This window comes from Domibacillus aminovorans (assembly GCF_001643235.1).
Taxonomy (GTDB): domain Bacteria; phylum Bacillota; class Bacilli; order Bacillales; family Domibacillaceae; genus Domibacillus; species Domibacillus aminovorans.
Genome location: NZ_LQWY01000073.1, coordinates 1 through 115,343, shown reverse-complemented (window position 1 = coordinate 115,343; position 115,343 = coordinate 1). Strand labels below are relative to the sequence as shown.

At 43.0% G+C, this 115,343-nt stretch carries 126 protein-coding genes, 2 pseudogenes and 1 riboswitch (1 of these 129 running past the window's edge); of the genes and pseudogenes, 16 read left to right on the top strand and 112 right to left on the bottom strand.

Going from position 1 to position 115,343, the window contains the following annotated elements; genetic code table 11:
* The 22 genes from aroB to prsW all read right to left on the bottom strand — a co-directional run.
* Positions 1-869: the 5' portion of a 3-dehydroquinate synthase gene (gene aroB / locus AWH49_RS18480; protein WP_063966887.1), read on the bottom strand. It extends 226 nt beyond the left edge of the window; 869 of the gene's 1,095 nt are visible here — the first part of the coding sequence; it begins with the start codon at positions 867-869; its stop codon lies beyond the left edge, outside the window.
* A 3-nt stretch (positions 870-872) separates the two neighbouring features.
* On the bottom strand, positions 873-2,048 hold the full coding sequence (gene aroC, locus AWH49_RS18475; RefSeq protein ID WP_034285961.1) for a chorismate synthase: 1,176 nt from the start codon (positions 2,046-2,048) through the stop codon (positions 873-875).
* 150 nt (positions 2,049-2,198) lie between these two features.
* Positions 2,199-2,969, bottom strand: a complete 771-nt coding sequence (locus AWH49_RS18470) for a CheR family methyltransferase (RefSeq protein WP_063966922.1) — start codon at positions 2,967-2,969, stop codon at positions 2,199-2,201.
* A gap of 125 nt (positions 2,970-3,094) precedes the next feature.
* Entirely contained in the window at positions 3,095-3,541 is a 447-nt protein-coding gene (gene ndk / locus AWH49_RS18465; protein WP_018393790.1) for a nucleoside-diphosphate kinase, read from the bottom strand.
* Between the two features lie 96 nt (positions 3,542-3,637).
* Complete coding sequence (gene hepT, locus AWH49_RS18460; protein ID WP_063966886.1) at positions 3,638-4,600, bottom strand: heptaprenyl diphosphate synthase component II; 963 nt, start codon at positions 4,598-4,600, stop codon at positions 3,638-3,640.
* A 24-nt stretch (positions 4,601-4,624) separates the two neighbouring features.
* A complete protein-coding gene (locus tag AWH49_RS18455) occupies positions 4,625-5,329 on the bottom strand; it encodes a demethylmenaquinone methyltransferase (RefSeq protein ID WP_063966885.1) in 705 nt (234 codons plus the stop codon).
* Positions 5,330-5,333: 4 nt separating this feature from the next.
* The gene (locus AWH49_RS18450) at positions 5,334-6,089 is read right to left on the bottom strand and encodes a heptaprenyl diphosphate synthase component 1 (RefSeq protein WP_018393793.1); all 756 of its coding nucleotides are present in this window, start codon (positions 6,087-6,089) and stop codon (positions 5,334-5,336) included.
* Positions 6,090-6,177: 88 nt separating this feature from the next.
* Positions 6,178-6,747, bottom strand: coding sequence for a GTP cyclohydrolase I FolE (gene folE / locus AWH49_RS18445; protein ID WP_018393794.1), 570 nt, complete (start codon positions 6,745-6,747; stop codon positions 6,178-6,180).
* A 154-nt stretch (positions 6,748-6,901) separates the two neighbouring features.
* On the bottom strand, positions 6,902-7,174 hold the full coding sequence (locus tag AWH49_RS18440; protein WP_018393795.1) for an HU family DNA-binding protein: 273 nt from the start codon (positions 7,172-7,174) through the stop codon (positions 6,902-6,904).
* A 176-nt stretch (positions 7,175-7,350) separates the two neighbouring features.
* Positions 7,351-8,826, bottom strand: coding sequence for a stage IV sporulation protein A (spoIVA, locus tag AWH49_RS18435; RefSeq protein WP_018393796.1), 1,476 nt, complete (start codon positions 8,824-8,826; stop codon positions 7,351-7,353).
* 96 nt (positions 8,827-8,922) lie between these two features.
* Positions 8,923-9,648, bottom strand: a complete 726-nt coding sequence (locus AWH49_RS18430) for a hypothetical protein (RefSeq protein ID WP_063966884.1) — start codon at positions 9,646-9,648, stop codon at positions 8,923-8,925.
* Positions 9,649-9,662: 14 nt separating this feature from the next.
* Entirely contained in the window at positions 9,663-9,866 is a 204-nt protein-coding gene (locus AWH49_RS18425; RefSeq protein ID WP_018393798.1) for a DUF2768 domain-containing protein, read from the bottom strand.
* A gap of 18 nt (positions 9,867-9,884) precedes the next feature.
* Complete coding sequence (locus tag AWH49_RS18420) at positions 9,885-10,934, bottom strand: NAD(P)H-dependent glycerol-3-phosphate dehydrogenase (protein WP_063966883.1); 1,050 nt, start codon at positions 10,932-10,934, stop codon at positions 9,885-9,887.
* Positions 10,935-10,954: 20 nt separating this feature from the next.
* On the bottom strand, positions 10,955-12,265 hold the full coding sequence (gene der, locus AWH49_RS18415) for a ribosome biogenesis GTPase Der (protein WP_026221682.1): 1,311 nt from the start codon (positions 12,263-12,265) through the stop codon (positions 10,955-10,957).
* A gap of 118 nt (positions 12,266-12,383) precedes the next feature.
* A complete protein-coding gene (gene fni, locus AWH49_RS18410) occupies positions 12,384-13,454 on the bottom strand; it encodes a type 2 isopentenyl-diphosphate Delta-isomerase (RefSeq protein ID WP_063966882.1) in 1,071 nt (356 codons plus the stop codon).
* 15 nt (positions 13,455-13,469) lie between these two features.
* The gene (rpsA, locus tag AWH49_RS18405; protein ID WP_063966881.1) at positions 13,470-14,609 is read right to left on the bottom strand and encodes a 30S ribosomal protein S1; all 1,140 of its coding nucleotides are present in this window, start codon (positions 14,607-14,609) and stop codon (positions 13,470-13,472) included.
* Positions 14,610-14,702: 93 nt separating this feature from the next.
* The gene (locus tag AWH49_RS18400; RefSeq protein WP_034285975.1) at positions 14,703-15,296 is read right to left on the bottom strand and encodes a lysophospholipid acyltransferase family protein; all 594 of its coding nucleotides are present in this window, start codon (positions 15,294-15,296) and stop codon (positions 14,703-14,705) included.
* Entirely contained in the window at positions 15,293-15,967 is a 675-nt protein-coding gene (gene cmk, locus AWH49_RS18395) for a (d)CMP kinase (protein WP_018393804.1), read from the bottom strand. Before cmk ends, AWH49_RS18400 begins: the two co-directional genes overlap by 4 nt.
* An 83-nt stretch (positions 15,968-16,050) precedes the next feature.
* Positions 16,051-16,719 carry a flagellar brake protein gene (locus AWH49_RS18390; protein ID WP_082862948.1) on the bottom strand — a complete coding sequence of 223 codons (669 nt, stop codon included), beginning with the start codon at positions 16,717-16,719 and terminating at the stop codon, positions 16,051-16,053.
* 102 nt (positions 16,720-16,821) lie between these two features.
* Positions 16,822-18,153: a germination protein YpeB gene (gene ypeB / locus AWH49_RS18385; protein ID WP_063966880.1), complete on the bottom strand. Its 1,332-nt coding sequence runs from the start codon at positions 18,151-18,153 to the stop codon at positions 16,822-16,824.
* Positions 18,154-18,164: 11 nt separating this feature from the next.
* A complete protein-coding gene (gene sleB, locus AWH49_RS18380) occupies positions 18,165-18,881 on the bottom strand; it encodes a spore cortex-lytic enzyme (RefSeq protein WP_063966920.1) in 717 nt (238 codons plus the stop codon).
* Between the two features lie 146 nt (positions 18,882-19,027).
* The gene (prsW, locus tag AWH49_RS18375; RefSeq protein ID WP_018393808.1) at positions 19,028-19,696 is read right to left on the bottom strand and encodes a glutamic-type intramembrane protease PrsW; all 669 of its coding nucleotides are present in this window, start codon (positions 19,694-19,696) and stop codon (positions 19,028-19,030) included.
* A gap of 75 nt (positions 19,697-19,771) precedes the next feature.
* Between prsW and AWH49_RS18370 the strand changes: the two genes are divergently transcribed.
* The gene (locus AWH49_RS18370) at positions 19,772-20,725 is read left to right on the top strand and encodes an asparaginase (protein ID WP_063966879.1); all 954 of its coding nucleotides are present in this window, start codon (positions 19,772-19,774) and stop codon (positions 20,723-20,725) included.
* A 13-nt stretch (positions 20,726-20,738) separates the two neighbouring features.
* On the opposite strand, the gene AWH49_RS18365 is transcribed toward AWH49_RS18370, so the two are convergent.
* The 6 genes from AWH49_RS18365 to AWH49_RS18340 all read right to left on the bottom strand — a co-directional run bounded on the left by AWH49_RS18365 (position 20,739) and on the right by AWH49_RS18340 (position 26,389).
* A complete protein-coding gene (locus tag AWH49_RS18365) occupies positions 20,739-21,716 on the bottom strand; it encodes a YpdA family putative bacillithiol disulfide reductase (RefSeq protein WP_018393810.1) in 978 nt (325 codons plus the stop codon).
* 74 nt (positions 21,717-21,790) lie between these two features.
* Positions 21,791-22,690 carry a MerR family transcriptional regulator gene (locus tag AWH49_RS18360; RefSeq protein WP_063966878.1) on the bottom strand — a complete coding sequence of 300 codons (900 nt, stop codon included), beginning with the start codon at positions 22,688-22,690 and terminating at the stop codon, positions 21,791-21,793.
* Between the two features lie 51 nt (positions 22,691-22,741).
* Positions 22,742-23,506, bottom strand: a complete 765-nt coding sequence (locus tag AWH49_RS18355) for a metallophosphoesterase (protein ID WP_082862947.1) — start codon at positions 23,504-23,506, stop codon at positions 22,742-22,744.
* A gap of 32 nt (positions 23,507-23,538) precedes the next feature.
* Positions 23,539-23,820, bottom strand: coding sequence for a hypothetical protein (locus tag AWH49_RS18350; protein WP_018393813.1), 282 nt, complete (start codon positions 23,818-23,820; stop codon positions 23,539-23,541).
* 80 nt (positions 23,821-23,900) lie between these two features.
* Positions 23,901-25,343 carry a RecQ family ATP-dependent DNA helicase gene (locus AWH49_RS18345; RefSeq protein WP_034285987.1) on the bottom strand — a complete coding sequence of 481 codons (1,443 nt, stop codon included), beginning with the start codon at positions 25,341-25,343 and terminating at the stop codon, positions 23,901-23,903.
* Complete coding sequence (locus AWH49_RS18340; protein ID WP_157723781.1) at positions 25,340-26,389, bottom strand: YpbB family protein; 1,050 nt, start codon at positions 26,387-26,389, stop codon at positions 25,340-25,342. The genes AWH49_RS18345 and AWH49_RS18340 overlap by 4 nt, the downstream gene beginning before the upstream one ends.
* Positions 26,390-26,586: 197 nt before the next feature.
* On the opposite strand from AWH49_RS18340, the gene AWH49_RS18335 reads away from it, so the two are divergent.
* Positions 26,587-26,835 carry a ferredoxin gene (locus AWH49_RS18335; RefSeq protein ID WP_018393816.1) on the top strand — a complete coding sequence of 83 codons (249 nt, stop codon included), beginning with the start codon at positions 26,587-26,589 and terminating at the stop codon, positions 26,833-26,835.
* A 44-nt stretch (positions 26,836-26,879) separates the two neighbouring features.
* Here the strand turns inward: AWH49_RS18335 and AWH49_RS18330 are convergent, their stop codons facing one another.
* The 12 genes from AWH49_RS18330 to AWH49_RS18275 all read right to left on the bottom strand — a co-directional run bounded on the left by AWH49_RS18330 (position 26,880) and on the right by AWH49_RS18275 (position 38,185).
* A complete protein-coding gene (locus tag AWH49_RS18330) occupies positions 26,880-27,452 on the bottom strand; it encodes an ECF transporter S component (protein WP_063966876.1) in 573 nt (190 codons plus the stop codon).
* A gap of 144 nt (positions 27,453-27,596) precedes the next feature.
* Positions 27,597-27,732, bottom strand: a riboswitch (FMN riboswitch).
* 44 nt (positions 27,733-27,776) lie between these two features.
* Positions 27,777-29,555: an ATP-binding protein gene (locus AWH49_RS18325; RefSeq protein ID WP_063966875.1), complete on the bottom strand. Its 1,779-nt coding sequence runs from the start codon at positions 29,553-29,555 to the stop codon at positions 27,777-27,779.
* Positions 29,552-30,268: a response regulator transcription factor gene (locus tag AWH49_RS18320; protein ID WP_034285992.1), complete on the bottom strand. Its 717-nt coding sequence runs from the start codon at positions 30,266-30,268 to the stop codon at positions 29,552-29,554. The genes AWH49_RS18325 and AWH49_RS18320 overlap by 4 nt, the downstream gene beginning before the upstream one ends.
* Before the next feature lie 80 nt (positions 30,269-30,348).
* On the bottom strand, positions 30,349-31,539 hold the full coding sequence (ccsB, locus tag AWH49_RS18315) for a c-type cytochrome biogenesis protein CcsB (RefSeq protein WP_063966874.1): 1,191 nt from the start codon (positions 31,537-31,539) through the stop codon (positions 30,349-30,351).
* 21 nt (positions 31,540-31,560) lie between these two features.
* Complete coding sequence (resB, locus tag AWH49_RS18310) at positions 31,561-33,177, bottom strand: cytochrome c biogenesis protein ResB (protein ID WP_063966873.1); 1,617 nt, start codon at positions 33,175-33,177, stop codon at positions 31,561-31,563.
* A gap of 13 nt (positions 33,178-33,190) precedes the next feature.
* Positions 33,191-33,727 carry a thiol-disulfide oxidoreductase ResA gene (gene resA, locus AWH49_RS18305; protein WP_063966872.1) on the bottom strand — a complete coding sequence of 179 codons (537 nt, stop codon included), beginning with the start codon at positions 33,725-33,727 and terminating at the stop codon, positions 33,191-33,193.
* A 123-nt stretch (positions 33,728-33,850) separates the two neighbouring features.
* Positions 33,851-34,582, bottom strand: coding sequence for a pseudouridine synthase (locus AWH49_RS18300; RefSeq protein ID WP_063966871.1), 732 nt, complete (start codon positions 34,580-34,582; stop codon positions 33,851-33,853).
* Positions 34,583-34,673: 91 nt separating this feature from the next.
* Positions 34,674-35,183, bottom strand: a complete 510-nt coding sequence (locus AWH49_RS18295) for a spore maturation protein (protein WP_018393824.1) — start codon at positions 35,181-35,183, stop codon at positions 34,674-34,676.
* Entirely contained in the window at positions 35,183-35,764 is a 582-nt protein-coding gene (locus AWH49_RS18290) for a nucleoside recognition domain-containing protein (protein ID WP_034286001.1), read from the bottom strand. The genes AWH49_RS18295 and AWH49_RS18290 overlap by 1 nt, the downstream gene beginning before the upstream one ends.
* Positions 35,764-36,822, bottom strand: a complete 1,059-nt coding sequence (locus AWH49_RS18285; RefSeq protein WP_063966870.1) for a D-alanyl-D-alanine carboxypeptidase family protein — start codon at positions 36,820-36,822, stop codon at positions 35,764-35,766. Before AWH49_RS18285 ends, AWH49_RS18290 begins: the two co-directional genes overlap by 1 nt.
* 54 nt (positions 36,823-36,876) lie before the next feature.
* A complete protein-coding gene (scpB, locus tag AWH49_RS18280) occupies positions 36,877-37,461 on the bottom strand; it encodes an SMC-Scp complex subunit ScpB (protein ID WP_018393827.1) in 585 nt (194 codons plus the stop codon).
* Positions 37,451-38,185, bottom strand: coding sequence for a segregation/condensation protein A (locus AWH49_RS18275; RefSeq protein ID WP_034286005.1), 735 nt, complete (start codon positions 38,183-38,185; stop codon positions 37,451-37,453). The genes scpB and AWH49_RS18275 overlap by 11 nt, the downstream gene beginning before the upstream one ends.
* 144 nt (positions 38,186-38,329) lie before the next feature.
* Between AWH49_RS18275 and AWH49_RS18270 the strand changes: the two genes are divergently transcribed.
* On the top strand, positions 38,330-38,845 hold the full coding sequence (locus AWH49_RS18270; protein WP_063966869.1) for a DUF309 domain-containing protein: 516 nt from the start codon (positions 38,330-38,332) through the stop codon (positions 38,843-38,845).
* Here AWH49_RS18270 and AWH49_RS18265 read toward each other — a convergent pair.
* The 15 genes from AWH49_RS18265 to AWH49_RS18195 form a co-directional block, all read right to left on the bottom strand.
* Positions 38,840-39,208, bottom strand: a complete 369-nt coding sequence (locus tag AWH49_RS18265) for a GNAT family N-acetyltransferase (RefSeq protein WP_063966868.1) — start codon at positions 39,206-39,208, stop codon at positions 38,840-38,842. The two genes, AWH49_RS18270 and AWH49_RS18265, sit on opposite strands and share 6 nt — an antisense overlap.
* A 196-nt stretch (positions 39,209-39,404) precedes the next feature.
* Positions 39,405-40,724 (bottom strand): diaminopimelate decarboxylase, encoded by a 1,320-nt coding sequence (gene lysA / locus AWH49_RS18260; protein ID WP_063966918.1) that lies wholly within the window; start codon positions 40,722-40,724, stop codon positions 39,405-39,407.
* A 105-nt stretch (positions 40,725-40,829) separates the two neighbouring features.
* The gene (locus AWH49_RS18255; protein ID WP_063966867.1) at positions 40,830-42,248 is read right to left on the bottom strand and encodes a spore germination protein; all 1,419 of its coding nucleotides are present in this window, start codon (positions 42,246-42,248) and stop codon (positions 40,830-40,832) included.
* Between the two features lie 14 nt (positions 42,249-42,262).
* Entirely contained in the window at positions 42,263-42,679 is a 417-nt protein-coding gene (locus AWH49_RS18250; protein WP_018393833.1) for a stage V sporulation protein AB, read from the bottom strand.
* 1 nt (position 42,680) lies between these two features.
* Positions 42,681-43,277 carry a stage V sporulation protein AA gene (locus AWH49_RS20475; protein ID WP_063966866.1) on the bottom strand — a complete coding sequence of 199 codons (597 nt, stop codon included), beginning with the start codon at positions 43,275-43,277 and terminating at the stop codon, positions 42,681-42,683.
* 40 nt (positions 43,278-43,317) lie between these two features.
* Positions 43,318-44,055, bottom strand: coding sequence for an RNA polymerase sporulation sigma factor SigF (gene sigF, locus AWH49_RS18240; RefSeq protein WP_034286016.1), 738 nt, complete (start codon positions 44,053-44,055; stop codon positions 43,318-43,320).
* A gap of 15 nt (positions 44,056-44,070) precedes the next feature.
* Entirely contained in the window at positions 44,071-44,511 is a 441-nt protein-coding gene (spoIIAB, locus tag AWH49_RS18235; protein WP_034286017.1) for an anti-sigma F factor, read from the bottom strand.
* Positions 44,496-44,849, bottom strand: a complete 354-nt coding sequence (gene spoIIAA, locus AWH49_RS18230; RefSeq protein WP_034286760.1) for an anti-sigma F factor antagonist — start codon at positions 44,847-44,849, stop codon at positions 44,496-44,498. The genes spoIIAB and spoIIAA overlap by 16 nt, the downstream gene beginning before the upstream one ends.
* Before the next feature lie 132 nt (positions 44,850-44,981).
* Positions 44,982-46,286 carry a pyrimidine-nucleoside phosphorylase gene (locus tag AWH49_RS18225; RefSeq protein ID WP_063966865.1) on the bottom strand — a complete coding sequence of 435 codons (1,305 nt, stop codon included), beginning with the start codon at positions 46,284-46,286 and terminating at the stop codon, positions 44,982-44,984.
* A gap of 14 nt (positions 46,287-46,300) precedes the next feature.
* Positions 46,301-47,116: a purine-nucleoside phosphorylase gene (locus AWH49_RS18220; RefSeq protein WP_034286022.1), complete on the bottom strand. Its 816-nt coding sequence runs from the start codon at positions 47,114-47,116 to the stop codon at positions 46,301-46,303.
* On the bottom strand, positions 47,113-48,306 hold the full coding sequence (gene deoB / locus AWH49_RS18215; protein WP_211268419.1) for a phosphopentomutase: 1,194 nt from the start codon (positions 48,304-48,306) through the stop codon (positions 47,113-47,115). Before deoB ends, AWH49_RS18220 begins: the two co-directional genes overlap by 4 nt.
* A gap of 128 nt (positions 48,307-48,434) precedes the next feature.
* The gene (xerD, locus tag AWH49_RS18210; RefSeq protein ID WP_063966864.1) at positions 48,435-49,325 is read right to left on the bottom strand and encodes a site-specific tyrosine recombinase XerD; all 891 of its coding nucleotides are present in this window, start codon (positions 49,323-49,325) and stop codon (positions 48,435-48,437) included.
* Positions 49,326-49,373: 48 nt separating this feature from the next.
* Positions 49,374-49,856, bottom strand: coding sequence for a ferric iron uptake transcriptional regulator (gene fur, locus AWH49_RS18205; RefSeq protein WP_018393842.1), 483 nt, complete (start codon positions 49,854-49,856; stop codon positions 49,374-49,376).
* A 55-nt stretch (positions 49,857-49,911) separates the two neighbouring features.
* The gene (gene spoIIM / locus AWH49_RS18200; protein ID WP_063966863.1) at positions 49,912-50,541 is read right to left on the bottom strand and encodes a stage II sporulation protein M; all 630 of its coding nucleotides are present in this window, start codon (positions 50,539-50,541) and stop codon (positions 49,912-49,914) included.
* A gap of 51 nt (positions 50,542-50,592) precedes the next feature.
* The gene (locus AWH49_RS18195) at positions 50,593-51,138 is read right to left on the bottom strand and encodes an NUDIX hydrolase (protein ID WP_063966862.1); all 546 of its coding nucleotides are present in this window, start codon (positions 51,136-51,138) and stop codon (positions 50,593-50,595) included.
* A 64-nt stretch (positions 51,139-51,202) separates the two neighbouring features.
* Here AWH49_RS18195 and AWH49_RS18190 point away from each other — a divergent pair, with 64 nt between their 5' ends.
* Both AWH49_RS18190 and AWH49_RS18185 read left to right on the top strand, forming a co-directional pair.
* The gene (locus tag AWH49_RS18190) at positions 51,203-52,126 is read left to right on the top strand and encodes an aldo/keto reductase (protein ID WP_063966861.1); all 924 of its coding nucleotides are present in this window, start codon (positions 51,203-51,205) and stop codon (positions 52,124-52,126) included.
* Positions 52,075-53,043 (top strand): alpha/beta hydrolase, encoded by a 969-nt coding sequence (locus AWH49_RS18185; protein ID WP_244886916.1) that lies wholly within the window; start codon positions 52,075-52,077, stop codon positions 53,041-53,043. The genes AWH49_RS18190 and AWH49_RS18185 overlap by 52 nt, the downstream gene beginning before the upstream one ends.
* Before the next feature lie 31 nt (positions 53,044-53,074).
* Here the strand turns inward: AWH49_RS18185 and AWH49_RS18180 are convergent, their stop codons facing one another.
* Complete coding sequence (locus AWH49_RS18180; RefSeq protein ID WP_211268418.1) at positions 53,075-53,839, bottom strand: SDR family NAD(P)-dependent oxidoreductase; 765 nt, start codon at positions 53,837-53,839, stop codon at positions 53,075-53,077.
* Positions 53,840-53,844: 5 nt separating this feature from the next.
* Positions 53,845-54,807 carry an MBL fold metallo-hydrolase gene (locus AWH49_RS18175; RefSeq protein ID WP_063966859.1) on the bottom strand — a complete coding sequence of 321 codons (963 nt, stop codon included), beginning with the start codon at positions 54,805-54,807 and terminating at the stop codon, positions 53,845-53,847.
* Positions 54,808-54,972: 165 nt separating this feature from the next.
* On the opposite strand from AWH49_RS18175, the gene proC reads away from it, so the two are divergent.
* On the top strand, positions 54,973-55,788 hold the full coding sequence (proC, locus tag AWH49_RS18170) for a pyrroline-5-carboxylate reductase (protein ID WP_082862945.1): 816 nt from the start codon (positions 54,973-54,975) through the stop codon (positions 55,786-55,788).
* Here the strand turns inward: proC and rnz are convergent.
* Entirely contained in the window at positions 55,785-56,702 is a 918-nt protein-coding gene (gene rnz, locus AWH49_RS18165) for a ribonuclease Z (RefSeq protein WP_063966915.1), read from the bottom strand. The genes proC and rnz overlap by 4 nt on opposite strands.
* A gap of 135 nt (positions 56,703-56,837) precedes the next feature.
* Here rnz and zwf point away from each other — a divergent pair, with 135 nt between their 5' ends.
* The gene (zwf, locus tag AWH49_RS18160) at positions 56,838-58,337 is read left to right on the top strand and encodes a glucose-6-phosphate dehydrogenase (protein WP_034286037.1); all 1,500 of its coding nucleotides are present in this window, start codon (positions 56,838-56,840) and stop codon (positions 58,335-58,337) included.
* 209 nt (positions 58,338-58,546) lie between these two features.
* On the opposite strand, the gene AWH49_RS21080 is transcribed toward zwf, so the two are convergent.
* Positions 58,547-58,672 carry a hypothetical protein gene (locus AWH49_RS21080; protein ID WP_280512847.1) on the bottom strand — a complete coding sequence of 42 codons (126 nt, stop codon included), beginning with the start codon at positions 58,670-58,672 and terminating at the stop codon, positions 58,547-58,549.
* A 379-nt stretch (positions 58,673-59,051) separates the two neighbouring features.
* Between AWH49_RS21080 and AWH49_RS18155 the strand changes: the two genes are divergently transcribed.
* Positions 59,052-60,905, top strand: a complete 1,854-nt coding sequence (locus tag AWH49_RS18155; RefSeq protein ID WP_063966857.1) for a PAS domain-containing protein — start codon at positions 59,052-59,054, stop codon at positions 60,903-60,905.
* 490 nt (positions 60,906-61,395) lie between these two features.
* On the opposite strand, the gene gndA is transcribed toward AWH49_RS18155, so the two are convergent.
* The 4 genes from gndA to mce all read right to left on the bottom strand — a co-directional run bounded on the left by gndA (position 61,396) and on the right by mce (position 66,008).
* On the bottom strand, positions 61,396-62,805 hold the full coding sequence (gndA, locus tag AWH49_RS18150; protein ID WP_034286050.1) for an NADP-dependent phosphogluconate dehydrogenase: 1,410 nt from the start codon (positions 62,803-62,805) through the stop codon (positions 61,396-61,398).
* A 32-nt stretch (positions 62,806-62,837) separates the two neighbouring features.
* Entirely contained in the window at positions 62,838-63,956 is a 1,119-nt protein-coding gene (locus AWH49_RS18145) for a M20/M25/M40 family metallo-hydrolase (protein WP_063966856.1), read from the bottom strand.
* A gap of 91 nt (positions 63,957-64,047) precedes the next feature.
* Complete coding sequence (locus tag AWH49_RS18140) at positions 64,048-65,601, bottom strand: acyl-CoA carboxylase subunit beta (RefSeq protein WP_063966855.1); 1,554 nt, start codon at positions 65,599-65,601, stop codon at positions 64,048-64,050.
* Entirely contained in the window at positions 65,601-66,008 is a 408-nt protein-coding gene (gene mce, locus AWH49_RS18135) for a methylmalonyl-CoA epimerase (RefSeq protein ID WP_063966854.1), read from the bottom strand. Before mce ends, AWH49_RS18140 begins: the two co-directional genes overlap by 1 nt.
* A 155-nt stretch (positions 66,009-66,163) precedes the next feature.
* Between mce and prli42 the strand changes: the two genes are divergently transcribed.
* Positions 66,164-66,259 carry a stressosome-associated protein Prli42 gene (gene prli42 / locus AWH49_RS20230; RefSeq protein WP_018393858.1) on the top strand — a complete coding sequence of 32 codons (96 nt, stop codon included), beginning with the start codon at positions 66,164-66,166 and terminating at the stop codon, positions 66,257-66,259.
* On the opposite strand, the gene AWH49_RS18130 is transcribed toward prli42, so the two are convergent.
* The 5 genes from AWH49_RS18130 to AWH49_RS18110 all read right to left on the bottom strand — a co-directional run bounded on the left by AWH49_RS18130 (position 66,242) and on the right by AWH49_RS18110 (position 72,854).
* Positions 66,242-67,237 (bottom strand): aromatic acid exporter family protein, encoded by a 996-nt coding sequence (locus AWH49_RS18130; protein ID WP_063966853.1) that lies wholly within the window; start codon positions 67,235-67,237, stop codon positions 66,242-66,244. The two genes, prli42 and AWH49_RS18130, sit on opposite strands and share 18 nt — an antisense overlap.
* Before the next feature lie 57 nt (positions 67,238-67,294).
* The gene (locus AWH49_RS18125) at positions 67,295-67,732 is read right to left on the bottom strand and encodes a BrxA/BrxB family bacilliredoxin (protein WP_018393860.1); all 438 of its coding nucleotides are present in this window, start codon (positions 67,730-67,732) and stop codon (positions 67,295-67,297) included.
* 336 nt (positions 67,733-68,068) lie between these two features.
* On the bottom strand, positions 68,069-69,148 hold the full coding sequence (gene meaB / locus AWH49_RS18120) for a methylmalonyl Co-A mutase-associated GTPase MeaB (RefSeq protein ID WP_082862944.1): 1,080 nt from the start codon (positions 69,146-69,148) through the stop codon (positions 68,069-68,071).
* A complete protein-coding gene (scpA, locus tag AWH49_RS18115; RefSeq protein ID WP_063966852.1) occupies positions 69,145-71,328 on the bottom strand; it encodes a methylmalonyl-CoA mutase in 2,184 nt (727 codons plus the stop codon). Before scpA ends, meaB begins: the two co-directional genes overlap by 4 nt.
* The gene (locus AWH49_RS18110) at positions 71,325-72,854 is read right to left on the bottom strand and encodes a methylmalonyl-CoA mutase family protein (protein WP_169816015.1); all 1,530 of its coding nucleotides are present in this window, start codon (positions 72,852-72,854) and stop codon (positions 71,325-71,327) included. Before AWH49_RS18110 ends, scpA begins: the two co-directional genes overlap by 4 nt.
* A gap of 201 nt (positions 72,855-73,055) precedes the next feature.
* On the opposite strand from AWH49_RS18110, the gene AWH49_RS18105 reads away from it, so the two are divergent.
* Positions 73,056-73,916: a DUF1002 domain-containing protein gene (locus AWH49_RS18105; protein WP_018393864.1), complete on the top strand. Its 861-nt coding sequence runs from the start codon at positions 73,056-73,058 to the stop codon at positions 73,914-73,916.
* A 39-nt stretch (positions 73,917-73,955) separates the two neighbouring features.
* On the opposite strand, the gene AWH49_RS18100 is transcribed toward AWH49_RS18105, so the two are convergent.
* From AWH49_RS18100 to lpdA, 4 genes are read right to left on the bottom strand one after another with little or no spacing between them, the layout of a single operon-like run.
* Positions 73,956-75,200, bottom strand: a complete 1,245-nt coding sequence (locus tag AWH49_RS18100) for a dihydrolipoamide acetyltransferase family protein (RefSeq protein ID WP_063966850.1) — start codon at positions 75,198-75,200, stop codon at positions 73,956-73,958.
* A gap of 27 nt (positions 75,201-75,227) precedes the next feature.
* A complete protein-coding gene (locus AWH49_RS18095; RefSeq protein ID WP_034286069.1) occupies positions 75,228-76,211 on the bottom strand; it encodes an alpha-ketoacid dehydrogenase subunit beta in 984 nt (327 codons plus the stop codon).
* The gene (locus AWH49_RS18090) at positions 76,211-77,221 is read right to left on the bottom strand and encodes a thiamine pyrophosphate-dependent dehydrogenase E1 component subunit alpha (RefSeq protein WP_063966849.1); all 1,011 of its coding nucleotides are present in this window, start codon (positions 77,219-77,221) and stop codon (positions 76,211-76,213) included. The genes AWH49_RS18095 and AWH49_RS18090 overlap by 1 nt, the downstream gene beginning before the upstream one ends.
* Positions 77,222-77,234: 13 nt before the next feature.
* Positions 77,235-78,659, bottom strand: coding sequence for a dihydrolipoyl dehydrogenase (gene lpdA / locus AWH49_RS18085; RefSeq protein ID WP_063966848.1), 1,425 nt, complete (start codon positions 78,657-78,659; stop codon positions 77,235-77,237).
* Positions 78,660-78,829: 170 nt separating this feature from the next.
* Between lpdA and AWH49_RS18080 the strand changes: the two genes are divergently transcribed.
* Positions 78,830-79,069, top strand: a complete 240-nt coding sequence (locus tag AWH49_RS18080) for a DUF2627 domain-containing protein (protein ID WP_018393869.1) — start codon at positions 78,830-78,832, stop codon at positions 79,067-79,069.
* Between the two features lie 608 nt (positions 79,070-79,677).
* On the opposite strand, the gene AWH49_RS18075 is transcribed toward AWH49_RS18080, so the two are convergent.
* The 31 genes from AWH49_RS18075 to AWH49_RS17930 all read right to left on the bottom strand — a co-directional run bounded on the left by AWH49_RS18075 (position 79,678) and on the right by AWH49_RS17930 (position 104,953).
* Complete coding sequence (locus AWH49_RS18075; protein ID WP_018393870.1) at positions 79,678-79,992, bottom strand: hypothetical protein; 315 nt, start codon at positions 79,990-79,992, stop codon at positions 79,678-79,680.
* Positions 79,993-80,222: 230 nt separating this feature from the next.
* Positions 80,223-80,783 (bottom strand): recombinase family protein, encoded by a 561-nt coding sequence (locus tag AWH49_RS18070; protein WP_063966847.1) that lies wholly within the window; start codon positions 80,781-80,783, stop codon positions 80,223-80,225.
* A gap of 695 nt (positions 80,784-81,478) precedes the next feature.
* Positions 81,479-81,625: a hypothetical protein gene (locus AWH49_RS20225; RefSeq protein ID WP_157723780.1), complete on the bottom strand. Its 147-nt coding sequence runs from the start codon at positions 81,623-81,625 to the stop codon at positions 81,479-81,481.
* On the bottom strand, positions 81,597-81,737 hold the full coding sequence (locus AWH49_RS20220) for a hypothetical protein (RefSeq protein WP_157723779.1): 141 nt from the start codon (positions 81,735-81,737) through the stop codon (positions 81,597-81,599). Before AWH49_RS20220 ends, AWH49_RS20225 begins: the two co-directional genes overlap by 29 nt.
* A 938-nt stretch (positions 81,738-82,675) precedes the next feature.
* Positions 82,676-83,455 carry a sporulation transcription factor Spo0A gene (spo0A, locus tag AWH49_RS18060; RefSeq protein WP_018393875.1) on the bottom strand — a complete coding sequence of 260 codons (780 nt, stop codon included), beginning with the start codon at positions 83,453-83,455 and terminating at the stop codon, positions 82,676-82,678.
* A 173-nt stretch (positions 83,456-83,628) separates the two neighbouring features.
* On the bottom strand, positions 83,629-84,720 hold the full coding sequence (gene spoIVB / locus AWH49_RS18055; RefSeq protein ID WP_063966845.1) for a SpoIVB peptidase: 1,092 nt from the start codon (positions 84,718-84,720) through the stop codon (positions 83,629-83,631).
* A gap of 89 nt (positions 84,721-84,809) precedes the next feature.
* Entirely contained in the window at positions 84,810-86,501 is a 1,692-nt protein-coding gene (recN, locus tag AWH49_RS18050) for a DNA repair protein RecN (RefSeq protein ID WP_063966844.1), read from the bottom strand.
* Between the two features lie 16 nt (positions 86,502-86,517).
* Positions 86,518-86,967, bottom strand: a complete 450-nt coding sequence (gene ahrC / locus AWH49_RS18045) for a transcriptional regulator AhrC/ArgR (protein ID WP_018393878.1) — start codon at positions 86,965-86,967, stop codon at positions 86,518-86,520.
* Positions 86,968-87,107: 140 nt separating this feature from the next.
* Positions 87,108-87,935 (bottom strand): TlyA family RNA methyltransferase, encoded by an 828-nt coding sequence (locus tag AWH49_RS18040; RefSeq protein ID WP_018393879.1) that lies wholly within the window; start codon positions 87,933-87,935, stop codon positions 87,108-87,110.
* A 2-nt stretch (positions 87,936-87,937) separates the two neighbouring features.
* Positions 87,938-89,833, bottom strand: a complete 1,896-nt coding sequence (gene dxs, locus AWH49_RS18035; protein WP_063966843.1) for a 1-deoxy-D-xylulose-5-phosphate synthase — start codon at positions 89,831-89,833, stop codon at positions 87,938-87,940.
* Positions 89,834-89,926: 93 nt separating this feature from the next.
* Positions 89,927-90,808 (bottom strand): polyprenyl synthetase family protein, encoded by an 882-nt coding sequence (locus AWH49_RS18030; protein ID WP_063966842.1) that lies wholly within the window; start codon positions 90,806-90,808, stop codon positions 89,927-89,929.
* Positions 90,805-91,035, bottom strand: a complete 231-nt coding sequence (gene xseB, locus AWH49_RS18025) for an exodeoxyribonuclease VII small subunit (RefSeq protein WP_082862943.1) — start codon at positions 91,033-91,035, stop codon at positions 90,805-90,807. Before xseB ends, AWH49_RS18030 begins: the two co-directional genes overlap by 4 nt.
* Complete coding sequence (gene xseA, locus AWH49_RS18020) at positions 91,025-92,377, bottom strand: exodeoxyribonuclease VII large subunit (protein ID WP_063966840.1); 1,353 nt, start codon at positions 92,375-92,377, stop codon at positions 91,025-91,027. Before xseA ends, xseB begins: the two co-directional genes overlap by 11 nt.
* Before the next feature lie 82 nt (positions 92,378-92,459).
* Entirely contained in the window at positions 92,460-93,320 is an 861-nt protein-coding gene (folD, locus tag AWH49_RS18015) for a bifunctional methylenetetrahydrofolate dehydrogenase/methenyltetrahydrofolate cyclohydrolase FolD (RefSeq protein ID WP_034286087.1), read from the bottom strand.
* 15 nt (positions 93,321-93,335) lie between these two features.
* The gene (gene nusB, locus AWH49_RS18010) at positions 93,336-93,728 is read right to left on the bottom strand and encodes a transcription antitermination factor NusB (RefSeq protein WP_018393885.1); all 393 of its coding nucleotides are present in this window, start codon (positions 93,726-93,728) and stop codon (positions 93,336-93,338) included.
* A gap of 102 nt (positions 93,729-93,830) precedes the next feature.
* On the bottom strand, positions 93,831-94,250 hold the full coding sequence (locus tag AWH49_RS18005) for an Asp23/Gls24 family envelope stress response protein (RefSeq protein WP_018393886.1): 420 nt from the start codon (positions 94,248-94,250) through the stop codon (positions 93,831-93,833).
* Positions 94,251-94,268: 18 nt separating this feature from the next.
* Positions 94,269-95,627: an acetyl-CoA carboxylase biotin carboxylase subunit gene (gene accC, locus AWH49_RS18000; protein ID WP_034286091.1), complete on the bottom strand. Its 1,359-nt coding sequence runs from the start codon at positions 95,625-95,627 to the stop codon at positions 94,269-94,271.
* Between the two features lie 12 nt (positions 95,628-95,639).
* Complete coding sequence (accB, locus tag AWH49_RS17995; protein WP_063966839.1) at positions 95,640-96,125, bottom strand: acetyl-CoA carboxylase biotin carboxyl carrier protein; 486 nt, start codon at positions 96,123-96,125, stop codon at positions 95,640-95,642.
* A gap of 153 nt (positions 96,126-96,278) precedes the next feature.
* Positions 96,279-96,800: a SpoIIIAH-like family protein gene (locus tag AWH49_RS17990; RefSeq protein ID WP_063966838.1), complete on the bottom strand. Its 522-nt coding sequence runs from the start codon at positions 96,798-96,800 to the stop codon at positions 96,279-96,281.
* Complete coding sequence (locus tag AWH49_RS17985) at positions 96,800-97,345, bottom strand: hypothetical protein (protein ID WP_063966837.1); 546 nt, start codon at positions 97,343-97,345, stop codon at positions 96,800-96,802. Before AWH49_RS17985 ends, AWH49_RS17990 begins: the two co-directional genes overlap by 1 nt.
* Entirely contained in the window at positions 97,338-97,859 is a 522-nt protein-coding gene (spoIIIAF, locus tag AWH49_RS17980; RefSeq protein WP_063966836.1) for a stage III sporulation protein AF, read from the bottom strand. The genes AWH49_RS17985 and spoIIIAF overlap by 8 nt, the downstream gene beginning before the upstream one ends.
* Positions 97,860-97,863: 4 nt before the next feature.
* A complete protein-coding gene (gene spoIIIAE, locus AWH49_RS17975) occupies positions 97,864-98,958 on the bottom strand; it encodes a stage III sporulation protein AE (protein WP_018393892.1) in 1,095 nt (364 codons plus the stop codon).
* Positions 98,955-99,263, bottom strand: a complete 309-nt coding sequence (locus tag AWH49_RS17970; protein WP_018393893.1) for a SpoIIIAC/SpoIIIAD family protein — start codon at positions 99,261-99,263, stop codon at positions 98,955-98,957. The genes spoIIIAE and AWH49_RS17970 overlap by 4 nt, the downstream gene beginning before the upstream one ends.
* Positions 99,264-99,363: 100 nt before the next feature.
* Positions 99,364-99,567: a stage III sporulation protein AC gene (gene spoIIIAC, locus AWH49_RS17965; protein WP_018393894.1), complete on the bottom strand. Its 204-nt coding sequence runs from the start codon at positions 99,565-99,567 to the stop codon at positions 99,364-99,366.
* A gap of 13 nt (positions 99,568-99,580) precedes the next feature.
* A complete protein-coding gene (locus tag AWH49_RS17960) occupies positions 99,581-100,093 on the bottom strand; it encodes a stage III sporulation protein AB (RefSeq protein WP_018393895.1) in 513 nt (170 codons plus the stop codon).
* A complete protein-coding gene (gene spoIIIAA / locus AWH49_RS17955; protein ID WP_082862942.1) occupies positions 100,090-101,001 on the bottom strand; it encodes a stage III sporulation protein AA in 912 nt (303 codons plus the stop codon). The genes AWH49_RS17960 and spoIIIAA overlap by 4 nt, the downstream gene beginning before the upstream one ends.
* Before the next feature lie 189 nt (positions 101,002-101,190).
* Positions 101,191-102,297 (bottom strand): acyl-CoA dehydrogenase family protein, encoded by a 1,107-nt coding sequence (locus tag AWH49_RS17950; RefSeq protein ID WP_051927858.1) that lies wholly within the window; start codon positions 102,295-102,297, stop codon positions 101,191-101,193.
* 97 nt (positions 102,298-102,394) lie between these two features.
* The gene (gene efp / locus AWH49_RS17945) at positions 102,395-102,952 is read right to left on the bottom strand and encodes an elongation factor P (RefSeq protein ID WP_063966835.1); all 558 of its coding nucleotides are present in this window, start codon (positions 102,950-102,952) and stop codon (positions 102,395-102,397) included.
* A gap of 18 nt (positions 102,953-102,970) precedes the next feature.
* Positions 102,971-104,032 carry a M24 family metallopeptidase gene (locus AWH49_RS17940; RefSeq protein ID WP_063966834.1) on the bottom strand — a complete coding sequence of 354 codons (1,062 nt, stop codon included), beginning with the start codon at positions 104,030-104,032 and terminating at the stop codon, positions 102,971-102,973.
* 3 nt (positions 104,033-104,035) lie between these two features.
* Entirely contained in the window at positions 104,036-104,473 is a 438-nt protein-coding gene (gene aroQ / locus AWH49_RS17935) for a type II 3-dehydroquinate dehydratase (RefSeq protein WP_018393900.1), read from the bottom strand.
* Between the two features lie 60 nt (positions 104,474-104,533).
* Positions 104,534-104,953, bottom strand: coding sequence for a YqhR family membrane protein (locus AWH49_RS17930; protein WP_063966833.1), 420 nt, complete (start codon positions 104,951-104,953; stop codon positions 104,534-104,536).
* Positions 104,954-105,084: 131 nt separating this feature from the next.
* On the opposite strand from AWH49_RS17930, the pseudogene AWH49_RS21425 reads away from it, so the two are divergent.
* Together AWH49_RS21425 and AWH49_RS17925 are read left to right on the top strand one after the other, a co-directional pair.
* Positions 105,085-105,192 (top strand): annotated as a pseudogene (locus AWH49_RS21425) (DUF1385 domain-containing protein); the annotation flags it as partial.
* 198 nt (positions 105,193-105,390) lie between these two features.
* Positions 105,391-105,630 (top strand): SA1362 family protein, encoded by a 240-nt coding sequence (locus AWH49_RS17925; RefSeq protein WP_063966832.1) that lies wholly within the window; start codon positions 105,391-105,393, stop codon positions 105,628-105,630.
* A gap of 234 nt (positions 105,631-105,864) precedes the next feature.
* Here the strand turns inward: AWH49_RS17925 and AWH49_RS17920 are convergent, their stop codons facing one another.
* From AWH49_RS17920 to AWH49_RS17910, 3 genes and pseudogenes are all read right to left on the bottom strand, one after another.
* Complete coding sequence (locus AWH49_RS17920; RefSeq protein WP_280512848.1) at positions 105,865-107,634, bottom strand: vitamin B12-dependent ribonucleotide reductase; 1,770 nt, start codon at positions 107,632-107,634, stop codon at positions 105,865-105,867.
* 315 nt (positions 107,635-107,949) lie between these two features.
* A pseudogene (locus tag AWH49_RS17915) lies at positions 107,950-108,744 on the bottom strand (ribonucleotide reductase N-terminal alpha domain-containing protein); the annotation flags it as partial.
* Positions 108,745-108,987: 243 nt separating this feature from the next.
* Positions 108,988-109,824 carry a lipoate--protein ligase family protein gene (locus tag AWH49_RS17910; RefSeq protein WP_018393907.1) on the bottom strand — a complete coding sequence of 279 codons (837 nt, stop codon included), beginning with the start codon at positions 109,822-109,824 and terminating at the stop codon, positions 108,988-108,990.
* Positions 109,825-110,021: 197 nt separating this feature from the next.
* Between AWH49_RS17910 and AWH49_RS17905 the strand changes: the two genes are divergently transcribed.
* Positions 110,022-110,363, top strand: a complete 342-nt coding sequence (locus AWH49_RS17905; protein WP_051080869.1) for a rhodanese-like domain-containing protein — start codon at positions 110,022-110,024, stop codon at positions 110,361-110,363.
* A gap of 28 nt (positions 110,364-110,391) precedes the next feature.
* Here the strand turns inward: AWH49_RS17905 and AWH49_RS17900 are convergent, their stop codons facing one another.
* Positions 110,392-110,982, bottom strand: a complete 591-nt coding sequence (locus AWH49_RS17900; protein ID WP_018393909.1) for a DUF4652 domain-containing protein — start codon at positions 110,980-110,982, stop codon at positions 110,392-110,394.
* A gap of 167 nt (positions 110,983-111,149) precedes the next feature.
* Here AWH49_RS17900 and AWH49_RS17895 point away from each other — a divergent pair, with 167 nt between their 5' ends.
* Positions 111,150-112,736, top strand: coding sequence for a DEAD/DEAH box helicase (locus AWH49_RS17895; protein WP_063966830.1), 1,587 nt, complete (start codon positions 111,150-111,152; stop codon positions 112,734-112,736).
* Positions 112,737-112,743: 7 nt separating this feature from the next.
* The gene (locus AWH49_RS17890) at positions 112,744-113,547 is read left to right on the top strand and encodes a YqhG family protein (protein ID WP_063966829.1); all 804 of its coding nucleotides are present in this window, start codon (positions 112,744-112,746) and stop codon (positions 113,545-113,547) included.
* On the opposite strand, the gene AWH49_RS17885 is transcribed toward AWH49_RS17890, so the two are convergent.
* The 5 genes from AWH49_RS17885 to comGC all read right to left on the bottom strand — a co-directional run bounded on the left by AWH49_RS17885 (position 113,522) and on the right by comGC (position 115,298).
* Positions 113,522-113,815, bottom strand: coding sequence for a hypothetical protein (locus AWH49_RS17885; protein WP_157723778.1), 294 nt, complete (start codon positions 113,813-113,815; stop codon positions 113,522-113,524). The genes AWH49_RS17890 and AWH49_RS17885 overlap by 26 nt on opposite strands.
* 64 nt (positions 113,816-113,879) lie before the next feature.
* Entirely contained in the window at positions 113,880-114,356 is a 477-nt protein-coding gene (gene comGF, locus AWH49_RS17880; RefSeq protein ID WP_157723777.1) for a competence type IV pilus minor pilin ComGF, read from the bottom strand.
* Positions 114,295-114,579: a hypothetical protein gene (locus AWH49_RS20215; RefSeq protein ID WP_034286105.1), complete on the bottom strand. Its 285-nt coding sequence runs from the start codon at positions 114,577-114,579 to the stop codon at positions 114,295-114,297. The genes comGF and AWH49_RS20215 overlap by 62 nt, the downstream gene beginning before the upstream one ends.
* A gap of 13 nt (positions 114,580-114,592) precedes the next feature.
* Entirely contained in the window at positions 114,593-115,036 is a 444-nt protein-coding gene (gene comGD, locus AWH49_RS17870; protein WP_063966827.1) for a competence type IV pilus minor pilin ComGD, read from the bottom strand.
* Positions 115,026-115,298: a competence type IV pilus major pilin ComGC gene (comGC, locus tag AWH49_RS17865; RefSeq protein WP_244886914.1), complete on the bottom strand. Its 273-nt coding sequence runs from the start codon at positions 115,296-115,298 to the stop codon at positions 115,026-115,028. The genes comGD and comGC overlap by 11 nt, the downstream gene beginning before the upstream one ends.
* Positions 115,299-115,343: the final 45 nt, after the last annotated feature.

The following is a 115,343-nucleotide window of genomic DNA, read 5'->3' as shown; positions in this document are numbered from 1 at the left end:
GGAATGTCGAACGACAGACCATTTTTTGATGCTGATGCATATAGGGCAAAAATCATTCCACAAGCAATCGCTTCTCCATGTGCTACATTGCCGTAGCCTGATAATGATTCAATCGCATGACCATACGTGTGACCAAAGTTTAAATACGCACGCACGCCTGTTTCAAGTTCATCTTCTTTCACGATCGCCCCTTTAATTTCAATGCCTCGCTTCAAGCTATGTTCCAGAAAAGAACCAGCGATGGCCTTTACATCGTTCACGTTCGCGCGAATGTCATGATATAGTTCCACATCAGCGATTAATGCATGTTTAATCACTTCTGCAAAACCACTTCTCGTTTCTTTTTCAGACAGCGAGTGCAAAAACAGCGTGTCGTACATAACCGCTTCTGGCTGATGAAATGCGCCGATCATGTTTTTACCGAGCGGATGATTGACAGCTGTTTTCCCACCGACTGCACTGTCATGCGCTAAGATCGTTGTCGGCACTTGAATAAACGGAATGCCACGCATATACGCTGCAGCACAAAAGCCAGCTAGATCCCCACATGCGCCGCCGCCAAATGCAACGACGAGTGAACGACGGTCAAGTGCACATTCGAGCATTCGTGTTAAACACTGTTCAAATACGCTGAATGATTTCGCTGATTCTCCCGCCGGTACATTATGCCAGTCAGCTGGAATCCCTTCAGGCAATCCTGACTCGAGACGTGCTCCATGAATCGTACGCACCAATTCATCTGCAATGATAAATAATCGCGTCGGCTTTTGTTTCATTTCGTCGATGAAAGAAGCGATCGCATTGATCGCTCCCTCACCGATGATGACAGGATATGTTTTGTTCACTGTTTCTATCATCACTTGGTTCATTCATTAAAACTCCTTTGCGTACTGCTTATGATCCTCAATCTGCCGAATAAGGGCATCCATCCGGTCACCGTTAAACTGCTCTAAAATGGCCTGTGCAAGCTCCCATGCAACCGCTGCTTCTGCCACAACGGCTGCTGCCGGTACCGCACAGCTGTCCGAGCGCTCAATGCTTGCAGTAAACGTTTCTTTCGTGTCAATATCTACGCTCTCAAGCGGTTTATAAAGCGTCGGAATCGGCTTCATGACACCACGTACAACGATTGGCATTCCATTTGTCATGCCGCCTTCAAATCCGCCAAGGCGATTCGTTTTTCGGTAAAAGCCTTTTTCTTCGTTCCAGGTAATTTCATCATGCACTTCACTGCCAAATTTATGGGCTGCTTCAAAGCCAATGCCTATTTCCACGCCTTTAAACGCATTTATGCTAACGATGGCTGCTGCGACCTTTGCATCAAGCTTTCGATCGTAATGCACGTAACTTCCTACGCCAATCGGCATTCCTTCTGCGATGACTTCCACCACGCCTCCGATTGAGTCACCATTTTTCTTTGCGTTATCAATCGCTTCGATCATTTTCTGCGCTGCGTCTTCGTCTAAACAGCGGACAGACGATTCTTCGCTGCGCTCTTGCAGCTCTTGAATTGTATTAAATTGAATATTTTCTGCACGGATGCCACCAATTTCAATGACATGAGATGCAATTTCAATACCGAGCAGTTTCAACAGCTTTTTCGCTGCAGCACCAGCTGCTACACGGACTGTCGTTTCACGTGCAGATGAGCGCTCAAGTACGTTTCGCATATCTCGGTGTCCATATTTAATACCACCGTTTAGGTCCGCATGTCCCGGACGGGGACGGGTAATTTGACGCTTCACTTCCTCAGCCGCTTCTTCTCCTTCAAGCGGTTCAATGCCCATAATTTTTGTCCAATGTTTCCAGTCATCATTTTCAACAACGAGCGTAACTGGAGAACCGAGCGTTGCACCATGGCGCACCCCGGATTTGATCGCGACTAAATCTTTTTCAATCTGCATACGACGTCCGCGGCCATGCCCTTTTTGACGGCGCAGTAAATCAATGTTAATGTCTTCGGCTAAAAGCTCCATTCCCGCTGGCAGCCCTTCAATAATCGCTGTCAACTGTGGGCCATGTGATTCCCCTGCTGTTAAATATCTCATTTTCCTTCTCCCTTCAGTACGTTAAAGCGGTTATGTACTACTATATCATATTTTATTTTTGTGGAACAGCCGAAACGACTGTTTTTGAGCATTTTATCACAATTCCATGTTTATTTGTGACAAATTTAAAAAGCCGTTACGGCCCCTGCTTTACCCTTTTTTATAAAAAAACGTATCTTCTACTTCAAACCCATATCGCTCCGGATTAAAAATCTGTTCTGTACTGCCGACAAACAGAACGCCGCCGGGACGTAGTGCTGAATTGAATTTATGGTACAGCCTATCTTTTGCTTCTTCTGTAAAATAAATCATAACGTTCCGGCAGACAATTAAATCATAGCCTGATTCGAATCGATCGGACAGCAAATTTTGCTGCTTAAATGTTACTGTACGTTTAATTTCATCAGCTATTTTAAAATACTGTCCTTCTTCTCGAAAAAATTTTTTCCTCACTGCATCCGGTACTTCTTCCAATGAGCGCTCGGAATAAACACCTATTTTCGCTTTTTGAATCACGTTCTGATCAAGGTCTGTTGCTTGCACCTTTACCGCGGACAGTGGCATAACATTCGAAGACACCATGGCCATTGTATACGGCTCTTCTCCTGTCGAACATGCCGCGCTCCATACTTTTAAGCGGCTGTTTTCTTTGAGAAGGCGCGGCAAGATTTTTTTCTCCAGCACGTCCCAACGTTTCCTATTTCGGTAAAATTCCGACACATTTATCGTCATCCGGTCCAGAAATTCATTCATCATATCTTGATTACTGCCTAATGCGTCGAAAAAAGCCGAGAATGATTGGTAGCCTTTTTTTTCATAAAGTGACGTTAGCCGCCGTTTCATCTGAGCTTCTTTATATAGAGAAAGGTCAATTCCTGTTTTCTTTTTAATGGACGAAACAAACTTTTCGTAATCGTCTATTTCACTCACCCTTTCCCAAGTCGATTCAGTCTACCTTTTATTATAGCTGAATTTAGGAAAAGTAGTGGTATCATTTTCACACAAAAAAAGCTTTCAGCCTCAAAAACAGCTAAAAGCTTTCAAAATTAATATACCCATTCAGAACCAGACTTTTGATAGTGTGTCAGTTCTTCTTCTTTAAAGAAAATACCGATTTCACGAGCTGCGCTTTCTGGAGAATCAGAACCATGAATGATGTTTTTGCCAACACTTACTGCATAATCACCGCGGATTGTTGCTGGTGCTGCATCTTTCGGGTTTGTAGCACCCATCATTTGACGCGCAGTCGCGATGACATTCTCGCCTTCCCACACCATCGCAAAAACAGGACCGGATGTAATGAAATCCACAAGTTCACCGAAAAAAGGACGTTCTTTATGCTCACCATAATGCTTTTCCGCTGTTTCGCGTGATACGTGCATTAGTTTTGCTCCAACAAGACGGAATCCCTTTTTCTCAAAACGTGCTGTAATTTCACCGATTAATCCGCGTTGTACGCCATCCGGTTTAACCATTAAGTATGTTTTTTCCATCTTTCATCACTCCTAAAGTTATGTATACCGCTTTCATGCGGACATGATGAATCGTATCATTTTCATTGTAAATTTACAACGCTTTCATGGAAAAAATCAATATTTTCTGCGGCCTATAAAGTGGGCTATTTCACGGAGCGAATTTTGATGACGTCCCGGTGGAAGTTCATCTAGAATAGCCAGTGCGCGGTGTAAATAACGGCGGCTTAATTCATTTGATCGTTCGATTGCATCGCTTTGCTTCAACAAGAAAATAATTTCATTAATATCCCGTCTATCTGTATGGGCGGAAACATCTACAATGCGGCTGCGCAGTTCATCTTGCTCCATTGCATACAAAACAGGCAATGTAATATTCCCTTGTAAAAGATCACTGCCGGCCGGTTTCCCTAGTTCTTTTTCACTACCAGTAAAATCGAGTATATCATCGGTAATTTGGAATGACATCCCTACGTTATAGCCAAACTCGTACAGTTTACGATGAACGTGAGCAGGCGCTCCTGCAGTAATCGCACCGAGTTGACAACTAGTACCAATTAAAATCGCCGTTTTCCGTTTGATTCGGCGCAAATAGTCACGCAAATGTTGATCATACCGGTATTTATCTTGAATTTGTACAATTTCGCCAATGCACAGTTCTGTCATCGTATGTGACAAAATTTGATGGACTTCCGGATCATCTATTTGTGCCATACATTCAAGTGCTGCTGCAAAAATAAAATCCCCTGTATACATGGCAACACGGTTATCCCATTTTGCTTTCACCGTCTTTTCTCCACGCCGTATAACCGCGTCATCGATGACATCATCATGAACGAGCGAAGCCATATGAATTAATTCAAGTGCGGCAGCGGCATACTTTATCCGGTGAATATCGTATTCGCCAAATTTCGCGCCGAGCAAAAGCAAAACCGGACGAATTCGTTTTCCACCTGCCTTGAGCAAATGAACAGATGCCTCTTCTAATATAGGAGAGTGAGATTTCACCGCGCGTTCGAGTTCTTTTTCGATTAAATCAATATCCGCTTTCATAAGCGAATAGATCAGTTTAATATTCATTCTTTTCTTCACCCGGCTTTTGATCTATTGTTTATTCCCATAGTGTGTCGCCGCCACGCCTCCTGTATGTGGCTTGAAGCGTACGTTTGTAAATCCCGCCTGCTGAAACATCCGTGCCAATTCTTTCATATCAGGAAAGTGACGGGCAGATTCTTGCAGCCACGAATATTCATCATAGCTTTTAGCAAACAAACGGCCAATTGCCGGCATCACATAGCGGAAATACAATGTATATCCTTCTTTGAAAACCGGCAGCTCCGGCTGACTCGTTTCTAGACACACGGCCATGCCGCCTGGTTTTAACACACGATTCATCTCTTTGAGCACCTGCATATAATCTGGCACATTGCGAAGACCAAAACCGATTGTGACATAATCAAACGTATTATCTTCAAACGGCAGTTCCATTGCGTTGCCATGAATAAGCTCTACTTGATCCAAATGTGCCGCCTGCACTTTTTCTTCGCCAACTCGCAGCATATTTTTACTGAAGTCGATCCCTTTAACAGTGCCTTCTTTACCGACTGCTTCGGCAAGAGCCATCGTCCAGTCTGCCGTACCGCAGCAAACATCAAGCGCTGAAGATCCGGCCGGCACATTCATGATTTTCATTGTTTCTTTGCGCCACCGTTTATGCTGCTGAAAACTGATGACAGAATTCATTTTATCGTAATTCCCATAGATTTTTTCAAACACATGGTGGACTTTTTCTTCTTTCGATTGCTGCATGTCGTCACCCTTCTTCCGCATATCGAAGTTCACGGTCAAATATACGGTCATATTCTGCCTGTACAACGGCTGCTGTCTGCTTATCCAGCTTTTGTATATGCATAAGAATACTGCTTTCAAGCTCGTATAAATAGCTCTTTATTTCATCTATCACATGGGAGGAATGATTGAGCATATGAAGAAGCACACCGTATACAATAAATGGATTTTCCATTTCATTACGAAGACGTTCCGCCGTCAATAATAAAGACATCGCTTCAATTAAATTATCATCCGCCTCATTTTCTACGCAGACAGCACGAATAATATTCGATTCAATCACGCGTACAGTATGGAACACATCTGCTGATGACGTACATTCTTTCTGGTGAAGCGCTGTTTTCATTTCGTTTACTTGTTTAACAGCTTCAGCCAACATACTAACGTAATGAATACATCCCGCTTCTGCCAGTGTCCGGTAGTACATTCCGCTGAAATAATCACCTGCTAGGGCAATTAACTGATCCTTTTGCGTGATCTCCGTCAAGATTGGTGCAATCTGATCGTGCGTATCAAGGGCCAGTTGAATGATTATAGCAGCTGTCATTTGCTTTCGTACTTGAAGTGTTGTTCGTTCCTTGTCTGTAAATGCCAGCATCAAAGCAGATACCCGCAGAGAGTTAATGTCGGGAGCACCGATCACTTTGACCAAAGATGACTGTGAACACGTCCGTCTAATTTCCTCCACTAGCGCTTTCTGTTCAATTTGCCACTCATCCATCTCTAAAACCCCTCAATCTCAAATCAAATCATTGTTTTTTTATTTCCCGTTCAATTAAAAACAAGTACAGTATACCATAAGTCGCTCATTATGACGATCGAATGAGCGCAAGGAGTTCTGTCCGAAGCTGTGAATCATTTTCATAGCGGCCTCGTGCTGCTGTCGTCACTGTCTTCGCACCCGGCTTCTTCACGCCACGCATCGCCATACACATATGCTCTGCTTCTACAATCACCATCGCACCATGCGGCTCCAGCATTTCCATAATGGCATTTGCAACTTCATTTGTAATCCGTTCTTGCAGCTGCGGGCGCCGTGCCACCGTTTCAACAGCACGAGCTAGTTTGCTAAGACCCGTTACCTTTCCGCCTTTTGGCAGGTAGGCGACATGGGCATGGCCAAAAAATGGGACGAGGTGATGCTCACACATCGAATAGAACGGAATATCCTTTACAAGCACAAGCTCTTCATACTGCTCTTCAAAGACCGTTTCAAAATATTCTTTTGGATCCGTATGAAGACCAGAAAAAGCTTCTTCATACATTTTCGCTACCCTTTTTGGTGTATCCTGTAGGCCTTCACGGTCCGGATTTTCTCCCACTGCTTCTAAAATGAGGCGCACAGCCTCTTGAATTTTGGCATGATCTACTCTATCCATTCTAATCACTCCTGTATATGCTCAATGCGTTTATTTATGTACTGTTATACATATTAGCATACCAATTCATTGTCCGGCAAAGAGAAGTTGTTCATAAAAAACGGGACCGCCCTTAATAGAGCAGTCCCATCTACAGCCTCAATTGGCTATGTACTTATTTAACTGCATCTTTTAAAGCTTTACCCGGTTTGAATGCAGGTACTTTACTTGCAGCGATTTCGATTTCTTCACCTGTTTGTGGATTGCGTCCTTTACGTGCAGAACGTTCGCGTACTTCGAAATTTCCGAAACCAATCAATTGTACTTTGTCGCCTTTTGCCAATGTGTTCTGGATGGCATCGAAAAGAGCATCCACCGCTTTCGTAGCGTCTTTCTTTGAAAGTTCTGCTGTTTCTGCCACTTCATTGATTAAATCAGTTTTATTCATGCCATTCACCTCCTCCTGGATAGGACCCGATAAACATTGTTGTATCAATGTTTTACCGTAATTCTGTTAAAAGATTATCACATGTGTTCGGTCATATCAAGTAGAATCCCCCTCAAACGTTCAATTTCACCGTTTTCATACAAAAAAGACTCTCGAGATCGAGAGCCTGACCGTTTTCATAGTAAAATAGCAATCATGCCGCCCGATCCTTCATTAATGATTTTCTCAAGTGTATCTTTTAATTTATAGCGTGCATTGTCTGGCATAAGAGATACTTTTGATTGGATACCCTCACGGACAATCGAGCTTAAATTGCGCCCGAAAATATCGCTTTCCCAAACGGACAATGGATCTTCATCATAGTTTTTCATGACGTGCTGTACAAGTTCTTCACTTTGTTTTTCTGTCCCTATAATAGGAGAGAATTCTGAGTCTACATCGACTTTAATCATATGAATGGACGGTGCGACCGCTCTTATTCTGACACCATATCTTGAACCATGACGAATAATTTCAGGTTCTTCAAGGCGCATATCCGCAAGCGACGGCACCGCAACACCATATCCCGTCTGTCTCACCATATTCACGGCTTCTTCCACCTGTCCGTATTCTTCTTTAATACGGGCGTAATGCTGCATAATTTCCAGCAAGTGTTCTTTGCCGCGCAGCGGTTCGCCAATAATTTCATTGACGATTGTTTCATACAAACCGTCCGGTGCGTTCAAATTAATTTCTGCAACCCCCTGGCCCATGTCCATCCCAGTTAAAACGGCTGATTGGATATACTCGCCGCCGCCAAATTGATCGACGACACGATTGACATCGCGAAGTCGCTTAATATCTTTCACTGTTTCTTTGACCATATCATTATAACGGTCACGCAGCCAGTGTGATTCGTCAAGTGCCATAATCCAGGAAGGCAAGTGTACGTTCACTTCATGGACCGGGAACTCAAACAGCGCTTCTTGCAGCACGTGCAGCACATTCGACTCTGTCATCGCTTCCACAGACATTGCCAGTACCGGAATATCGTATTTCTCACTTAATTCTTGTTGTAACTGTGCCGTTTCTACATGATCGGGTCTTGCCGTATTAATAATGACAATAAACGGTTTACCAACTTCTTTGAGCCCTTCAATCGCTTTTTCTTCCGCTTCTACATATACGCTCCGTCTTATTTCGCCAAACGATCCATCTGTTGTGACCACAACACCGATTGTCGAATGCTCTTCAATCACTTTGCGCGTTCCGATATCAGCCGCTTCATGAAAAGGGACTGGCTCATCGAACCACGGCGTTTGAATCATGCGCGGGCCATGTTCATCTTCATACCCTATCGCTTCCGGAATAACATAGCCAACACAGTCAACGAGCCGGATGTTTACTTGTACACCGCCTGCCTGCACTGCAGCCGCACGGCTTGGAACAAATTTCGGTTCAGTCGTCATGATCGTTTTACCGGATGCGCTTTGCGGCAGCTCGTCCTGTGCTCTACGCCGCTCTGATTCACTGTCCATATTCGGTAAGACGAGCAGTTCCATAAAACGCTTAATGAATGTTGATTTTCCCGTCCGAACAGCACCAACCACGCCTAAGTAAATATCTCCTTCCGTTCGCTCTGCTATATCTTTCATCAGCTCTGCCTTTTCCATGAGGAGCCCCCTTCCGTACTTAACGGCCCGTCCGCCGTCAACAATACATTGTATGAACGTGTGCCTGTCTTTATGAAAAAAAGAAGCCTGACTGAGTTAGTCAGACTTCCTGCCGTTCATAAAAATAGGCTCTCCCTGATCGTCCACTGTGTACGGGACAGAGTACGCGGGTACGAACGGTGATGATTTCACGAGTAATGAACGGATATCTTCACCTGGCTCTAGCTTTTCCTTCGTTTCCTGCAGTACGGCATATAAATCGGCCGCATAATCAATATACAACGTTCCATCACCACTCATAACAAGCGGCAATTGCTTCTGTGAATATGGACTAGTCACATGTGGTTCTTCTTTATAACCAAGTTCCTTAAAATCAATCGAATACACGTTATCAGCAAGTGTCTCTTTAAATGGCGGATACTTATGTGCAATTAATCGAATATTAATACTTTGAATTTGCTCGGCAATGCGTAAGTCAATTAATTTAACGGTTGGATCGGTTTCTACATCCACAAGAACATACTGGTAAATACCACCGCTTTCAAACGCATTTCCTGGCGGTTCTTCCATATATTGCGGTGAAATTTTGCTGAAGTCAATCGGGTATTTTTCATATATATCCGGGTCGTCTTCTTTTGTTTTAATCGGCAAAATCCCATCTTGTTCCAATTGGAATTGATCAACTGCTTCCTGCACAGCCTCCAATTGATCTTCGTATGGCACTTGATTTTGACTGCGGTTTTCATCGGGATATAAACAGCCACTTAAGAATAATACCGCGGTCATCATCACAAAAACAACTGTTTGATTTTTTTTCTTCATCGCACGATACTCCTTTACAGACCAGTCGGACCGCTTAATACCACATAAGCCACAATAAGACCGCCAATGACCATGCACAAATAAGCAAAAAGTGCAGTCACACCTTTTATAGCTCTGTTGTTTATTTTATAGCGGCTTACATATATCGAGAAAATGGCGACGATCATCAGCCCCATTCCGGCAAATGATATCCACATTTTGAGCATTGATGCTGACATTCCGATTCGTCCTTTCGTTTATAGTAACTCGTCCTGTTTCGCCCCGAGCACGTTAATTAAATCTTCCAGCTCATGTTTTTTCACACGGGCCATTAATTCATCAACGGCTTTTTTCGGGTCCTGCTGTTTAAATAAAATATTATACAACGCATTTGTAATTGGCATTTGCACGTCATACTTTGCAGACAGCTGGTGAGCGGCTTTCGTCGTGCGTACTCCTTCAACGACCATGCCCATATTTTCCAGTACTTCAGCAAGATTCTGGCCTTTTCCAAGCATATTGCCGGCGCGCCAGTTACGTGAATGTACACTCGTACATGTTACAATTAAGTCGCCGATGCCGGCAAGGCCCGAAAATGTGAGCGGATTGGCTCCCATTTTCGTCCCAAGCCGGGCAATTTCAGCGAGGCCTCGTGTAATCAAGGCCGCTTTTGCATTATCGCCATAACCGATACCATCTGAAATACCAGCAGCAAGCGCGATAATATTTTTCAGCGCACCACCGATTTCAACACCAATAATATCTGGATTTGTATAGACACGAAAATGCTGATTCATAAACAAATCTTGTATTTTCCCCGCAGCTTCGGACGACTTTGAGGAAACCGTCACGGTCGTCGGATGACGCAAGCTTACTTCTTCTGCATGAGAAGGACCGGACAGCACAACCACATCGCGAAGCACATTTGCGGGTATTTCTTGTTCAATCATTTCAGATATACGCAAAAGTGAATCTGGTTCAATTCCTTTTGATACGTGAACGATCGTGACAGGCGTTGTAGCTGCCTTTACGACTTCGGCAGCCACTTCTCTAATTGCCTTTGTCGGCACAGCGAGCACCACAACGCCAACATCTACAAGCGCCTCTTCTAAAGATGTTGTGCTCGTAATGTTTTCAGGCAGCTTAATATTCGGCAAATAGCGGCTGTTCATATGAGTCATGTTTATCTCATTCACTCGCTCTTCATTTTCCGTCCATAAAAAGACGTCATGCCTATTGTCTGCAAGAACGAGCGCAAGCGCCGTTCCCCAGCTGCCTGCTCCAAGTACGGCAATTTTCTCAGTCACATGAACCCCTGCCTTTCTGATTATTTTCTCGCACGTGCGATAATATGAATGGGCGTCCCCTCAAACACAAAGGCATCACGAATACGATTTTCTAAGAAGCGAATATACGAAAAATGCATCAGTTCCGGCTCATTGACAAAAACAACAAATGTCGGCGGCTTGACTGCGACCTGTGTTGCATAGTACACGCGAAGACGTTTCCCTTTATCCGCCGGCGCAGGGTTCATCGCGACTGCATCCGCAATGACATCATTTAACACGCTTGATTGAACACGCATTGAATGGCTTTCACTTGCTCGGTCAATAAATGGCATGAGCGTATGAATACGTTTTTTCGTTTTCGCGGATAAATACACGATCGGTGCATAATCCAAAAACTGAAAATGACTGCGAATATTTTCTTCGAATTCACTCATCGTTTTTTCATCTTTTTCAACTGCATCCCATTTATTCACAACAATGACTACTGCTCGTCCCGCTTCATGTGCGTAACCGGCAATATGTTTATCCTGCTCACGGATGCCTTCTTCCGCATTTAAGACGACGAGGACAACGTCAGAGCGTTCAATTGCACGCATCGCGCGTAATACACTATATTTTTCTGTCGTTTCATATACTTTTCCACGTTTACGTATACCCGCTGTATCAATCAATACATACTTCTGCCCGTTATACGTATAAGGCGAGTCAACCGCATCGCGCGTTGTGCCGGCAATATCACTGACGATGACCCTCTCTTCACCGAGAAGCGCATTCACAAGTGATGACTTACCCACATTTGGACGACCGATCAATGAAAACTTAATTGTGTCATCATCGTACGGCTTATCTTCTCCAGTAGGAAAATGTGAAACTACTTCATCAAGAAGATCACCTAGACCAATTCCGTGTGAACCGGAAATCGGATAAACTTCACCAAAACCGAGCGAATAAAAATCATATATATCGCTGCGCATATCCGGATTATCAATTTTATTGACGCCAAGTACGATTGGTTTTTTCGATCGGTATAAAATTTTTGCCACTTCTTCATCCGCTGATGTGACACCTTCACGTCCATTGACAATAAAGATAATAACATCTGCTTCATCAATGGCGATTTCCGCCTGCTGCCGAATTTGCTCAAGGAATGGTTCGTCGCTCAAGTCGATTCCGCCTGTATCAATTAAATTGAATTCATGTGTCAGCCACTCTCCAGAGCTGTAAATTCGATCACGCGTTACACCAGGCACATCTTCGACAATCGAAATGCGCTCGCCAGCAATGCGGTTAAAGATCGTCGATTTCCCGACGTTTGGTCTGCCGACGATGGCTACGGTCCGTTTCATTATTGCATCTTTCCCTTCAATGGTTCATTCATTTATTCCCGTTTTATTTATTTTGTTCAAAAGAAAACCCTTCTGCCGTGAGAAGGGGTTCAGTCATCATCTTATTTTACCAATATTTCTTTCATGAATCAAATGACGGTGGAATTCTCACCGCAAATCGATCAGGCTCACATTTACGAGTCCTCAGCCAATGATGTGTTTCACCGTGAATAACGAGCGGCACATGATGAAGGTCTGCAATCGTTTTTGCACCGAGTGCACACATCATCATCCGCATATCGTTCTTCAATTGTTCCACATATTCAATTAATGCATCTATACCATCATTTATTAAAATGTTTAATAGAAAGCCAGACATACCTGCTGCTGATGCACCGAGCGCTAGTGATTTCACTGCATCTTCAGCTGTTTGAAGGCCTCCCGATGCGATGGTTCTTTTCCCCGGTGCTCCTATTACCGTTTCTACTATAGACGCTGCCGTAGGAAGACCCCAGTTATTAAAAAACGACATTGGTTTTTCAGATCGTTGATTTTCGATCATTGCAAAATTGGTCCCGCCAAAACCGCCTGTATCAATCGCTGCCACAGGAAGTTCATTTAACAGCACAGCCGTTTCACGTCCTATGCCAAACCCTGTCTCTTTCACAATCACTGGAACGGGCACACGCTTCGAAATCAATTCGATACGCTCAGCCATTCCACGAAAATTGCGATCTCCTTCTGGCATGGCCAATTCTTGAATCACGTTTAAATGAATTTGCAGAGCATCTGCTTCAATCATGTCACACACCGCCAGCGCTTCTTCCGGTGTTGCTTCTGATCCAATATTCGCGAATATAAGTCCCTTCTTGTTCACTTTCCTTACTACCGTAAATGTATCTCGTTCTTGTGGATGACGCAGCGCTGACATTTGCGATCCTACCGCCATCGGAATTCCGCATGTTGCAGCCGTTTCTGCTAGCTGCCGGTTAATGTCAGCTGTTGTTGTTCCGCCTCCGCCTGTCATCGCGTTCACAAAAATTGGCGAACTCCATTGAAGTCCGCCAATTTCGGTTGAAAGCGATATGTCGTTGACAGAGGAGCCTGGGATGCTGCGGTGAACGAACTGAATATCATCCAGTCCGGTACCACGGCTTTGTCCCGTTGAAAGCGCATAGTGTATATGATCAATCTTTCGCTCCGCTCTGCTCAATTATTCATCACCATCTTATTTTAAGTCTTTTAATTGATCACCAAGAATATCGCCAATTTGGAATCCAGAACTTTCTTCTGGCATTTCATATGAATCATATGATTCTTCCGGTTCATGTTCTTCAAACGACTTCATGCTAAGAGAAAGACGATGCTCCTCTTCATTGGCATCCAGCACTTTTACTTTTACATTCTGCCCTTCTTCAAGCACTTCATGTGGTGTACCGATATGACGGTTAGAGATTTGTGAAATATGCACAAGTCCTTCCACACCCGGGAATACTTCTACAAAAGCACCATACGAGACGAGACGTTTCACTGTCCCTTCAAGCTCTGATCCGATCGGTGCACGGCCCGCAATATTTTCCCACGGTCCAGGTAGTGTTTCTTTAATTGACAATGAAATACGCTCGCTGTCACGGTCAATCGAAAGCACTTTCACTTTTACATCCTGACCTTCTACTAACACATCAGATGGTTTTTCAACATGCTCATGAGATAGTTGCGAGATGTGGACAAGTCCATCAACGCCGCCAATATCAACAAATGCGCCAAAGTCTGTTAAACGTTGTACTTTCCCTTCAAGCACATCGCCTGCTTGAATGTCTTCAAGCACTTTTTGTTTATTTTCTGCTTTTTCGATATCGAGAACAGCACGATGTGATAAGATCAACCGGTTTTTATCCTGTTCAAGTTCGACAATTTTAAGCTTGATCACTCTACCTTTATAATCTTCAAAATCTTCAACGAAGTGATCTTCAACAAGTGAAGCAGGAATAAATCCACGAATGCCAAGATCGACAACGAGGCCGCCTTTGACGACTTCTCTAATTTCCGCTTCAAAAATCTCACCATCTTCAAAACGACGCTGCATATCTTCCCATGCTGTTTCCGCGTCTGCTTTCCGTTTTGATAAAACGTAAAGATCATCTTCTTCTTTTGTAACAAGCAGCTCTAGCTCGTCGCCTTCTTTGACGACGTCCGATGCTTTTTCTACGTGAAGGCTTGACAGTTCACTGATCGGAATAATGCCGTCTTTCTTGCTGTCCGCGATTTGCACCTGGACTTGCTTTTCTTCGACTTTCACGACCGTGGCGCTCACTTTATCACCAACGGAGTAGTTGTTCACTTCTACCTGGTTCATATCCTCTGTCATATGTAATCCTCCTCAATACAAAACTGCTGCAATTTTTTAAAAAATTCTCTCTTCTAACTTCTTACAAACGAGCGGATTTGTCAAGTTGAAAGCTCACACAGAATGTTCCTGAATCAAGCGGCCGATTGCATTCATAATGGTTTCTGTCGCTTCTTCAGCGGAGGCTTTTTTCGCGCGGAGTTCACTCATATCAATGGGCGGACCGTATACAACTTTTAGCTTGCGACCTATTTTATAAGGACCGATGACCGCACATGGCACAACCGCTGCATCTGTGCGCAATGCAAAAAAACCTGCACCGGAAAGCCCTTTTCCGAGCTGCCCATTTTTGGAACGGGTGCCTTCTGGAAACAGACCGAGCACTTGCCCCTCTTTTAACATTTTCAAACCGCTTCGCAGCGCTTCACGATCGCTCATTCCACGTTTAACGGGAAAAGCATTTAATCCGCGCATCAGTTTGCCTGTCCATTTTGTCTTAAACAGCTCTTCCTTCGCCATAAACCGAACAGGACGTTTCGATGTTATACCAACAACAGGTGGATCAAGATTGTCGATATGGTTGGCGCACAAAAGAACCCCGCCTTCTTTTGGAAAATGCTCCATTCCTAAGACTTGAATACGGTAGACAGGCGTTAATGCTAGTTTAACCACTGTTTTTGCTACTGTATAAAGTGTTACCACCGTCATCCGATCCTCTCAATCACATTCGCCATGATCGCTTCCACTACTTGCTCTATTGTCATGAATGTCGTATCGATTTCAATCGCATCATCCGCTTTTTTAAGCGGTGACTCTACTCGTTCCGTATCCATGCGATCGCGCTCAGCAATCTCTCTTTTTAAATTCTCCAAATCTGACGAAAATCCTTTTTTAAGATTTTCTGCATGACGTCTTTTTGCCCGCTCCTCCACGCCGGCTAATAAAAATATTTTTAATTCTGCGCCGGGAAGAACACTCGTCCCAATATCTCGGCCATCCATAACGACACCGCCTTTTGCAGCCAGCTGCTGCTGACGGATCGTCATATCACGGCGGACTTCACTGTGACGAGCCACGTTGGACACGTTATTTGTCACAGCATCTGTTCGGATTGAATCGGTTACATCCACACCATCGAGAAACACATTTTGACCGTTTACTCCTTGTTTCAATGTGATTTCCGTTCCAGCAAGGAGCTCACCAAGCGCTTCTCCGTCCTCCAAATTTATGCCGTTTTGTAACGCTTTATACGTAATTGATCGATACATCGCACCTGTATCGATGTAAATATAAGAAAGCCGCGACGCCACAAGTTTTGCCGTTGTACTTTTTCCAGCAGCGGCCGGCCCGTCAATCGCAATTTGAATCTTTCTCTCCATTTTTGTCACCTCTATGCAAAAAGTTCTTTTTTATTTTAACATAGTTATGTATGGATACAAAAAAAGAACCCGCTTCAGGGCTCTTATTCTAAACCTTTTTTTCGCAATTGAAGCTGTCGCTCAAAACAAAAACGCATTAATACCTGTTGTTCCATATGACTAATATTTTGAAATTGAAAGGACGCAATGCTGCGCCCGCTCTTTTCATCCGATTGAATCCGTACGAGAGAAGCACTCAGTTCAAGATAATGATTTTCTTTATTATTCGATGGAATCACAGCATATAAACGTGCCGTTTCCCCTTCCTCTACCATAGTTGAATGTGGCAATACAACTGCTGCTCCCCCTGCGCTCATATCTTCTGTTACCGCTTTAAAAGAGGGATAGCCTTCAAACTGTACAGCGACATCGATCACCGTTTGAACACGAACGAATTTTCTTCTTTGTACGCGAAGATAATCACTCGGGCTTGGGTCATGCAACATGAGCATTGGAATTTTCTTTTCGACTCTGCCGATTACTTCCGTATGGAACATATATAAAGCGGAAGAAGACGCCGGGTCAATGAAACTGGCAGCCAACTGCATCCCATCAAGCAAAAAGACCGTCCGATTTGTTTCTATATTTACCGGATAATCAATGAAGATTTTCCCACCTTCAATATCTACGACTCTGCATCGATATTCTTCTTTATCGTTTGCACTTTCATACGGTTCAAGAGTCATTGTCAAGCCAGCTTCAAGCATTTCCATCACCACTCACTTTTCCCAAATAAGTATGCCTTTTGACCTAAAGCATCTACCCGGAAAAAATTATAATAGAAACGACTTTGGAATGCAATGGACGTTATTTAATTAATACCCTGCTTCCGCTTCGGCAAGTTTCTCAATCCGCTCTTCTTTTCCATCTTTTGCATTAATAAAAATGCGATAAGAAGCCGTCCCGTTTTCAGCTAAAAATTCATAGCATAGTACATCTTCTCCCACTTCATTTGTTACGATCGCCTTTTGCGTTTCCATGACAGTCAGCTTTGGATGAAGTTCTTTTTTCGCTTCATCCGACGTTAGTGTAGGCGATCCAATATCTCTTTCACGCTTATTTTTCCAATAGTTTTGTGCCTCTAATCCAGAGACAACGCCATTGTCAAGTGCCGTTTTGATCGTCACTGACTCTGGATAAATCAATACATCACCTTGCTTCGTCGTAAATGTAAATACGGCCGTATGGTCATATTGGGCACTATTTGTCATAACCATGTTGTCAAATCCATGTTTTTCTAAAAAGGTGGCGGCTTTTTTAGATGCATCATGAAGGCTGATTTTGCCTTTTCCGCTCGTTTTATTCACGTTGAAAGTAAGTGGATAGCCGCCTTTTTCCGTCACATCCATACTGGCTTCTTCTCCATTTTTTCCGATAACGGCCACATTATAAAACGGAATGGCTGCCCCTTTCAAATTTTTCTCCACAGTTGTCACTTCCGCATCAATGTCAAAATAGTCTTTTGCAATCGATGCCGCTTCTTCTTTCGTCACTTTATCCCCTTTCAGCCGCTTTAACTCATCGTCTGAAATGGATTTCTTCACCTGAGCTGCTTGAGAGACATCTGCTTCTGAAAATTCGGATGCTTTGTTCTCAATCGTATTGAATCCATCTATAACGGTATTATCAGTTGGTTCATCGCCTTTCGCTGTTGCATGTGCAATGTCGGTCCAACGCAAATTTTTATCAAGTACAGACATTTGTACGGTCCGCAATTCTTTTTGAATATCGGCTGCCTGGCTGTACAACGTTTCTAACTGGTTATACTCTTTATCGGTTAAAGGTTCATTATCCAAATCGCGAATAGCTGTTTTATACGTAAAATCTCCACTTGAACCAAGAAACTCTTCTGTTTTAGAAAATGGCATAAATCCGAGCGGCAGCCGGCTAATCGCATTATGCGCTTCAGAGGTAAGCCTCCATACGTCCGTCAACGCCGGTGTTAAATTCCCTTTTGAATTCATAGCCAGCGCTTCGCCAGTCCGGTCATGAATAACATCGACTTGATAGACGAGTTCATGAAACGCCTGCTGATAGCCATTTTCCGCTTCAATGTACATGGCTTCTTTTTGCCGGTACTGTGAAAAACCCCATATAGCCGTGACAGCAAGCAACAAAGTAAGAGCAGCTATTGTAAATGAACGCATCGTTTTCACTCCTATTCACAGAAAATATGTTGACCGATTTTTTTTATTTGCGGCCTTGACCAGATCCATGCGCTCGTTGCCGTATCCGGGTTAAAATAATAGAGCGCTTCACCAGTCGGGTCCCATCCATTTATCGCATCGAGTACAGCTTTTTTAGCCGTTTCATTTGGTTTCAGCCAAATTTGACCGTCTGCTACAGCCGTGAACGCACCCGGCTCAAAAATGACCCCCGACGCTGTGTTTGGAAAGCTTTCACTACCTATTCGATTTAAAATAACAGCTGCAACAGCTACCTGCCCTTCATACGGCTCCCCGCGTGATTCTCCGTATACGGCATTTGCCATCAACTGAATATCATTTTGCGAAAAACCGGGCGGTGAATTGACGGACTGCGATGTCGTGTCAGCGCCACCGTAGTAGGAAAACGACCGGCCTTTACGGAGTTGGCTTTTCACGTGTGCTTCATCATATTTCGATGCCTTCTCCAGCTTTTTTTTCGTTGCGGTCCCGGCTAGGCCATCAACCGGCAAGCCGAATGATTCTTGGAAATTTCGCAGCGCCCAATAGGTCGACCAGCCGAATACACCATCTATTGAATCACGATAATAGCCCGTATACTGAAGCCGTGCCTGCAATTCAATGACATCGTCTCCTTCTGCTCCACGCTGAATGATCTGATTGGAAAACGCGCCTACATGATGAGCTGTCAAAAGAAGAATCAATGTCATACAAACTACAGCGGCTTTTTTCCACTTTTTCATATGTGTCACCTTCCTGTTTCAATATGCTTCAATATGCTAGTAGTGTGACACGAGATTCACTGTTTTATGCACAAAAAAGACGCGGTAAGAGAGAGTCTCTTTTCGCCGCGTCTTTACGCTTTCGTCCGATGGTATATTTCCGTTAATAGATGTGCTTTTTTTACTTTTCGCAGCGCAAACCACCATAAAAACAGCATGAATGGAATGATATAATACATCCATGTCGTTTCAATAAATAAAATATAGTCAAATGATCCGTGCAGTAAAAAGGAAAGCAGAAAGGCCAAAAAGAGCATGTTCTTTTCCAAATGAATCTTTCCAAATTTCGCCTGACCAAAATAATAGCCCATAATAACACCGAATAATGCATGGCTTGATACTGGCAAAAGCGCTCTCAAAAATGCATGTTCTACACCGTGTACTGCTAAATAAAGCACATTTTCCGCTGTAGCAAAACCAAGAGACACACTCGTCGCATATACGATGCCGTCATATGGTTCATCAAAATGAGTATGACTATAAATCAAATAATATAAAATAAACCATTTCATAAACTCTTCCGGCATGGCTGCAGATAAAAACGCTTGCAAAAACCCACCGGACAAAAGCTGTTCTTCTTCAAGCACATATTGCAAAAACATGACCGGGAACGTAATAACGACGCCATATAAAAACGCCTTAGCTACCGTGGCTACCGGCTCTGTTTCATAACGGTCCCTCAAATAAAAATAACAGAGAAGCGCAAGACCTGGCGCAATCCCCGCTGAAAGAATCGGGAGCATACGCTTTTCCTCTTTTCTTTCTGTTTCTCCCATCGTATCATGAGACATGCAGATTGAAAATAAGGAGTGCACGTTATGTCGAAAAAACACATTTTATTCATTCATACAGGCGGGACGATTTCGATGAAAAAACATGCGGAAACGGGCGGCGTAGAACTAGATGGCGGTAATCCTATCGCAGACGTCATTGAGATCCCAGATGTCGATGCGGTCTATACGGTAAAAGAGCCGTTTCAAATCCCGTCTCCTCACATGACTGTGAACGAAATGATGACCTTAAAAAAACTCATCGAGCAGACCGAAGCAGATGGAGTCGTTGTGACGCACGGGACTGATACGATGGAGGAAACAGCTTATTTTCTGGACTTAACCCTTTCAGTTGACATTCCAGTCGTCATCACCGGTGCAATGCGCTCAAGCAATGAAATCGGTGCAGATGGACTTTCCAACTTGATCGCAGCAGTCAAAACAGCGGTCAGCGATCAATCGGCAAATAAAGGTGTCCTTGTCGTGATGAATGAAACGATTCACAGCGCCCAGTATGTGACAAAATCACATTCGAGTAACCTTAACGCATTTCAAAGTTTTGACGCCGGACCTATCGGTAGTGTACTGAAAACGGGCGCCCATTTTTTCAGTACACCTGCCGCTTCAGAAACGTTCGATATCGGATCAATTGATTTCACCATTCCGTTATTAAAAGCATATATCGGCATGGACGATGTTCTTATCAAGCAGCTCAGCCATTGTGATGGCGTCGTCATTGAGGCACTTGGTCAAGGTAATTTGCCTCCTGCCGCTGCACAGGCCGTCATCCAACTAATTGAATCCGGCGTACCCGTCGTCATCGCTTCTAGGTGTGTCAGCGGCATTGTCCAGCCCGTCTACTCCTATGAAGGCGGCGGCCGTACTTTAAAAGAAGCAGGTGCACTTTTTGCAGGCGGGTTAAACGGCCAAAAAGCACGGTTAAAATTACTAACTGCCTTATCCTCCGGCCGCAAAGAAGAATTACCATACATTTTCGCATAAAAAAAGGCGGGCATTAAGCCCCGCCTTTTTCTCTTTCTGCAATCGCTGTCGCAATTTCACCCCCGTGATAGCGACCATTTTCAATAAATATTTCGTTTGCATCATTGCCCGCTGCAATAACGCCAGCAATAAAAATACCGTCTACGTTCGTTTCTTTCGTTTCTTCATCGTAATTAGGCCGTCCTGTTTCTCTATCAATCTCCACTCCCATTCTCGTTAAAAATGAATGATCAGGGTGATAGCCTGTCATCGCAAAAACGAAATCATTTTTGATTGTGACAAGGTCACCATTCTTTTCATATGTAAATGAGTCCATTGTAATTTTTTTCGCTTCTGCATTAAAAACCATGGCAATTTCTCCATCTCTTACAAGCGCAGCAAACTCCGGTAAAATCCACGGCTTCACGCTCGGTGAATACTCACTGCCCCGATAAATGACCGTTACTCTTGCACCTGCTTTGTGCAGCTCCAATGCCGCATCCACCGCTGAATTTTTCCCGCCGATGACAACGATATCTGTATCAAAAAACGGATGGGCTTCTTTAAAATAATGAAAAACATGGCCAAGTTCTTCACCTGGAATCTTCATGTAATTTGGGTGATCGTAGTAGCCCGTTGCAATAATAACATATGATGTTTCGTATTTTTCTTTTGACGTATGTACATGAAATAACCCATTTTCCTGCTTCTCAACACTGGTTACTTGCTCAAATCGGTGAATACGCAGTTCTTTTAATTTTACGACTTCACGGTAATAAACGAGGGCCTGATTGCGATGTGGTTTCCGCTCTTCAATAATGAACGGCACATCACCGATCGCTAGTTTTTCACTAGAACTAAAAAACGTCTGATGGGTCGGATATTCATAAATAGCATTCACGACGTTTCCTTTTTCAATCACGAGCGGGTTTTTGCCGATTTGCTTTAATGCAATTGCCGCTGCTAACCCGCATGGGCCACCTCCGACAATAATGCAGTCTTCTTTTTTCATCACAATCGCTCCTATCCTATATTTCTCTACTCTACATTGTAGAAAAAATAGAGGGATAATTCAATTAGACACTCTTACAGCCGGCTGTTCATCCACTGATTCCACTCTTGCTGCGTCTCGCCGACAGCATAAGATTCTGCTCCATCCGGCAACGGTCCGTTCATTGCCGAACCGCCTATGCCAATTTCCATATTTGAATAAGCTGCTTTCAATTTATTTGCTAATTGGATTGTCGGCGCTATGTTGTCAAACTTTGCACAAGAAAAAAACAAAAATTTCGGCTTCACTGTATCGATCACGGTAAAAATATCCCCTTCTTTTTCTTTTAGGCTCGCGCCAAGATAAACAACTTCATAACCGAGCCGTCTGACGAACAATGTAAAAATAAGCAGTCCAAGTTCGTGCCACTCGCCTGGACCGCATACAGCGACGACTTTTGGTAAAACACCATTGTGCGGGAATGAATGCATGACCATACCGATACGTGAGCGAAGAATCGAGGTTGCAAAATGTTCGTGTGCTGTCGTAATTTCGCCTTCTCCCCATAGCTTTCCGATTCGAATAAGAAGGGGCGCGAGAATATGAATGGTCACATGATCAATCGTATATAGTGCAAATCCTTTATTAATGAGTTCCTGTGCTTTCACTTCATCAAAGCGAAGAAGCGCCTGTAAAAGCTCCTCAAACAGTACTTCTTGCTGACTCATTTCTGCCGCTTCAACATAAGTATAAGATCCCGGTTCTGTTTCGTGCTGATCAAAGATGGCAACTGCCTGACTGATCGTCAAACCTTGCTGTACTTTTTCAGAGAGCCATTTTAACTTACGAATATGCTCTTCTGTATACAATCGGTGACCTGCATCGTTGCGAACCGGTTCTAAAATGTGATAGCGACGTTCCCATGCTCTCAGCGTACCCGGCTGAATACCTGTTATTGTAGAAACAGCTTTAATGTTGTATTTTCCTTCATTCATGATGTTCGTCCTTTCCCGGTAGTCATACAGTCATTGCACGGCATGTTAAATTTAGAACGTCTCCTTTGACCGGGAAATAGTGATAAGATGCGTTTCTGCTCGGGCGCCTAGACGAAATGGAATGCCTGTCGTACCATATCCATTTGACACGAGCGCATGGATCCCATTCACTTTTTTCCATTGTCCTTTTTCGTATAATCCCCATGGCCCGAATCGAATTTGTCCACCATGCGTATGGCCGCTTAACAGGATGGCCACACGGTCTTTTTGTTGAATCTTCCGGATAAACGCTGGGTTGTGGCTCACTACTACTTTGTACGAATGTGATGGAACATTTTGAAATAGGGCCCCTTTGTCGCTCTTTCCTTTACTCAAGTCGTCTGTACCGAGTACATATACATCCGGTGCCAGCGCAGCGGACCCGTTTTTCAACACTGTCACATTCCATTCAGAAAAAATAGTGGCAAGACGGCCCCACTCTATTTCATAATCATTATTGCCTGGTACAAAATAAAGCGGTGCGATCGAAGACAGCCGCTTTATATTTTCCCGAATCCTCTTGTCTTCAACCCCGCTCTCACATAAATCTCCGCCAATGATAACGGCCTGCACGCGTCCTTGTACACGTTTAATAATAGATGAATGTATCAGTCTGCGATGAATATCTGAAATAAAAAAAAGCGCGATCGGCGCCTTTTCCGGAAATCGTTTGTCGGCTATCACAGTTTCTTTTACTTCATTGTAAAATGCTTCTTTCCACATATAAAGACCGGCTGCGGCAAAAGGGGCAGCCGCAAGCATAAGTTGTTTCAACATGATGAGCTTCCCTTCAATCTTATAAACTATTTTTAGTTTGCATCTTGTGCTGTTTCTTCATTCACTGTATCATGCTGCTCCGTAAAGACTCGTTCTACAGGCGGTTTGTCTTCTTTATATACATACACCGCCAGAAAAGGTAATGCAATAAAACAGATAAGAAGAGCTGTTAAAAGCGGATAATGACGCTTTTTTTCGCCTTTTTCTTTCACTGGCCGCTGTGGTGTCCCTTTATCTTCTTGTTGTTTGTTCTGCACTTTTTCAAGCGGCTGTTTATGTTGTTCGGCCATTTCACGATATGGGTCTTTCTTCATAACGGTTCCTCCCCAGGCTAAATCGTAAAAAGCAATTGACTATTCTTATTATACTCGACAAGAACGTGCTGGTTAATAGGTCATTTTCCCGGCAGTAACTGAGCTAGCATATTGCGCCAGTTTAGCTGTTCTTCACTGCGCCTGCTCACCGATTTGTTTTTATATATGGATAGATCAATGCCACAGCAGTCACAGCAGTGCGGCTGCTTAAGCGGCTTTTCATTAAAAAAGTGCATATAGTCGGCCCGGCGGCAGTTTGAAGAAAAAATCCATGTAAGCATTTCATTGCGTTTTTCCGCTTTTCGTGTCAGTAAATGATTCCGTCTCTCTTTCATATAAACAGCAGCATTCAGTCTTTTCTGGTTTGCTTCCTGTTTATAATGAACAGCAAAACGCTCTTGCGTCTCAGACAGCGGCGGCTGTATATCACGCGGATTCACCGAATACTCCGTCAACTGCCTAATCTGTCCGTCATCTGGAAACTCCATCGCTGCGATAAACTCATGACGCGACTCATCCCCTTGAGCATATAAAAGAATGGCAATTGACGGATTCCCATCACGTCCTGCCCGCCCAATTTCCTGTAAATAAGACTCCATTTGCGGCGGCATATGATAATGAATAACAAATCGGATATTTTCCTTATTAATGCCCATCCCAAATGCACTCGTTGCACATACAACATCTAGTTCACCCGTTAAAAATTGATGTTGAATAAGCAGGCGGTCACTTGCCTCCATCCCGCCATGATAATAAGCGGCCCTTACAATACCCGCCTGTTTTAATTGAATGACCGCTTCTTCCGTTGCTTTCCGTCCTGAAAAATAGACGATTCCCGGCTTTTTAAAAAAAGTAACGAGTTCAATAAGCCGTTGGTGCTTGTCCATCTGATTTTGCAGCGTCTCTACTTGTAAAGCAATATTCGGTCGATTGACAGAAAATACCCATTCTTTTACTGTCGGCAGATGAAGGCCTTCCCTAATATCCTGTCGTACTTTTTCTGTCGCCGTTGCGGTTAACGCAAGCGTCAGCGGGCTGCCAAGTTCATGACGAACGTCGCCCAATAAACGATAATCCGGACGAAAATCATATCCCCACTGTGAAATGCAGTGCGCTTCATCCACGACAAATAACGAAACAGTTAGCGGACACAGTGCCCCAATCACTTGCGGCAATTGAAGCATTTCTGGTGATAAAAAAATAAATTTGTACCGGTTCAGATTCGCAAGTGCCGCTGTTTTTTCTTCGTATTGCAAAAATGAATTCAACGCAATAACCCGTTTTTCCCCACGCATCTTTAATTGTTCCGTTTGATCCTGCATAAGCGATAGAAGCGGCGATACAATTAAGACCGTCCCTGGAAGTAAATAGGCTGGCAGCTGATAACAGAGCGACTTTCCCGTTCCGGTTGGCAGCATGCTTAATGTATGCTGTCCAGATAAAACCGACTCGATCGTCTCACGCTGTCCGGGACGAAACTCTGCAAAACCAAATCTCTCATGAAGCACATTTTCTACGTTCATACCGATTTCCCGCTTTCTTTCGCCAGTACGAGTCGGATTTGAAAATAAGAATGATCCGGTAGTTTTTCTTTTAATGGCTTTAATTGACGGTTTGAAACGAGCCTTGCTGCTTCAATGACCGCTGCTTCTTTTTCTTCTTCAATAAACGGGCGGATCGAAAATGATGGATCATTCAACGCCAGTTCAACAATATGGTCTTCAATCGTTGCTTTTTTTAGCCGCCTGCTTGCAGCAATTTGATCTATTGTCATCGCTTTTTTCAAGTGATCCGCTGTCTGGCGTGCCGATATTGTCAATGTCACCGGATCATGTATATCCATCACGACCGCCTGCAGCAAAGGGGTCCCCGACATTGATTCTGTTATATTTTTGATCATCGAATGGAGAGCATGAAGAAATCGGAACCAGTATTCTGTTTCTTCCATTTCAAGCCTTTCCGCTGCTTGCGCAATCGTTTTACCAGTCTGTTTATGACCCGAAAAACGGATGACAATACACTCAGGCTGTTCTGGAAGTTGTCGAAAGAGACAATCAAGTTCACTATACAGACGGGGTGAGAGTTCTTTTTTTGAACATGGCATATAGGTTAAAAATCTCTTCACCCATTCAAGGATTCTGTCATCACGTGTCACCGGATAGTAAGACGAATCACCGTAAGTAAGATGTGACGCTACCTGAACAAGCAGCTGTAGTCGACTAAAAAAAACAGAGGCCGTCCCAGAGAATTGCCATCCCGACAATTCGTTAAACGAACCTGTCTGCTGAAAAAGGCGATTCATATTTTCTACTCCTTCTTGTGTAACAAATGGGCGCTGCAAATCACCCGTTATATACGCTTTTTTTATAAGGCCGTTCATCATTGTTTCAAATGAAGAGAGCGTTAAGAAAGGAGCAGTATGAAACCATTTCGTTAATTGGTATAAGTGCGCATCTTGAATCGTCTGCGCGGATTTTTTTCCTTTTAGTAAATGATAAACAGACGATGATGTGCGTTCTCCTTCTACAGCCTTTATAGCATTTACCATAACCGCCTCTAAACACCTCACACACATCACCTCTTCCTTTTTACTTTATTGTACCACAAAACATGCGTTCTTGTCTTTTTGGTTCTTTTTTTATATTGTAAGCCTTTTCATTATGGATTCAAAGAGTTTTGTATTGAAATGTCATTTAATCGGACTTAGAATGAAGGGTAGAAGTGTTTAGTCGACGCTTACTGACAAATTTTATAGGAGGTCCATTCATGGCAAAGTATACGATTGTCGATAAAGACACATGTATCGCTTGTGGCGCTTGTGGCGCTGCAGCACCCGATATTTATGATTATGACGACGAGGGCATTGCATTCGTTATTTTAGATGACAACGAAGGTACTGCTATCGTTCCTGATATTCTCGAAGAAGACATGCAGGACGCATTTGAAGGCTGCCCGACAGACTCAATCAAAATTGCTGATGAATCATTTGACGGTGATGCACTTAAATTCGAATAGAAAAAATAGCCCCGCTTCTTAAAGAAGCAGGGCCATTTTTTTCATTAAGCCGCCAGCTGTTTTTTCGTCCAGCTATTCAAGCGGACAAAAATCATGTAATACACAATACCAACGATCATTCCTTTTACGATGTTAAATGGCAAGATACCTGCGACAACCATTTGACGCATTTCTGGACCGCTCATAGCCGGTGAACCGAGGAACAGTGTATACGCCGGTAAAATGACATAGTAGTTCAGCACACTCATGATCACAGACATGAAGATAACACCCGTTAAAATCGCAAAAGGCATCGCTTTTTTAGACTTAAATCGTTTATATACGTAATAGACAGGTAATATAAAGGTAACACCTGCCACAAAGTTGGCGAGATGGCCAACCGGAACGCCAGTTGGACTTCCTATCATAATAAAATTCAATACATTTTTCAAAAATTCGACTGTAATGCCCGCAATTGGACCGAAGACAACAGCGGCAATCAGTGCAGGAATATCGCTGAAGTCAATCATTAAAAAAGGTGGAAATGGCGGGATTGGAAAATTGATCAGCATCAACAAATAAGATAATGTTGAAAGCAGCCCCAGCATCGTTAATACACGTACTTTGTTCTTCTTCATATTTAATTCTCCCCTTCTTATGATCCATCTCTCCAGAAGGAAGGTATACCGAACAGCAAAAATCCCCTTAAGCAGGAGGCCTAAGGGGAGAAAAGTCATGCTCAAATAAACGTCCATCATGCACCATTTTGAACGCCAGCATACCTTCATCTTCTCCCATCCAGACTATACTGTCGGCTCTCGGAATCGCACCGGATCCTGCCTTATCGGCTCGCGGGCTTAAGGAGACTGAGCTCCAATTACCGCCGGTCGGGAATTTCACCACGCCCCGAAGATGAATTGATTAAATTTGAAGTTTATTATCTCAGATTTGGAATTGTTTTGTCAAGCATGTCTTGGAATGGTAAAGAAAAAAACGGTACCTTGTCCAAGATGACTTTGTACTTTAATCGTACCGCCGTGCGCATGAACGATGTTTTTTGCAATCGATAAACCAAGTCCGGTTCCTGAACGTCCACGCGTCCGGGCTTTATCCGCTTTATAAAAACGTTCAAAGACAAATGGTAAATCCTCTTCCGGAATACCAGAACCGGAATCTTCGACGCGAATGACATGATACAGTTCTTTTAATTCATGCACGACTTTCACGTTTCCATTCTCTGGCGTGTGGCGCAGCGCATTGTCGATTAAATTTGTAAGCACCTGTTCAATCCGATCTTCATCAATCGATACTGGCGCATGAGAATAACTCGTTTCCGCTGACAGGTGAATATTTTTTTCCTTTGCAATCCCCTGGAACTTATTGGTCACACGGATCAAAAACGGCTCAATGTCTGCCTCTTCTTTATTTAGCGTCATGTGGCCGGCCTGCATGCGGGCAAGATCCAACAGTTCATTAACGAGACGCCCCATCCGCAGCGACTCTTCATGAATAATTTGTGCGATTTCTCGCTTTTCTTCTTCTGTAGACGCAATATCATCGACGATGGCTTCACTATAGCCTTGCATCATTGAAATCGGCGTACGTAATTCATGGGATACGTTGGCAATGAAGTCTTCACGTAATTTATCAAGACGCCGCTCTTCCGTCATATCTCGGACGACCGTCACAGCACCGCGCACAGATTCGTCATTATAAAGCGGACTGACGATGATAACATAAGAACGGCCCTGCATCGTCAATTCGCCTTCCTGCTCTGTTTCTGTTTTTACCGCTTCTTCAAATAAAGCAGTTAACAGTGTCGGTACTTCGGCTTCATTGCCGCTCGCTTTGTTTTCAAATTGCCAGTTATGTAAAAACTGATGCGCTGGCGGGTTTGTAATCAGCACCTTTGCGTTTTGATCGAGTGTAATAACCCCATCCGCCATTGAACTTAAAATACTCGACAGCTGTTCTTTTTCTTGATTAAGCGCATGAATGTTTCCTTTCAACTGGTACCCCATTTTGTTAAAGGACGTTGCAAGTGCCCCGATTTCATCATTCGTTAAAATGGGTACTTTCATATCGAAATTCCCTTGTGTCAACTCTGTTGCTGCTTCCCGCATTTTTCGAAGCGGTGCTGTGACACGAGTGGATAGAAAGAAAGCAAAAAAGGTTGTTAAAACGATGGCAATACCCGCTGCAGCCAAAATAAGTTTTGTCGTCTGTTCGGTCGTTTCTTTCATTACCTGCAGCGACTGGTAAATAAAGACAGCTCCATTTTCCCCGTTATTCATTTCAAAAGGCACACCGACAATAAATGAATTTTCATAGCGGCTGTCTAAACTCGATCCTTCGTCAATTGGCACTTCTGCCTGCACTTTTTGCCGGCCCTCAAAAACGGCTGACAACGTTGGATCACCGGTAATGGTTTCTTTGCTTAATTTCGCTTCATCTGTTTCAACAGGCGAATAATGATAGACATTTTCGTTTTCAGCAATCATGACATGCGCCGGATCATCTACAAGCTCCCACGCGACCTCTAAACCAGTCGCTTTATTTTCATGATCAGCAATGACCGTTGCAATTTTTTCTGCTGTATTTTCCAGCTGCTGCTCAACTTGAGTAATGTGATAGTTTTCGAAAAACTCAAGCAGTAAAATCGTTAAAAAAGCTAGAACAAATGAAACGAGAAGCAGGATCGTAGCCCAGAGCTTCCCGACAACACTTCGCCATATTTTCATTCATTTCCAACCTCAAATTTGTAGCCGACACCCCAGACCGTGACAATCATTTTAGCTGCCTGTTCCGATACTTTATTCAGCTTTTCACGGAGCCGCTTTACATGTGTATCCACTGTTCGTAAATCTCCGAAAAACTCATAATGCCACACCTCTTTTAATAGATGCTCACGGTCAAACACTTTATCCGGTGCTTTAGCGAGAAAATAAAGAAGTTCATATTCTTTCGGTGTTAAATTCACTTCTTCCCCGTCTGCCGTTACGCGATGGGCATCGTTATCGATCGTTAAATGTTTATAGACAATTAAATCTTTTGTTTTCGTATCAGCCTGCAAGTATGTTGTTGGCGACGAACGGCGTAAAAGTGCTTTTACTCGTAAAACGACTTCACGCGGGCTAAACGGCTTCACGATATAATCATCTGTGCCTACTTCAAAGCCTTGCACACGGTTTGCTTCTTCTCCTTTAGCTGTCAGCATAATGACCGGTGTTGTTTTTGTCTCGCGAAGCTCACGGCACACTTCAATACCGTCTTTGCCTGGCATCATTAAATCAAGCAAGATACAATCGTAATCACTAGCTGTCGCTTTTTCCAGCGCCTCTTCCCCATTCGCTGCTTCATCGATCACATATTCTTCTCGCTCTAAATACATACGAAGCAAACGGCGAATACGATCTTCATCATCCACCACTAAAATTCTCATTTCTTTTTCCAAAGATATTCCCCTCCCAAGTACACGCGATATCCCTCATTATAATACAAAAAAATGCCTCCGCCAAAGCAGAGACATTTTTCTTATCCTGCATATGAATGTAAGCCGGCAATAACAAGGTTAACCGCGACAAGGTTAAACATGATAATACCGAAACCAATCACAGCAAGCCAGGCCGATTTTTCACCGTGCCACCCTTTTGATAGACGGAGGTGAAGAAATGCGGCGTAAAATAAAAACGTAATAAGTGCCCACACTTCTTTTGGGTCCCAGCCCCAAAAACGTGTCCAAGCAATTTGCGCCCAGATCATCGCAAAAATAAGTGCCCCCAGTGTAAAAACTGGAAAGCCAATTAGGACAGATCGATAACTAATTTCATCAAGCAAATCAGAGCTTACATTACGAACAAGCGGCTGCATAATGGCTGCCACCCGTTTTCTCGCAATGAGGCGGATCGCCAGATAAAGAATAATGCCCGCACCGAGTGACCAGAGCACCGTATTTAATTTTTTCGCATTAATAAGTGCCGGCATGTCAACGAGCGGATTCATTTTCCCATCTGTTACAAGTACACCTTCATTCGGTCCGACGAGTGCTGGAACGTTATATTCCTGTACGTCTGCTGCCTCTTCTTTATTGACATATTCGAATGTTGCACTGTAATCTGCAAGCGCAAAACCAGTCGTAACAATGATAAAGCCGACAACTGTTACGATAAAAAACATAACCGTTTCAAGCCATTTTGTTTTTTTCGTGCTGATTGACTGGTCGATATTTTTCACAAGGTAGATGATACCGGCAACGAAACTAATCGATAATATTGCCTGTCCCAATGCAGCTGTCGTCACATGGATATGCAGCCAGTTACTTTGAAGCGCCGGAATTAACGGGCTGATTTCACGAGGAAACATGCTTGCATAAGCAATAATGATAATGGCGACAGGCAAAGCAAACAGACCGAGCACAGCCGTTTTGTAAATAAAGAAAATCAGAATGAATGCCCCGACAACCATCATGCCAAAGAAAGTCGTAAATTCAAATAAGTTACTGACCGGTGCATGCCCTGCTGCTGCCCAGCGTGTGAAAAAATACCCTAACTGTGCTACAAATCCAATGACTGTAACCGTAATGGCCAGCTTCCCCCACCGATTTAACCCCTCGCTTTCACGAAGGCCTTTTTGGCGGATCGATCCGCCAAAAAAAATGGTCGCGACTAAATATAAAAGAAATGCTGCATACAGCAGCGTACTGCTTAGTCCTGCTAAATCTGACATTGAGCTTTTGCCCCCTCCTCTTTAATCCGTTTGTCTATCTTCCGGCTCTGGAACCGCTGTGCCCTCTAAAATCGTATGAATTTCCCGCTTCAGTCCGTGCCAGTTTTTGTTCGTATGACCGGCCGTATAAATAGATCCATCTTTTTCACGAATCCAGATTCGGCGGTGATTCCAGTATGCGCCTTGAATAACCCCAATCATAAAAATGATGCCTCCGATACTAAGAATAGGCAAAGTTAAATCTTTACGGATAGTCAATGCGGATACATCACGCGTTTCCAGGTTTTTAAACGCCATTTTATAAGTCGTTTCACCAAGCGGTTCCATCGTATTTTGAATTTCAACAAAACTTACTTCGCCGTCCGGCTTTTCAGGTGAAATCATGTTAAAGAGAAAAGCTGGTTTGTTTGGCAATGGAGATTTTGAAGTCGGCTCTCCTTCTTCCGTAAAACCGTCAAAATCAGGGTAATAGCCAAGCAACTCCACTTTGTAACCATTACCGAGATCATACATTTCCTGCTGATCAAACAAATCAACGACGACTTCACCAAATTCTTCGCCTGTTACTTTATTCGTCAGCGCAAAATGCATCGCCTTCATTTCATCTTGGCGGAAACTTGTCTGATACACAGCAAAGTTGTCGAATTTCATCGGCTCATTCACTTGTATATCATCATGCTTCACTTCTGAAAGTTCAGGTTTTGCACCCGGCAGACCATTGTTTTCATCGTGATAAAGAATGGCATCTGTCTGATAATTTTTCGCTACTGTGCCTACGCGATTAATTGCTTCATTAAAGACTTCCGGATCTTCACCTTCTTCATAATTTTCAAGCGTGAATTGGTCATTTTTCACGTAGTATTCTCCGTCCGTACCCGGAATTTGCAGCGTTTCACCTTCGCGAATCCAAAGCAGCTCATCTACGTACATACCTTGTACCGAGCGCAGCATTGCGCCAACTAAAAAAAGAATGAGCCCGACGTGATTGACATAAGGACCCCATCTCGAGAAACGATTTTTCTCTGCCAAAAGAGACCCGTTTTTTTCTCGAATTTTATAGTGTTTCTTTTTCAGTTCAGCACGAACTTTTTCCATGTCTGCTTCTTGCAGCGAACCTGTTTGCTCCGCAAAAAGACGCTGCTTCTTCATGAATGACTCGTGCCGGTCAACACGTTGCGTTTTCAAAGCGCGGTACAGCGGAATGACCCGGTCAAGACTACAAATAACGAGCGACACGCCAAGCGCCGCAATGAGCGCTGAGAACCAAATTGAATTATATAAATCATGAAATCCGATCATATAATATATTTTCCCGAACCAGCCGTATACATCTTCATAATAGACTTCAGGCTCTACATTCGATGGAATGTAAAATTCCTGCGGCAGAATGGTCCCGAATGATGCAGCGACAAGGATCAAAACAATGATCCATATACCCACTTTGACAGAGGAGAAAAAGTTCCACACTTTATCAATAATCGTCTTGTTGTACGTTTGTGAGCGGCGGGCACTTCCTTCATAGCGCATATCGACAAGATTCTCTTTTTTTGCTTCCTCTGTCAGCGCGCGGCCGCACGATTCACACAAAATTGTGCCGTGCGGATTCACATGCCCGCATTCGCACTTTACTTTCCCCATACTAAAACTCCCTTTATGATGATGGTTTCACCCGTTCAAACAGCGCCCGCACCTGATCTTCTACAATCAAGCCGCCGATGACAATTTGATCGATCGTCCCGTCCGGCTTAATCATAAACGTTGTCGGAAGCGGATTAACCCCGTATGTGTTCATCACTTCTTTGCTTTTGTCGATGGCAATCGGGAATGTCAACCCGTACTGCTCGGCAAAGTTTTGTACTTGAAAATTTGACTCCCCTACATTGACTGCGAGAATTTCCACTTCGCCCGCATACTCCTGCGCCATTTTCTCCATGTGCGGCATTTCTTTTTTACACGGTTCACACCATGTGCCCCAGAAGTTTAAAAAGACGCCCTTTCCTTCATAATCCGATAGGCGGTGCTGCTCACCACTCATATCAGTCAACACAAAATCAGGCGCTTTGTCTCCCGCTTCAAGAGTACCGCGCGAGTCTTTCGTCAAATTTGTGTAAAGCGTGTAAATGACGAGTCCCGCAAGCACACCGAGAATGGCTGTACGTATGTACAGCCGTTTTTTCTTTTTATCCATTGACTGCCAACCTCCACTTATTTCTTTAACACTGCCGGCATCTTTGAAAACTACGTACATTATATCATTACTTGTCGTATTTGCAGAAAATAGCGCCTCTCTGTTATGTGAACGTTTTATGAACTAGCGCAGGCTACCTGTTTCAGCGAGCGTACGCAGTTGTTTTACTTCATGAGCCGTTAACTCACGGTATTCACCTGCATTCAGTCCGTGTAGCGTTAAATGCGCAAATCGCTCACGCCGAAGCTTCTGAACTGGATGACCTATTGTTTCAAACATGCGGCGTACTTGGCGATTTCGCCCTTCATGAATTGTCACTTCAAGAAGCGAACGGTTCTTCTTACGGTCAATAGCTAATTCTTTCACTTTTGCTGGTGCCGTTTTTCCATCTTCGAGTTGCAGCCCCGACATAATGCGCTTCAGCAAATGCCGCTCTACAATGCCTTCCGTTTTCACAATGTACGTTTTATCCATTTGATAGCGCGGATGCGTCATTAAGTTAGCGAATTCACCGTCATTTGTCATGAGAAGTAAACCCGATGTATCATAATCAAGACGGCCAACTGGGAATATACGTTCTTCCACATACGGGAAATAATCAACGACCGTTTTCCTGTTTTTATCGTCCGTCACTGCTGAAATAATCCCGCGCGGCTTATAAAATAAATAATAGACTTTTCGCTCGCGCTCAATTGGTACACCTTCTACTTCTACTTCATCATTCAATCCAACTTTTGTGCCAAGTTCTGTAACCTTTTTTCCGTTGACGGTCACTTTTCCTTCTTCAATAAGCTGCTCCGCTTTTCTTCGCGACGCAATGCCTGCCTGTGCAATTACTTTTTGCAATCGTTCCATCTATTTCACCTCTAATTGTGTCTTCAATACCCTAAGCATTATGGCACAAATAGAGAAAAAGAGAAAGAAAACAGAATAAAAAAAGACCTGGCTACAAAAGCCAGGTGACGGCAAAAACAGCCGATATAAACGCAGCAGCATCTGCGAGCAGCCCGATTTTCAGCGCATCGCCCGTTTTTTTTATACCGGCTGCGCCAAAGTAAATAGCCAGCACGTACAACGTTGTATCGGTACTTCCCTGCATAACAGCCGCAAGTTTTGCAATATATGAATCCGCACCGAATTCACGCATAATCTGATCAAGCATGGCCAGTGTAGCGGATCCGGAAATCGGTCGAATAATAGCCAGTGGTACGACTTCAGGGGGGATGCCAAATAGTGATGTAATCGGCGCAAAGAGACTAGCTAGCCATGCGGCGGCACCGGACGCACGAAACACGGCGACTGCTGCCATCATGATGACTAATTGCGGCACAATCGCTATCCATGTATGCAGTCCTTCTTTTGCACCATCTGTTAATGTGTCATAAATGTTCACTTTCCGGTACACCCCTGCCGCAATAACAAAAGCAATGATTCCCGGAATAAGCCAGACGGCCATTATCCGCTCCTCTTACGGGCATAGTGTCGATCGATCACAATCGCAAAGCAGGCAGATATAAAGGTCGCCAGAAAAGCTGGCAAAATAATATCAGCCGGATTCGTTGCGCCATGCTTCAAACCAATGGCAATGACCGTCGTCGGAATGAGCGTAACACCCGCTGTATTTAATGCGAGAAACGTGATCATAGAACGGCTGGCTGAGTCTTTATCTCCGTTTAATTGACGCAGCTCTCGCATCGCTCTGAGGCCAATCGGTGTCGCCGCGTTGCCTAGCCCAAAAAAATTCGCCGCCATATTAGAGGCGATCAGACCAAACACAGGATGACTGTTCGGAATGTCTGGAAACAGACGGCGAAGGATGGGCTGAACAATGGTAGCAAGAGAGCGGACAAGCCCTGCTGCTTCAGCTGTTTTCATGACGCCTGTCCAAAATAAAATGACGCCAGCAAGCGATAGAGCGAGTTGAATCGATTGCTCCATCGATTGAAAAAGCGCTGTATTTACATCTGCCATCGTGCCGTTAACTGCTGCAAAAACAAAGCCTGATAATAGTAAAAAAGCAAAGGCTGCACTAACCATTAACGGATCGCCTCCTTCAATTTCGTCCATAATGATGCGTCCTGGTTAGAGTTTTCAGACCGGTAAATGGGGACTTCAAGCTGTTTTTTTTTGCCAATCCAAAGTTCCGCCCTGCCATCTTTCTTTTTCTGTTCCAACACGATGCGTACATAAGCGGTCTTTTTCTCTTTATCTGTTAACGGAAAACGCACTGTTTTTTTCGCATAAAAAAAGTCATGTTCACCCGGCACAGTAAATCGTTCTTTTTCCACGACAGTAATCCGTTTATATTCTGTAAAACCTTCATCAAAAAGCGCTTGATGATCACGCCAGTCATCTGGTGCATCAAGTGTTACAGCAACAAGGTGAAGGCCGTTTTTCTTCGCGGTTGTGACAAGTGTACGGCCTGTCTTTTTCGTGTAGCCTGTTTTGCCTCCAGTGATCATCCCACCATCTCTGACAAGACGATGTTTATTTTCCCAGACGCGCACCGGGCTGCTTTTCGTTTTATACAAAGCGGTTCCAACAATTTTGCGGTATTCAGGGCTTTCCATCGCTTTTGCCGTCAGCAATGCCATATCATAGGCAGTGGACTGATGACGCGGATCATCGAGACCGTGCGGGTTCATAAAAACGGTATTTTTCATGCCAATCTGTTTTGCTTTTTCATTCATCATCGCAACAAACTTAGGCGTACTGCCACCGACAAATTCACTGATCGCAAGTGCAGCATCATTTCCAGAGCGCAGCATTAAACCATATACGAGTTCTTCAAGCGTAAGCGACTGACCTTTTTCCAAATACAAACTCGATCCTTCCACTTGCAGTGCCCGGTCACTGAATTTTACTTTTTCGTTCATACGGCCGGACTCGATTGCGAGAAGTGCGGTCATGATTTTCGTAATACTTGCAATGGACCGCCGTTCATGTGCAGACTTCGACGTGAGCACACGACCACTGTCCATATCCATCAATACAGCGTTCCGCGCTGAAACAGACGGTTCGGCATCGGCTTTAGATGGAACAGCGGCGATGCAGAAAAGAATGGATGCGACGATCACCAACAGCTTTTTTTTCATTTGTCCGCTCCTCCCTTTTTCCACTACTGTATGAAAAAAGAGACGCGTTCATGATTATTCTTCTGTCGTTTCGCCCATCGCTTCTTCAAATCGGCCGAAAAATAAATCTGCTTCCTGTTGAACCTGGACTTCTCCTTCTGACAGTGGCGGGAGTTCATCGAGGTTTTTTAATTGAAAGGCATCGAGAAATTCAGTCGTTGTCTTATATAAAATGGGCCTGCCAGCTCCTTCCGCACGACCCGCTTCTTCAATTAATCCACGGGCAGCGAGCGTCGCAATCGGTCGTTCCGTTTTCACTCCGCGTATATCTTCCACCTCGATGCGTGTCACTGGCTGATTGTATGCAATAATCGCCAGCGTTTCGAGTGCGGCCTGCGACAATGTTTTCGGCGACGGTTTTTCAGCCAGCGCCTGAATAAACGGAGCATTTTCCTTTTTCGTCATTAATCTGTATTCCTCACCGTACGTTGTGATCGTTACACCCCGCATGTCATCGTGTAAGAACGCCTCAGCCATCCGCTCGATCACATGCTGAACAGTTTGCACATCCACATCTAGTACATCAGCCATTTGTTCTGCTGACAGCCCTTCATCTCCAGCAGCGAACAAAAGGCTCTCAATAATACTTTCATTTGTCATTCGTTGTTCCTCCAGACACCACATACAATTGAGCAAAACTTCCTTTTTGCATAACGGTAATTTCATTTTGTTTCATTAACTCAAGAATGGCTAAAAAACTGACAACGAGCTCCTCCCGCTCATGCGACTGAAACAAGTCTTCAAAAAGAACCGGTACCTTCGCATCATGCAATGTTTTCATCAGCATCTTCATTCGGATCTCTACAGACATTTCTTCCCGTCTGACAGTCGCCTGTCTCGGTACAGAAAGTTTCTTGCGGCGTGTCATTTTTTGAAAAGCACCGAGCATATCGTAAATCGTCACATTAAGTGGACCTTCTTTGACCGGAGCAAACAGTGCATCAGCCGGCGAACGAGAAAATAATTTTGTCCGCTCTTTTTCCAATTCCTGCAGTTTAACAGCCGCTTCTTTATACTTTTTGTATTCAATAAGACGGTGCATCAATTCATCACCCGTATCTTCCTCTTCGTCATATTCATCGTCTGTTGAAGAATGATCCGGCAAAAGTGAACGGCTTTTCATCGCAATAAGCGTCGCTGCCATGACGAGGTACTCACTCGCTATATCAAGTTCAAGCTCCTGCATCGTGTTGACATATAATAAATATTGATTTGTAATTTCTGCAGCTGGGATATCGTATATATCAATTTCTAATTTGTTGATTAAATGAAGAAGCAGATCAAGTGGTCCTTCAAAGGAATCAATCTTTACTTTATATTCCATTTCCTATCTCCTGTTTCCCGGTACCTTTTTTGCATAAACTAAAGTATAGTATATTTCACATTCACTTTCGACATTTTCTAGTTGAGGATGTGAATGAACCGTGCTAAACTAAATTAAATCCGACTAGTTGACTGGGGGAAAACAATGTACACATATCCTGTGCCGTATCTTGCTTTTTTGGCACATTTTCATATTGACCGTGATTACTTTGAATGTCATGAACTGCTCGAAGAACATTGGAAAGAAACAGACGGTGCACGTGATTCCGTCTGGGTAGGTTTAATTCAATCGGCTGTCTATCTTTACCATTACCGTCGCGGTAACGTAAATGGAGCCAAGCGAATGGCGGAAAAAGCGATAGATTGTTTTTCAAAAAGACAGCATGAACTTACCCGTCTCGGCATCGATGCCGATCGTTTTACAGCAGTGATTCAAAAATCGCTTAATCGCCTTCAAAACGGCATGCCTTTTTCACCGCTGCCGATTCCGATTATAGATGGGCTGTTAACTGATGAACTTGACCAATTCACCCAAACGTTTCAACCGGAGCTAAATGAACAGTTTTTATCTGAAAAACATAAGCTTCGCGACCGATCTGATGTCATCCAAGCACGTAAGCTTGCGATCCAATTAAAAAAAGCCGGGAAGGCGCCGTTATAAACGGCTGCCTTTACCGGCTTCTTTTGTGCACTTTTCGTAAAAACGGCTTATCATTTCGCCCGGTACTACGTTTAAATCCGGATGCGCTTTTTTAACTTCACCGATCATTTTTGTTCCAATTCCTTCATCGCGGTAAGACGGATTGACCGCAATGTGTAAAATCTCTACTTTTTTTTGCTCGATTACGACGCCAACAACGCCCACAATGTCTTCATCCACTTTCCATAAATACAACTGCCAGTCATCATTTGATTCGTAACACTCCATCGTTTCCTTGAGCGTTTTCAATTCTTTTTCCCGCGGCATATACGAAAGCAGTCCCATCGCAATCTTCTTAAACGACTTTTTATATCGAATCAGCATATAAAATCCCTCTTCAATTAGCAGGATTTACCTGCATGATTTCGTCACTCCTATTATATTACTAAAACGGTCTTACGTTCGCAAGGTAGTTCCTTTAATTCACAATAAAAGCCCAGTAATATACGCCCCAACCGAGCGCCATCAACATTAGCAAAATAAGCAAAATCACATTACTTTTCATCACTGTACCATCCCTTCAACTCATCTGTGGCAATTGAAGCGGCAAGTCCAGTTTAATCAGATCCTCGTATGTTTCACGGCGAATAACGATCTTCGCTTCACCATTTTCGACAAATACAACAGGCGGACGGGGGATACGGTTATAGTTATTCGCCATTGAATAGCCGTATGCGCCTGTACAGAACACAGCTAATAAGTCACCTGCTGCTGCTTTTGGAAGCGGCAAGTCCCAAATAAGCATATCACCTGACTCACAACATTTCCCGGCGATGGATACAATTTCCTCTATCGGATCGTTTACTCGGTTAGCAAGGACCGCTTCATATTTTGCCTCATATAAAGCCGGACGGATATTGTCGCTCATGCCGCCATCTATCGCTATGTATTTGCGTACATTCGGCACATCTTTCACCGAACCTGTTTCATAAATGGTAACACCAGCATCCCCGACAAGTGAACGGCCCGGTTCAATCCAGATTTCCGGCATGGTCATGCCAAACCGCTTCGTTTCTTCCTGAACTTTACGAATAATTTCTTCCACATACGCAGCAGGCTCAAGCGGATCATCTTCTGCCGTGTATCGAATGCCAAAGCCACCGCCAAGATTTAAAACCGTCGATTCAAATGCGAGACGTTCTTTCCAATCTGCCAATTTCCCGATAATTTTTTCCGCTGCCAGTGTAAAGCCTGTCGTTTCAAAAATTTGTGAACCGATGTGACAATGTAAGCCGAGCACGTTGATGAACGGTTTCTCCACGGCCATCACAAGTGCTTCTTCTGCCTGCCCGTTGTTTAAATCAAAACCGAACTTTGAATCTTCCTGTCCAGTTAAAATGTAATCATGTGTGTGCGCTTCAATACCTGGCGTAATACGCAACAAAATGCTCATTTTTTGTTTGCGTGACTGACTAATTTCATCAATTAATGCCAGTTCGTAAAAGTTATCGGCGACAATACAACCGATATTAGCATCGAACGCCATTTCTAATTCTTCGCGGCTTTTATTATTTCCGTGAAAGTGAATACGTTCTGCCGGAAATCCAGCTTTTTGAGCGGTATACAGTTCCCCACCGGATACGACATCAAGCGACAGCTCTTCCTGCTCGGCCAGCTGCATCATCGCAACAGAAGCAAACGCTTTACTTGCATACGCTACTTGCGCTGTAATACCCATTTTATCAAATGTTTGCTTAAATCCTCTTGCACGTTCACGAATGAGCGCCACATCGTATAAATAAAGCGGTGTTCCGTATTGTGCCGCCAGTTCAACAACATCGACGCCCCCAATTTCTAAATGGCCGCGCGTGTTGACGGCCGCCGTTCCATATGTATGCATAATCATATCGCCCCGATCTTTTAACATTATGCTAAGACTCAGCATCAGAATAAAAGTACTATACCATACATTGACTGCCTTCTCAATACACGAAGAAAACACCGGTCAATCAGAAGGTGCCCGGTTAATTTCCGGTATTCCTGATTGTTCCGGTGCCTGTTTGCGAATCAATATCGTCCCTAAGGACTTAGCGTCGAACGGGATAAGCGGCCATAAATAAGGCGTTCCGAACGGCTTCAAACGGACGAGAAACAACAATATGAGTGTAGTGCCGATCACAAATCCGGCCGGCCCGAAAAAAACAACCGCGAGAATTAAAAAGACTCGTGCCATTTTATTCGCAATCCCTAGTTCATAACTTGGTGTTGAAAATGTACCTATGGCGGCAAGCGCCGTATACAAAATGACTTCCGGGACAAAAAGACCGGTGTCGATCGCGATTTGGCCAATCATGACGGCAGCAACAAGTCCCATCGCGGTCGAAAGCGGCTGCGGCGTATGGATCGCCGCAATGCGAAGCCACTCAATACCCACATCGGCAATTAAAATTTGCACAGCAAGTGGAATGTTTGTTTTTTCATTCGGTCCGATAAATGAGAGTGCTTTCGGCAGCATGTCTGGATGCTCCGCAAATAAGAACCATAGTGGTAATAAAAAAAGAGACAGCCAAACACCGATAAAACGAAGCATTCGAATAAAAGTACCAGCTGCTGGAAGCTCTCTATACTCTTCTGCATGCTGTAAATGCTGCAAGTAAGTAGCGGGCATGATCATAACAGCTGGCGATGTGTCAGTGAACAAAAGCACATGTCCTTCCAGTAAATGGGCTGCACCTATATCGGGCCGTTCTGTATAACGAACGAGTGGAAACGGATTATAGCGCTGCTTGACAAGGAATTCCTCAATCGTTTTGTCCGCCATTGGAACACCGTCAACATCAATTTTTTCGATTTCTGTTTTTATCTTTTTCACAAGCTCTGGATTCGCAGTGCCTTCCATATAACCAACAGCGACATCTATTTGAGACACGGTACCTGCTTTCATCATTTCAAAGCGCAGTTGGCCGTTTCGAATTCTCCGTCTCGTGAGTGCCGTGTTCACAATAATGTTTTCCACATAGCCGTCGCGCGAGCCTCGCACCACTTTTTCCGTATCCGGCTCTTCCGGCTGACGCCCTGGATAACTGCGCACATCTACCGCAAATAACCCGTCTGGTACTGCAATCACAATGAGACCGGACAATAAAAAAAGCGGCAGCTTCGTTTGGTCGGTCACTTCTTCAACCGATTGATTGACAAGATGATTTTTCACAAGTTCTGCTGTTGTTTCTTTTCGTTTTTTCTCAATCGCCAGAAGAGACTCGATCAATTCAATAATAAATCGTGATTCACATAACCCATTAACAAAATAAAGATGGAGCGGCTCATCGGCAATGATCAGTTTTCTGACACCAACATCAAAACTTTTGCTGAGCCCTGCTTCTTTTTCTAAATATGTATCGATCTCATTCGGATAAATGGTCATCATACAGCCTCCTTTCAAAGCGGCGAAAAAAAGATCCATTGAATAAGCGAACCGACTGTTTTCCCAATCGCCACAGCCATCATTAAGTGATTGACTTTCGCAAATACACCGATTCTGCGGGCTAGTATCGGAAACACGTTTAATACTTCCGTTAAAGCAGCCGCGGCCATTCCAATGAATAAACCGCTAAATAAACCAATAAATGCGGTCGTAAAAGCAGGGAACGATAACTGCACGGAAAAGATATGCAGACACGTTCCCACAAGAACACCCAAAACGAGCGCCAGTTCATATACATGAATAAATGGTTTTGTTTTCGTTGCAGACATAAGACGTGGAACGACGCCAAGTACTGTAATGAACGCGACATAGCCGGCACCAGTTGCAAGTCCCCCTGCTAGTCCTAAAAAAAGAAGAAATGGGGTTTCCATTTTATTTCTGTTCCTTTTCATTCGCTGCGAGATACCCATTGATATCCTCTTCGTATTTAAACATTTCCAGGTCAAGAGGCCCCGGCTCCTCATTCAACCGTTTTTGCCAAAGCCGGTTAAAGAAGAGGATCATGCCGAGACCAAGACCGATTGAATAAGGTATTTGCAACATTAATGGTTTTTCAACTTTCGTTCCGGTAATGATTTCATACAGCATGATATGCACTTTTTGCATCGACACATCTTCATGAAAATTCATGATCGTCAGTGCCGCACCAGTAAATAGCAAAATCCAAACAAATATCACTTTCCAAAGTGGAGATGGCACCTCAGCACTTTGCAGACTGACAATTGCTTCTGTATCACCCGCAATAACCGCTTTGGCGTCCGGCAACGCTTCTTTCATCGCATCAATGACGTCTAGAATCGTCACAACAACAATGTTTCCCGCTGAAGGAGACACCTTTTTCACAACAATCTTTTCAAGCACAGGGAGCATATATTCGTTCGCCTGCACATCTGCCACATCAAAAAAAGAAATGCACCGCTGATCGAGACGAATGTGGCGTTTTAAGCTAATATATATCGTTTCATCCACATCTAGCACCTCCGCTTTATACGGAGTTTCCCCGTGCTCCTTACTTTTTATTCATGTCATTACGCATACTGCGAATAATCTGCTTTTCCAGCCTCGACACTTGTACTTGTGAAATACCTATGCGTGCGGCTGTTTCCGCCTGTGTACAGTCTTTGTAATAGCGCAAATAAATAATAAGCCGTTCCCGCTCATTTAATTTTTCCACCGCTTCTTTTAAAACGAGCGTATCAAACCATTGCACATCCGGTGCAGCCAGCTGATCGAGCAGTGTAATCGGTTCTCCTTCATTTTCATACACCGTTTCGTGAATCGACGCGGGCTTTCGAGCTGATTCCTGTGCCATTAAAGCTTCTTCTACTGAAATATCAAGCCGTTCTGCCAGCTCTGAAATGGTCGGTGGGCGTCCAAATTGGCCGGTAAACTCTTCACGTTCACGTCTTATTTTCCCCGCCGTTTCTTTTAACCGTCTGCTTACTTTTACTTCCCCATCGTCGCGTAAAAAACGTTGAATTTCTCCAATGATCATCGGCACCGCGTAAGTGGAAAACTTTACATTGTATGAGAGATCAAATTTATCAATGCACTTTAACAAACCGATGCAGCCAATTTGAAATAAGTCGTCCGCTTCATACCCCCTGTTTAAAAAGCGCTGTACTACTGACCAAACGAGTCTTGTATTCCATTCAACGAGCTTGTTTCTCGCTTGTGTGTCCCCAGACTGACTTTTTGCAATGAGCGATTTCACTTCATTATCAGACAGCTGAACAGCTTGTTTCATACGACGGACGCTCCGTTACACACAACGGACACGCTTTCCGGCAAGCCGTTTTTTAAACCGGACAATTGTACCTGTCGAGGTGCTTGATTCCACATTAAGCATATCAGTAAAATGCTCCATAATCGTAAAGCCCATACCGGCTCGTTCCATTTCCGGTTTCGTTGTAAACAATGGCTCTTTCGCTTCTTCTATGTTATGAATGCCACGCCCTTCATCACGGACTATAACATCAATTTCACCATCATCGATCGTAGCAGTAATGTAGACGATACCTCCAGGATTGCTGTCATAACCATGAATAATCGCGTTCGTTACCGCTTCTGACACTGCCGTTTTTAATTCTGCAAGATCGTCCATTGTCGGATTTAATTTTGCTGCAAATGCCGCAACAGCTACACGGGCAAATCCTTCATTTTCACCGAGTGCGTTAAAGGACAAATTCATAACGTTTTGCATGGTTCTTCCCCCAATCTGCGCAATGCATCTTGCTCAGTTGACTCTACATACATAATTTTAAATAAGCCTGACAACTGAAAAAGCCGCTTTACTTGCGTAGACAATCCACATACCGTCACATTGCCGCCCATTTCGTTCACCTGACGATAACGGCCAAGAATGACACCAAGTCCAGAGCTGTCCATAAAATTGAGTCCTGCTAAATTCCAGATTAAATGCTGCGTTTGGTGCGTCTCCATTTCCGACACAACGAACTCTTTTACTTGCTCCGCATAATAGTGATCCAATTCTCCCCCAAGCCGGATACATAAAACTTTCCCCGTTACTTCTGCCGTCATCGTTACCACGTTGCATTCCTCCTTTTCATGCTGATACGTTCCATTTCGATTTTTCTTCCCTTTTATCCTTCTCCTTTACAAAAGTAGGAAAAACACCTTAATTTTCGACATAAAAAAAGAGACTGACGAATGTCAGCCCCGAATCACTTTGTATATTAATGTTGGCCGTTCTACATGTCCTTCCTTAAAACAGTATGCTTCTTTGACTTTTTGAATCGAATTATCCGGTGTCGCTGTATCGGCATGCAGCGTGACGAGGACATCCCCTTTTTTCACGATATCACCGATTTTTTTGTTTAATGTAATACCGACTGCATGATTAACACTGTCCTCTTTCGTCGCACGTCCTGCTCCTAAATACATGGCTGCGGTACCAATTGATTCGGCGTCAATTTCAGTTACGTACCCTTCTTTGTCCGATGTAACATGAATATGATGAGCAGCCTGTGGAAGCTTGTTCAGATCATCAATCATAGCAATATTGCCGCCCTGTGCGATCACAAACTGACGGAACACTTCAAACGCTTTGCCGTTTTCCAGATTTTGTGCCAGTGCTGCATATGCTTCGTCATAATCGCTGTATGCGCCGGCGAGTACGGTCATGTGTGTTGCAATTTCAAGTGACAAGCTCCGCAGATCCTTTACTTTTGCTCCCTGTAAAATGGCGACTGCTTCTTTAATCTCATTCGCGTTGCCGACTTCAAACCCAAGCGGCTGGTTCATATCGCTAATGACCGCAACCGTTGTTTTTCCTAAGTTGTTACCAATGTCGACCATTTCTTTCGCCAATGCTTCTGAATCTTCAAGCGTTTTCATAAATGCCCCGGAACCTGTTTTTACATCTAACACAATACTGTCTGCACCTGACGCTAGTTTTTTACTCATAATCGAACCGGCAATAAGCGGAATCGATTCGACTGTCGCTGTCACGTCGCGTAGTGCATACAGTTTTTTATCAGCAGGCGCTAGGTTGCCAGTCTGTCCGGTAACGGCTAATTTATGCTTATTCACATTGCCGATAAACTGTTCTTCTGTCATTTCAATGTTAAAGCCGTCAATTGACTCCAATTTGTCGAGCGTGCCGCCTGTATGACCGAGTCCGCGACCTGACATTTTTGCGACCGGTACGCCAGCTGATGCGACGAGCGGTCCGACAATCAATGTGACTTTGTCTCCTACACCGCCCGTTGAGTGCTTATCGACTTTATAGCCTTCAATCGCTGACAAATCGATCGATTCACCCGAATCCACCATTGCTTTCGTTAATAGAGCTGTTTCACGTGGGAGCATTCCTTGAAAATAAATCGCCATCATGAGCGCAGATGCTTGATAATCTGGAATAACTCCTTTTGTATAGCCTTCAATGAAAAATTGAATTTCTGCCTCTGTTAATTCGTTGCCGTTTCTTTTTTTATAAATAATATCGACCATTCTCATTGGAATCACACCTTTTATAGAAATTTGACGATTTCTTTTACATAATCTAAAAAGTCAACGCGCACTTTTTCCGTCGTTTCGATTACTTCGTCATGTGTAAGCGGTTGATTCAGAATGCCGGATGCCATATTGGAAATGCATGAAATACCGAGAACCTTCATCCCGCCATGACGGGCAGCGATCACTTCAGGTACCGTTGACATGCCGACCGCATCTGCGCCAAGAACGCGTGCCATGCGAACTTCTGCTGGTGTTTCATACGCCGGTCCTGTATTCCCTGCATACACACCTTCCCAAACAGATATGCCTATTTTTGCTGCCGCTTCTTTGGCGAGGCTGCGCAGTTCACGGCTGTATGCTTCAGACATATCTGGAAAACGTACGCCAAGACGATGATCGTTTTTACCGATCAGTGGATTGCCACCCATTAAATTTAAATGATCCGCAATAAGCATTAAATCGCCTGGCTTAAATGATTCATTTACACCACCCGCTGCATTTGTGACGATGATCGTTTCAATGCCAAGTTCTTTCATAACGCGTACCGGGAATGTGACCTGTTCAAATGAATAGCCTTCATAATAATGAAAGCGTCCTTTCATTGCGGCTACCGTTTTACCAGATAATGTTCCAATGACAAGCTCTCCTGTATGTCCTTCCACCGTTGACACCGGAAAATGAGGAATCTCTTCATATGGAATCGACATAGCCTGTTCTACTTCATCTGCCAGTACACCAAGACCAGAACCCAAAATCATGCCGATTTCCGGTTTGTTATCTAGTTTCTCCGTTAAATATTGCGCCGCTTCCTCAATAGCTGTATAGTTCATCGTAATTCCTCCATAAAACTTTTTCCGTATTTAGGCATTTTGATATTAAAGTTATCCGCAATAGACGCGCCAATATCCGCAAATGTTGTACGCAATGCTAATTGGCTTCCAATTGAGAACTTCTTTGAATAAACGAGCAAAGGTACGTATTCGCGCGTATGATCCGTTCCGGCATGTACAGGATCATTCCCGTGATCTGCTGTTAAAATGAGCAAATCATCTTCATGTAATACATCCATCAATTCTGGTAGACGTGCATCAAATTCTTCAAGTGCCCTGCCGTAGCCTTCCGGGTCACGTCGATGGCCAAAAAGTGCGTCAAAATCAACTAAATTTATAAACGACAAACCGTTAAATTCTTTTTTTGCGACGTCGATAAACGTGTCCATTCCGTCCATATTGGATTTCGTCCGAATCGCTTCTGTCACGCCTTCTCCATCATAAATATCGGCAATTTTCCCGACCGCAATGACATCGAAATTCGCGTCTTTTAATTCGTTCATGACGGTACGGCCAAATGGTTTTAACGCATAGTCATGGCGATTAGTGGTCCTTTCAAATTTTCCCGGTTCTCCAATAAATGGACGGGCAATCACACGGCCGACCATATAATCACCCGTTTTTGTCATCTCACGAGCCGTTTCGCAAATGCGATACAATTCATCAATTGGCACGATATCTTCATGGGCAGCAATTTGCAGCACGGAATCCGCTGACGTATAAACAATAAGCGCACCCGTTTCTACATGTTCTTTGCCAAGTTCATCAAGGATTTCCGTTCCGCTCGCCGGCTTGTTGCCGATCACTTTCCGGCCTGTCCTTTGTTCAAGTTCTTCAATTAATGATTCTGGAAAACCATCTGGAAATACTTGAAATGGCGTCTGGATATTCAAACCCATTATTTCCCAATGACCCGTCATCGTATCTTTACCTGTTGACGCTTCCTGCATTTTTGTATAAAAAGCAAGCGGCGGCGAAGCTTTCGCAATTCCGTTAATTTCTCTTATATTTGACAGGCCGAGTGATGCCATATTTGGCATGTTTAATCCGCCCATTCGCTCTGCAATATGGCCAAGTGTGTCAGCACCTTCATCACCGAACTGTGCTGCATCTGGCGCTTCTCCAATCCCTACTGAATCAAGCACAATTAAGTGAATCCGATTAAATCGATGATTCTTCATTTTCATCATACCCCTTCCTTATAGTTGTTTTTATTTTTTACCCTTCCACCGGTTAAACTGCTCATCGTCAGAAGTCTGACTTCTCCTTGTTATTATAATCGATCTGTTTTAGATTTACAAAAAGCGCCTGAAAGAATTCAGGCACGCGGGTGAAACTTTGAATAGACATCTTTTAACCTTGTTTTTGTCACATGTGTGTAAATTTGTGTTGTTGAAATGTCTGCATGGCCAAGCATTTCCTGCACAGCGCGTAAATCTGCTCCATTCTCTAAAAGATGAGTTGCAAATGAATGTCTGAGTGTGTGCGGCGTCATCTCTTTTTCAATCGTCGCTTTTTTCGCTAGTGCTTTAATAATTTTCCAGAACCCTTGTCGCGTCAGCCGCTTGCCATAATGATTTAAAAATAGTGCATCGTCACTATGTTTTTTCGACACAAGCTCTGGCCGCCCATGTTGCAAATATCGTTCCATTGCTTCAAGCGCATGGCGTCCTGTCGGAACGATCCGCTCTTTATCTCCTTTTCCCGTACAGCGGACAAATCCCATCATCAAATGTACATCTTCTTTATTTAATGATGTTAATTCACTGACGCGTAAACCGGATGCATACATGAGTTCCATCATTGCTTTATCACGCATGCCGAGCGGTGTCGATACGTCCGATGCTGAAAGAAGTGCTTCTGTTTCATCCATGCTAAGCACTTTCGGAAGCGATCGGCCTGATTTTGGCGTTTCAATATGATGGGTCGGGTCGTGATCAGTTACGCGGTCTTGTATTAAAAAGTGATGCCATGAACGGATCGTAGATATGTGACGGGCAATCGTTTTTGACGATTTCCCCTGCTCTTTTAACTGCTCCAGGAAGTGTAAAATATGTACTCGCTTCACATTGTTTATCGTTAGCTGTTCAACTTTTTCTAAATAGTCCGTGTAGTGAACAAGATCGCGCCGGTACGCGGCAATTGTATTGTCCGCCAACCCTTTCTCGACAATTAAAAAATGAAGAAAGTCTTTCATATGCTCTTTCATATCATCACCCCTAATTATAAAAAACCTTTCGAATTCAATCGAAAGGTTTTATTCAACATGCTGTTTTTCAAGATCTTCTTTTTCATCATCTTCTTTCGTGTGGCATCTGCTGCAAATGCCATGAAACGTCAAGCGATGATCTTTAATTTGAAAATTCCATCTGCTTTCAACAATTTCTTCCACATCATCAAGTAAGTCTTCTTGAATTTCATCCACTGCGCCGCATTCAATGCAAACAAGATGATGATGGAAATGTGCTGCGCCTTCTTGTCTGAGGTCATAGCGAGAGACGCCATCTCCAAAGTTTATTTTATCTACTACTTTGAGTTCGTTTAATAGTTCAAGCGTTCTGTAGACTGTAGCCAACCCAATTTCAGGCGCTTTTTCTTTAACGAGGAGGTACACGTCTTCAGCGCTTAAATGATCCTCTTCATGTTCAAGAAGAACACGCACAGTAGCTTCGCGCTGCGGTGTTAATTTGTAGCTTGCTGCATGCAGCTGTTTTTTAATACGGTCAATCCGGCTTTCCATTGTTGTCCCCTCCCTCGCCTATATAATTTTCATTATAACAAAATGATGCTATGAATCAAAAGAATTTATTTATAAGAACATTCATTAGTTGGCTGGACACAAATGCTTCAATAAATGCTGCAACAAGAATCGCCACCGTAACGGCACCTGCATATCCGAGATACGTCATCATACTTTTCGCTACAGGCAGCGGAACAGTTTGGCGCACCGTTAATTTTTGTAGAAGACGGATTGAGCAAGATGCCGACATCACGGCTGTAAATAAAAAAGCAGGAATAAGTATCATATTTTGGGGCAAAATGGTACAAAGGGCAAGCCAGAGCCCGTCCCATTTCATTTGCTGAATAAGAAAACCGACGGAAAAACCGGTAACAGCTCCTTTTAAAAATAGCAAAATAAAAATAAGCGGCAAACCAATTACCGATATGCCTGCGACCCACATTGCACCCGTAAATTTTATGTTATGAATTACACTTTCCCAGAATAAATCAATAGGATTCGCAACACTGCCGGAAGATGCTTGTGTAAAAAATTCTTTTACGTATGAATAAAGCTCTGACTTTTGAAGCGGCATCATGCTATTCACCATCAGGGCACCAAATACGGTCCCTGTCATGAGAAGTACCGCTGTAAAAAGATAAAGTGCTGCCCGTTTTTGAATGTGATGATTGATGGCAGTCCACATAAATGAAGGCCTCCCCTCTCTTTTGCCCACTATATGAGGGGAGGAAACCAATTATACCAGATCGTTTAATCGGACATACTGCAGAGCCCACATCGTTTTCGCATCATAAATACGGTCTTCTTTTAACAGCTGCTCTGCTTCTTCAATCGTCACTTCCATTAATTCGACAAATTCATCATCGTCTACAGTGAGTCCATCTTCTACTTTTACAAGGTCTTCCGCGAGAAACACATGAACAATTTCGTCTGCAAATCCTGGCGATGTGTAAAATGACTGCACGTGTGTGATGCGACCGGGACGATAGCCCGTTTCTTCTTCAAGCTCTCGTTTTGCTGACAATTCCGGAACTTCACCCGGCTCCAATTTCCCTGCTGGCACTTCAACAAGCGGTCGTTCAAGTGCTTTGCGATACTGCTCAACGAGAATGATTTTTTTGTCATCTGTTAAGGCGATCACACAGACGGCACCCGGATGTTTAATGAGTTCCCGCTTCGCTTCTGTTCCGTCTGGTAATAATACATCATCGACTTGCAGGCTGATCACTTTTCCTCTGTAAATGGGGTTTGTTTTAATCGTTTTTTCTTCAAATTTATGCATAAGTATCCTCTTTTCTTTTTTCTTCCTCCTTATGATACACTACAAAAAAAGGTAGGTGATTGAAATGAATACACGTGAATTAGGCAACACTGGTATCATCGTTAGTGAACTAGGACTCGGCTGCATGTCCATCGGCACAGAAGAGCACCATGCTGAAGCAATTTTAAACGCCGCTCTCGATGAAGGTATTACATATTTTGATACAGCTGACCTTTACAATTTCGGGGTAAACGAGCAGCTCATTGGGAAAACACTTCGATCTGTTCGTGATCAAGTAGTCATCGCTTCAAAAGCGGGAAACCGCTGGACCGATTCAAAAGACAGCTGGACATGGGATCCTTCTAAAGCACACATTAAAGAAGCGGCGAAGCAAAGCTTGAAACGGCTTGGTACTGACTATATCGACTTGTATCAGCTACACGGCGGCACACTTGATGATCCGATTGATGAGACTATTGAAGCCTTTGAAGAACTAAAGGAAGAAGGATTCATCCGTACATACGGCATTTCATCGATCCGTCCGACAGTTATTAATCAATATGTAAAACGGTCTTCCATTTCAAGCGTCATGATGCAGTACAGCATCTTAGACCGCCGTCCTGAAATTCAGGTGCTTCCCATTTTAGCAGAGAATGGCGTCAGTGTCGTTGCCCGCGGTCCGATTGCTTTCGGTCTACTAAGCGCAAATTGGCGCGAGAAGCTTTCAAAAGCAGCAAAAAAAGGATTGAATTGGTATGACGAGGCAGAGTTAACGTCTATTTTAACGACACTTGAACGTGATCGTCCGTCTGAACGTACATTAAACGGTCTTGCTTTTCGCTACGTGCTGCACTATCCGGCAGCCGGTGCGGTCGTCGCTGGTGCTAGCTCCATCGAACAGCTAAAAGAAAATGCTCGTGCGGTACGTGAAACCGCGCTGACGGAGGAAGAGTACAAATGGATTCAAGATACAGTAAAAATAGCCAATTACGACGCACATCGACTATAAAAAAAACAGTCATTTCCGGCGGTTCCGCAGCTATATTATTAGCAGCTGGTGCAGGCATCTATATGTCTAACCGTATTTTATATATGAGGAAAAAAGCGGATGCTTCAATCGTTGAACGAGAAACGAAAGCCGGCCGTTTCAATCGACATATATATGATCTGTTACCGAAAGAAGATGTATGGATCACAACGGCAGACGGCATTCGATTAAAAAGTGTGTTTATTACGCCAAACCCTGGAAACTCGTATGTAATTTTTTGCCACGGTGTCACTGAACATAAAATAAATTCAATTAAATATATGAATTTATTTTTAAAACGTGGATTTAACGCTATTTTGTATGATCACCGCCGGCACGGGGAATCAGAAGGCACATTTACGAGTTACGGTCACTTTGAAAAAAGAGATTTAAAAGCGGTTGTGGACGAATTAATCCGTCGTGAAGGAGATCATGTCCGCTTCGGCATTCACGGGGAATCAATGGGGGCTGTTACGCTCCTTTTGTATGCCGGCACGGTAGAAGACCGTGCTGACTTTTATGTGGCCGACTGTCCATTTTCTGAATTCGGGAAACAAATACAGCATCAGATGAATAGGGAAATTGGCTGGGCGCCACGCTTCTTAATGACGATTGCCGAATGGACCGTCTGGCTGCGCGCCCGCTATAAACTATCTGAATTGTCGCCTCTTAAAGCGGTAAGGAATATTGAAAAACCAGTGCTGTTTATTCACAGCCAAGATGATGATTTTATTTTGCCTGAGATGACTGAAGCACTGTTTAAAGAAAAAAATGGACCGAAAGAATTGTACATGGCACCCAACGGTGTTCATGCACAGTCTTACAACGAAAATCCGGAGCAATATGAAGAGGCAATCGATCACTTTTTAATGAAATATGAATTGAGTCCTGAACGATAGAAAGAGGAGCTTCAGCATCAGCTCCTCTTTCTTATTTCTGGAAAAATGCTTTTCGTCCCATCCGTTCGACGGTTCCAGGAAATAAAGAATGAATGAAACTGCCCACAGCCATCCATTTCGGTATATTAACTTCCCGCACCGGTTGGCCGATAACCGCTATTGTTTTTTTCGACACATCAGCGGGGTCTAGCATAAGCTTACTTGCATTTTTCACGTATGTGCCTTCTGGATCTGCCTTGTCAAAAAACGGTGTTGCAATCGGTCCTGGATTGATGGCTGTTACCCTTACATTCGATCGGCCTAGTTCCATGCGAATGCTGTTCGTATAGCCTAGAACTGCATGTTTTGTCGCAGCGTACACAGCCGATTTTGGTGTCGCCAGCTTTCCTGCCTGTGAGGCAATATTAATAATATGGCCGCTCTTGCGTTCGATCATTTGCGGCATAACAAGCTCTGAACAGTTAATTAAACCCATAACATTTACATTAATCATTTGCGCCGTTTCTTCTGGTTTCATTTCATGAGCCCATGCAAAATAGCCGACACCTGCATTGTTAATTAACACATCAACGCGTCCGATTTCAGTAAATAGAGCAGATAAGGCAGTTCGGTCTGTCACATCCGCTTGATAAATTCGCACGCTGTCCGGCGACGTTTCTATTTCTTTCTTGATTTGTTCCAAACGTTCCACCCGCCGGGCAATTAATACAACCGAGTAATCCGAAGAAACAGCTTCTTTTGCGAGCTCTGTCCCTAGACCAGATGACGCACCCGTAATGACAACGATTTTTCTCACCTTTGTCACCCCCGGTAATAAATGGCGCCATTTTTGATCGACTCAACTTGAATATCTCCACGTTCGAGTAAATAGTCAAACTGGCCCGCCGTTTCCGATAGCGTCAAACCTGTTTCTTTTTTATACACTTCTGGAAACAGCTTTATGCATACCTCAAAAATGGTCATCGGCTTTTCTTTTAACATCGACAAAATAAGCATCGCTCGCTCATACTGTCGTACGAATCGGCGTTCAATTAACGAATGGATAGATTTTATATCGTTTCCATGACCTGTTAACGCCTGCTGAATATCCATATTTTTGACTTTCCGCAGCGAATTGTTGTACTGGAGTAACGGCTTTGATCGCTCCGCTCCACGTGCAGAAGGCGGTTCTAGAAGTGGATTAGACGATACTGTTTTTAATACGTGATCGCCTGCTAACAGAAAACCATCTTTTTCCCGGTAAAAGACAAGATGGCTTTGCGCATGACCAGGTGTTTCTAACACGCGCCAGCCTGGTAATGCTGGCAACTCATCTCCTTCTTTTAACTCTCCTGTCAGCACACTTTTTTCACACCCAAACTTCAGCGTGTTATCAAGGTTATTCGCTAATTGAATCATCTCTTTCGGCACACCAAATACATGAAAGAGATCGATAAAAAATTCACGGCGCCAGTTCAAAAAGGATTCATTATATGAAATCCAGTTTCCACAGTATGTGTGGCCGTAAATGTCCACATCAAAATCATCAAGCAGTCCGATGTGATCGGGGTGATGGTGCGTTAAAATGACCTGCTCAATATCAGATACTTTATAGCCTGCTTCGGCTAATCCCAATTGAAAAGCAACTCTTGCTTCCGGTGTATTTATACCCGCATCAATTAAAGTAAGCCGGTCTCCTTTCACTAAATATGTGTTGACGTCGCCAATCGGAAAAGGAGTAGGTACTGTTATTTTAATAATCTTGTCATATGTCTTAATTCCCATTATGTCCACCTGCCACTTTTGTAAAATAACAATTTAATTATATATAGTGTACTTGTTCTAGAATGAATTGTCATTCATAACCCACTTCTTTCTTGACAGAAATGCTTCTTTTCCGAGATAATCGCTTTGAATACTCAAATTGTTTAGGCAACAGGAGGAATGACGTTGAAAGTAGTTTTTATCGGAGCTGGGTCTATGGCTGAAGCCATTATTGCCGGCGCATTGAAAAGCGGTGCCCTTCAAGCAGAAAGTACGTATGTGACCAACCGGGCCAATAGTGCACGTCTAACAGAATTAACGATTCAATATGGCATTCAAGCAGGATACGACGTAGAAACAGCTTTGAAAGACGCTGATGCTATTGTCCTGGCCATGAAGCCGAAAGATGTCTTATCGGGCCTTGAAGCTATTCGTTCCTATATAAATGAAGGTTCAGTCGTGATTAGTTTACTTGCTGGTGTTGGCATTGATTTTATGGAACAAGCCATTGGAGATAGATGTGCTGTCATTCGTTCAATGCCCAACACGTCCGCTGCCGTTGGAAAATCAGCGACAGCGATTGCACTAAATAAACACGTTACAGCTGAACAGCATCAAGCGGCAATCGACCTTTTTTCAGCAATTGGACTTGCGATTACCGTTGAAGAATCAAAAATGGACGCCGTGACGGCCATTTCTGGAAGCGGTCCTGCCTACATTTACTATGTAGCTGAAGCGATGCAGGCAGCAGGTGAAGAACTGGGTCTTGATCACGACACAGCGAAATCGCTCTTAATCCAGACACTTCTCGGTGCAGCCGACATGCTTTCTGAGTCCAATGGCCAAGCAGTTGCTCTTCGAAAAGCAATTACAAGCGCTGGTGGAACGACAGAAGCAGCGATTCGAACATTTGATGAACATCATGTGAAGGAATCGATTGCAGCTGGTGTGAAGGAAGCAGCAGCCCAGTCAAAACAGCTTGGTGAAGCGTACAAACGTTAATCGACTGTCACTTCCATTAAATCTTGTGCGATCACAACCGGTTGAAAAAGAATTTCTGCTTCGTTTAATAGCTGTCTCGCGTCTTCTATCGTGTAGCGGGAACTAATGTGGGTTAAACATAGTTTTTTCACTCTTGCGCGGAGTGCCGTTTCGGCCGCCTGCTTCGTTGTGGAGTGATAGTAGTCATGGGCCATCTCTTCATTTTCCGCATTAAATGTGGCTTCATGAACGAGCAAATTAGCGTCCTCTGCCAAGCGTACAGCTACATCACTCTGTCTCGTATCTCCGAGAATCGTGACGATTTTCCCAGGTTGTGGTTCTTTCGTGTAACGCCCCGGGTCAATTATTCGTCCATCTGGCAAGGTAACTGATTCTCCTTCTTTTATTTGTTTATAAATAGGACCTGGTGGAATCTTGTCTTCCCGGAGACGGTCCACGAGCAGCTCGCCTGCTTTTTCCTTTTCAGCAAACCGGTAACCGAGTGAATAAATGCCGTGATCCAATTTTCCTGACGTAACAGTCATTCCATTATCTTCAAAAACGATGCCTTCCTCAATTTCTTCAATGAAAAGGGGATATTGCAGATGCGTTTTGCTGACATGAAGTGCGGTTTCAACAAACATGCGTATGCCAGCCGGACCATATACCGTAAGTGGTTCTGTTCCGCCTTGAAATGAACGGCTTCCAAGCAAACCCGGCAGGCCAAAAATGTGATCGCCATGTAAATGAGTAATAAATATTTTTTCAATGCGGCGCGGTTTTAGTGTCGTATGCAAAATCTGGTGCTGCGTTGCTTCGCCGCAATCAATAAGCCAGACAGCGCCGCGTTCATTTAACATTTTTAGTGCAATGGATGTAACATTGCGTATTTTACCGGGCACACCAGCACCGGTTCCAAGAAATAATACTTCGATGGTAATCACTCCTTATATGCATCTTATGTGGTCTTATTCTTATAATAAACAAAAATACTTGTCACTTTCATTGTTTTGTGAAAAAATGCAATAGTAATAATATAAAATATGAATTTTAAAAGCGGGGGTATTAACGTGAATAAATCTGAAACGCCATCTGCTCTGACGATCCTGTTCGGTGCAACAGGAGATCTGGCAAAACGTAAATTATATCCATCTCTTTATCGTTTGTATCGTAAAGGACACTTAGCATCCGGATTCGCTGTTATTGGAACAGCTCGCCGTGAATGGGATAACGACATTTTCCGTGAACACGTAAAAAAATCGGTTATAGAATTGACAACGGATCAAGACCAAATAGAGGAATTCATTTCACATTTTTATTATTTACCGCATGACGTATCCGATTCCAATTCGTATATAGAATTGCGTACGCTTGCCAATGAGCTTGATAACCGGTATTCACTCGGAGGCAACCGCCTATTTTATCTGGCAATGGCTCCTGAGTTTTTCGGCACGATTGCCGATCATCTAAAACAGGATAATTTAACAGATACGGAAGGCTTCGGCCGTCTTGTAATTGAAAAGCCATTTGGCCATGATTTGCCATCAGCACAAGAATTAAATGCACAAATTCGCCGTTCTTTCGATGAAAAAGATATTTACCGGATCGATCATTATCTTGGAAAAGAAATGGTACAAAACATTGAATCGATCCGTTTCGCTAACGCATTATTTGAACCGCTGTGGAACAACCGGTATATTTCCAACATTCAAATTACATCAAGTGAGACACTCGGCGTAGAAGAACGCGGAGGCTATTATGAAACGAGCGGTGCATTGAAAGATATGGTTCAAAACCATATGCTTCAAATGGTCTCTCTTCTTGCGATGGAACCGCCAATCAGCCTTCAAGATGACGATATTCGCAGCGAAAAAGTTCGCGCATTTCGATCTATGCGTCCGTTAACACTCGAAACTGTCAATGAATACTTCGTCCGCGGACAATACGGACCTGGTGAAAACGGTGACATGCTTGGTTACCGTGAAGAGTTAAATGTCAATCCGGAATCCAATACGGAAACGTACGTTGCCGGTAAAGTAATGTTTGACAATTTCCGCTGGGCAGGTGTCCCTTTTTACATTCGTACCGGTAAAAGAATGCCGCTGAAATCCACAAAAATTGTCGTTCAATTTAAAGACATTCCGATGAATTTATATTATCGTCCAGATGAGCAAGAATTGGAACCAAATTTACTTGTGATCCATATTCAACCGGAAGAAGGCATCACACTTCATCTAAATGCGAAACGTGCCGGTCATCAACTGGAAACGAATCCCGTAAAGCTTAGCTATGCAAATAGCGGTACAGATATTATGAATACGCCTGAAGCGTATGAAAAATTGATTCACGATGCCATGCGCGGTGATTCTACAAACTTTACACATTGGGATGAAGTTGCCCTTTCGTGGAGCTTTGTTGATGTCATTGCCGAAGCATGGAGAAACGAAAAAGCAGCGTATCCAAACTATCCGGCCGGCACGACAGGACCGAAAGCCGCAGATGAACTACTTGAGCAAGACGGCTTCTTCTGGTGGCCATTAGATATGCTTGGCGTAGATGTCTGTAATTAATTTTTAAGCAGGTGCTCATTTGGCACCTGCTTTTTGGACTCTTTTTTATACTATAATGAATCATTTATATCCAATTTGAACAGGATCACGCTAGTATACACAGAATGAAGTCCTCAATTAAAATGATTGCCAGGTTTAGGCAGGTTACGGTCTGATAAACAGACGGCTAATCCGTATTGGCCACTTTGATCAATTTATCAATGACTTTATCAAAGATTCGACATCAACACGCGTGTTCCAAAGACTGGAACAAAGAAAATTGGCAAAACAAAAAGTCCATTAACATGCTCTTCTTTTGTAACTTCCATAAAATATTTAATTTGGCGCATCTCCATATTTACTTCTTCTCTCCAATTCATATCAATATGAGATTGAAAACTCAATAATAATATATTGATTGTATCATTTATCATCTTTACAATAAATATTAAAAGAGAAAATGAATTAAATCCTGAAGGTGTACAACATGAATTTTTACAGTTATTCAGAAAAATAGGGCTTATACGATCCTTTTAATGAACACGACGTATGCGGTATCGGCTTTATTGCTAATTTAAAAGGGCCTCCTTCCCACAATTTATAAACACTTCAAATTATACATTCATTCCATAATTAAACATATAAAACACGGAATTTTCTGATTAATTTTCTTGCACTATCTGCTAATATTAAATTTAAAGACAACTGAATATACCTTAGAGGGAGACAATACATATGGAAAATTTACAGAATGAGGGCGGTATGGAAATTTCGACGCTGAAAGAAACGTTTTCGTGGTTTGCGGAATTATCGAAAGAGCTATTGATCCTACTCGATTCAAAAGGTAGGATCAAATACATAAATGCCTCATTAGAAAAAGCATTGCAATATGATTTGTCGGAAGTGGCAGGCATGAATTACTTAGAACTCGTTCATGAAGATGATCGGAATAAATCAAATGAGTTGTTTTGTGCTGTTCAAGACAATCAATTTTTCCCCCCTTATACAAATAGATATTGCCGGAAAGACGGTACATATATTTCACTGCTTTGGCGCCATGCAAAAGCAACAAAGGAAGGCTGGGTTCAAGGGATGGGCCAGCTTGTTAAAGAAAGTTCTGATAATCTTGGGGAAAGCATTGCAAATAGCGTTGGACTTAGTCACTTTTTTGATCTAATGGACGATGCATCGGCCATTTGTGATATGGAGGGTCGTATGCTTCTCGTGAACTCCGCGTTTGAACATTTGTATAAATGGAAAAAGCAGGAGTTATTAGGGGAGTTTTGTCCAACTATTCCGAAGCATCTTTATCATGAAGTCGACTATATCCAGACAGAAATATGGAACGGGAAAAAAATAATTCATCTTCAAACGTTTAGGATGAAAAAAGATGGATCGATTATTCCAGTCTCCCTAATTATCGCTCCGATTTTAGATGGGGATGGAACAGTTATCGCTGTATCAGTTATAACAAAAGATCTTACTGAATTAATGGAAACAACCATGATGATTGAACAACAAAATGATTTGATCACTTGTCAGGAAAGACTTATTCTGGATATAACAGAAAATATTAATGAGGTCATTACCTTGTTTGATATGACGCAATGTAAATTTCTATATGTTAGCCCCTCTTTCGAACGGTTATGGGGGATCAGCAGTGAAGAGCTCTGTGAAAACCCGTATGTCATGAAAGATCAGTTTTATCAAGAGGACTTGGAAAAACTGATAAAGGTTTATGCCGCTCCTTTCGACGACGTCCCTCTAGAATTAGAATGTAAGCTAAAAGATGATTCAGGAATAGGGGAGCGGTGGATTCGGATTAAAGTGACTCCTCTCGCTGATGAAAATGGACAGATTACCCGAAATATCGGTATCGCTCAAGATATAACGGAGTGGAAAAAGCAAGATGAGGCGTTAAAAAAACAAGATAAGCTGGGAGCATTGGGGCAATTAGCGGCTGGGATTGCCCATGAAATCAGAAATCCGTTAACCACAGTAAAAGGTCTCATTCAGCTGCTAGCCCAGGAATCAAATGACAATAACTTCTATAACAAGATCATCCTCAAAGAACTTGATCAGGTTGAGTCAATTGTGACAGAGTTTTTAATGCTTGCCAATCCGTATGAGGAAATAAAGTTTGCTCATCACAATATCAATGAAGTGTTAACAGAAATTATTCAATTCATGTGGCCAGAAGCCTTATTACATAAAGTTGAAATGAATACAACCTTGGGAGATTCATTGCCCCTTGTTTACTGTGAGCCGGGGCAGATTAAACAAGTGATGATTAATGTTTTCAAAAATGCGATCGAAGCAATGCCCTCCGGAGGAAGCATGTATATTACAACATCTTTATTGCTGGACGGCTCTGTAGCGATTGAAGTAAGAGATGAAGGAAGAGGCATCCCAAAAGAAATGATCGGTCATTTAGGAGAACCATTTTACTCTAATAAAGAAAGAGGCACGGGTCTTGGTCTTATGGTTAGCTATAAGATTATCGAAAATCACCGCGGAACGATTCAAATAGACAGTGATAATGGCAACGGGACTAATGTAAAAATAATATTGCCGCCGAGATCACAATAAATGGTTTACGTAAAGATCGTTTAACGTTTCATGATTTGTTAAATATATATCACGCGTGTTGATTATTCAAAATTATACTAACTTTTCCTATAAATATCAAAATAAACGAGCAGAAATAACGCCATTTCAGTGGCAACGCGCCTGTCAGAAGCATCCACTAAAGACCCGAGAGTGATAGGATCGGTCTTGAAATAGGATCATGCGAATATCTCTACAACAATGAATATTTACAGGAAGCGGATGAACGTGCTGCGAGTAAACTCGATGCTCTTTTTTCTTCAGTACATCAAGAACAGAATAAGCAGGCATAGAAAAAAGCACCGCGCAAAACGGTGCTTTTTTGTGTTTTTATAAACTTTACCACTCAAAAAACTGTATTAGTCTATTTGAGCGCAAACTGTACCACTTAAAATAGCGGCATAAATCGTTGATGTTGATATAAAAGGCTTTTCCGCCTATCTATATCATTGGTCGAAAAGCAATTCCTTTATTACTTCTCCATCCATTCAGTATGGAACGTGCCTTCTTTATCAAGTCGACGATATGTGTGAGCACCAAAGTAGTCACGTTGCGCTTGAATAAGGTTAGCCGGCAATACAGCACTGCGGTAGCTGTCATAATATGCCATTGCTGATGACAATGTCGGTACAGGGACACCATTCAATACGGCATTTGAGATCGTTTCACGAAGTGCCGAATGATATTCATTTGTGATAGCGCTGAAATATTGATCAAGAAGCAAGTTATCAAGTGCAGCATCACGGTCGTACGCTTCTTTAATTTTTTGCAAAAATTGTGCACGGATGATACAGCCGCCGCGGAAAATCATCGCGATGTCACCGTATTTCAAATCCCATCCGTATTCTTCAGAAGCTGCTTTCATTTGCGCAAATCCTTGTGCGTACGAGCATATTTTACCCATATAAAGCGCACGGCGGACAGATTCAATAAATGCTTCACGGTCGCCGTCAAATGCACGCTCCGGTCCGTTTAAGACGTCTGAAGCTCTTACACGCTCTTCTTTCAATGCAGAAATAAAGCGGGCAAATACAGATTCGGTAACAAGTGGAAGCGGTACGCCAAGGTCAAGGGCACTCTGACTCGTCCATTTCCCTGTTCCTTTTTGTGCTGCTTCATCTAAAATAAGGTCAACAAGCGGTTTACCCGTGTCGTCGTCTTTTTTCGTGAAAATATCGGCTGTAATTTCGATTAAGTAGCTGTCAAGTTCGCCTTTATTCCATTCAGAGAATACAGTGTGAAGCTCTTCTGCAGATAACCCAAGTACATCTTTCAATAATGAGTACGCTTCTGCGATCAGCTGCATGTCGCCATACTCGATACCGTTATGAACCATTTTTACATAGTGACCCGCTCCGTCGCCGCCAATATATGTACAGCACGCTTCGCCTTCAACTTTTGCTGAGATGCCTTTCAAAATCGGTGCAACGAGCTCATACGCTTCTTTTTGACCACCAGGCATGATAGATGGGCCTGTCAAAGCGCCCTCTTCGCCGCCTGATACGCCTGTACCAATAAAGTGAAAGCCAAGTTCTGCAAGCTCTGTATTACGGCGCTGTGTGTCTTTATAGAATGTATTACCACCATCGATAATAATATCGCCTTTTTCAAGATGAGGCTTCAATTGATCAATTGTTTTATCTGTTGCTTCACCGGCCTTTACCATAAGTAATATTTTGCGTGGTACTTCAAGCGATGCAACAAATTCTTCGATTGAATAAGCCGGTACAATATTTTTTCCTTCGCTTTCTTTTAGCATTTCATCTGTTTTTTCAGATGAACGATTGAAAACAGACACTGTATAACCACGGCTTTCAATGTTCCACGCTAAATTTTTGCCCATTACGGCAAGTCCAATTACACCAATTTGTTGTTTCGTCATAAAAATAAATCCTTCTTTCTCTAATAAATTTTTTACTCTGCTACAATTTCAACGATTGCCGTCACCATTTCAGCGAGCTTAACGAGTTCTTTCACTGGCATTTTTTCATTGACCGTATGAATATCTTCATATCCGACAGCCAGGTTCACAGTCGGAATGCCAAATCCGGCGATGACGTTCGCATCGCTCCCACCGCCGCTCGTGAGCAGCTTAGACGAGCGATTAATTTTTGCTGCCGCTTTTTGCGCGATCTTTACCACATGGTCGTTAGCACCAAACTTAAAGCCCGGGTACATCACGTCCACATCAACTTCGGCACGGCCGCCCATTTCAGCAGCAACTTCTTCAAATGCCGTTTTCATTTTAAGCGTCTGTGCATCCATTTTCGCCGGTTCAAGCGAACGGGCTTCTGCTAAAATCTGCACATAATCGCAGACAATATTCGTCGCTTGGCCACCTTCAAAACGGCCGATGTTCGCTGTCGTTTCTTCGTCAATGCGGCCAAGCGGCATACGAGAAACAGATTTAGCCGCCATCGTAATCGCAGATACACCTTTTTCCGGTGCGACACCTGCATGTGCTGTTTTTCCGTAAATGCGTGCCGTCACTTTTGCTTGTGTTGGTGCTGCTACAATAATATTGCCCACATCGCCGTCACTGTCAAGTGCGAAACCGTATTTTGCTTTTACGAGCGTAGGATCAAGTGCTTTTGCCCCAACAAGACCCGACTCTTCCCCGACCGGAATGATAAATTGAATCATACCATGCGCAGTATTTCGTTCTTTTAACAGACGAATCATTTCGAACATTGCAGCTAAACCCGCTTTATCATCTGCACCAAGAATGGTCGTACCATCCGTTTTCACATAGCCGTCCTCTACGATCGGTTTTACATTTTTGCCAGGCACAACTGTGTCCATATGTGACGTGAAATAAATCGGATCGATTCCTTCTTTCACAGCTGGCAATGTACAAATTAAATTACCTGCCCCGTGACCTGTTTTTGACATAGTATCATCTTCATATACATCGACGCCGAGTGCAGTAAATTTCGCTTTTAACGATTCGGCTATCAGTTGCTCGTGTTTCGTTTCCGAATCGATTTGAACGAGTTCCAGAAATTCATTCAATAAACGTTCTTCATTAACCACGCTGCACCTCCAAATTTTCTGCCAATTTAATTATAAACGTTTTTGTATAAAAAATCAGCCTGTAGAAACTGTTCTTTCGACTGATTCACGATTATAACGGAATATTTCCATGTTTTTTCTTCGGCCGTTCTTCTTTTTTCGTTCGCAGCATGTCTAATGCCTGTATAATTTTAATACGTGTTTCACGCGGATCAATGACATCATCTACCATACCACGTGCCGCTGCGACATACGGGTTGGCAAATTTTTCACGGTATTCGTTAATTTTCGCTGTTCTCGTTGCTTCTGGATTATCGCTCGCTGCTATTTCACGGGCAAAAATAATGTTCGCTGCTCCCTCCGGCCCCATGACAGCAATTTCTGCATTTGGCCATGAGAATACCAGATCTGCACCGATTGATTTTGAGTTAAGGGCTACATAAGCGCCACCGTATGCTTTTCGTAAAATAACCGTGATTTTCGGCACTGTTGCTTCGGAATACGCATATAAAATTTTTGCCCCATGACGAATAATACCGCCATGTTCTTGCTTCACACCTGGGAAAAACCCCGACACATCTTCAAATGTAATAATCGGAATGTTAAATGAATCGCAGAAGCGGATGAATCGCGCCGCTTTATCTGATGAATCTATATCTAGTCCACCCGCCATAAATTTCGGCTGGTTGCACACGAGACCAATCGTTTCCCCTTTGACACGAGCAAAGCCGATCACCATATTTTTCGCAAATTCTTTTTGTACTTCCATAAATGATTCTTCGTCAACAACATGCTCAAGTACTTTACGCACATCATATGGACGAAGCCCGTCAAACGGCACGACATCTGTTAGTTCCTCACGATAATCACTTTCATGAGACATTGCATTCACAACCGGTGTCTTCTCTTCGTTGTTTTGCGATAAATAAGATAAAAGCGCACGCACCTTTTCCAAAACTTCTTCTTCCGTGCCCGCACGGAAATGCGCGTTGCCGCTCACTGCATTATGTACTTTCGATCCACCCAAATCTTCCCCGGAAATTTTTTCTCCGGTGACCGTTTCAATTACTTTCGGTCCGGTAATAAACATTTGACTCGTTTGATCAACCATAAACACAAAATCGGTAATCGCCGGTGAATAAACGGCTCCACCTGCACACGGTCCTAGAATAACCGATATTTGCGGAATGACTCCGGAATAGATCGCATTCCGGTAAAAAATATGTCCATAGCCATCAAGTGATAAAACCCCTTCTTGAATACGCGCACCTCCGGAATCATTCAACCCGATAAAGGGAGTTCCATTTTTAGCCGCCAAATCCATGACATTGGCTATTTTTTGCGCATGCATTTCACCGAGTGCGCCGCCGAAAACAGTAAAGTCCTGCGAAAACAAGTAAATCGGACGACCATTCACTTTTCCATAACCGGTTACAACGCCGTCGCCGGGCCCTTTTATCCCATCTAAACCAAAGTCTGTATTACGATGTTCGATAAATGGGTTCAACTCAATAAATGAACCTTCATCCACCAATAATTCAATTCGTTCACGCGCGGTTAATTTGCCCTTTTCATGCTGTTTGTCGATTCGTTCGTCACCGCCGCCAAGCTCGACTTCACGACGTCTATCCTGCAGCTCATGAATGCTGTCAAAAATATCCGACATTACGCTTCCTCTCCTTTTTCACAAAGCTCCATTAATACACCGCCCGTTGATTTTGGGTGCATAAATGCGACTTGTGCCCCGCCTGCGCCCGGTTTTGGTATTTCGTTAATCATTTGGATTCCCCGTTCTTTTATATCAGCAATACGGTCTTCAATATGTTCCACACTATAAGCAATATGATGCATTCCCTGGCCGCGACTTGCAATAAATTTCGCAATCGGACTTTCAAGACTAGTTGGTTCGAGCAGTTCAATCTTTATATTGCCCGCGTCAATAAATGCTACGTTGACACCTTGCGATTCTACTAATTCTGTTTTCACATGTGTCATGCCAAGCTGCTCTGTGTATAATGAGATCGATTCGTCGAGTGATGCGACCGCAATCCCGATATGATCCACTTTTTTCATTCCATTACCCCTTTAATATAAATACTAAAACAGCCTAAATTGATTCGACAAATGTTGAACAAAATCCTCTTTTTCGACCGTTCTCTTCAGTTGCATGTCTATCCGTTTACCAGTACAATAATAGATAATAACGGATGTAAAGGAGAAAGAATTACATGCGCAACAAAACGTTTCAAAAGATTATTGTGTATTTAATGCTATTTGCGATGCTGGCATCAACCGTGATATTTGGGTTAACGATGTTTATGTAGAGTGTGGGCGTGCTTTTTTAGCCGCTCTTTTTTCATGCCACGAAAGCGGGCTTTAATAAGCAAATATTGCTCCATCTCCCGCACAAACTGGTAAAGAGCTGCCCGTGCTTCAAATTCTTCACGTGTCACAGGAAGCGGCATTTCTTCAAATGCATGCTTCATTTCATCGAGTCGTGTCAAATGCACGTATGCCGTATTGCCTGGATGAATGTGTTCTTTTACGTCTTCCATAAAATCCGCAATCATGTCCGCCTGCTCCGGCCGGTGGGAAATTGTCACGACAATGGATAAAATGCGTTCAATAATCTCAAACTGCTTTTCACGCATCGTGAAATATTGATAAAAAAGGCTGTCATTCCGTGTGAAATGATTTTGAACATCTTTGAAAGCGAGTGTTTTTGCTTTTTTGAGAAGGTCGGCTGTTTCCGTCAATTCTTTCCCGTCCCACGAATGATCATTCGTCCGCAAATAAAGAATAATCTCTTCAATAATCCGTTCAAATAAGCGCTCTATCTTCTCCTGCATCTGAACTAAGCTGCGCTCGACACTCGGCATGTAGGAGTTTAATAAGAGTGCCACACCGATGCCGATTAAAATAATACCGAGTTCGTTTAAAATGAGTCCTGCCGTAAGTTGATCGGCTGCATATAAATGCAAAATAATGACTGTACTTGACACGATGCCTTCCTGTGATTTAAGAGCGACCGTCGTTGGAATAAAGAAGATCATAATGATTCCGATCACAATCGCATGATACGAAACCATCTCAAAAAACAGGGCTGAATAAAACAGGGCCACCATACAAGCGACGAGACGTGTCCACGCTGCCTGAAGCGACCGCTGCTTCGTATTTTGAATACATAAAACCGTAATAATCCCCGCTGACATCGCATTATGAAGTCCGATCCATTCAGCAAGCAGGATGGAAGCGGCAATGCCGACTGCTGTTTTTGCGGTGCGGTAGCCAACTTTAATCATCGTTCCCACTCCTACTTAAGAAAGCCCTGCCGCACCGGGCAAGGCTTTCATTCTTATTTAAATTTCTTCACAATACTCATCGAAAAGTGTTTGTAATTGTTCAACGACCGACATCGGGTGATGCCCTTCAATCTCATGACGTTCGACCATCGCCTTCACTTCACCATCTTTTATGATCGCAAAAGATGGTGAAGACGGTGGATAGCCCGTAAAGAAATTACGCGCTTGCGCCGTGGCCTCTTTATCCTGTCCTGCAAAAACCGTCACAAGACGATCTGGACGCTTATCGTAATGGATAGCATGTGCCGCTGCCGGACGCGCAATGCCGCCTGCACAACCACATACAGAGTTGACCATCACAAGCGTCGTCCCTTTTTCGTTCAACGTTGCATCTACTTCTTCAGGTGTTGTTAATTCTGTATAGCCAGCCGCTTTAATTTCATCGCGCGCCTGACGGACTACATCGTTCATGAAAAAATTAAAATCCATTCCCATATTTAATCTCTCCTTTATTTAGTTAGTAGATATATCATAAGTGAAAATATCGTTTATTACAATGAAATGGACCAGGCATTCCTTGATTTATTCATAAAATACGTTTTAACATTATAGACTACTGTACGAAGTAAATGAATCGAGAATAAAAAATGCATGTTTAACTTTTTCGTTCGCGGGTAAAGTAATAAGGTAACTGAATCCATACCCTTACACTCCCTGTATTTGACCATCCGGATTGATCCGGATGGTCTTTTTTAATACATCGGACGTGAGCTGGCAGCTTCAAAGCTCAGCAACAGAACGTTTCGCTTTTGATCTAACATCTTAATAGATTCACTCTGTTCCATACACTTGTTTAAATAATTGTTCTGCAGCCTGCGACGGTGGAATATCCCCGTTCATTGCATCCTGCTCTAACTGGCCTATCTGTTCTTTGACGTATGGATGACGGTAAAAATGATTTTTGAGTTTTTCCATAATAAGAGTATGGAGCCATTCTTTCGTCTGATAGCGACGGCGCTCTATCAAAACACCGCTTTTTTCCGTCACATCTCTAAATTCTTTCATCATCGTCCAGATCGTATCGATTCCTTCATTTTTCAATGCTGAGCACGTATACGCTTTTGATTCCCATCCTTTCGTTGCCGGCTGCAAAAAATGCAAAATTTGATTGTATTCCCGCTTCGTTTTCTCAGCAAGGGACTTATTTGTGCCGTCCGCTTTATTGACGACGACAGCATCCACCATCTCCATAATGCCTTTTTTCATCCCTTGAAGTTCATCTCCCGCTCCAGTCAGTGCAAGCAGCATAAAAAAGTCGACCATGCTGCGGACGATGAATTCACTTTGTCCGACGCCGACCGTTTCGATTAAAATCACGTCAAATCCAGCCGCTTCACATAAAGCAAGCGTTTCTCTCGTTTTACGGTGGACACCTCCAAGTGTGCCGCCTGATGGAGACGGCCGTATAAAGGCATTTGGGTGTTTGGCAAGTTGCTCCATTCTCGTTTTATCTCCTAAAATAGATCCGCCTGAAATAGAAGAACTCGGGTCAATGGTGAGCACAGCGACGCGGTGGCCCGCATCACATAGCCTCATCCCAAATGATTCGATAAATGTACTCTTCCCGGCACCCGGTACACCCGTGATCCCGATCCGAATTGCATTTCCTGTATAAGGCAATAGCTTTTGCAGTAGGTCTTGCCCGTACTTGTAATGATCATCTGCATTGCTTTCAATAAACGTGATCGCTTTCGCCAGTTCTTTTACTGAACCTTTCACGATACCATTTACCATCACATTTAAATCCGGCAGTACTGATTTTTTTTTACGGAACATTTTCCGCGGTGGCGCTATCATGCCATCATGCGCAGCCATCACACCTTTTCTTACATGTTGATGTTCTTCCATCATTCTGTCACTTCCTCGTAGCCAAGCCGCTCATACACTTTCTCTAAAATGACCTGTGCAGACACCGGAATAACAGTACCAGGTCCAAAAATAGCCGCTGCTCCTTTTTCTCTTAAAAAGTCATAATCCTGTGCTGGAATGACACCGCCGACAAACACGACGATATCATCACGGCCAAGCTTCTGCAGTTCTTCTACTAAGGCCGGCAGCAATGTTTTATGACCAGCTGCAAGCGAACTAAAGCCAACTGCATGAACGTCATTTTCTACTGCTTGTTTCGCTGTTTCTTCTGGCGTCTGGAAAAGCGGACCGATATCGACATCAAAGCCGAGATCTGCATAGGCTGTTGCAATTACTTTCGCCCCACGGTCATGGCCATCCTGTCCCATTTTGGCGACTAAAATACGCGGACGGCGCCCTTCTTGCTCTTCAAATTCCGCTGTTAGTTGCTGGACGAGCGCCATTTGTTGTGAATCGGAAAAATGGGCACTGTATACACCGCTCACGGACCTGATCACCGCCTTATGTCTTCCACTTATCGCTTCAACGGCATCGGAAATTTCCCCAAGAGTTGCACGTAACCTTGCAGCTGCTACTGCGAGTGCAAGCAAGTTGCCAACACCGGACTGTACGGACGCTGTAATGGCGGCTAGCGCTTCTTTTACCTTTACTTCATCACGGTTTGCTTTCGTTTTTTCAATTCGCTCCACTTGCTTCAAACGGACCGCTGTATTGTCAATATCTAAAATATCAATTGGGTCTTCTTTTTTTAGACGATATTTATTCACGCCAATGATTGTTTCTTCACTGGAATCAATTTTAGCTTGACGGCGTGCTGCTGCTTCTTCAATTTTCATTTTCGGAAGTCCCGTTTCAATTGCTTTTGTCATTCCGCCAAGTTTTTCAATTTCTTCAATATGAGCCCACGCGCGCTCCATCAATTCATTCGTCAGCGCTTCTACGTAATATGAGCCGCCCCATGGATCGATAACATTTGTGATCCCGGTTTCTTCCTGCAAAAATAATTGTGTATTGCGGGCAATGCGCGCCGAAAAATCAGTTGGAAGCGCAATCGCTTCATCAAGAGCATTCGTGTGCAATGACTGTGTATGACCCATCGCAGCCGCGTGTGCTTCAATTAATGTGCGTGTAACATTATTAAACGGATCCTGCTCGGTTAAACTCCATCCCGACGTCTGCGAATGCGTACGAAGGGCCATTGATTTTTCATTGGACGGGTTGAACGGCTTCATCAGCTGCGCCCATATACGGCGGGCCGCACGCAATTTCGCCACTTCCATAAAATAATTCATACCGATCGCCCAGAAAAACGATAAGCGCGGCGCAAACGAATCAATATCAATGCCCGCAGCAAGCCCGGTCCGTACGTATTCAAGACCATCCGCAAGTGTATACGCAAGTTCAATATCAGCTGTTGCGCCCGCTTCTTGCATATGGTAGCCAGAAATAGAGATCGAGTTAAACTTCGGCATCTCTTTTGATGTATAATCGAAAATATCAGCAATAATCCGCATCGATGTTTCCGGTGGATAAATATACGTATTTCGTACCATATATTCTTTTAAAATGTCATTTTGAATCGTACCGGACAACTTTGCGCGCGTCACGCCCTGTTCTTCAGCTGTAACGATGTAAAAAGCCATAATAGGTAAAACCGCTCCGTTCATCGTCATCGACACCGACATTTGATCGAGTGGAATACCGCCAAATAAAATATTTGTATCCTCCACTGTATCAATGGCTACACCCGCTTTCCCTACATCGCCAACGACACGGGGGTGATCCGAATCATAGCCTCGGTGTGTCGGCAAGTCAAACGCAACGGACAGTCCTTTTTGGCCCATTGCCAGATTGCGCCGGTAAAACGCATTGCTTTCGTCCGCCGTTGAAAAACCTGCATACTGGCGGATAGTCCACGGACGGTTCACATACATTGTCGGATACGGACCACGTGTATAAGGAGCAATACCCGGATAATCGTTTATATGGTCAAGTGATTTTATATCTTCTTCTGTATAAATAGCCTGCAGCCATATCGATTCATTCGTTTCAAATGACAAATCATCGAATGATTTTTTCACATCCTGTTCCAGCGCCGCTTTCCATTCATCAAGTGGTTTTTTGGCCCCTTTTTTAAATGGATTATAATCTTTTAAATTCATTGTTCGGACCCCCCTTCAAATAATGAAAGCAGTGCCAATAATTTTTCCACAATATCATCTCCAGCCGAAATGGAGCCATCTACCCCCGTCACCTGCCAATTTCCAGCCACATCAATGATTGCTGACCGAGACACTTTTCTTAACTCTTCTATCAGTTCCAGTCCAAATTGTTCATACGTTGAATTAGCTCCACAAATGCAGTAGTATGGAAAGTCATTCATTTCAACAAATTGGACGGCTTCTTTCACTGTCTCAATATTTTCAGACAGTACCGACTGAATGCCGCCAACAGCGAGTATACCCATTATATAATCTGTACGCGGTTTGTTTGTTTTCAACTTACCGAGGCAAATAATGCCTACCTTTACAGACTTTCCAGTTTGTTCGATCGCTGCTGCTTTTTGACGAAGCTGCTCAATCGGCTCTGCCAATCTTTTTGGCGTAAGCGCAACAATTTTTTCGCCTTTCATGTTTGATCTCTTTGTTTTCTGTTGGGTAAATTCATTTTTTTCGGTCATATTTGCATACATATTCGTACCTATTAATAACTGTTTGCGGATCGCTATCTCTTTTTCCCGTTTCACCTGTACAGCCGCTATCTCTTTTTGAATCATCCCTGCTTTAAGTGCATATTCAATCCCGCCCGCTTCTTCTATCCGGGCAAATTCATCCCACGCCATACGGCCGATTTCATTCGTTAACGACTCGATGTAATAAGAACCACCTGCTGGGTCAATCACTTTATCAAGATGTGCTTCATGTTTCAAAATCAGCGGAATATTACGGGCAATTCGCTCAGACAGCTCTGTTGCACTTCCGGTCACTTGATTAAACGGTAAGACATGCAGGTAATCTATATTGCTAAGCACAGCAGAAAACGCAGCACTGCCCGTACGTAAAATGTTAACGTGTGGATCAAGCGCCGATAACGTCTGTTCACTCGTTTCCACACTGATTGCCGGCTTCGATTGTTCATCTAGTTCGTATACATCCATGACTGCTGACCAGAGCGTCCGGAATGCGCGAATTTTCGCTATTTCCGTAAAAAATCGTGGTCCTGCAGCGAAATGAACAATCATTTTCGAGACCGTTTCATTTTTATTAGCTGCCATTTTCATATAAAAGACGGCTTCGGATAAAGCAACAGCCAGTTCCTGTACAGCATTTGCGCCTGCCATGTGATAAGGTACAGTGTTGATTGTAATATTTGACTGATTATGTATATGTTCAAACACTTCTTTTGACGGAAAAATACCTGCTGCTGCGCCTTCTGATACAGGGTCAATGGCTAATTCTATCTTCGGTTTTGGAAATGTTCCTAAACGGTAAAATCCTCTCGTAAATGGTTTTTCCCCTGGCAGCGAGGATTGTACCCCTTTTACATCAGTTTTCGTGTAAAGCGGCTTCAATTCAATATTTTCCGCCGTTTTTGTATACAGGCTAGACAATGGCTTCCCCTTTAACGACAACTGTGCAGCCTGTTTCCATTCTTCCAATGTAACAGCCGAAAAGGTCTGTTCTTTCATGCTTCCACCCCTTTTAATGAAATCGTTTTCAATTTGAAGCATTCACGAAAAAGAAACATATTTATTTCTCCTTAATTGTATTATAAACGGTATAGAGCAGGCAATGTGTACGGGACAAAACGTGAAAATTTATGAGGGACATGCTATTCTATTGGTAACTCTTTTTTAAAAAAGAGCAATTTTTTATTCAGGAGCGAAAAAATGAGAAAACTATTTAGCCTGCTTATTATTGCCATTTTCAGTTTAGGGACCGTCGTCTCAGCGGATAGCGTACCCGGTGACATCATTGTGACACTTGGCGAAAACTTGACACCCGCTCAAAAAGAACAGCTGCTGACAGAAATGGATGTACCTGCTGATGTGCAGACCATTACTGTTTCAAATGCAGAAGAACATCAATATTTAGGTGATTACATTCCAAAAGCACAAATCGGAACGAAAGCGATTTCTTCTAGTAAAATTACAACAGCTGAGTCTGGTGCCGGCTTAAATGTCGAGACGAAAAATATTACGTGGGTTTCAAAAGAAATGTATACAAATGCATTGACAACAGCGAGCGTAAAAGATGCAGAAATTTATATTACTGCGCCGTTTAATGTATCCGGTACGGCTGCGTTAACTGGAATTATTAAAGCATATGAGTCGACAACCGGTGAAAAAATTCCGGAAGAGCAAAAGCAAGTCGCAAATGAAGAAATGGTCACAACAGCGAAACTAGGCGATGAGATCGGTCAGGAAGAAGCAACGAATCTAATCGAACGGATTAAGGAAGAAATCGCCGTACAAAACCCACAAACTATTCAGGAAATTAAAGTGATCATTAACAATATTTCAAATGAATTGAACATTCAACTAAGCGACGCGCAACGAGATCAGCTCGCATCATTGTTTGATAAAATGAAAAACTTGGACATTAACTGGGATCAAGTCAATTCGCAAATTGATAAAGCGAAAGAGCAATGGAACAGCTTTAAAAGCTCAGAAGAAGGACAAGGCATTCTTCAGTCCATTCTTGACTTCCTTCAGTCGATTGTAGATGCCATCGCTGGATTATTTAAATAATGAAAAAAGGTGTTTTCTCGCTTGAGAAAACACCTTTTTTCAATAGATTGGCATCGTTTCTTCCGACGCATTTTCGAGCAATTCTTTCACGCGCTGCATAAAACGCCCACAAATAAGACCATCAAGCACACGGTGATCAATTGATAAGCAAAGGTTAACCATGTCGCGCACAGCGATCATGCCATCGATGATAACCGGCCGCTTCACAATCGATTCAACTTGTAAAATCGCCGCTTGCGGATAATTAATAATACCCATTGACTGTACGGAACCAAATGAACCGGTGTTGTTCACGGTAAATGTACCGCCATTGACATCTTCTGATGACAATACACCTGAGCGTGCTTTTTTCGCAAGGTCAACTACATTTTTTGCAATGCCCTTCACCGATTTCTCGTCAGCCTGCTTTACAACAGGAACATACAATTTATCATCAGCTGCTACTGCAATCGAAATATTAATGGCTTTTTTACGGACGATATGGTCACCTGCCCACATAGCATTCATTTCTGGAAATTCCTTTAATGCTCGAGCTACAGCTTTCACAAAAAAAGCAAAATAAGTGATATTATAGCCTTCATTTTCTTTAAATGACTTCTTGATGGAATCACGGTATCCAACGAGTTTTGTTACATCGACTTCAACCATCATCCACGCATGCGGTACTTCCTGTTTCGTTCGCACCATATTAGCCGCAACACTTTGTTTCACACTATCAAGCGGAATAATTGTGTCATCGTCACCACTTCGTATGTTTGGTACAACAATAGGCTGGGTTTGGGCAAGGCGTGGCTGCTTTCGTACAGGCTGGGTTTGAGCAGGCAATGCTTGAACAGATTGCGGCTGTCCACCAGCATCAATAAGTGTCTGCACATCTTTTCGTGTAATCCGGCCGCCTTTTCCTGACCCTTTCATTGCTTTTAAATCAATATCGTGCTGCTGTGCAAGTTTTAAGACAGCAGGTGAATAACGGGCACGATTATCTATTGCAGCTTTTTTTTCCAGTTGAGTGACTTCTTCTTGCGTTTGGACAGCTTGTACTTCCTCTGTTTCAATCGTGCAAATAACGTCTCCAACAGACAATACTTCATCTTCTTTCGCTACAATTTCTTGTATGGCTCCTGTAAATGATGACGGAATTTCCGCGTTTACTTTGTCCGTTAATACTTCTGCAATTGGATCATATTTATTTACATGGTCGCCAGGTGTCACGAGCCATTTTGTAATCGTTCCTTCTGTGACACTCTCCCCAAGTTTCGGCATTGTTATATATTGTATCGCCATGTTGAAAAACTCCTTTCTGACAAACAGTTAAAATTCAGCCAGCTCCCGCATTGCTTTCTCGACTTTTTCAGGATTCATCATAAAATATTTCTCCATCGTCGGTGCATATGGCATAGCTGGTATCTCAGGTCCCGCAAGCCGCTGAATCGGCGCATCGAGATCAAACAAGCAATTTTCTGCAATAATCGCCGACACCTCGCTTATAACGCTTCCTTCTTTATTATCTTCTGTCACAAGCAATACTTTTCCTGTTTTCGCGGCTGACTCAATGATTGTTTCTTGGTCGAGTGGGTACACCGTGCGCAAATCGACGATTTCCGCTTCGATCCCGTCTTTCGCTAACTTTTCAGCAGCCTGCAGGGCGAAGTGAACGCACAATCCATACGTAATAACGGTTATATCGTCCCCTTTTCGTTTCACGTCCGCTTTTCCAATCGGCAGCACATAATCGTCATTTGGCACTTCTCCTTTTATAGATCGATACGCTTTTTTATGTTCGAAAAACAGGACCGGATCTTCATCACGAATCGCTGCTTTTAGCAATCCTTTCACATCATACGGTGTTGACGGCATGACAATTTTCAAACCTGGCTGATTAGCAAAAATCGCTTCAACGGACTGCGAATGATAAAGCGCACCATGAATGCCTCCACCGTATGGGGCACGTATGACGATGGGGCAGTCCCAATCATTGTTTGACCGGTAGCGAATGCGGGCGGCTTCTGAAATAATTTGATTGACAGCCGGCATGATAAAATCCGCAAATTGCATTTCAGCAACAGGCCGTTTCCCAACCATCGCTGCACCAATCGCAACACCTGCGATAGCAGATTCTGAAAGCGGCGTATCGAGTACGCGCTCCTCCCCAAACTGTTCATACAATCCTTGTGTCGCTTTAAAAACACCGCCTTTTTTCCCTATGTCTTCTCCAAGCATAAACACATTCGAATCGCGCTCCATTTCTTCTCGGAGCGCCATTGTAACGGCATCGATATAAGAAATAACAGGCATTATCGAGTCCCCTCCTGTTCTGTTTCGGCATAAACAAAGTCGAGTGCCTGTTCCGGTTTTGCATACGGCGCTTGTTCAGCATAATCGGTCGCTTCGTCGATCAATTGCTGGATGTCACGTTCCATTTGCTGTTCCCGTTCATCCGTTAATACACCCGTTTCTTTCACATATGTACGGAATGTAATCATTGGGTCTTCCAGTTTCGCTTTTTCCACTTCCTCTGCCGTACGATACGAACGATCATCGTCATCGGATGTGTGCGGTGTCAAACGGTACATCATCGTTTCAATCAATGTCGGCCCTTCGCCTCGTCGTGCACGGTCCGCCGCTTCTTTTACATACTGATACACCTCAAGCGGATCATTCCCATCAATTGTATATCCCGGCATCCCGTATCCAATAGCCCGATCCGACACTTTGGCAGAACCAAGCTGCTTGTCTACCGGCACTGATATCGCATATTGATTATTTTCACACATTAAAATAACCGGGAGCTTATGAACCCCTGCAAAATTCGCTCCTTCATGAAAATCCCCCTGATTGGATGATCCTTCACCGAACGTAACGAATGATATATAGTCTTTTTTCTCCATTTTTGCGGCGAGCGCAATGCCTACTGCATGAGGCACCTGTGTCGTAACTGGCGATGAATTTGTGACGATCCGGTTTTTCTTTTGTCCGTAATGACCGGGCATTTGCCGGCCGCCAGAGTTTGGATCCTCTGCTTTGGCAAATACGAACAGCATTAATTCTTTAACCGTCATGCCAAACGCCAGCACAATGCCAGTGTCCCGATAATATGGCAATATGTAATCTTGACTGCGGTCGAGTGCAAATGCAGCGCCGACCTGTGCAGCTTCCTGTCCTTGTCCAGATACAACAAACGGGATTTTGCCCGATCTGTTTAATAACCACATACGCTCATCGATCCGGCGCGCAAGCAGCATCGTTTCATACATCGCAAGCACTGTTTCATCAGATAATCCTATGTTTTTATGCCTATTTTCCATGTTTATTCTCCTTTTACATATGAATGGCTTTGCCATCGACTAACAGCGCTGCTTCGCCAATCGCTTCAGACAATGTTGGATGCGGATGGATCATCGTGCCCACTTCCCAAGCTGCTGCATCAAGAACGCGTGCTAGTGCTGCTTCTGAGATAAGCTCTGTCGCATTCGGACCAATGATATGAACACCGAGTAGATCATTCGTTTTTTCATCCGCAACAATTTTCACAAATCCATCATTTTCACCAAAAACGAGTGCTTTCCCAATCGCTTGAAACGGAAACTTACCTGTCTTCACTTGAAACCCTTTTTTTCTAGCTTCCTGTTCAGTCAATCCAACACTCGCGGCTTCAGGGCTTGAATATATACATTTGGGGACTGTCGTATAATCAATCGGATGAATATCCCCTCCTGCTATATGTTCCACTGCTGTGATCCCTTCATAAGATGCAACATGTGCTAGCTGCAGCCCGCCGATCACATCGCCAATCGCATAAATGTGAGATTCATTTGTTTGCATCCTATCATTCACTTGAATACATCCATTTTCAACGATAATTTCTGTATTTTCCAGTCCAATGTGTTCAATATTTGCAGCACGGCCGACAGAAACAAGCATTTTTTCTGCTTCAACTAATTGTAGGCCATTTTTCATTTCCACTTCTACCCGAATCACACCTTGCTGTTTTTCCACTGTATCCGAGCACACTTTTGCACCGGTCATAATCCGTATGCCTCGCTTCGTTAACAAACGGGCCATTTCAGCTGAAACATCTTCATCTTCCGTCGGGATCACACGGTCTGCATATTCAATAATTGTTACGTTTGCACCAAAATCAGCAAGCATTGATGCCCATTCAATGCCAATCACACCTCCGCCAACAATGATGACAGACGATGGCACTTTTTTAAGTTGAAGTGCCTCATTCGACGATAAAATCCATTCTTCATCCACTTCAAAACCTGGCAATGTTTTCGGCCGGGAACCGGTCGCAATAATGACCTGTTTAGGTACAAGCATGATGTTATCTGTCCCATCGTTCATTTCAACGGAAATCGTGCCCGCCATCGGTGAAAATATAGATGGGCCAAGTAATCTACCAACACCGCTGTATATGTCTATTTTACCTTTCTTCATTAATGATTGTACCCCGTTATATAACGTCTGAACAATTTTTTCTTTTCTTTTCTGTACATGCGTAAATTGAAGCGATGTATTTTCTGTCTCTATACCAAACACAGCCGCTTCTTTAACTGTTCTAAACACTTCCGCACTTCTAAGCAAAGCTTTCGTCGGAATACAGCCTTTATGAAGGCATGTACCGCCTAGCTTTTCTTTTTCGACGATGGCTGTTGTAAGCCCAGCTTGTGCGGCGCGAATTGCTGATACATAGCCACCTGTTCCTCCGCCTAAAATGACAAGATCGTATTCTTTTACCACATTTATTCGCCCCTTTATATATATCCTATTATCATTGTATACGGTTTTAAAAACTATGTCATGTAATAAGTGAATTTTTTGTTGTTTTAACGTTGACGAGGCTTTCTTGACAAATGATACGGGTGCGTTATGATTTGTGAATAAGACTTTTTGAAAGAGGGTTTTGATCAATGATCCGCATCATTGCTTTACTTATTCTCGTCGTTCCTGGCTTTCTTGCCGGAGTGGGGATTAAATTAATGCGCGACATGCTTTTTGGTATTTTGCAGCCTCCATTTCCTTTTTTATGGATGCAGTTTATAGCCGGTTTGCTGCTGTTTCTCGGCGGTCTCGGTTTTGTCGCCGGCTTTATTTTTAGACGTGACCGGAAGCAAGATAAAGTGCAACCAAAGTTTCAGAATAAAGAATAACGAAAAGCGGTCTCAATCAGATGTTTGGTTGAAACCGCTTTTCTTGTTCTTGGCCTTTCTGATTGCTTCTTCTTGTCCACTATAAAGATGGTAACGCCTGCTAATCTATTGTATCAGAAACAGCCTTTCCAATTAAATGATCTTTTTTAAAACATAACCTTGATATACGTCAAGGTTATGTTTTTCCCATCAAAAAAACACTTTCAATTTCTTAGTTAACTAAACCAAGAAATTGAAAGTGTTGCGATGGAGTTATCGACGTCCATTTTATTTTACGCTCTTTTAGATAATGGATTTATCACTGTTTTAGACTTTTATGCAGTCATATACTCAATTCGTAATTTGTCCGCGACCATCACGATGAATCCACTATTCGTTGGTTTTGCTTGGTCGTCAGTCTACGAATTAAAGGCTTGATTACTCACATAATCGATTTTATACGTCACTCTTTATCGGTTTTACACCCGGCAGTTTATCGTCAAGTGTTCGTTGCCTTGATTGTAACTAACCCGAAAGTAGATGACAAGTTATTTCGAACAAGAAAATTCGACATTATGTCGATACATGTCGTTTCATTTCTACATTTAAACGCTTAGCTTCTATTAATTCTATTTTAAATAATTATCTAGTTCTTCTCTAAGACATTCGTATCCATGTTTTATTTTCACATTTTCTCCAAATACATGTTCAATAATCTCCATATCTATTACTCTCTTTACGATTAAATCATCCTCGTTAACCCTGTATTCCCATACAAGTTTTGCTTCTGGATCGTATTTCATATATCTATTACAAAATACAGTTGCTGCTTCTATATCCATAGGACATGATTTATATTCTCCATCACTACTTTCTCGGTAATAAATTGGTTCCCCATTTTTTAATTTTTCTTTCGTCCCTTTTACTATATCTTCTAAAGCCACATTAACCGCTCCAATTCTATATGTAATATACAAATTATATCGATTAGCAAACTGAACTGCGATACTTATATAAGTGGTAAATAAACCCAACACCCTCATTTTGATTTTAGAATTTATCAAGTGTGAACGGCTGATGTAAAGGTACACTGCATGGACGCTATGGAGAGTCAACGAATACACATGAAAAAGGCCGCCGGCATAAACCATTCAGCCTTTACGTTTTTATTTAATTAAACTTTCGCTTGCATTGCCTTTTTCGCGCGAATCAATGTGCTCTTTGATATTCCCGTTAAGTCTTCAACCTGTTTATACGATTGCGTTTCGAGTAACTGCAATGCGTGGTTTAACTGCTTCTTCGTATACTTCGGCGGTCTGCCTTCACGGAAGTCCGGGCGCTGCTTGGCTATCGCCTTGCCCTCCTGCGTACGCTCCAAGATCGTATCCCGTTCAAACTCGGCGAACCCGCTCATAATCGTAAAAATAAGGCGGCCTGTTGACGTATTCTCGATTAGCCCCATGTTTAATACGTGTACCTTTACACTGCGCTCGAACAGTTCCTTAACGGTTGTAAGCGCCTCTGACGTTGATCTGGCAAAACGGTCGAGCTTCGTTATGACCAGCGTGTCTCCCGCTTCTAACGCCGCTAGTACCTTTTGAAACTCCGGTCGATCCGCTTTCGTTCTGGTAAACTTCTCCGAATAAACCTTATCGCAGCCTTCCTTTTCTAACATGTCGAGCTGCACCTGTAAGTCCTGGCCTACCGTTGATACCCGTGCATATCCGTATTTCATTAAAATCGCTCCTTTTGCGGCGCTCACTTATGACACTAAGTTAAGACACTGAATGACACCCTGATATTATTATATCTTCCGAACTGTTTCAATTCTTTTGAGTTATGACACTAAAAGAGTTTTTACAGGAAACCCTTTTAGTGGGTTTTCTAACTAATTCTGTTTCTTTTTATTCTTAGGTGTATAAGCAAGGATAGCAGTTATTATTATCGCTATACCAAACATAGAAATGATGAAGAACATAGTGTTGATAAAATGATCGTAAAACCAGGACATAAAATCCACCTCAGTTTTTTTCTTTAGTATGAACAATGGAGGTTGGAAATATTATGTTATGACCCTTTTGTGGAGTTTTAACAGCTCGCCAAATCCCCTTATGATCGCCAAAATCGGAAATAAACGGCACCCTCTGAGTTTTTCAGCCCATCCGTATGGCGACCACCCTGTGGTAAAATGCACACTGTTGCACACCCAAATATGACGAAATCGGAAGGCTGACAACGTGTTATTTCGATAGCAAGACGGAGGGGGGACCCTGCTTGATAATTGACATTCAAAATGTTTCGAGGGCACGTCTGTCAGAGGCTCGATACAGGTAAATTGTGCAATAGAGTATAATTCCCAGCCTCGAAAACTTCCGTAAAAATGACATTTGTAACTATCCTTCAAGCACCCATAAACGCTTAAATAATCGACTAGAATGCCTTTGCACCGCCTGCCAGCGCCATTTCAGCAAGTGTCCGACCCCGCTTTTTCGGGATAAGCGTTTTGATGTGTTGCTTTAGACGCTTGTCTTTTTCACCCTGGAAGTCCTTACGCTGTTTCCATCGATAAAGTTGCATACGCTGAGACTCCGATGATCTCCGCAATTTCTGAGCGATTTAGCCAGCGATTGCAGCCACGTTTCTTATCATAATACGGCTTGATCATTAACTCCATTGTAATGTCGCTCATCCAGTAGCGGCACCTGCGATGGCTGTTTGCTGCGTTTCTTTTTACGTTTTGTCATCCGTTTAATACCTCCGTTAAGTATAGGCGGTCCAGCATCCGGTCGAGCGTGCCGTTGTAGTAACCTGCAATTTTGTTCTTAATGCGTTTCGATTTCATCGCCATGATAGGCGGCTATGGTCGGCATGGCGAAGCCTCATACATATTATTAATAACCGTATTTGTCTTAGGAATGATATTGTCTTCTTGCTCCCTATTTTAGAATTTTGCACAATTTGATATCTGCACTTTATTAATTATAATATTGATCATTTTAAGCGGCTCCTTTATGAAGCCATAGTAGAACGTATATTCTATCCGATAGTCAGACGTCTGCATCAGGCGCTTTATTTCTTGTCGTGTCATCAGTTTCTTTTGTTTTCGCTGCAGTTTGATATTCGGTAATTTGGCAGCTGGGCTTTCCTTTAACTCGTGCTTTTCAACGAGGAAATTTTAAAAAACTCTGATATTGCGGAGGTAATTTGCGATGGTTGTATCGCTTATCGGCACACACATCCGGGTTATTAATTGTTTGGGATTGTTTATTCGTAACGACGGTATACTTTCCGCGCTCACGTAGATACTGTATATAAGTGCGTATGTGGCCGTTTTGATTGATTTCGGCTCATCTACGGAATGGTAGTCGCGTAGGTATGCAATGAACAGCCGTAGCGATTGCCCATAGCTTGCTTTCATTTTACGCGTAAGGTTTTTTGAATCGCAGTAAAGCATGATGTTGTCGACTTGAAAATCGATTTCATTGAACAAAAAAAACGCCTCCCTTTGTGATAAAGAGAAACGCATAATTTAACGGTAAACCCCGCGGTTATTTATCGGGTCGTTCCGTCAGTTTATCGGTTATGAGTGTCCGCTATCCTGACGATTAAACTACCGTCACTACTGCGTTATGAAGCCATATATTCAATCCTTAATTTGTCCGCGACCATCGCGATGAATTCACTATTCGTTGGTTTTGCTTTTGTGACAGACACAGTATAGCCAAACATTTTAGCAATAGATTCCATATTCCCCCGGCTCCAAGCCACTTCAATTGCATGGCGGATCGCACGTTCAACACGGCTCGGTGTTGTGTTATATTTACGAGCAACTTCTGGATAAAGTACTTTCGTAATCGATCCGAGTAGTTCGATGTCATTGAAAACCATCGTAATCGCTTCACGTAAGTATAAATAACCTTTAATATGAGCTGGCACACCAATTTCATGAATAACGGCCGTAATACTCGCATCAATATTTTTCTTTGGTTTTTTCGCATTCTCCCGATGTTCCATATGTTGAACTGGGTTTTCATTTCCGCTCACCTGTCGGATCTGACTAATTAGGCTATCCATATCGAATGGTTTTAACATAAAATAAGATGCACCAAATTCAACGGCTTTTTTCGTTACATCCTCTTGTCCAAATGCTGTCAGCATAATAACATGTGGCAGTTTCTCCTGCTCACTGACACTTAAACGTTCCAGAACGGCAAGTCCATCCATATGCGGCATAATGATATCAAGAATTAATACATCCGCCTCTATTTCTGGAAGCATTGTTAAACATTCCTGTCCATTGTATGCTGTACCTACGATTGTCATATCATCTTGACTTGAAATGACTTCTTCGAGCAGCTGAACGAGCTGCCTGTTATCATCCACGATCGCTACTTTAATTTCACCCACATTTATTTCCTCCTCATCCACTTTAACCTTACTAAAGCTATTCTAATGGATTTTTCGACAAAGAGGAATGAAAACCTTTAAAAAACTGAAAATATATATTTTACACAATTTTATGTCATTTTTCGACGTTTTTCGCTTCTTTTTCCGTCAAAAAGAGGGCAAATGCCCCCTCTTTAAATAATTCCTGCATCTTTTAACATCCAGTCAATATGAACACCATAACCTGAAAGCGGATCATTTACAAATACATGGGTGACTGCTCCAATAATTCGACCATTTTGAATGATTGGACTTCCGCTCATTCCTTGCACAATCCCGCCTGTTTTGCCAATTAAGCGAGTGTCGGTCATTTTAATAATCATCCCTTTTATTTCTGGTTTTGTCTGCTGAATAGTACGTGTGATCGACACTTTATACCTTTCAACGGTTTCATTTTCGGTTACTGTCAAAATTTCAGCTGGTCCTTCAACAACTTCATCCGGATGAGCAGCAGGATAAAGCCTCTCGCCATCAATATCTGTATAAAGACGACCAAAAATACCGAATGATGTGTTCGACGTTACAGTTCCCCACTTTTTCCCATCCGGAATAATGGCTGTTTTTTCACCAGGAATTCCTTCTGTTGCTTTTTGAATACCAGTAATCTGAGCTGGATGAATTGTTCCTTTTATTGGTGAAAATGGCTGTCCAGATTGCACATCGCTAATGACATGACCAAGTGCACCATATTTTTTTGATTTTGGTTCAAAAAATGTCAATGTCCCGATGCCTGCTGTCCGATTTTTAATGTATACACCGAGTTTATACGTATTTGTTTCTGCATCCTTTATCGGTGTGACCGCCATCTGAATGTTCTTTTTTCCGCGCAGCACTGATAATTGAAGCGGCTTATTTTGTTCGCCTGCTGATTGAACAAGTGGCCGGATTGATTGCGGCTCGGTTATTTTTTTTTCATTTACACTCACAATGACGTCACCCGGCAGAAGTCCAGCTGACTCTCCTGGTGATTGTTTGCCACCCGATGTACCGATAAAATGAAATCCGACAATATACAATCCTTTCGTCTGCAACTGGAGACCGACTGATTGACCACCTGGTACGACAAAAATGCGTTCACGCTCTTCCTGTGCTGCCGGGAAGCCCGCTGACTGTAACAGGTCCTGTTCTGCCTGCTCTGCTTGAATGACTGTCCCTTGGCCAACCCAAACGGATAACATCAACAAAAATGAAAAAAGATATTGATACGATGCTTTTCTTACCGTCATACCACTCCCTCCTTCTTGTCTTGCCCTGTTACTTTGTCCGGAGGGAGGTGTGATTATAACGGTAATATGGGGTGAAGATGGATGTCATTTCAAACAGCTGATTTTTTTAATTTTGCGGATAATGTAAGTAATTCTTTCGCATGTTCTTTTGTCAAATTCGTCATTTCTACACCGGAAATCATTCTTCCAATTTCTACTGCTTTTTCATCCTCATTAAGCGGAGTTACGACTGTGCTCGTTCGCTTTCTATCATGGCTTTTTTGAATGTATAAATGTGTATCAGCCATAGCAGCCACTTGCGGTAAATGAGATATACAAAGCACTTGCGAATGAACGGCAATTTTATAAATTTTTTCGCCAATGGCTTGCGCAACACGACCGCTTACACCTGTATCCACTTCGTCAAAGATAATCGACGTGACACCTTGATGTTTGGAAAAGATCGTTTTCATTGCTAGCATAACACGTGACATTTCACCGCCGGAGGCAATTTTCACAAGCGGTTTAAGCGGTTCGCCTGGATTAGTCGTCATGTAAAATTCAATTTGATCTATGCCATCTTTTTTAAATTGTCCATTTTCTGACTGAACATGCACACTGAAGACCGTTTTTTCCATATATAACTCTTTTAGTTCACGATGAATCGCTTCTTCCAGTTTTTCCGAATATGAATGGCGCAGTTTAGACAATTTTTTCCCTTCTTCTGTAAGGGTTACTTCTATTTCCATCAATTCTTTTTGCAAACGGCTCACATGTGTTTCACGATGCATCAACTGATCCATTTCTTCGGCAATTTTATTACCGTACTGTAAAATATCATCAATTGTCGCTCCATATTTTCGTTTTAATTGATTGATTTCATTTAACCGGCTTTCAATTTCATTCAACCTTGCGGGGTTAAATTCAAGTGTATCGAGAATAGAACTTACATCGCGTACAGTATCTTCAAGAACGTAAAAACTGTTGGCAGCAGCATCATGAAGCGGTTTATATTCATCATTAATGCCTGATGCAGATTCAAGTCCGTTTACACTCAGTCCAAGCCAATCAAGTGCTTTTCCATCGCCAGACAGCGCATTGTAAGCTTCCGATAACGCAGCATATAACTTTTCATAGTTGGCTAATTGCTGCCTTTCTGACTCTAATTTTTCTTCCTCACCTGTTGTCAATTCTGCCTTTTCAATTTCATTGAATTGAAATTGAATTAAATCAAGACGGTGAGCTAAATTTTGTTCATTTTCACTGAGACGACGTATTTCTGTCTGTAAATGATCATAACGATTATAAATGTTTCTATACTGCTCTTTTGCGTGTTGAATCGCTGCCCCACCAAAATCATCCAGTAAACGAAGATGACTCCCCGCGTTCATTAATTCCTGGTGCTCATGCTGGCCGTGAATATCCATTAAACGAGAACCAATTTCACGTAAAATTGACAGCGTGACCATTTTACCATTCACACGACACACACTTTTTCCAGCAGCGGAAATTTCACGGCGCAAAATGACCGCTTCCTCTTCTACATCAATACCAAATTCACGGCAGACATGAAAACAGGGATGGTCTTCATGCAAAGTAAACATCCCTTCAATCTCTGCTTTTTTCTCACCATGCCGGACAAATTCACCGGAGCCTCGTCCACCGGTTAACAATTGTAATGCATCAATGATAATTGATTTTCCTGCGCCTGTTTCCCCTGTTAAAACGGTTAATCCTCGTTCAAATGATAATTCAAGCGCATCAATAATTGCAAAATGGCGGATCGATAATTCTTGAAGCACGATCGTCACATCCTTATTAAAGCATTTCTAAAAAACGGGAAGATACGATTTCTGTCTGTTCTGGTGCACGGCAAATAAGCAAACAGGTGTCATCGCCGCAAATGGTACCCATAATTTCTTCCCAATCCAGATTATCAATTAATGCACCGACCGCCTGAGCGTTGCCAGGCAATGTTTTCATAACGACAAAATGGCCGGCTGAATCAATGCTGACGAAACAGTCAACAAGTGACCGTTTCAATTTTTGCAGCGGATTAAATCGTTGATCTGCAGGCAAACTATATTTATAACGGCCATCCATTAATGGCACTTTTACTAGATGTAGTTCTTTAATATCACGTGAAATCGTCGCTTGTGTCACGTTATAACCAGCTTCTCTCAGCAAATCAACGAGTTCATCCTGTGTTTCAATTTCGTTGTTCGCAATCATTTCTCTAATTTTAATATGTCGTTGTCCTTTATTCATGATACTCACCTCATAATGTATAATTATACTTGTTTATACATCATCATACTGTATTCGTCTTGAAAAGTATATAAAAAGAAGCCGGCTTCTTATTCAATGAAAGAGCCGGCCACTTGAAGCTGAACATAATTTGATCTTGATCAGCTTTTTTCTTTAAATTCATTATGCGCTGCATCTACGGCCTGTTCAGGTGTAAGCGGCAAACTGACAAAACCGTCATTGTCTTCACCTGGCCAGCGAATATGCAGTAAAAATTCAATATTGCCGTCACCGCCTGTAATCGGTGAATGCGAAAGGTTCACGACTACGTAGCCGAGCTGCAAAGACAGATTTACAATTTTTTCAATCACTGCTTTATGAACGGCTTTATCACGTACAATTCCTTTTTTGCCGACTTGTTCGCGGCCAGCTTCAAATTGAGGTTTAACAAGCGCTACAACGTCGCTTCCCGGCACGAGCAGTGTTTTTAACACGGGCAAAATAAGGGACAGCGAAATAAACGAGACATCAATCACCGCAAATTGTGGCATTCCTTTCAACAAATCAGCCGGCTTCACGTAGCGGAAATTCGTCCGCTCCATGACTACAACCCGTTCATCTTGCCGCATCTTCCACGCCAACTGATTATAGCCAACATCGAGTGCATACGAAAGTGCTGCACCGTTTTGCAATGCACAGTCGGTAAAACCGCCTGTTGATGCACCGATATCAATTAAAATTTTATCCTGTACGGTCACATCAAATACGCTCAATGCTTTTTCAAGCTTTAAACCGCCGCGACTGACGTAAGGCATTGTTTTTCCTTTTATTTCAAGAGGTGCATCAATAGGGATTTTTTCACCAGGTTTATCGATTCGTTCTTCATTTGAATACACGATGCCTGCCATAACTGCTCGTTTCGCTTTTTCTCTCGTTTCAATTAACCCTTTTTCAACAAGCAATACATCAATTCGTTCTTTTTTTGCCATCGTTATGCTCTTTCCTCTTGTTTTTCGGGCACGAGTGCTGCCATTTTACGCACCACTTCCTCCACCGTTAAATCAATTTCTTCAAGCAGTTTATTGACGCTTCCATGTTCAATAAACCGATCCGGGATGCCCATCCGGTCAATGACGGCACCATGGCAGCCTGATTCATGCGCATATTCAAGTACTGCACTGCCAAACCCACCTTCAAGAACGGCTTCCTCAATCGTCAAGATAGGTATATTTTGACTGAGTAGATCGTCCATCATCAATTTGTCAAACGGTTTAATGAACCGAGCATTTACTACTTTGACATCCATACCACGTTCACTGAGTACCGAAGCGGCCTCCATCGCCATCGGAATGGTTGTACCGAATGTTAAAATGACAGCGTCTGTTCCTTCTTTTAACACTTCCCATGAACCGATCGGGATCGTCATCATCTTAGGATCCATCTCAACACCGAGACCATTGCCACGCGGGAAACGCATTGCAATCGGTCCACCGTCATATTGAATCGCTGTATTAACCATGTGACGACCTTCGTTTTCATCTTTCGGCATCATCAGCACCATATTTGGCAAATGACGCAGGAACGCGATGTCAAATACGCCTTGATGGGTTTCTCCATCTGCACCGACAAGTCCGGATCGGTCGATGCCAATAAATACATTTAAATTCGGACGACAAATGTCATGAACAACTTGATCGTATGCACGCTGAAGGAATGTCGAGTAAATGGCCAGAAATGGCTTCATTCCTTGCGTAGCTAGTCCTGCTGCAACCGTTGCCGCATGTTGTTCTGCAATCCCGACATCAAACATTCGATCTGGAAACTCTTCTGCAAAACCGAGCAATTTAGATCCGACGGTCATCGCCGGTGTAATTGCGACAACTCGCTCATCTGTACGGGCAATTTCACGCACCGTTTCACTGACAAGTGCGCTCCATGCCTGCGGTTCATTTTTTGCTTTAATGATCGCACCCGTTTCCATTTTATATGGCCCTGTTCCGTGCCATGAACCGATCTTGTCTGTTTCGGCCGGCTTATAGCCTTTTCCTTTTTTCGTAATGACATGAACAAGTACCGGTCCTTCTGTCCGTTTCGCCTGTTCTAAACTTTTAATTAAGTCGTCAAAACTATGACCATCCGTTGGGCCGAGATATGTGAATCCTAATTCTTCAAAAAACATACCCGGGACGAGTAAGTACTTTAAACTGTCTTTTAAACGTTCTGCTGTATTTGCAACTTTACCGCCAACAGCTGGAATACGTTTTAAAATTAATTCGAATTCATCTTTAAGTTTGTTGTATTTGCCGCCTGTCCGCATACGCCCAAGTATGCCGTGCAGCGCACCGACATTCGGTGCGATCGACATTTCGTTATCATTTAAAATAACAATCATATTCGTTTTTTCATGGCCAATATGATTCAATGCTTCAAGCGCCATGCCACCTGTTAACGCACCGTCCCCTATGATAGGCACAATGTGTGAATCCGTTTTTTTTAAGTCGCGGGCAATGGCCATACCCATTGCAGCAGAAAGCGACGTTGAACTATGGCCTGTTTCCCACACATCATGTTCACTTTCCACTATTTTTGGGAAACCGCACAGCCCTTTATACTGGCGCAATGTATCAAATTTGTCTGCGCGGCCTGTTAAAATTTTATGAACATACGATTGATGGCCGACGTCCCATAAAAATTTATCATTCGGGCTTGTAAAGCAGTGATGGAGCGCAACAGTCAACTCGACTACACCAAGATTTGGACCAATATGACCGCCTGTTACAGACAGTTTTTCAATTAAAAATTTTCGGATTGCTGCACTTAACTGTTCCATTTCATGTACGTTCATTTTTTTCACAAAAGATGGGTCTGCAATCGATAAAAGATCCAAATGGATCAACTCACTTTCATATCTGTTTCAGATCATAGTTGAAATGTATCGCTATTATAGCATATGTTTACAGATGCTAACCATTTTCCGATATTACGTAGTACGTTCCACAATTAAACTTGCAAATGATTCGAGTAGCGGTGCAGGACGACCGAGTGATGCAAGTGCATCATAAGCCCCTTTTAATTCTTCTGCCAGCTTTTCTTTCGCTCCCGTCAAGGAGAGAAGTGACGGGTATGTACTTTTCTCATTGGACTCATCACTTCCAACCGGTTTTCCAATTTCTTCTTCCGTTCCTTCCACATCGAGAATGTCATCGCGAATTTGGAACGCAAGACCGATATGTCGGGCATATTTTTCAAGCAGTGCGGTTTCCCGTTCATCCGCTCCTCCGATTAACGCACCAGCCATCACACTGAAAGCAAGAAGACGGCCTGTTTTATGTAGATGTATGTACTCAAGTTCAGACAGCGACAACACTCTTCGTTCGCCTTCCATATCAGCCATTTGTCCACCAACCATTCCTTCAGGTCCGGCAGCAGAGGCTAGCATTTGAATGAGTTTGATCGAATGTTCTGGAGATTGAACGGTAGACGATGCAATCAGTTCAAACGCATATGTTAACAGTGCATCTCCTGCAAGAATCGCCGTTGCTTCACCAAATACTTTATGGTTTGTCGGCTGGCCCCGGCGCAGTGCATCATCATCCATCGCCGGCAAATCGTCGTGGATAAGCGAATATGTATGGATCATTTCAAGCGCACATGCTGCATCGAGTCCTTTTTCTGCCTTTTGACCGTACGTTTCCAGCACCGCCAACAACAACATCGGCCGAATTCGCTTTCCACCTGCTTTCAATGAATACGCCATTGATTTTTTAATTGATTCAGGTGCCTGGAGCATTTCCACACGTTCGAGTAAATACGGTTCAAAAACGAAGCACTTTTCCTCAATATACCTTTTAATGTTTGTCATTGTTCCTCACCATCCAATTGAAACGGTTCTTCTCCTTCTTTTGTCACAATCTTGGCTAGATCCGATTCGGCTTTTTTTAATTTAGTATGACAAAGTGCGGATAGTTCCATACCGCGCTTATATTCTTCGAGTGCTTCTTCAAGCGGTACGTCACCCTCTTCCAGGCGGGCTGTAATTTTTTCCAACTGTTCCATCGCTTGTTCGAAGCTTAATTCTTCAGATTTCATCATCTTTCCCTCCGATTGATTGAACGTGTGTGTTCAACGTGCCATCCGCCAGTCTAATGCGGATTTGATCGCCCGCTTTCACATCTTGTACGGATTTTACTAATGTATCATCATGATATGTTAAACTGTACCCTCTTTCCATCACTTTGAGCGGGCTCAATGCATGAAGCAGTGAAATCGTTCTTTCAAAACGGCTTTTTTTGTCTTCCACTGCTGATTCTGCTACATAACGGATACGCTGGTTTATTTTATTTAATTGCGCTGCTCCCATTTGAATGCGCTGCTCGGGGCCCATTCGCTGAAGCCGGGCTGCAGCATGCTCAGCTGCTATTTTTTTACGGTCAAAAATCGATTGCGTGTTGCGGATCAACCGTTCTTGCAGTCTATCTGCCTGTTCAGACTGCTGTCTGTATAATGCCTGTGGATGACGTATTATATAGGCATTCATCACTGCTTGATGACGATTACGTGATGCGCGAACCTTCTCGGCTGTTGCCCGGGTGAGCCGTTTTTGCTTTGATAACAGACGTTCGACTACTTCTTCCACGTGCGGTACTGCCATTTCGGCTGCTGCAGTTGGTGTCGGAGCCCGTAAGTCTGCTGCAAAATCAGCAATCGTAAAATCAGTTTCGTGGCCGACGGCTGAAATCACTGGTATGCGTGATGCGTGAATCGCACGGGCAACCAGTTCTTCATTAAACGCCCATAGTTCTTCAATCGATCCGCCGCCCCGACCGGCAATGATGACATCTGCACGTTTATCGGAATTGGCCCGCTCGATTTGCGATACAATCGAAGCGGACGCTTTTTCTCCCTGGACTAGTGCCGGATAAATCAAAATTTCAACAGCCGGATATCGCCGATTCATCGTCGTCATAATATCACGTACAGCAGCCCCGGTCGGCGAGGTAATGACAGCTACACATGTTGGATATGCAGGGATTGGCTGTTTTCGATCGACGCGAAATAATCCTTCTTGCTCTAGTTTCTTTTTTAGCTGTTCATAGGCAAAATAAAGATCGCCGACACCATCCGGCTGCATCTTTTTCACATACATTTGGTATTGTCCACTCGATTCATAAACGGTAATATCACCTGTCAATACGACTTGCATGCCGTTTTCTGGCTGGAATTTCAATGACCGATTAGCTGCAAGAAACATAACGGCCAAAATGCGCGCACTATCGTCTTTCAACGTAAAATACATATGTCCGCTCGAATGTTGCTTAAAGTTGGAGATCTCTCCTTTTACGGCTACGTCTTTCAAATACGGATCCGCATCAAATTTCCGCTTTATATATTTAGTTAATGACTTTACGGTCAAACATTGATTGGCTTCCATTTCTGTTCACCTTTTTCTTCAAATAAAAAACTGTCTTTCCGATTATAGCATGATCGGAAAGACAGTTTCATGAATCGGCTGTTCACTTTATTTTTGCTGCTTTTGCTTTAGCAGATTTGACTGTATTGAATAAAAGCATCGTGATCGTCATAGGACCAACGCCACCTGGAACCGGTGTAATCGCGCCTGCTACTTCTTTCACATTGTTAAAGTCAACGTCTCCGCATAATTTGCCGGCATCATTGCGATTAATTCCAACATCAATGACAACAGCACCTGGTTTAATATGATCTGCTGTAACATAATTGGCAATACCGACTGCTGCAATCACAACGTCTGCCTGGCGTGTAATCGCTGGAAGATCTTTTGTGCGGGAATGACAAATCGTCACAGTTGCATTGTGCATCAATGAAAGAAGCGCTGCCGGTTTACCGACGATATTACTTCGTCCAATCACCACCACATGTTTTCCTTCAAGTGAAATATTTTCTTTTTCCAACATTTTAATGATGCCGTATGGCGTACAAGAGAAAAATGAATCTTTACCGATCACCATTTTGCCGACATTCACTGGATGGAATCCATCCACGTCTTTTTCCGGTGCAATCGCATCGATTACTTTATCTTCCGAAATATGTTTTGGTAGCGGCAGCTGCACGAGAATACCGTGAATGCGGTCATCATTGTTCAGTTCTTCCACTTTTTGAAGCAGTTTTTCTTCTGAATAGTCAGCTGGGTAACGGTGAACTTCTGAGTAGATGCCGATTTCTTTGCTGCTTTTTTCCTTGCTGTTGACGTACGTGTGAGACGCCTGATCGTCACCCACAATGACGACAGCTAGCCCCGGTGTAATACCCGACTGTTTGAGCGCCTCAATTTCTTCTTTTAATTCGGCACGAATATCTTTTGCGATTGCTTTTCCATCAATAATTGCTGCTGTCATAAAAAAATCCCTCACTTATTCCATCGATTTATTTATTTTCGATAATACACCGTTAATAAATTTGCTGGCACGTTCATCGCTAAAATGTTTCGCCAATTCGACCGCTTCGTTGATCGCAACTTTTGCCGGTACATCTTCTGATTGTTTCATTTCGTATACAGCAAGACGTAAAATGTTCCGGTCAACTTTTGCCAGGCGGTCAAATGACCATTTTTCAAGATTTTCTTTTATTGTGTTGTCAATCTCTTCAAGATTGCGTTCCACACCTTCCACGACATCGTACAAATAACTGCTTTCGCTGTCATCTCCGTTCAACACGTTTTCAATCGCTTCTGATGCTTCCGCCCCGCTTAAATCCATTTGATAAAGAGCCTGGATACCCTTTTCACGCGCTGTCCGTCTATTCATTCATAATTTGCTCCTTTTAATTTAATGCCTTTATGATCATAGCATAAAACGAGCCTTGCGAAAACATGCGAAAAACGCTCCGGACATGCCGAAGCGTCATTTTTATACTTCTTCTTCGTATTCCTGTTCCGGCTGTTTCGTTTCAAACTGAATGCCGACAATGTGAATATTCACTTCATCTGCTTCAAGTGCTGTCATGTTTAAGAGTGTCTGCCTGATGCCTTCTTGTATGAGCTGCGCGACACGCGGGATCGAGACGCCGAATTTCACGACGCAGTACACGTCCACTTTAATACCATCTTCTGTTAAATCAACTCGGACACCTTTGCCATGATTTTTTTTCCCAAGTCGTTCGACGACACCTGATGCGAAACTGCCGCGCATTTTTTCAACGCCCTCTACTTCAGATGCGGCAATACCGGCAATCACTTCGATGACTTCTGGTGCGATTTCAATACGGCCGTGGCCGTTTTCACCGTTGCTCATTTCTAGTACTTGATTAGTTGATTGTTGTTCTGCCATTATGATGCACCTCCGATATTAGGATTGGGATTTCATCACGTCATACGTTTCAAGAAACTTCGTGTTGAACTCGCCGCCGATAAACACGTCATGCTCAAGCAGTTTTTGATGAAACGGAATGGTCGTATACACACCATCTATGACGAATTCAGACAATGCGCGCTTCATACGTGCAATGGCTTCTTCTCGCGTTTTGCCATGTACAATAACCTTTGCGACCATCGAATCATAGTACGGTGGAATTACGTAGCCCGGGTAGACAGCTGAATCGATGCGCACACCATACCCGCCCGGCGGCAAATACCCCTCAACCCGGCCCGGTGACGGCATAAAGTTTTTCTCCGGGTTTTCTGCGTTAATCCGGCACTCAATTGCCCATCCATCAAACGTTACTTCCTCTTGCGTCAAAGAAAGCTCTTTACCGGATGCCACATAAATTTGTTCTTTGATTAAATCCACGCCTGTGACCATTTCTGTCACCGGATGCTCCACTTGAATACGAGTGTTCATTTCCATAAAATAAAACGTGCTTTGATTTACATCGTAAATAAATTCTACCGTGCCTGCCCCTGTATAATCAACTGCTTTAGCTGCTTTCACAGCTGCTTCACCCATGGATGCTCTCGTTTTCTCATCAAGTGCTGGTGACGGTGTTTCTTCCAGCAGCTTTTGCATGCGGCGCTGAATCGTACAGTCACGCTCTCCAAGATGGATTATATTCCCATGCATATCAGCAAGCACTTGAATTTCAACGTGGCGGAAATCCTCAATAAACTTTTCTAAATACACGCCTGGATTCCCGAACGCAGTTGCTGCTTCCTGCTGTGTCATGTTTATGCCTTTTTCAAGTTCCCCTGGATCACGGGCAACACGTATCCCTTTTCCACCGCCACCGGCAGTCGCTTTAATGATAACTGGGTAGCCGATTTGTTTAGCGGTTTCCAAACCCTCTTCTATATCTTGAATGATACCGTCTGAACCAGGAACGATCGGGACACCTGCTTTTTCCATCGTATCACGTGCAACATCTTTCGTCCCCATTTGTGTGATCGCTTCCGGCGTTGGGCCGATAAATATGATATTGCATTCACGGCACAGCTCTGCAAAATCAGCATTTTCAGCAAGAAATCCATAGCCCGGGTGAATCGCATCTGCTTCTGTTAATTTCGCCACGCTGACGATATTCGTGAAATTTAAGTAACTGTCTTTTGATGCCGTTGGTCCGATACAATATGCTTCATCTGCTATTTGCACGTGCAAAGCATCACGGTCCGCTTCAGAAAACACAGCAACCGTTTCAATATTAAGCTCTTTGCAGGCACGAATAATGCGCACCGCAATTTCGCCGCGATTGGCAATTAATACTTTTTTTATCATCGCGAATCCCCCTTATTCCGGTTTCACTAAAAAGAGCGGCTGTCCATATTCTACAAGCTGCCCGTCTTTTACGAGAATTTCAACGATTTCTCCGTCTACTTCTGCTTCAATTTCATTGAACAGTTTCATCGCTTCAACGATGCAAACCACTGATTCAGCATTAATTTTTTCACCCAATTTTACGTACACATCTGCATCTGGTGATGGTGATTGATAAAAAGTCCCTACCATCGGAGATATAATTTTATGTAAATTTGATTCATCAACTGCTGACTTCGGTGCTTCCGGTGCCGGTGCTTCTTGCACAACCGGTACAGATTTTGGTGCTTCCTGAACTGGCACACTTTTTTCAATCGGTGCTTCCGATGCTGCTGCATATGTAGTCGTACCTGTTGATTTCTTCATTTTCAGCTTGCTTCCTGCTGATTCAAAAACAAATTCCTCGATTCCTGATTGATCCACAAGTTTGATCAACTCTCTAATTTCTTGTACTTTCATTTCCTCAACACCCCTTCAATATACATAATGTCTGGAGTATCTTCATTCAAAAATGGGGAAACTCCTTTTCTCATTCTATCTTTTTTTCGTCAATTAGCAAATATAGAATAAGAATGAAAAAGGGCTCACCTATGCAAAGGCGAGCATTTCTTGCTACTTAAACGGCTGAAATTCAACTGAAACAGGCATTTTTTCACCCATCTCTTCTTTCGCAAGCCGGATAATCTCATTTGCTGCTTCCGCTGAATGACTGTCTGATTTTACCGTAATCCTCACTTCACCATCGCTTGTCCGAACGAGTGCGTCATCATACCCTTTTGATTTAATAAGCGTCTCTACCATTTGTTCTTTCGACGTAAGTGCATCAAGTTCCTTCATATCATCGTACGCTTCATTTTTTGCTTCAACTGACACATCTGCAGATGCCACCTTAGCAGTCAACTCTTCTTTTAAACGACTTCGCTCGTCATCTGTTTCAAGCCGGATTAATTCAAAAACCTCATCACCAGCCGTTTCTTCTACCTTCACGTCCACATCTTTCGCTGTAGATTCCGGTACTGATTCTTCAAGTGTTGATGCAGGCATTAATTTATCCGGGCCGGTCACATAATACACACCTAATACCGCCGTTAAACTCACCATTGTAAATAACCATACTGTTTGTTTTTTCGGCATTATTTTGTCTCCTCCGTTTTCCCGGGTATAACAGCCACGCGATGCACCGGTACGCCAAGCATCCGCGTCACTGCTTCCATAATTCGTTTTTTCACATGCACATTTTCTGCACCGTCCGCGACGACAAGCACCCCTTGAATATCTGGCTTACGCACTTCTAAAATAACTGGATTTTCGGTATCTCCATTCCGGATAATGGCTACCTGTTCTTCTTTTGTTACATCGCCATTCCCTGTTGAAGATGACGTATTTTTCTCCAGCACTTTCCGCTCAGATGACGCAAGATTGACAACGACAGACACGTGTCCCGTCCCCGCAATTTGATTTAACGCGTTTGTTAATTCCCGTTCATATTCGCTTTTCACATCCACTTCTACTGCTGCTGGCTCGTCTTTTGGCTCTTCACTTTTAACCGAATCTTCTTTCTGCAAATCACCAAGAGCCATTATAGCAATACCACCTCCCAACATAACAGCGATCCATTTTAACGGCTTGTCTGCCTTACCTTTTTTCCAAAAAGAAAACAGCCGGTTCCGCTCACTCACCTCCTGAACCTCCCTTTTGAATCACCATATTCACTCGGACGGCATCTATATTCCACTTTTGAGACAACAAGTCAATTATTTTTTCTTCTGGGCAGCTTTCCTCTGTTCCTTTTACCGTTAAAAGGACATGTTTGAGTTCACTTTGCTCTATATCCGCTTCCACACTTCTTACATCGCATGAAGGGAAAAGTTGAAGTGCCGATTCCGCATCTGCCAATAACTGCTGATTCATATACGGATTCGCTGTCAATGCTTCCATTTCAGTCAATTGTTTAAGATGATCATCTGTTTCCTGTTGAAACACAGTCGTCTTCTGTTCATTTTCTAGTAAAAAAGAAAAGTCAACACCGGTCAACAACGCAAAAACCGGTGTGATGATAGCCGTTAAAATAACAAGTCCAGCCACAAGACGCACGTATTTCTGCATAGGCGACTCTGGAATAATCATGTCCATAATAGCAGCACATAAGAGCACAGCCAGCACACCAGTCAGCCAGTCAAAAACGGATTGCATACGTTCACCTCATCATGTACGCGGCATTGCCAGCCGCAACGACCGCAGCCATCATTAAAAAGTACATAAATGATACGAGAGCAAGCGCTGCGAGGACAAACGACATCGTTTTTCCGATGATGTCAAGACACGAGGCAGCGGCAGAATCCCCGAGCGGTTGCAGAACAGCAGCTGCTACTTTATATAGAAAAGCAAGTACCATAATTTTCAAGACAGGAAATATCGCTGTTAATAAAAGAATCGCAATGCCGGCTGCACCCGCTGTATTATTAATCATTAAAGCAGCTCCCGAAGCCGTATCAGCCGCATCCGCCATCATCCGTCCGACAACAGGAACGAATGTCCCGCTTAAAAATTTAGCCGTCTTTACAGTTAATCCATCCGCCGTTGCTGCACTCATCCCTCGCATTGTCATAACGGTGAGAAACGCAGCCATAAATGCACTGAGCAATGAGACACTGATTATGCGGAGCAATGAAGCAATCCGGTCTGCTTTATAATGGTCCGATAATAAACCGACTAAGCTGAATAAAACAGAAAAAACGAGACATGGCAACACAATTTGATCAATTAAAACACCTGATATATTCATCATAAATAAAAGAAGTGGTGGAAACAGAGCCGCTGATACAACAGCACCGGATAATGCAAGCAATGCCAGAAGCACCGGCATAAAAACGGTCATAAACACCGTCATATTTTCGACTGCATTAGATGCTGATTCAATCGCCAGCCGGAATGTGTTCATCGCAAGAATAAAAATCGGAATTAAAATGGCTGCTTCCGCTGTTTTACTCACAGTTTGATGACCAAATGCATGTCCCATCGTCTTCAACACAGATGCCAAAATAGACAACAAAAAAATAATCGACAGCAATTTAACATTCTCTGTGATCTCAAACAAAATATAAGACTGAAACATATCCATCCAATTCTCTAGTGAAAAAAAAGACGTAATATCCAAGTTATCGATGTCTATGTCCATTTGACTAGGCAAAAATGGACCGTATATGTGCTTGATCTCACTCCAATGATCTTCGATTGCTGATAAATCAACGTTTTTCATAATTGGATCGAGGACTTGTCCTATTTTTTTCACCGCCCTGGCAGCATCGACATGACCGTTTCAATTAACAGCGCTAAAATTGGCAGCACAAGTGTCATAATAATGATTTTCCCGGCCATTTCCATTTTTGCTGCCAGCGCGTTTTGACCCGCGTCTTTTGCGATATTCGCAATAAATTCTGAAATATACGCAACACCAACTGCTTTTAATACCGTTTCAACGTATATTCTTTCTGCACCAGCGTATGCTGCCAATTTTCTGACCGAGGCAATGAGGATCGCTATTTCTCCCGCCAGCCCGTATAAAAGAAGGCTGCAGACGAAAAAAACGAATAGCAACGAGTAACCTGCACTGTATTCACGCAGCAAAACAGCCAAAAAGACAGCAACGAGTACAATGGCGGCAATGTAGGTGATATCAATTGTTCAAACGCTCCTGTCACTGAAATAAGAAAACAGATTTTATTTTGTCAAACAGCTGTCCGACGATTGTAGCAGCCATAAATAAAATATATAAAAAGCCAAACAGTGTTACCCACTGAGCGTATTCTTTTTTGCCGAGCTGCTCTAAAATGGTATGCAAGAAAGCAGCAATGATACCAATGCCGGCTATTTTAAAAAGAAGATCCACGTCCACATTCATGTCATTCCCCGCCTTACATAAGCAAAATGGCTGTTAACAGGCCAGATAAAACACTGATGGCACGAACCATGCCAGCAAAACGCTGTTCTTCTGCCACTGCTTCTTCTCTTCTCTTTTCTAACTGCTTGAGCACGTGTTTAATTCTTCGTTCTTCTGCTTCCTGTGTACATGAACCAAGCATATTACCTGCCTGTTCAATGAGGCGGATATCTGACGGATTCAAGGCAAAGAAGTCATTATGCCGTTGCAACGTATGTGTCCATATGCGGGTGGCACTCGTTTCGGTTGACGACAGCTGCTCCGCAAAATCACGAAAAAACAGTGCAGCTGGTTTTTCAATCGTCTCCGCAATAAAGCGGGTCGTCGCTTCAATCGAATCAGCTCCGAAAAGTATAGCCGATTGCATCGTTAACAGCGCGGATTCAAATTGACGAATATGCAGAACCCGGTTTGTATACGCTTTTGATTTGCGCTGGCCGATGAGAAATGAAGCGAGAATAATAAAGAAAGCACCAGCCCATTTCATCGGAGTGCCATAGCTGTTTTCAACACTCTGCCCTGCTGATCTCGAATGATGCACTCATGATTTTGTTTCATTTCGATGTAACGTTTAAACAGACCACTTTCTGTTATCGTACGAATAATCGGTCTACGAATCACTTCCTCATATGAATGTGCATGAACCGTTGCAATGACAGCAATCCCCGCATTTAGTGCTTCTGACAAGGCGTACGCATCCTCAGCACGGCCAATTTCATCGACAATAATAATGTCCGGGCTCATCGATCGGATCATCATCATCATCCCTTCTGATTTCGGGCATGCATCAAGTACGTCAGCCCGCTTTCCAACGTCCAATTGCGGGACTCCGTTCAAACAGCCGGCAATTTCGGAACGCTCGTCCACAATAGATGTTTTACAAGATAGAACGCCCCGCTCTATCAATCCTGTAGCGGCAGTCCTTGCAAGATCGCGTAGCAATGTCGTTTTTCCAGAGCGGGGCGGGCCTATGAGAAGCGTACTCTGCCAGCCATTTTCGTATATAAAAGGCAGCAAGTGATGCGCTGTTCCTTTCTTTTCTTTCGCAATACGAATGTTAAAAAAGGACAAATTGGTCATGGAATATACGGATCCTTTTTTTAACACAGCCTGTCCCGCCAACCCAATTCGGTGTCCGCCTGCAATTGTGATATAGCCTTTTTTTAGCTGTTCTTCCAGCATGTAGAATGAATGCTTCGTTAATTTATACACAAATGCCTGCCGTTCTTTTTCCGTAAATATGAGGGGAAGAACATACTGCTTATCTCCTGAAAGTTCAATAGGCTGACCCGTTCTGAGCCTAATTTCTTCTATGCGAGGATCTTTTTTCAAAATAGTCGTCACTGAACGGGCAACCATTTCTGGCAAATAGGGCAAAATGGCTTCATACGTCAAGACAACCAGCGCCTCCTTTCGTTCTTTTCACACTGTATGAAAGAAAATCCCAAAATATGAATTTGTCATGAGAAACAAATACTAAATTCGTGTCTCCTATGGTGCTCCCCGATACTAACGTCTGCATGTACTATTCTATGCCTTAAAAATAAAAAGCCCGTCATTTAAAATGACGGGTCCTTCCCTGTATTATAGATTGATGCGGGCAATCGCATTTTGAGCAAGTGTCCGGTACGCGATATCGTCCATCGGTGGATTATGTAGCCCGGCACGAACGTTTTGCCAATAACGGTGAAGCGGATTTTTTTCAGACAGGCTGCGAGCACCGACGAGACGCATCGCCATATCAGTCACGTCAATTGCTGTGTTTGTAACGAATGATTTTGCCGCAGCCATTTGCGGTTTGATCGGTTCATCAGGTGCGTGGTCATACAATTCAGCTGTCCGATATAAAAATTGCTGCGCTGCCATTAATTTCATTTCCATCTCACCGATCAGCTGTTCCGTGACCGGTAATGTACCGATCGGCTGATCAAGCGAGGCTGGTGTATAGTTTGCTGCAAACTCGATCGCATAATCACGGGCAGCACCCGCAATACCGATGTAGCATGCTGGAATGTGTAAAAGCGAGCCGTTCCGGCGTAACTTTTTTGATCCATCCAATTTCTCAACGATATAATCTGACGGAATACGAACATTTTCAATAACTAAATCATGACTTGCCGTTCCGCGCATCGCGACACTGTCCCACGTTTTTCGAATCGAGATGCCTTTTGAATCAGCAGGAACGAGGAATACAGCTGATTCTTCTGTCCCTTGAATAGATGCCGACACAAAAAAATAATCAAGTACCGGTGCAGCCGATGTAAATGTTTTTTCTCCATGTATCACGTATTCACCGCCATCTAACACTGCGGTCGTTTTAAACGCAGCACCCCGAAGTGGACTGCCTGCATTTCGTTCACTCGCTGCCGCATTTATGAGCTTTCCTTTTTGCACTTCTTCTCTCAAGAAATCAGCAATGGCTGGATTCCAATGTTTATGTTCTGCAAATTCCATCAATATACCGGTATGCCAGCCAATTGATAGAGCTGTTGCCCCGCATCCTTTTGCAATTAGTTCCTGACATTGAACAAAATCAAGCAGCGACATACCTCCATTTTCTAGCATCATCGCTTTCGTATAGCCTATTTTCTTCAAATCCTCTATATTATCAAACGGAAATGAGTTTAACTGATCAAGAGCTGGTTCTCTCTTTTGAAATCTCGGAATAAGCGCTTGTAATTCCTCTTTCATACTCAATTTATACTACCTTCTTTCTATTCATTTTCCTTCATCATACGAAAAACCACAAATAAAAAGGAGCGCACCGGTTAGGTACACTCCTTTTGGATTACGCACGTGATACGTATGATCCGTCAGTTGTGTTAACGATCAGTACGTCGCCTTCGTTGATGAAGAATGGAACGTTGACAGATAGACCTGTTTCAACGATTGCCGGTTTTGTACCACCTGACGTTGTATCGCCTTTAATACCAGGCTCTGTTGCTGTTACTTTCAATTCCACTGTGTTCGGAAGTTCGACACCGAGTGTTTCTGTTCCATACATTGTGATTGATACATCCATGTTTTCTTTCAAAAACTTCAATTCATATTCAATTTGTCCTTCTGGCAGTTCTATTTGATCGTATGACTCGTTATCCATGAATACGTGCTGATCGCCATTCGCATACAAATATTGCATACGGCGGTTGTCAATTTGTGCTTTCTCTACTTTTTCACCAGCACGGAATGTTTTTTCTTGAATCGCACCTGTACGAAGGTTACGAAGCTTCGAGCGTACGAATGCTGCACCTTTACCCGGTTTCACGTGTTGGAAATCAACAACTCGCCAAATGCCGCCGTCTGTTTCAATTGTTAAACCTGTCCGAAAGTCATTTACTGAAATCATGTGTGTTCCTCCTGGAAATTACAAAATAATAAGCTCTTTTGCAGAATGTGTGAGCAGCTCGTTTCCGCTGTCTGTCAATAAAATATCATCTTCAATTCGAACGCCACCAATTCCTGGCAAATAAATGCCCGGTTCCACCGTTACAACCATACCTGCTGCGAGCGGTTTATCGTTGCGAACGGAAAGCGTTGGACTTTCGTGTATTTCCAGTCCAAGGCCATGTCCGGTTGAATGGCCGAACGCATCTCCGTATCCTTTTGATGTAATGATGTCACGCGTTACAGCGTCCGCTTCCTTCCCGGTCATCCCTGGTCGAATTTGGTTAACTGCCGCCATCTGTGCTTCAAGAACAATTTCATATATTTCTTTCAGCTGCGCGGACGGTTCACCGACTGCGACTGTGCGTGTAATGTCCGATGCGTATCCTTTGTAGAAGGCACCAAAATCAAGCGTAACGAAATCGCCGGATTCGATTGTTTTATCGCTTGCCACACCGTGTGGTAAAGCAGAGCGCACACCGGAAGCAACGATAATATCAAAAGATGAAGAAGTCGCACCGCATTTTCTCATGAAAAATTCAAGTTCGTTTGACACATCGATTTCTCGTGCCCCTGGCTTTACAAAATCGAGAATGTGTTTAAACGCTGCATCCGCGATGTCACACGCTTTCTTTAATATCTTAATCTCTGATTCCGTCTTAATCAAGCGCAAGTTTTCAACGAGTCCAGCCACTGGTTTAAGTGTACCTTTAAATCGCTTCTTTAACTGTTCATATTCTTGATGCGAAACATATTCTGTTTCAAATCCAAGCGTTGATAGGCCTAGCTTTTCCGCCTGTTCCATCGCTTCTTGTAAAATGGGTTTTGAATGCTGGACAATCGTAAATCCTTCTGCCTGTTTTGCTGCTTGCTCCATATAGCGGAAATCCGTTAAGAACACCGCATCATGTTGTGTAACAATGGCAGCGCCAGCTGTTCCGGTAAACCCAGTCACATAGCGGCGGTTATACGGGCTCATAATAAATAGTCCATCTACACCGTTTTCTGCTAACTGTACACGTAGTTTTTCAAGTAGCAACATGTATTAGACCTCCCGATTCATTAAATAGTCGAGCGCCATTTCGTAGCCATACAGGCCAAATCCACAAAGCTGACCAGCTGCATGAGGAGCTATAACTGAATGATGACGAAATGCTTCACGTGCATGAATATTTGAAATATGTACTTCTACGACCGGCACTGTAATGCTTGCAACTGCATCGCCAATGGCGTGGCTGTAATGCGTAAATGCACCTGGATTAAAGATGATTCCGTCAATTCCCTCGTCTTCTGCCAGATGAAGGCGATCCACTAGTTCTCCTTCAAAATTGGAACAGAACGTAATCACCTCTATGTCTGCTTTTTTTCCACGTGCAATCACGCGCTCTTCCAATTCATCTAGCGTTGTGTAGCCGTAAATATGCGGCTCACGCTTGCCAAGTCTGTTTAAATTGACACCGTTCATCAATAGAACTTTTTTCATTCTCCCGTCCCCCGCCTATTCTTTTCACAAAACAGTTTATCATATTTAGAGCACAAATGACTACCTGCCCCGTTCATAAATCCATGAAGCAGATACGCTAATAAATACACAATAACATAAAAGCAGGCAGAATACGGTAATCAAATTAAGTGTACTTTGGGAAATGAATGCGAAAAGCAATAAAAAAAGGACGATTCCCATAACAAAACCTGCAAGTAAGGGCGTTCTTTTCCTAAATAGTGCATAGTATAATAAAGAAAGCACAACGGAAATGATAATAATGATCAAAGCAGCGATGATGTATTGAATGGCTGTTGATTGACGCAAAAATAAAACAGGCGATACTGGGTTTACTTTTGAGAAATGAAAAGTATAGGCCAGCAAGCTGATTATAAACAATAGACTTCCTGATGCAATGCCTGTTTGAATAATTTTCCTGTTGAAATAGCCTGATTGATTAGACATTTTTTGGTTTTTCATTCTTTCTCCTCCATCTGATACGTCTTGCTTTTATTTTGGCCGTTTTATCGCTAAAATATAATTAATACCTGTCATGCTGTTTCTAGATGAATGAGGGAAGGAACTGATAAATGAGTAATATTCAAGCTTGTATTGTACTGCTGCTCGTCTATATTTACTTCATTTCAATGACACTCATTAGTAAACGATTGTTCCAATATCACGGTGCCGAGCATAAAGTGATTAATGCGTATGAAAATGGATGACAGCTATTTTTGGGGTATCTGGGACTGTGATCACAGCTGTTAACGATGAAAGAAATGATGGATGATCAAGTAGAAGTCGCAATTGCGTCATTGGAAAAATTAATTTCCATCGAAGAAAGCGCCGAAAAAGGATTAAAATTAGACGAAATTGTCTAATATATAAGTAACACTACTTTCTGGGAGGTCGCTTTAATGAGTATTCGTACTGTCGTAACGTCCATTATTGTCGCACTTGCTGCCATTGGTCTCGTGTCTATGATGATCACCTCTCCCGGGCAGCTCTTGCAGCAACTTATGTTCGCGATTGTGTCTGTCGCGATTGTGATTTTCCTGTTCCGTTTGTTTATGAGAAAACGGATGGGCGGTAATACTGAACAGCGCGCGTATTCAAAAGCAGTAAAGCAGTCCAAAAAAAAAGCATCATATCCCTAAAACAAAATATGCGCCGCCCCGTGCTTCTTCTCTTTCAGCTAAGATGACTAAAAAACCGATCCGACGTAAAAACCCCTCACATTTAACCTTGATTGAAGGGAATAAAGGGAAACGCAGAACGCGCGCTTCTTCCGAATGATCCCGCCAGATATGCTGGCGGTTTTTTTATTTTCCGCTGCTTTACTCAAAAAAAGAGCCGTTCCCGGATTGCTCCGGAACGGCTTTTTTTCTTAATTATAATCCACATTTCAGCTGGGCACCACAGTTTGTGCACGTGTTGCAGCCACCTAATTCTTCTACTGTACCTTTGCGGCAAACCGGGCAAGTATTGCCAATTTCGCTACCGATTGTAACGTTTGTTGAACGCAAATCTTGAATCGTATCAACAAGAACAACATGATTTTCAAATTCTTTTGGTTCGATCTTTTCTTCTTCATCCCAGCTATTTTCTTCCGCTTTTAGTGTTAAAACTTGAGCATCACGGCTGCCATCGACGTATACTGTGCCGCCTTTTGCTCCGCCTTTGTATAGACGTTCGTAAACACCCTCTACTTGCTCAACTGTGTAGCCCCGTGGTGCGTTTACTGTTTTTGAGATCGAGCTGTCAATCCAGCGCTGGATCACACATTGAACATCTGCATGTGCTTCTGGTGCAAGACCCATTGCCGTCACAAAATACGCTGGCAGTTGATCTGGATCTGCTTTAGGATTACGTGCAAGATAATCCGTTACGATATCTGCTTTCACCTCGATAAATTTACCAAGACGTCCGCTTCTATAATAGGTAAATGAGAAATATGGTTCTAACCCTGTAGACACCCCAACCATCGTTCCAGTGCTTCCAGTTGGCGCAACAGTTAATAGATGAGAGTTGCGAATACCATTTTCAACGATGGCTTCGCGAACATGCTCAGGCATTTTTTTCATGTAGCCTGTGTGGATGAACGCATCGCGCAGACGGTTCGTTTCATCAAGCGTTTCCCCTTCAAGGAACGGGAAGCTGCCTTTTTCTTTTGCAAGCTCAACAGACGTCTCATACGCCGTCACAGCGATTGCTTCAAACACTTCATCAACAAGCACATTGCCTTCTGGTGAACCATACTCTTTTTCACAGTATATAAGCAAGTCTGCAAGACCCATAACTCCAAGTCCGACACGTCGTTCGCCAAGCGCCTGTTTCTGGTTCTCTTCAAGGAAGTAAGGCGTCGCATCGATTACGTTATCCTGCATGCGGACACCCGTACGAACTGTTTCTTTCAACTTATCAAAATTCACTTTTTTTGTCTCTTTATTTGCCATTTCGGCTAAATTAACCGCTGCAAGATTGCAGACAGAAAATGGTGCAAGTGGCTGTTCTCCGCAAGGATTTGTTGCAACTACTTGCTGTCCATACGCTTTTGCATTCGTCATCTCGTTCGCATTGTCGATAAAGAAAATACCCGGTTCTGCGGAGTATGTCGCGCAGACGTTGATCAAGTTCCATAATTCGCGTGCTTTAATTTTCCGATATAAACGAATTGCATTGCCTTCTTTTTCCCACTCGCGAACGTCACCGACTTTATGCCAGTTTTCATTATAGTGTGCCATCTCTTCTTTGCTGTACTTTTCCACAGCTGGAAAACGGAGATCGTATTCCTCATCGTTTTCGACGGCTTCCATGAATTCTTTCGTTAAGCAGATCGAAATGTTTGCGCCGGTCAAAAATTCAGCGTTATGCACACTGTACGTGCCGCCCGTACGAAGTTTTTCTTCCGCATCTTTAAATATTTCAGGGCTGAATCCACCGTATCCAGGAATATTTTTGTAATTCACAACACCTTGATACATTTGCTCTTCCCGTTCAGTAAGCGGCTTAAAGTTCAGCTTGTCTTTTGCTGCTTTTTTAATTTGTTCGTCTTCTGTATTTTCAAGCAAATAACGTAAAATACGCGGATTTTGCATTTTCGAAATAATAAATTCAACAATATCTGGATGCCAGTCCGCCAACATAATCATTTGAGCCAGTTTGTTGCGTTGATTCGTTAGATCAACTCTCTAAGTCACCTTAGAGCTCAGACCATATCTTACACTCTATGAGAGTGCCCTCGCACTTCGGAATCACTTGATCCCTACTCTACTCACTTCCACTTATTCAGTGTGCTTTCGCTGGTCGTTGAACCTTCTCCCTTTAAGGAGCTTGGCTGCTGATTGTCTTTATCCACTTGTTGTTTTCAAGCATTCACGTTTACCGTTTCCAGTTGCGTTGTAGCCAACAAGTCATACAAAGAGTTTCCAGCAATTCACGAGGTTTATTTAGAGACGAGGCACTTAATTTGATTTACCACGTCTTGATCCACCCTGCTCAACAAGGTGTGTCAGTTTCGCAATATCATCAAGCCATGAAACAGAGCCGGATGATTTTCCGTTTACGCCTTTGGCTAGTGTGTTGCGCGGACGGAGTGTAGAACCGTTCGTTCCGACGCCGCCGCCGCGGCTCATGATTTCCATCACTTGTTTGCGGTGCTCTGAAATGCCTTCACGTGAGTCAGCGACAAAAGGCATCACGTAGCAGTTGAAATACGTTACGTCCGTATCCGCTCCCGCTCCGTACAATACACGTCCTGCCGGAATAAAGTTTAAGTTCACAAGTTCATGATAAAATTTATCGAACCATTCTTTTCGTTTTTCGTCTGTTTTTTCAACGGATGAAAGACCGGCTGCATTACGCTTCGCAATTTGCTCGTAAAACACTTCAAGCGGTTTTTCAATCACGTCAAATCCGCGATGTACAATACCTTCTGCCGCTTCATTTGGATCGTCAATCGCGTTTCTGTATTCTTCATCAATTAAGACAGATACTTTTTTTGTTTCACGGTCGATCGCTGTAATAAAACCCGTTCCGCGAGCTGGAAACTTTGGATCTTCCTTAATCGTCAACACGACGAAATCGCCTTCAGACAGAGTGATCTTTTCCGTATCCTTAAATGAATAACGGTCGATCATGACGAGACGGGAAACACCTTTGTGTGTAATCTTCATATCCGGTGTGACAGGATGTACCTGTGGAAAAATGCTGATGTCCTTGTTTAATCTGTCGACGTTTAGCGACATGTGCGTTGTGGGCGTAGCAGGCATGCAAACAACTCCTTTATTATTCTGTTTCATTAAATCATATACCCATGTTTTAGTAGAAAAAACGAAAACAAACACAATATATTGTGTTTGTTTCTTTATTCATATTCTACATATTGAGTGAGAATCTTTTTTTTGTCAAGCCGCCTTTTTACTAAAAAAGTCGTGAACAGGCTCAATCCCTGTAAAATAAACGCATAAAAATATTTTCCGAGGATAAAAAATCAGGCGACCGCCCGAGAACTTTTATCTCCGGAAATTCCATTCACGATTTTCATAGCGTTCTCTTTGAATCGTTTCAATTTGATAAACTTGCTCCTCTGTTAAAACGAGCGGTTCTAGTTCAATATTAAGTCCTTTTTCAAATCCCTGTTTAAATGCAATACGTGCTTCATTCAACGTCACACGGTTTGAGCAAAGCGCATTAATCGCAACAGCTTTATCTTTAAAAGCACGTTTCATCCGTTCTTTCGTCCGGTCGCTTGAATAGTGAAATAAGCTAAACAGCTTGTCCTCATCAATCTCAAGCAAAATCGACCCATGCTGCAAAATCACACCTTTTTGCCTCGTCTGTGCACTACCTGCCACTTTTCTGCCTTCAACGACAAGCTCATACCAGCTTGGCGCATCAAAACAGACGCTAGAGCGCGGATTTTTCAAACTCGCTTTCTCTTCTTCCGTTCTCGGCACGGCAAATTCAGCATCTAGACCGAGTGCCCGAAATCCTTGCAGCACACCTTCTGAAATGACTCTGTATGCTTCTGTGACACCCACAGGCATTTTAGGATGCTCTTCACTAACGATGACGCTATACGTTAGTTCATGCTCATGCAATACGCCTCTGCCACCGGTTGGACGGCGTACAAAGCCAATACCCTGCTCCTGAAGCGCGTTAAAGTTCACTTCTTTTTCCGCTTTTTGAAAGTAACCGATCGACAGTGCTGCCGGCTCCCATCCATAAAATCGGACAACTGGCGGAATCTTACCTTTACTGTGCCAATCAAGCAGTGCTTCATCTACCGCCATATTATACGCAGCGCTATGATTGCCCGTGTCAAGAAATGCCCATCTTTCTTTCTTCATGATTAACGCCTTCTTTTCATTGTTGATTCCCTTGTATAGTCTAACAAATCAAGTGTAAAAATCAAAGCCGTGAACACTGCTTTTTTAAAAGAGAATTTTCTTTTCATCTGATGAGCATATAGATATAATGAAAGAAGCAGTTTATTTGAAAGGGGAACACGACGTTGCTTTATTCTATTGCCGCAGTGCTTGGAGCGATGATTTTGTACGCTCTCTTTATGTATTTCTCCCAAAAACGTGCGGTGAAACCGCTCAGCCAAGAAGATTTTGTGCTAGGATACCGGAAAGCGCAGCTCATTGATGTGCGCGAACCGAATGAATATAATAGCGGACACATTCTCGGTGCACGCAATATTCCCGTTACGCAAATGAAGCAGCGTATGAAAGAAATTCGTCCCGACAAACCTGTTTATTTGTATTGCCAAAGTGGACTTCGCAGCGGACGTGCTGCACAGATGCTATATCGAAAAGGATACCGTGATATTTATCATTTGCAAGGTGGATTTAAGAAATGGACAGGTAAAATTAAAACGAAATAAAAAAGGAGCAGAACATGCTCCTTTTTTATTATGGTAACGGAATCTCTTCAGTGCTTCCGTTCATAAAATTGTCATCTTCATATGTGTGGAGCGTATATGTTCCTTCCTCAACGTTTACTAAGACGACTTCTTCTTTCGGGTCATTCGATATGACCACCTCTTTCGTATCCCCTGTTTCCACATTCAATTCATACAAACTGCCGCCTTTGGTCACTGTGCCTTGTGAAAAGCCAACAATGACGTATACATGCGTGTCATCTTTCCACTCCACATATTTAACGGTCTCTTGCTTTTCATCCGCTGGCCATGAAAATAGTGTCGTTGTTTCTCCCTCTTTCACAACGAGTACGCCTTCCCCTTCCTCTACACTATCCGGACCACGTCCTTCAATAGCCGCTTCTTTTTCACCATTTGGTGATACCTTCCAACCTGTTCCAAACTCAAGCTCAAATGAATCTGTTTTTTCTGTTATAAACAACCGATTTGGTTCTTCTAAAACAGGTTTTTTATCTTCCACAATTGGTTTTTCTTCGACCGGCTCAGGATCCTCCGCTTGATAACGTGCCAATAAAATAAAACCTAACGATATAACAAAGAATAACAGGACTGCTCTTTTCATACAAAAACCTTCTTCCTACCCGTTTTTACGTAAAAGTAACACACTTTTTGTTTCATTATGTATTCATACTATTTTATTCATTCGGACATACTGATCTCATATTTCTCTTTTATCGTATCATGCTTTGTAACGATCAGCAACTAGATTAAAAAGGAGGTATTTTCACGTTGAAACCGCCCATTTTAATTGATGACTCATGGGAAAAGCAACTACCCGCCTGGCTCCATTCTGCTCCCGTCGTTAGTAACTGGCCGCTTTTTACATTAGCAGCCGAAACGAAAAAGCTCGTTATTCCGACTGATTTTCATGGACTGCTGACACCTGATTTTCTCCCTTCCATTCACTTTATGCCACACCAAATAGAAGCAGCACGGACAGTCATGGAAGAAATGAATGGAACCGCTATTTTAGCAGATGAAGTCGGACTTGGGAAAACAATTGAAGCCGGTCTTATTTTAAAAGAATACATGCTTCGGGGCCTTGTATCGCGCACCCTTATTTTGACACCTGCTTCTCTCGTCAATCAGTGGGCAAAAGAACTACGTGATAAGTGTAAAATTTATGCACTCGTGCAAAAAAAGAAACCCGACTGGTCGTGGAATGGTGTCCAAATTGCCTCTATTGATTCGGCCAAACAACCAAAATATGCGGATGCCATTGCAAATACGATGTTCGATATGGTAATTATTGACGAAGCGCATCGTCTGAAAAATCCCGCTACATTAAATTATCAATTTGTCCGCCGTTTGATGAAAACATACTGCCTGCTTTTAACGGCGACACCTGTACAAAATAACGTTGATGAACTCTTTCATCTCGTTTCATTATTAAAACCCGGTCATTTTGGTAATAGCGAATCTTTCAATAACCGATTTAAAAAAGGAAAGCGGTCCATTCACGATCAGGATGCCTTTAAAGAGCTGCTGCAAAAGGTCATGATTCGAAACAAGCGGGATGAGATGGATCGGCAGCCCATAAAACGGTGTGTCGAAACGATCCGGATCACTCCGTCAAAAGAAGAAAAAGCATTTTACGATTCACTTGCCTATTTAAAAGAAGATGTACCAAATGCGATGACCCTGCTCACATTACAACGGGAAGCATGCAGCAGCAAATATGCCGCACTTAGTACGATTCAAAAACTAACTGGACAGAAATGTGAGAAGGTCGCCCTCTTAGCCGAACAGATCAACATGAATTCGAAAGCGGAAAAAACATTGGCTATTATGAAAGAACACCCTGAAAAAACAATTGTCTTTACACAGTACCGGGCAACGCAGCGCTATCTCGAACACTACTTTAGAGAAAATGGATTATTAGCCGTTTCCTTTCAAGGTAATTTCAAAAAAGGGAAAAAAGACTGGATGGTTGAACTGTTTAAGGGGCCTGCTCAAGTTTTTATTGCAACAGAATCGGGCAGTGAGGGGCTCAATTTACAATTTTGCCGACGGCTCATTAACTTTGACCTGCCTTGGAATCCGATGAAATTAGAACAGCGGATCGGACGCATTCATCGTCTCGGACAAGTTCAAGACGTACACATTTATCATCTTGCTTATGAGCAAACCGTTGAAGATCGCATGCTGACGCTGTTGCATGAAAAAATTCATTTGTTCCAGTCAGCGATTGGCAAGCTGGATGATATTTTGGAGGAAAATTGGGTGGAAGAGCATTTGCACGATGCCTTTCATCATTCAAAAAGCATTCGTGAATGGGAAATTAAAGTGCATAATCTTACTGCTGCATTGGAGTGAATTATATATGATGACTTTTCTCAAACAGTTTTTCACAGCCTGCGAGTGCCAGATTACCCATCAAGACGATCAGTCGATTACTGTAGAGTTGTCCGAACAGATGGACCGAGCAATCATGAATCGTCCTTTTTACTGGCACTATAAAGATCAGCTGAATGAAAAAGGGGCGCCAATGACTGTTTCTTTTTATGTAAAAGACACCGGTCAGCCGCTGCGTGCCCACGAAGAATACATCAGCTTCGGTTCGCCAAGGTTTCATCAGTTGCTTCACTATGCCGGACAACAGTCGCTATTTATCCGTCTATATGAAGAATGTCCATCCATAAAGCCTCTTCAACTGGAGCCATGGCTGTTCGTCCATTTTTTAATTTCGTATGAAGCAAACGGTAAAAAAGAGAGAATCGAGTCGGTCGCTCTTCATCTAATTAGTGGAACGATCCAGCGTGACTTTTTAACCAAAATAAGCGATGTTCCTTTTGCCCAAACGATCCCTTCCTTTCATTACGTGTTATCGCCGTTCATTACTCCTATAAGCGGGCTGAAGCGACTTCAGCAAATGGTAATGAACGAACTCAATCAGGAAAACCACGAATGGGCAAAAGAAGCAAAAAATAAACAGGATAAGGAAATTTCATTACTTCGTTCTTTTTATGAAAATAATCCAGATGACAGTGAAGAATATACACGTGAAAAAGAAGCGATTATCCGCCGTTTCGAACCTGCTATTCGACTATCTGTCTGGAACGGCGGACTCCTCTATTTATCTGCCGGCCGCTTTCAGACATTTACTGATGCTCAATCCGCTTTGTAAGTCGATTGTTCTCTTTATTATAAAGAAATGTAGCATAAAACTGCCGCTTCCCTCTCGTTGTCGTAATGCGAATGCTTCGTTCTATTTCTGATTGATCTAATAGCTGTACATCCGTTGTTCCTTTATTTGTTTTCATTGTAAAGGAAGCAGTGTCCGGGTTTTTTAGCACGAATCTAACCGCCATCAGTTCAACTAGCCGCATTTCATAATATTCCGTCAGCTGATCGGCTGTTTTCATTTTTGTCACTGCTGCATCTGTTGCCGTCACAGCAGCAGCACTCATTAAAAAAAGTAGTACTAGTACGTGGGGATAAATCATCCCCGATTCGTTTTTACGAAGACGCTTGATTGAATGGATAAAGCGATGTTCCTTCTTCTTCTCCATCTTGAAAGGTAACATGAATATACAATTTCCCTCCTTCGAGTGCAAAAGTCGCTTTTTTCACATTTTGCAGCATCACTTCATGCCCCTGCCCGTTTATTTGTCTCCGGAGTTTATCCTCATACTGGCTGATCGATGTGATGGACCCTTCTACTCCGTAATTGAGTTTTCCACCCGATATATGCCAGTTACTGGATTGATGCAGTTCATTGCGCAGCTGTACAATAAAAATTTCCCATTCCGTATTTTTTTCAGATTTGCTTGCTTCTACAATACGATACGCTGCATCATACAATAATGGAAATGATGCAGCACATGCCATGAACACAGTCAGTGCAATAAGAGCTTCAGCGAGGGTATAGCCCCTATCGTTCTGATACACAAACCGTTTTATCAGTAGTTGATACACACGCCTGATCTTTTCCATTCTCTGTTTCCCAAAAGATCCGGCCTGTAAAATTAGGCGTATCCATTTCATATGTGAATGAAGCGGGTACATACACCCTCGATTCTGCTTCTTCATATAATTTCCTCATTCCTTCCTGACGCTCCCATCTATTTGACGTTTCAGCTTCAATTTTCATGCAAAATGGCAAAATAAAAGTAGCTGCAACGAACAATGCGGTCAGCGCTAGAAGACTTTCAGCCAATGTAAATCCTTCTTCACTCTTCCAGAAAATAAAAACGTCCCCTTCCAATTAAAAAAATTAGTTTTGTTCGCTTCTCTTCTGATTTAAAATAAACAGTGCCAAACCGGTTCGTCATCCCCGTTTTTTGAAACATAATATCCATCATACTTCCCTTTACAGGAATGAAGTACGCGGGAATATCTCGCTCGACTAAAATGTAACGAGGATATTCATACGTGGAAATAGTATATTTGTGCAGCCCCGATTCATAAAAATTGACCTTAACATGCACATTATTCAAAATCGCATACGACTGTGCTTCAAACAAATCACGCTCCAGCTGGTTAAAAAATTGCTGTTCATTTACTTCGTTCGTTACATTCAAAATCGGAATGAGTACTGCCCCAAAGCAAGCCATAAACACCGTTAACACAAGCATCATTTCCAACAGCGTAAAGCCGCCTTCTTTATGTTTCACTTACCAAAACTGCGCCTTCCGCATCAATGGTAATATCCCCACCACCAGGGCATTTCGTTTCATCCTCTCGCAAGTATCCATCTGTTACCATCGTTTCAATGGAATCAGGAAATTTCTTATTGTCAATCCGATACGCCTGCACTTGTCCTTGTACCATATGCGCAAAAGCATCGCAGCCTTTTGCATTGATGTTCTGGCTTTGTTTTGCCACATTCGGAATCGCAATGAACAATAAGACGGTAATAACAAGTAAAACAATCATCATTTCAATAATAAGGGGTGATAACCTCTAATTTAGAGGGATATC

Bases quoted from the DNA above. Each gene is read 5' to 3' on its own strand.
- AWH49_RS18455 (WP_063966885.1), bottom strand. From the start codon at position 5,329: ATGCAGCAATCGAAAGAAGAAAAAGTCCACCATGTGTTTGAAAAAATC.
- AWH49_RS17990 (WP_063966838.1), bottom strand. From the start codon at position 96,800: ATGCCGAAAAAACAAACAGTATGGTTATTTACAATGGTGAGTTTAACG.
- AWH49_RS18350 (WP_018393813.1), bottom strand. From the start codon at position 23,820: ATGAAGAAAGACCCATATCGTGAAATGGCCGAACAACATAAACAGCCG.
- AWH49_RS18095 (WP_034286069.1), bottom strand. From the start codon at position 76,211: ATGCCTGTTATTTCTTATATCGATGCCGTTACAATGGCGCTCCGAGAA.
- AWH49_RS18040 (WP_018393879.1), bottom strand. From the start codon at position 87,935: ATGGCAAAAAAAGAACGAATTGATGTATTGCTTGTTGAAAAAGGGTTA.
- AWH49_RS18265 (WP_063966868.1), bottom strand. From the start codon at position 39,208: ATGCTGATTCGATATAAAAAGTCGTTTAAGAAGATTGCGATGGGACTG.
- sleB (WP_063966920.1), bottom strand. From the start codon at position 18,881: ATGACATTGATTCTTCTTTTGACAGCTCATCATGTAGGCGCGTTTTCC.
- AWH49_RS18295 (WP_018393824.1), bottom strand. From the start codon at position 35,183: ATGGCCGTCTGGCTTATTCCGGGAATCATTGCTTTTGTTATTGCGGCA.
- AWH49_RS17930 (WP_063966833.1), bottom strand. From the start codon at position 104,953: ATGAAAAACCAAAAAATGTCTAATCAATCAGGCTATTTCAACAGGAAA.
- meaB (WP_082862944.1), bottom strand. From the start codon at position 69,148: ATGATGGAAGAACATCAACATGTAAGAAAAGGTGTGATGGCTGCGCAT.
- AWH49_RS18175 (WP_063966859.1), bottom strand. From the start codon at position 54,807: ATGGGAATTAAGACATATGACAAGATTATTAAAATAACAGTACCTACT.
- resA (WP_063966872.1), bottom strand. From the start codon at position 33,727: ATGGATAAAAAGAAAAAACGGCTGTACATACGTACAGCCATTCTCGGT.
- AWH49_RS18275 (WP_034286005.1), bottom strand. From the start codon at position 38,185: ATGGAATATAAAGTAAAGATTGATTCCTTTGAAGGACCACTTGATCTG.
- AWH49_RS18425 (WP_018393798.1), bottom strand. From the start codon at position 9,866: ATGTCAGCATCAATGCTCAAAATGTGGATATCATTTGCCGGAATGGGG.
- AWH49_RS17950 (WP_051927858.1), bottom strand. From the start codon at position 102,297: ATGAAAGAGGAATTACAAGCGCTTATTCCGAGATTTCAAAAGAGAGAA.
- AWH49_RS18100 (WP_063966850.1), bottom strand. From the start codon at position 75,200: ATGGCGATACAATATATAACAATGCCGAAACTTGGGGAGAGTGTCACA.
- AWH49_RS18430 (WP_063966884.1), bottom strand. From the start codon at position 9,648: ATGAAGAAAAAAAATCAAACAGTTGTTTTTGTGATGATGACCGCGGTA.
- ahrC (WP_018393878.1), bottom strand. From the start codon at position 86,967: ATGAATAAAGGACAACGACATATTAAAATTAGAGAAATGATTGCGAAC.
- comGF (WP_157723777.1), bottom strand. From the start codon at position 114,356: ATGGAAAAGATCAGGCGTGTGTATCAACTACTGATAAAACGGTTTGTG.
- aroC (WP_034285961.1), bottom strand. From the start codon at position 2,048: ATGAGATATTTAACAGCAGGGGAATCACATGGCCCACAGTTGACAGCG.
- spoIIIAF (WP_063966836.1), bottom strand. From the start codon at position 97,859: ATGCAATCCGTTTTTGACTGGCTGACTGGTGTGCTGGCTGTGCTCTTA.
- spoIVB (WP_063966845.1), bottom strand. From the start codon at position 84,720: ATGACGGTAAGAAAAGCATCGTATCAATATCTTTTTTCATTTTTGTTG.
- AWH49_RS18255 (WP_063966867.1), bottom strand. From the start codon at position 42,248: ATGACCATTTATCCGAATGAGATCGATACATATTTAGAAAAAGAAGCA.
- spoIIIAC (WP_018393894.1), bottom strand. From the start codon at position 99,567: ATGAATGTGGACGTGGATCTTCTTTTTAAAATAGCCGGCATTGGTATC.
- AWH49_RS18220 (WP_034286022.1), bottom strand. From the start codon at position 47,116: ATGAACTATACAGCTATTGAGGAAGCGGCGCAATATTTAACGGAGAAA.
- AWH49_RS18345 (WP_034285987.1), bottom strand. From the start codon at position 25,343: ATGAACGTAGAAAATGTGCTTCATGAGAGATTTGGTTTTGCAGAGTTT.
- scpB (WP_018393827.1), bottom strand. From the start codon at position 37,461: ATGACAAATGAAAGTATTATTGAGAGCCTTTTGTTCGCTGCTGGAGAT.
- AWH49_RS17890 (WP_063966829.1), top strand. From the start codon at position 112,744: ATGATGACTTTTCTCAAACAGTTTTTCACAGCCTGCGAGTGCCAGATT.
- AWH49_RS18400 (WP_034285975.1), bottom strand. From the start codon at position 15,296: ATGACGGTGGTAACACTTTATACAGTAGCAAAAACAGTGGTTAAACTA.
- accB (WP_063966839.1), bottom strand. From the start codon at position 96,125: ATGAAAGTACAAGAAATTAGAGAGTTGATCAAACTTGTGGATCAATCA.
- fur (WP_018393842.1), bottom strand. From the start codon at position 49,856: ATGGAAAGCCGGATTGACCGTATTAAAAAACAGCTGCATGCAGCAAGC.
- AWH49_RS18390 (WP_082862948.1), bottom strand. From the start codon at position 16,719: ATGGAAATGCTTGAAGCTGGCTTGACAATGACTCTTGAACCGTATGAA.
- AWH49_RS17925 (WP_063966832.1), top strand. From the start codon at position 105,391: ATGAGTATTCGTACTGTCGTAACGTCCATTATTGTCGCACTTGCTGCC.
- AWH49_RS18190 (WP_063966861.1), top strand. From the start codon at position 51,203: ATGAATACACGTGAATTAGGCAACACTGGTATCATCGTTAGTGAACTA.
- folE (WP_018393794.1), bottom strand. From the start codon at position 6,747: ATGGATAGAGTAGATCATGCCAAAATTCAAGAGGCTGTGCGCCTCATT.
- cmk (WP_018393804.1), bottom strand. From the start codon at position 15,967: ATGGAGAGAAAGATTCAAATTGCGATTGACGGGCCGGCCGCTGCTGGA.
- scpA (WP_063966852.1), bottom strand. From the start codon at position 71,328: ATGAATTTAAAAGATTATAATCCATTTAAAAAAGGGGCCAAAAAACCA.
- AWH49_RS18335 (WP_018393816.1), top strand. From the start codon at position 26,587: ATGGCAAAGTATACGATTGTCGATAAAGACACATGTATCGCTTGTGGC.
- ypeB (WP_063966880.1), bottom strand. From the start codon at position 18,153: ATGCGTTCATTTACAATAGCTGCTCTTACTTTGTTGCTTGCTGTCACG.
- spoIIAA (WP_034286760.1), bottom strand. From the start codon at position 44,849: ATGACGGCAGAAGTAACGGGGAAAGTTTTATGTATCCGGCTTGGGGGA.
- AWH49_RS18365 (WP_018393810.1), bottom strand. From the start codon at position 21,716: ATGAAAAAAGAAGACTGCATTATTGTCGGAGGTGGCCCATGCGGGTTA.
- ndk (WP_018393790.1), bottom strand. From the start codon at position 3,541: ATGGAAAAAACATACTTAATGGTTAAACCGGATGGCGTACAACGCGGA.
- mce (WP_063966854.1), bottom strand. From the start codon at position 66,008: ATGAAAAAAGTGGATCATATCGGGATTGCGGTCGCATCACTCGACGAA.
- AWH49_RS18360 (WP_063966878.1), bottom strand. From the start codon at position 22,690: ATGAATGAAGGAAAATACAACATTAAAGCTGTTTCTACAATAACAGGT.
- AWH49_RS18225 (WP_063966865.1), bottom strand. From the start codon at position 46,286: ATGAGAATGGTCGATATTATTTATAAAAAAAGAAACGGCAACGAATTA.
- comGC (WP_244886914.1), bottom strand. From the start codon at position 115,298: ATGATTGTTTTACTTGTTATTACCGTCTTATTGTTCATTGCGATTCCG.
- xerD (WP_063966864.1), bottom strand. From the start codon at position 49,325: ATGAAAGAGCATATGAAAGACTTTCTTCATTTTTTAATTGTCGAGAAA.
- AWH49_RS18450 (WP_018393793.1), bottom strand. From the start codon at position 6,089: ATGGATGAGTGGCAAATTGAACAGAAAGCGCTAGTGGAGGAAATTAGA.
- AWH49_RS17960 (WP_018393895.1), bottom strand. From the start codon at position 100,093: ATGAAATGGGCTGGTGCTTTCTTTATTATTCTCGCTTCATTTCTCATC.
- AWH49_RS18355 (WP_082862947.1), bottom strand. From the start codon at position 23,506: ATGTTGAAACAACTTATGCTTGCGGCTGCCCCTTTTGCCGCAGCCGGT.
- AWH49_RS20225 (WP_157723780.1), bottom strand. From the start codon at position 81,625: ATGCAACTTTATCGATGGAAACAGCGTAAGGACTTCCAGGGTGAAAAA.
- ccsB (WP_063966874.1), bottom strand. From the start codon at position 31,539: ATGTCAGATTTAGCAGGACTAAGCAGTACGCTGCTGTATGCAGCATTT.
- AWH49_RS18325 (WP_063966875.1), bottom strand. From the start codon at position 29,555: ATGAAAATATGGCGAAGTGTTGTCGGGAAGCTCTGGGCTACGATCCTG.
- deoB (WP_211268419.1), bottom strand. From the start codon at position 48,306: ATGATGAAAATGAAGAATCATCGATTTAATCGGATTCACTTAATTGTG.
- AWH49_RS18130 (WP_063966853.1), bottom strand. From the start codon at position 67,237: ATGATTAAAGTTGGCTACCGCACCGCAAAAACAGCAGTCGGCATTGCC.
- AWH49_RS17910 (WP_018393907.1), bottom strand. From the start codon at position 109,824: ATGAAGAAAGAAAGATGGGCATTTCTTGACACGGGCAATCATAGCGCT.
- prli42 (WP_018393858.1), top strand. From the start codon at position 66,164: ATGCGCAACAAAACGTTTCAAAAGATTATTGTGTATTTAATGCTATTT.
- rpsA (WP_063966881.1), bottom strand. From the start codon at position 14,609: ATGACAGAGGATATGAACCAGGTAGAAGTGAACAACTACTCCGTTGGT.
- spoIIM (WP_063966863.1), bottom strand. From the start codon at position 50,541: ATGTGGACTGCCATCAATCATCACATTCAAAAACGGGCAGCACTTTAT.
- AWH49_RS18300 (WP_063966871.1), bottom strand. From the start codon at position 34,582: ATGGAACGATTGCAAAAAGTAATTGCACAGGCAGGCATTGCGTCGCGA.
- AWH49_RS18140 (WP_063966855.1), bottom strand. From the start codon at position 65,601: ATGTCGGATATTTTTGACAGCATTCATGAGCTGCAGGATAGACGTCGT.
- AWH49_RS17900 (WP_018393909.1), bottom strand. From the start codon at position 110,982: ATGAAAAGAGCAGTCCTGTTATTCTTTGTTATATCGTTAGGTTTTATT.
- accC (WP_034286091.1), bottom strand. From the start codon at position 95,627: ATGATAAAAAAAGTATTAATTGCCAATCGCGGCGAAATTGCGGTGCGC.
- efp (WP_063966835.1), bottom strand. From the start codon at position 102,952: ATGATTTCAGTAAATGACTTTCGGACAGGTTTAACAATTGAAACAGAC.
- AWH49_RS18110 (WP_169816015.1), bottom strand. From the start codon at position 72,854: ATGAAAGAACAGACCTTTTCGGCTGTTACATTGGAAGAATGGAAACAG.
- AWH49_RS18080 (WP_018393869.1), top strand. From the start codon at position 78,830: ATGATCCGCATCATTGCTTTACTTATTCTCGTCGTTCCTGGCTTTCTT.
- hepT (WP_063966886.1), bottom strand. From the start codon at position 4,600: ATGAATATTAAACTGATCTATTCGCTTATGAAAGCGGATATTGATTTA.
- spoIIAB (WP_034286017.1), bottom strand. From the start codon at position 44,511: ATGCAAAACGTTATGAATTTGTCCTTTAACGCACTCGGTGAAAATGAA.
- AWH49_RS18195 (WP_063966862.1), bottom strand. From the start codon at position 51,138: ATGCATAAATTTGAAGAAAAAACGATTAAAACAAACCCCATTTACAGA.
- xseA (WP_063966840.1), bottom strand. From the start codon at position 92,377: ATGGAAGCCAATCAATGTTTGACCGTAAAGTCATTAACTAAATATATA.
- AWH49_RS18105 (WP_018393864.1), top strand. From the start codon at position 73,056: ATGAGAAAACTATTTAGCCTGCTTATTATTGCCATTTTCAGTTTAGGG.
- AWH49_RS18090 (WP_063966849.1), bottom strand. From the start codon at position 77,221: ATGGAAAATAGGCATAAAAACATAGGATTATCTGATGAAACAGTGCTT.
- AWH49_RS18005 (WP_018393886.1), bottom strand. From the start codon at position 94,250: ATGGCAGAACAACAATCAACTAATCAAGTACTAGAAATGAGCAACGGT.
- AWH49_RS18125 (WP_018393860.1), bottom strand. From the start codon at position 67,732: ATGGGAATGGATTTTAATTTTTTCATGAACGATGTAGTCCGTCAGGCG.
- prsW (WP_018393808.1), bottom strand. From the start codon at position 19,696: ATGCTCCCGATTCTTTCAGCGGGGATTGCGCCAGGTCTTGCGCTTCTC.
- aroQ (WP_018393900.1), bottom strand. From the start codon at position 104,473: ATGAAAAAAGTTCTATTGATGAACGGTGTCAATTTAAACAGACTTGGC.
- sigF (WP_034286016.1), bottom strand. From the start codon at position 44,055: ATGAAACAAGCTGTTCAGCTGTCTGATAATGAAGTGAAATCGCTCATT.
- AWH49_RS18185 (WP_244886916.1), top strand. From the start codon at position 52,075: ATGGATTCAAGATACAGTAAAAATAGCCAATTACGACGCACATCGACT.
- AWH49_RS20220 (WP_157723779.1), bottom strand. From the start codon at position 81,737: ATGAGCGACATTACAATGGAGTTAATGATCAAGCCGTATTATGATAAG.
- AWH49_RS18250 (WP_018393833.1), bottom strand. From the start codon at position 42,679: ATGGAAACCCCATTTCTTCTTTTTTTAGGACTAGCAGGGGGACTTGCA.
- AWH49_RS18030 (WP_063966842.1), bottom strand. From the start codon at position 90,808: ATGACAAACATTAAAAGGTATATTGAGGAAAAGTGCTTCGTTTTTGAA.
- AWH49_RS21080 (WP_280512847.1), bottom strand. From the start codon at position 58,672: ATGGAGATGCGCCAAATTAAATATTTTATGGAAGTTACAAAAGAAGAG.
- AWH49_RS18370 (WP_063966879.1), top strand. From the start codon at position 19,772: ATGTCGAAAAAACACATTTTATTCATTCATACAGGCGGGACGATTTCG.
- spoIVA (WP_018393796.1), bottom strand. From the start codon at position 8,826: ATGGAAAAGGCAGAGCTGATGAAAGATATAGCAGAGCGAACGGAAGGA.
- AWH49_RS18290 (WP_034286001.1), bottom strand. From the start codon at position 35,764: ATGGTTAGTGCAGCCTTTGCTTTTTTACTATTATCAGGCTTTGTTTTT.
- lysA (WP_063966918.1), bottom strand. From the start codon at position 40,724: ATGCATACATATGGAACGGCGGCCGTCAACACGCGCGGCCATTTAGAA.
- AWH49_RS18285 (WP_063966870.1), bottom strand. From the start codon at position 36,822: ATGAAAAAAAAGCTGTTGGTGATCGTCGCATCCATTCTTTTCTGCATC.
- folD (WP_034286087.1), bottom strand. From the start codon at position 93,320: ATGACAGCAGCAATTATTGATGGAAAAGCAATCGCAAAAGATATTCGT.
- AWH49_RS17940 (WP_063966834.1), bottom strand. From the start codon at position 104,032: ATGTTGCTACTTGAAAAACTACGTGTACAGTTAGCAGAAAACGGTGTA.
- nusB (WP_018393885.1), bottom strand. From the start codon at position 93,728: ATGAATAGACGGACAGCGCGTGAAAAGGGTATCCAGGCTCTTTATCAA.
- AWH49_RS18270 (WP_063966869.1), top strand. From the start codon at position 38,330: ATGTACACATATCCTGTGCCGTATCTTGCTTTTTTGGCACATTTTCAT.
- AWH49_RS18070 (WP_063966847.1), bottom strand. From the start codon at position 80,783: ATGAAATACGGATATGCACGGGTATCAACGGTAGGCCAGGACTTACAG.
- AWH49_RS18155 (WP_063966857.1), top strand. From the start codon at position 59,052: ATGGAAAATTTACAGAATGAGGGCGGTATGGAAATTTCGACGCTGAAA.
- AWH49_RS17905 (WP_051080869.1), top strand. From the start codon at position 110,022: ATGATTTTGTACGCTCTCTTTATGTATTTCTCCCAAAAACGTGCGGTG.
- resB (WP_063966873.1), bottom strand. From the start codon at position 33,177: ATGGGGAAAGTAAAGTGCGAATGCGGGCATGTGAATCCGCACGGCACA.
- gndA (WP_034286050.1), bottom strand. From the start codon at position 62,805: ATGACGAAACAACAAATTGGTGTAATTGGACTTGCCGTAATGGGCAAA.
- AWH49_RS18330 (WP_063966876.1), bottom strand. From the start codon at position 27,452: ATGAAGAAGAACAAAGTACGTGTATTAACGATGCTGGGGCTGCTTTCA.
- xseB (WP_082862943.1), bottom strand. From the start codon at position 91,035: ATGAAATCTGAAGAATTAAGCTTCGAACAAGCGATGGAACAGTTGGAA.
- AWH49_RS18440 (WP_018393795.1), bottom strand. From the start codon at position 7,174: ATGAATAAAACTGATTTAATCAATGAAGTGGCAGAAACAGCAGAACTT.